This window comes from Pseudomonas sp. Tun-23181, assembly GCF_057415455.1.
In genome coordinates this window covers 665043-776379 of record NZ_CM171630.1, presented here as the reverse complement: position 1 = coordinate 776379, position 111337 = coordinate 665043, and the positions used below count along the sequence as shown (strand labels likewise).

The window sequence follows — 111337 nt, the reverse complement described above, 5'->3', positions numbered from 1 at the left end:
CCAAGCCGCAGCGCTCTCACCCGATCTGAAACTCAATCTGAATGAACCCCAGGATGTTGATCGCATTGAGCTTGAGCGCTTCGAGGCCGAGCTAGAGATCAAGGCGACGCTCAGTCGGATCACCCTAACGATGGTGGTTCAAGGACGGAAGAGAGAGTCCCGATCCTACAGCCTAGTGTGTAAGCCCAGGGTTTCTATCTATGACGAGCCACACCGCCTGACGTACGTCTATCGCTCGCAATTGACTGAACCCTCAGCAGATGATGAATCGAATCACATAGGGGCTGCAGAGCTCGAGGTTCTCCGCCAAGGCAATCAAATCATCCTGTCCGGGTTCTACTGGACTGCTCGAAATTGGAGAAACGGACGGAACACCGCGGGCTTGATGCGTTTCGAACGGGCCTAGCAAGAACATGTGGAATGGAGCGACGGAACGCAAAAAATTTCAGCGGTACTACCGTATACTTTCACGCCGAAAGGAGCCTGTTTATGCCCCAATATTTACGTTTTCAGCCTCTCACGGCCGACGATAGAAGCCACAAGGCACGATACAAGGGGGGGGCGGAAAAGTTTACGATTTTACGCTCGGCGTTTTGTCAGTGAGCAGGAAAAACAGGCGGCATGAACATCAACCCCAAGTCAGAGGGTCCAATCGCAGATAGAAGGCAAGGCGTTCGCGGTCGGGGGCTTCGATCCCCAATACATTGAATAGGACAGCGAAGGCGCGCTCTGCTTCATCTGGCGCTGCCCAGTTCTCTTCGGCGTTAGCAATCATGAGTGCCAAATCGGCATAGCGATCTGCTGTTCCGAGCCGCCCAAGGTCGATCAGACCCGTGCATTGAAGAGTTTTAGGGTCCACCATGAAGTTCGGCATGCAGGGATCACCATGGCAAACAACCATATCGGTGCGCTCTTGGTCGAGCCGCACCGGTAGCTCTCGTTCGACACGAGCCAAAAGATCGAGCTGCGGCGTACTCTTGTCCTCGTCCGGTAAGAAGTCGGGATTGACGGCATTGCGGGACACCACATCAACGGCGCGTCCGAACATTCGCGACAGCCTGCGCTCAAACGGACATTGATCAACCGATAGGCTGTGAACAGCGCCAAGTTGCTGCCCCATTGACGGCCACGCTTTGAGCAAATCCGCTCCAGACAGATCAGCCGCCGGTACTCCCGGAATTGCCGTTATCACCAAGCATGCACCCTCCTGTTCCTCCTGCCAGTTGATGACCTCGGGGCAAGCCACACCTCGACCTTTGAGCCAAATGAGGCGGTCACGCTCTCCAGCGAGCTCACCGCGGCGGGAAGCAGGTGCGATTTTCGCGAAGGCATGCCCGTCACCACGTCGAAAAACAAAATCACCAGATTCTCCGCCTCTGACAGGCAACCAGTCAGAATGCGATTCACCAAAAAAAATATTAGTTCGATTCAATGGAGGTTCCTTCAGTTTTCTGATGAAGCGCGGAGGTGGCTCATTTGTCTTTTCTCAACAACAACAAAATAATTTTATGGGGTAAAGGGGTATCCCCTTTCGGACTTCCAAACTTAATGAAATTAGTTTGGTAAAGTGCGCCATTCTGATCGTTTTTTCGATCTTGTTCTGCATCTACGGTCCAAAGAATCGACGTAAAATGACAATTAAGTATTTTTAGAAAATGCTTGGAATCAATTCAATTCATCAAGTTTTAAAAAATAATTCCTTTTGTCAGGTCTATCATTTTTTAAATGCTTTAAAAATATTTTAGCAGTTTCCTCCGATGCATCCTCTCTTAGGCAACGTTCAACAAAGGATATATCTACAAACTCATCTGCTAACCCAGCACGGCCAAGATCTAAAAAATAAATTTCATTGAATTTATCTATAAAAATATTACTATCCGTGATATCGCCATGAGAAAAAACCAATCTTTCTTCAACACGAGTCTCATTTAACTCATTCCATAGACTTAGGTAAGTTTTATGGTCTCCCCATAATTCAGCGTCAAAATCATCTTGATCTATATCATCAAGGAGTTGGTTATCAATAAAAAATTTTGACTCTTTTAACCGATGATCAATGTTTGAAATAAATGGACAATCAATAATAGCAATTGAATTTAACAGATTGAGTACCTCCTTATAGATAGCAAGCAATTCTTGGTCTGTTAAAAAAAGCGCTGAAATTGGTTTTGCATTGATCGCTTTAGTGATCATGAATTCAAACTGCTCATCCTGAAAAGTCATGATGAGTTCAGGCACCTTTAACTTCTCAGAGAGCCAACTCAACATTTTCGCTTCACGAGAAACACTGTATGTGGTCGCTGTATATAAAGTGCTAGATCGCTTAAGAAAAAAAGTTTCATTATTTCGATTAAAAGAATAAACATCCGATGGCGACTGACCAATTTTATTTGGCTCTAAAACGCTGTTTCCAATAAATTGTTGAATAATATTGGGCAATTCCATCAAGCTTTCCTTTTATTCAGTATTAAAAACCCCGCAAATGCGAGGCCTAGTAAATAGATGATCTTAATTTGGTTCACTGTAGCAAAAATATGGCTTATTCCCTAGAAGAACTTGCAAAATTATTGTCCCAGCCGACACAGCTGTAGCTCCTCTTAAAAAAGAGGCTTTTTTTTAATCAACCCCAAGTCAGAGGGTCCAATCGCAGATAGAAGGCAAGGCGTTCGCGGTCGGGGGCTTCGATCCCCAATACATTGAATAGGACAGCGAAGGCGCGCTCTGCTTCATCTGGCGCTGCCCAGTTCTCTTCGGCGTTAGCAATCATGAGTGCCAAATCGGCATAGCGATCTGCTGTTCCGAGCCGCCCAAGGTCGATCAGACCCGTGCATTGAAGAGTTTTAGGGTCCACCATGAAGTTCGGCATGCAGGGATCACCATGGCAAACAACCATATCGGTGCGCTCTTGGTCGAGCCGCACCGGTAGCTCTCGTTCGACACGAGCCAAAAGATCGAGCTGCGGCGTACTCTTGTCCTCGTCCGGTAAGAAGTCGGGATTGACGGCATTGCGGGACACCACATCAACGGCGCGTCCGAACATTCGCGACAGCCTGCGCTCAAACGGACATTGATCAACCGATAGGCTGTGAACAGCGCCAAGTTGCTGCCCCATTGACGGCCACGCTTTGAGCAAATCCGCTCCAGACAGATCAGCCGCCGGTACTCCCGGAATTGCCGTTATCACCAAGCATGCACCCTCCTGTTCCTCCTGCCAGTTGATCACCTCGGGGCAAGCCACACCTCGACCTTTGAGCCAAATGAGGCGGTCACGCTCTCCAGCGAGCTCACCGCGGCGGGAAGCAGGTGCGATTTTCGCGAAGGCATGCCCGTCACCACGTCGAAAAACAAAATCACCAGATTCTCCGCCTCTGACAGGCAACCAGTCAGAATGCGATTCACCAAAAAAAATATTAGTTCGATTCAATGGAGGTTCCTTCAGTTTTCTGATGAAGCGCGGAGGTGGCTCAACTTGCGAAAAGAAACGAGTTGCGACGTAAGTCCGAGAACATGCTTTCCATGGTCTCTGAGCTCGCCTTTGGGACCGACATATCGGTAGAGAGTGACGCGCTCGATGCCGAGTTCCTTGCAGAGATCGGAAACTGAAGTATCGCGCTGGGCCATGGCGGCTTGCGCGAGACGCACCTGAGCTTTGGTGAGCGCGAATTTTCGTCCGCCCTTGCGACCGCGCGCTCTCGCGGAGGCGAGACCCGCCATGGTGCGCTCTCGGATCAGATCCCGCTCGAACTCGGCCAAGGTGGCGAAGATTCCGAACACCATGCGACCGGACGCAGTCGTGGTGTCGATCTGAGCGCCCTTTCCAGTCAGAACCCGCAGGCCGATCTTGCGGTCTGACAGCTCCTTCACCGTGTTGACCAGATGGGCAAGCGATCGTCCGAGGCGATCGAGCTTCCAGACCACCAGCACATCGCCGTCACGCAATGACTTGAGGCAGGCAGTCAAGCCAGGGCGATCATCACGACCGCCGGAAGCAAGATCATCATAGATATTGTCCCGTTCGACACCTGCGGCGCGCAAGGTGTCGTGCTGCAGGTCGAGAGACTGCGAGCCATCGGCTTTGGAGACGCGGGCATATCCGATCAGCATGTATCACAAACGTTGGTTTGAGGCGGCGCTTCGGCCACGATTGCATTGACCTCTGGAAATGTATCTCAACCAGCTTCATAAACAAAGCGTCTTGAACGCTATCAGATTTTGAAAAAGGAACATGTATGCCGCGTCGCGTCACTCTAACCGATCGGCAGAAAGACGCGCTGTTGCGCTTGCCGACTTCACAGACGGATTTGCTCAAGCACTATACGCTGAGTGATGAAGACCTTGGGCATATCAGGCTGCGTCGGCGCGCTCACAACAGGTTCGGCTTCGCCCTGCAATTGTGTGTCCTGCGCTATCCCGGCCGGGTGCTGGCTCCAGGCGAACTGATCCCTGCAGAGGTCATCGAATTTATCGGAGCGCAGCTTGGCCTGGGTGCCGACGATCTCGTAGACTATGCTGCCCGCGAGGAAACACGGCACGAGCATCTTGCCGAGTTACGGGGGCTCTACGGCTTCCGCACCTTCTCCGGACGTGGTGCGAGCGAGCTGAAGGAATGGTTGTTCCGAGAAGCCGAGATGGCGGTGTCGAACGAGGATATCGCCCGTCGCTTCGTAGCCGAGTGCCGACGCACCCGCACTGTCCTTCCCGCGACATCCACGATCGAGCGGCTTTGTGCCGCGGCTCTCGTCGATGCCGAGCGACGCATCGAGACGAGGATCGCCATTCGTCTGCCTATGTCGATCCGAGAACAGTTGCTGGCATTGCTCGAGGAGACGGCTGATGATCGGGTGACCCGTTTTGTGTGGCTGCGCCAGTTCGAGCCTGGCTCGAACTCTTCGTCGGCCAACCGGCTGCTCGACCGGCTCGAATATCTGCAACGCGTCGATCTCCCCGAGGATCTGCTTGCCGGCGTTCCTGCCCATCGGGTGACTCGTCTGCGCAGGCAGGGTGAACGGTATTATGCCGACGGCATGCGCGATCTCCCGGAGGACAGGCGGCTTGCGATCTTGGCTGTTTGCGTCTCGGAATGGCAGGCGATGTTGGCCGACGCAGTGGTCGAAACCCACGACCGGATCGTCGGCCGTCTCTACCGTGCTTCGGAGCGTATTTGCCATGCAAAGGTCGCAGACGAAGCGGGGGTGGTGCGTGACACCCTGAAATCCTTCGCCGAGATCGGGGGCGCCCTGGTCGATGCACAGGATGATGGCCAGCCGCTGGGCGACGTCATCGCGAGCGGATCAGGGTGGGACGGCTTCAAAACCCTTGTTGCAATGGCAACCAGGCTCACCGCCACCATGGCCGACGATCCGCTCAACCATGTGCTCGACGGTTATCACCGCTTCCGCCGATACGCTCCACGCATGTTGCGCCTGCTCGATCTGCGAGCTGCGCCCGTTGCACTGCCGCTTCTGGAAGCGGTGACGGCCCTTCGTACCGGTTTGAACGATGCCGCGATGACCAGCTTCTTGCGGCCCAGCTCGAAATGGCATCGCCACCTTCGGGCCCAGAGGGCTGGCGACGCTCGCCTATGGGAGATCGCGGTGCTGTTCCATCTGCGCGATGCGTTCCGCTCCGGAGATGTCTGGCTTACTAGGTCCCGGCGCTATGGCGATCTGAAACACGCACTCGTTCCGGCACAAGCCATCGCGGAAGGCGGTCGTCTCGCTGTGCCATTGCGGCCGGAGGAATGGCTGGCAGACCGGCAAGCTCGCCTCGACATGCGGTTGCGCGAGCTTGGCCGTGCCGCTCGCGCAGGCACGATCCCGGGCGGGTCGATTGAAAACGGCGTTCTGCATATCGAGAAACTCGAAGCCGCCGCGCCGACAGGCGCCGAAGATCTGGTGCTCGATCTCTACAAGCAGATCCCGCCCACGCGCATCACCGATCTCCTGCTGGAGGTGGATGCGGCGACCGGCTTCACCGAAGCGTTCACCCATCTGCGCACAGGAGCACCCTGCGCTGACCGGATCGGGCTAATGAACGTTATCTTGGCGGAAGGGATCAACCTCGGCTTGCGCAAAATGGCGGATGCGACAAACACCCACACCTTCTGGGAATTGATCCGCATTGGACGGTGGCATGTCGAGGGCGAAGCCTATGACCGGGCGCTGGCCATGGTGGTCGAGGCACAGGCAGCGTTACCCATGGCCCGGTTCTGGGGCATGGGCACGTCGGCTTCGAGCGACGGACAGTTCTTCGTCGCTACAGAGCAAGGTGAGGCCATGAACCTGGTCAACGCGAAATATGGCAATACCCCGGGCCTGAAAGCCTATAGCCACGTCTCCGACCAATATGCGCCGTTCGCAACCCAGGTGATTCCTGCAACGGCAAGCGAAGCGCTTTACATCCTCGATGGCCTGCTGATGAACGATGCTGGACGCCATATCCGCGAGCAGTTCACCGACACGGGCGGCTTCACCGATCACGTCTTTGCCGCATGTGCCATTCTCGGCTACCGGTTCGCTCCGCGCATCCGCGACCTGCCATCCAAACGGCTCTACGCGTTCAATCCGTCGGCCGCCCCGGCGCACCTGCGAGCGTTGATCGGCGGAAAGGTCAACCAAGCCATGATCGAGCGCAATTGGCCCGACACCCTGCGCATCGCCGCCACCATTGCTGCCGGGACCGTCGCGCCAAGCCAGATTCTGCGGAAACTCGCCTCCTATCCGCGGCAGAACGAGCTCGCGACAGCCCTGCGGGAAGTCGGTCGCGTCGAGCGCACCCTGTTCATGATCGACTGGATTCTGGATGCCGAACTCCAACGGCGTGCCCAGATCGGGCTCAACAAAGGCGAAGCTCATCATGCGCTGAAGCGGGCAATCAGCTTCCACCGCCGCGGTGAAATCCGCGACCGTTCCGCCGAAGGCCAGCATTACCGCATCGCCGGCATGAATCTGCTCGCCGCCATCATCATCTTCTGGAACACCATGAAGCTCGGCGAGGTCGTTGCAAACCAGAAACGCGATGGAAAGCTGCTATCGCCCGATCTCTTGGCCCATGTTTCGCCGCTCGGATGGGAACACATCAATCTCACCGGAGAATATCGCTGGCCAAAGCCTTAGCGTAGGATTCCGCCCCCTCCCGCAAACGACCCCAAGCTGCCCGCGCTCGACCGCTTGGGCCAGTTCCGGCGTCGTCCATCCATCCGGCCGGAAAGCGCTCATTCTCTTTCCCTGAATGCCCGCAACGCCCGCGACAGGGACAGAAGGAACAGGCCGGTCAAACCGAGCGCCGCGATGACCCAATGCTCGCCGAGGAAAGCACCGGCGGTTGTGCCGGCCAGCACGACAGCGAGGATGGGCAGGTGGCAGGGGCAAGTCAGCACAGCCAGTCCGCCCCACAGGTAGCCGGTGATCGGTTTGTGCGTCTCGGACGGCAAGCGCTCGGGGTTGTTCATGGCAGACTCTCCGCGTGCTGTGCCGGCTCGGTCGGCAGGGTGGCCAACTGCACTTCCAGATCGGCCAACGCTTCGCGCCGACGCTCGACGAACTGACGCAGCAGGGCAAGCTGCGCGGCCGCTTCGTCGCCGTCCGCCGCATCCAGCGCCCGGCACAGCCGCGCCAGCGCGTCGAGGCCGATGCCCGCCTCGAAGGCCGCCCGCACGAAGCACAGCCGTTGCAAGGCGGCGTCATCGAACAAGCCGTAGCCGCCTGGTGTGCACGCCACCGGGCGCAGCAATCCGCGCAGCAGGTAGTCGCGCACGATATGCACGCTCACCCCGGCATCAAGAGCCAGCCGGGACACCGTGTAGGCGTTCATTGAACACCTCCTTTTTCTCACCCGGCGCAGCAGGAAAGCTGCTTCACATCCTTGTTGAAGGTCTGCGCCGCGAGCTTCAACCCCTCGACCATCGTCAGGTAGGGGAACAACTGGTCGGCCAGTTCCTGCACCGTCATGCGGTTGCGAATGGCCAGAGCCGCCGTCTGGATCAGTTCACCCGCTTCCGGCGCGACCGCCTGTACGCCGATCAGCCGATGGCTGCCTTCCTCGATAACCAACTTGATGAAGCCGCGTGTGTCGAAGTTGGCGAGCGCACGCGGCACGTTGTCCAAGGTCAAGGTGCGGCTGTCGGTCTCGATCCCGTCGTGGTGGGCTTCCGCCTCGCTGTAGCCCACGGTCGCCACTTGCGGATCGGTGAACACCACGGCCGGCATTGCGGTCAGGTCGAGCGCCGCATCGCCGCCGGTCATGTTGATCGCGGCACGGGTGCCGGCCGCTGCCGCCACATAGACGAACTGCGGCTGGTCGGTGCAGTCGCCGGCCGCGTAGATGTTCGGGTTGCTCGTGCGCATGCCTTGGTCGATGACGATGGCACCTTGCGCATTGACAGTGACCCCCGCTGCGTCCAGCGCGAGGCTGCGCGTGTTCGGTGTCCGACCGGTGGCAACCAGCAGTTTGTCGGCGCGCAATTCACCGTGCGTGGTGGTCAGCACGAATTCACCGTCCATATGGGCGACCTGGCTGGCTTGCGTGTGCTCCAGCACCTCGATGCCCTCGGCACGGAAAGCGGCTGTCACCGCCTCGCCGATGGCCGGGTCTTCACGGAAGAACAAGGTATTGCGCGCCAGGACCGTGACCTTGCTGCCCAGCCGGGCAAAGGCTTGCGCCAGCTCCAGCGCCACCACCGACGAGCCGATTACGGCAAGGCGTTCGGGAATGGTGTCGCTCGCCAGGGCCTCGGTGGAAGTCCAGTAGGGTGACTCTTTCAAGCCCGGAATCGGCGGGACCGCCGGGCTGGCACCCGTGGCGACCAGGCAGCGGTCGAACATCACGACGCGCTCGCCACCCTCGTTCAAACGGACGGTAAGGCTCTGGTCGTCCTTGAAGCGCGCCTCACCGTGCACAACGGTGATGGCCGGATTACCGCCCAGGATGCCTTCGTACTTGGCGTGCCGCAGTTCGTCGACGCGGGCCTGCTGCTGGGCCAGCAGCTTACTGCGGTCAATCGTAGGCACAGTTGCCGCAATACCGCCATCGAACGGGCTTTCCCGGCGCAGATGGGCGATGTGGGCGGCGCGGATCATGATCTTGGACGGCACACAGCCGACATTGACGCAGGTGCCGCCGATGGTGCCGCGCTCGATCAGCGTGACCTGCGCGCCTTGCTCGACGGCCTTCAGCGCCGCCGCCATCGCGGCTCCACCGCTGCCAATGACCGCTACCTGCACCGGGGGCTCGTTGCCACTGTGCTTTTCGGCGGCGGCCATCCATCCCCGCACCTTGTCGAGCAGTCCGACGCGGTTGTCCGCCAGTGGCGCATCGGCTAGCGTTGCCTTGTAGCCCAGTCCGGCCACGGCGGCAGTCAGCGCGTCCGGCGATGTGCCCGGCACGATGGCGAGTTGCGCTGTGCCCTTCGGATAGGACACCAGCGCCGACTGCACGCCTGGCACTTTTTCCAGCGCTTCCTTGACGTGCGCCGCGCACGAGTCGCAAGTCATGCCGGTGATTTTTAGATGGGTCATGCAACAGATCCTTTATCGTTTGTGGCGCCAGACAATGACGTCCGTTGTGCTGCGGTGCCGTTTTCAGTGACTCACTGCTTGACGCTGGACGGATAGCCCGCGTCTGCGGTTGCCTTGGTCAGCTTCTGCACGCTGGTCTTGGCATCGTCGAAGGTGACGACCGCTTGGCGTGTCTCGAAAGTCACGTCAACTTTGCTGACGCCTTCGACCTTGGAAATCGCCTTCTTGACAGTGATCGGGCAGGCGGAGCAGGTCATGCCCGGTACGGACAGCGTGACGGTCTGGGTGGCGGCCCAGACGGGGGCAACAACGGCGGCGAGGGCGAGGGAGGCAAACAGTTTCTTCATGGTGAACTCCGATCAGTAGAAAAATGGCATGACGTAGGGAAATCCGAGCGCGACCAGAACCAGCGCGGCCACGATCCAGAAAATGAGCTTGTAAGTAGCTCGCACTTGGGGAATCGCGCAGACCTCACCCGGTTTGCAGGCCGCTGCCTGCCGGTAGATGCGCCGCCAGGCGAAGAACAACGCCACCAGCGCCACGCCGATAAAGATGGGGCGATAGGGTTCCAACACCGCCAAGTTGCCGATCCAAGCGCCGCTGAACCCCAAGGCGATCAGAACCAACGGCCCGAGGCAGCAAGCCGAGGCGAGGATGGCGGCAAGCCCTCCAGTGAAGAGCGCGCCGCGCCCGGTTTTTGGTTCAGACATGCGCTTGTCCTTTCGAATTGAAATTGGATAGCGTAACCTTACTTCCGTACTCATGTACGGAGTCAAGCGATATGGAAAACAATTTGGAGAACCTGACCATTGGCGTTTTCGCCAAGGCGGCCGGGGTCAATGTGGAGACCATCCGTTTCTATCAGCGCAAGGGCTTGTTGCTGGAGCCTGACAAGCCCTATGGCAGCATCCGCCGCTATGGCGAGGCGGATGTAACGCGGGTGCGCTTCGTGAAATCAGCCCAGCGGCTGGGCTTCAGCCTGGATGAGATCGCCGAGCTGCTGCGGCTGGAGGATGGCACCCATTGCGAGGAAGCCAGCAGTCTGGCCGAGCACAAGCTCAAGGACGTGCGCGAGAAAATGGCTGACCTGGCGCGCATGGAGGCCGTGCTGTCTGAGTTGGTGTGCGCCTGCCATGCGCGAAGGGGGAACGTTTCCTGCCCGCTGATCGCGTCACTACAGGGTGGAGCAAGCTTGGCAGGTTCGGCTATGCCTTAGCGTGCTTTATTTAATGAGATGGTCACTCCCTCCTTCCCAGTACTATGCTGAGGACAGGCTTTCATTCGGAGAACCATCATGGAAAACATTGCGCTTATTGGTATCGATCTGGGTAAGAACTCTTTCCATATTCATTGTCAGGATCATCGTGGGAAGGCCGTTTACCGTAAAAAATTCACCCGACCAAAGCTAATCGAATTTCTGGCGACATGCCCGGCAACAACCATCGCGATGGAAGCCTGTGGCGGTTCTCACTTTATGGCACGCAAGCTGGAAGAGTTAGGGCATTTTCCAAAGCTGATATCACCGCAATTTGTCCGCCCATTCGTTAAAAGCAACAAAAATGACTTCGTTGATGCTGAAGCTATCTGTGAAGCAGCATCACGTCCATCTATGCGTTTCGTGCAGCCCAGAACCGAATCTCAGCAGGCAATGCGAGCTCTGCATCGTGTCCGTGAATCCCTGGTTCAGGATAAGGTGAAAACAACTAATCAGATGCATGCTTTTCTGCTGGAATTTGGTATCAGCGTTCCGCGAGGTGCTGCCGTTATTAGTCGACTGAGTACCCTTCTTGAGGACAGTAGTTTGCCTCTTTATCTCAGCCAGTTACTGCTGAAATTACAACAGCATTATCACTATCTTGTTGAGCAGATTAAAGATCTGGAATCTCAGTTGAAACGAAAGTTGGACGAAGATGAGGTTGGACAGCGCTTGCTGAGTATTCCCTGCGTTGGAACGCTGACTGCCAGTACTATTTCAACTGAGATTGGCGACGGGAAGCAGTACGCCAGCAGCCGTGACTTTGCGGCGGCAACAGGGCTGGTACCCCGACAGTACAGCACGGGAGGTCGGACGACATTGTTAGGGATTAGCAAGCGGGGCAACAAAAAGATCCGAACTTTGTTGGTTCAGTGTGCCAGGGTATTCATACAAAAACTGGAACACCAGTCTGGCAAGTTGGCCGACTGGGTCAGGGAGTTGTTGTGTCGGAAAAGCAACTTTGTCGTCACCTGTGCTCTGGCAAACAAGCTGGCCAGAATAGCCTGGGCACTGACGGCGCGACAGCAAACTTACGAAGCATAAAGGCAGAAATACACCAGTTTAAACAATCATTCATCTGGTTTTGCGAATACTGATATTGATGATACTAACGGCCCACCGGCCTGTTGAGGAACCTGTAAAACGGAAAGGCTCATTGAAGCCGTATATTTTCTGGAGGTTCATCAGGCGCGGAACTCATCGAGGCGCGGGAATAAAATCCCATTCAGACGCCGGATAGATTCAAGCAAGCCAACTTGTCGTCAAAATCGGTGTTGCAAAAACGGGAGTGACCATAGATTCCGTTTTCTGAGACGACCCCCACTACCGCTTGCATGTGGCGGTACTGACGGGTCTGCCTGCTTCGTTGGTCTCTGATCTGGCCCAGGCGCTTGGGCGATCGCCCGTCCAGATAGCGGAATGGGTCGGAGTATCCTCCCTCAGTGCGGCAATGTCTTTGCAGGCAAGTGAGGTTTTCTGTCGCCTTGTTGAGACTCTCGATGCGCTACTGGAGCTGTACGAAGGGGACCTAGAAGGTGCACTCCGCTGGCTAACGGCACCGAATGTGGTGTTGGCCAATGAGAGGCCGGTCGAACTGTTGGCAACAGAAGCTGGTACGCGCGCCGTGCAGCAGGCTATTCATGCGATTGAATATGGCCTGCCAGTGTGACCCTTATCGGAGTTCTGGAGCAGTGAAGCGATTCTAAGGTTTGGATGGCCACCGCCCGCCCGCAGCTGGAGGTACTGACCATGGAGCATACCAATACTCCACCGCCTGAAACGGTCATAGACATCACTTGTGATGTCTGCTGCCAGAGCATTCGCGCAGAAGGCTATGGCCAACAGTTTGGAACCCTTCAGGCAAACTGGGGGCATGGTTCCAAGCACGACGGTGAGCGTTATGAGGTTCGGCTGTGCGAAGTCTGCTTCTTCAGAACCCTGAGCCATCTTCGCCGCAAGCGCATGGTCAACACCATGTTTGATGAGGAGCCCGATACCGCTCAGGATGAGTTCGGCCTGCTGCGAATTAAGTAGGCCGATCTGGAGTTGGCAAAGGCACTGGGGTGTCGGTATCAAGGCTCTGGGCCCAGGTCTCGACCAATGCGTGATCGATCACCAAACCCTCGCTCACATCAGCTAATGCCTCGTGTGTTAGATCAGCGAATCTTCGGTCGTCATTCGAGTTGGCCATTCCGCGTCCATTTTGCCGTGCCCGGCTGCTAGCCGATGGGCGCTGGCTCTGAATAGCCCGTCTTCACGCCCTGAGTGGCGGCGTAATGGCGGGTTTGGAAAGCCAGAACATCCTGCATCTGCTTGCTGACGTCTTCTTCCAGCCCCCACTCATAGGCCAGCTTGTCGAGCTTGTAGCGAGAGACCAACTGGGTCGCCCGCGGCGAGCGTTCTGCCGGTTTCAGGTTCGACCAGCTGCTGACAAAGCCTTTTAGGCGCGCGGCTTTGTCCGTTGATACACAGGGAAAGCGACGCAGCAGGTCGACCAGATAGAGGGCACGCAGCTTCTGTTCAGGCTGGCGCAGCTTGCCCGCCACTTCACGCTGCAATACCGGCACGAGGTCGCGCTCTTCGTACCACAACTGCTTGGCGAGCTCCACGAGAGCATCGGACGCAACTTGGCTAAGGCGCTGCTGAGTGACAGTCTCCAGGAGCGCGCCAAAGCTTTGTTTACGATCCAGACGTGGCATCTCGCCGATCCTCCAGGTACTTCGCTGTGACCAGTTTCAGGCAGCCTAGCATTGCGCTTCGGTTGCCCACAGCATAATCGATTGCCTCTGTTGCCAGTGTAACAAACTGGCCGACATCGACACGGCCGCATTCGATGAGCTGTTCGATATCAGATTGATCGTTTTCCGTAAAGCGGCCGAGCTTGGATATTGCCAGATCCACGCCGGCAGCAACGAAAACATGCAGCGGCTGCTCACCCTCGAAACCCTGCATGGGGATGGCACGCTCACGGTAGTCCTCGTGCAATGGCCCGAGGGCATTGGTGTAGTTCTGATCCAAGTACACCTGCAAGTCGCGGCCGTCGCTGTCCTCATAACCCTCTGGCGGTGTATAGACGGCCATGATCTCTTCCTTACGCAGCACACGGGCCGCCTCGATCTCCGCATCGATGTCCGCACTACCACGCGCATGGGTGAGCAGGTGCACCGCGCAGCCGCCGAAGATGAAGACCTTGAGCGAGCCTGGCGGATTGCCATTCAGTAGCGGCAAGGCCCGGGCGAACAGATTACCAATGGCCTGGCCCAGCGGCGTAGTCAAGCGGACAGGTTCCGCAGCCCCCTCACTGGCAGTCTCAAGTAGTGTCATCTTCACCTCCACTCAGCGCATAGGCTCAGTGTGCCGGTTCATGGGCTACGTGCGCCATCGCTGTTCGCAAGCGGCGCCCCGAGTAGCTTCAGCTGTGCAGTGGCTTCGATCAGGCGCTCCTGCAGGCCTTGCGCCTGTTGCGTCTGGATCGCGGAGGCTTCACCCAGCCGGGACACCTCCTCATGCAATGTGCGACAACGCTGTTCCAGGGTTTCATTCAAGCGCTCGGCGCCGGTCAGCGTGTTTTGCAAGGCCTCCAGGGCCTGAGCTTTCTGTGCCAGTAGCTGTTGCTGCGCATGCTGCTCTTTTTGCAACTGCCGCGCTTCTGCGAGCAGGCGCGCATTGTCGCGGTTCAGTTGGGTCAACTCGTCCTGTTTGACGATCAGGGTCTGCTGCAATTGCCGTAGCTCTAGTTGCAGTTGCTGCATCTGCGACTCGTGTCGACGTTGTTCCTGCTCACGCTGCTCCTTGCTGGCTTGGCGGTAGTGCTCCAAGGCGTCACGTGCGTGCTGATGCTTTTCCTCTAGCGAGCGAATCTGCCCATCGCGGTCTTGCAGGCGCTCCTCCAGGTCGCGGTTGGCCTGCAACAGGCGGGCATTCTCGACCTCGCCCTGTTGGCGTCGCTGCTGCTCCTGCTGTAGCGCGTGCTGGACAACCTGGAGCTGTTCTGTGAGCCCGCTGCACTGACTTTCCAATTGCTGGATTCGGCTTTCGGCCAGCCGCGCTTGGTTCTGGAAATCAAGCCGGTCATGTGCCAGTTGTTCGCGCTCCTGGGCCACGGCCGCCTGCGCATCTTCCTTTAACTGATCTGCCAGTTGGCCGACCAGATTGGCCAGCTGTTCGCTGAGCGGGATCGAGGCCGTATCTCGGCCGCGCTCGGCGTCTTCGAGCTCTTTCAGGTAGCGGTGAATGGTGGTTTTCGAGCCGGTATTGCCAAGTTCGACCCTTACCGCGTCGATGCTGGGGTTCTCGCCCCGCGCCAGAATTGCCTGCCGCGCCTTCTGAACCAGTGCCTTGTTGATGCCGCCGCGGGCCATGATCTGCTCCTACGATTTCGTATTAGATTACATACTATGTATTTACATACTATATTTAATTGATGTAAAGCGCGTTTAAAGCAAATAAATCAGATAAAATAATGGAGCATTATTTAATCAGATGGCAAAAACGGTCGCTTGACAACCGTTTTCCAGTACACAAAGGGCAATCTCGGGCGATGAAGGATGTCGGTCGCTATCTGCAAGCCGGTACGCGGGAAAACACTCGCCGCAGCTACCAATCGGCCATCGAGCACTTCGAAGTGACTTGGTGCGGCTTCCTGCCCGCCACCAGCGACAGCATCGTGCGCTACCTGGTGGACTACGCCGACACCCTAAGCCTTAGCACGCTCAAACAGCGCCTGGCCGCCCTGGCCCAGTGGCATATCGCCCAGGGCTTTCCTGATCCGACCAAGACGCCCACGGTGCGACAGGTGCTCAAAGGCATCCGCACATTGCATCCGGCGCAAACGAAGCAGGCTGCACCGTTGCAGTTGCAACACCTGGAGCAGGCGGTTCACTGGCTGAATCAGGAAGCCGAACGGGCTCGGCAGTCCGGAAACTTGACAAGCCTGCTGCGCAGTCGGCGCGATGCGGCGCTGCTGCTGATCGGCTTCTGGCGCGGCTTTCGCAGCGACGAACTCTGTCGACTGCAGGTCGAGCATATCCAGGCCGAGGCCGGTGCTGGCATGAGCCTGTTCCTGCCGCAGAGCAAGGGTGACCGGGAAAACCTCGGCACGACCCATTACGCACCGGCCCTGAAACGCCTCTGCCCGGTACAGGCCTATCTCGACTGGATCAGTGTTGCCGGCATCACCCGCGGCGCAGTGTTCCGCCGGCTGGATCGCTGGGGGCGGCTGAGCGACGAGGCCTTGCATCCTGGCAGCCTGATCAGCTTGTTACGGCACATCCTACAGCGCGCCGGGATACCGGCTGAGCTGTACACCAGCCATTCGCTGCGCCGTGGCTTCGCCACCTGGGCCACGGCCAACGGCTGGGATCTCAAGGCGCTGATGACCTACGTGGGTTGGAAGGACATCAAGTCGGCCATGCGCTACATCGACCCCGCCATCTCCTTTGGCGGCCTGGCGGCGTAACCCGCCCTTGAACTGATTACTGGCACTTTGACGCAACTGCCAGCTTCTCACTAACATCGACGCACGACAGGAGTGAAGGTGCAATGAGTACGCAGACCAGCATCGAATGGACGGAAATGACCTGGAACCCGGTGGTGGGCTGCACCAAGGTATCGCCGGGTTGCAAACACTGCTATGCCGAGAACATGGCCCACCGCCTGCAAGCCATGGGCACGCCGGGTTACGAGAACGGTTTCCGCCTGAGCCTGCGGCCGGAAAAGCTTCAGGAACCGCTGCAGCGCAAGAAACCGACCATCTACTTTGTCAACTCGATGTCCGACCTGTTCCACGAGCAGGTGCCGGACGAGTACATCGACCAGGTGTTCGAGGTGATTCGCCAGGCGTCTCAACACACCTTCCAGATTCTCACCAAGCGTGCCGAGCGCTTGGCCGACTACTTCAGCCAGCGGACTCCGCCCGTGAACGCCTGGCTGGGAGTATCGGTCGAGGACAAAGCCTATGGCGTGCCGCGCATAGACTGCCTGCGCCGCATAGACGCAACAATCCGCTTCCTCTCGGCCGAACCCTTGCTGGAGGATCTGGGCGAGTTGGATTTGACCGACATCCACTGGGTCATCGTTGGCGGTGAGTCAGGTGGCAAGGCGCGTCCCATGAAGGAGGAATGGGTCGACAACATTCATCGCCAGTGCGATGAATTCGGTTCGGCCTTCTTCTTCAAACAATGGGGCGGTTGGGGAGCCGATGGCGTTAAACGCTCGAAGAAAGCCAACGGCCGGCTCCTGAATGGCCAAACCTGGGATGAGATCCCGCTGCTCAACCTCGCCTGATCACCACGACAAGGACTACTCGATGGCCAAGGATGACGAAAAATACCGGTGGGATTGGGCGAGCCAGACTTTTCCAACCATCGACCCGCACAGCAAGATCAAACACCAGATCATCGATGAGTACATTCAGACTTACATTGATGTCCTGATGCGCAATCAGCAGATGCCTGCGCTGGGCCTGTCGGTCGTCGATGGCTTTAGTGGCGGTGGTATCTACAACGATGACGCGGGTGGCAAGCACTTCGGATCGCCGGTGATCGCCCTGGAGGCAATTCAAGAATCCGAAGTTCGCAATAACCTTGGCCGTATTAAACCCCGTCCCATCCGCTCCCAGCATTATTTTGTCGATGTGAAGAAAGACAACATCGACTGTCTGCACGCCGTCCTGGCCAGCCGAGGCCACAGCCAGCGCTTCGGCCGCGATGTACACCTGCATACCGCCGAGTTCACCCAGGCGTTACCGGCGATCGCCCACAACCTCAAATCGTTCGGCATGAGCGAGCGGGTTCTGTTTCTGCTGGATCAGTACGGCTACAGCGACGTGCCGTTCTCCAAGATCAAATGGATCTTTCAGAACATAGCCAATGCCGAGGTGCTGCTGACCTTCAATGTCGACTTCCTGGTGGCCTATCTCTCCGACCGCCAGGCCAATCGAAAGGCCATCTCCAATATCGACTTGGAACGGCATATCCCATGGGACATGCTTAAGCACCTGAAGGCGCATAACCCGCGCGATTGGCAGTACCTGATTCAACGCTGCCTATCCGACGGGATCAAGGAGGAAACCGGCGCACCGTTCATGACCATCTTTTTCATCCGCCCCGTGGGCGCCAACCCCATGGCGTACTGGTTCATCCACTTGGCGAAGAGCTACCGCGCCAATGACGTGATGAAGAAGATCCACTGGAAGTACGGCAACAACTTCTCCCACATGCTGTCTCCCTCATGCTTCTTTGGCTATGACGCCAATCGCGACATCAAGGTGACGGATCAGCAAGAGCTGATATTCGAGGAGGAGCATCAGTTCGATATCGTCACGGATACCCGCATCCGAGGTGAACTGTCGGAGTTGCTGCCCAAGCAGGTTTACGAGGTTGAACAGCAATCGTTTGGAAGCCTAATGAGTGGGCTTGCCAATTACACGATGGCGGACGAGTCACGGGTGAAGCAGGCTCTGGATATTGCAGTCTCCAATGGTGATCTCCTCGCCGTGGACAAGGACGGTAAGAAAAAACGCCGCAAGGGCAGCAGTATCAAGATAACCGATACCCTAGTGGCCCCACCCCAGCGGCCCTTTTTCTTTCTGCCACCGCCTCCGAAAGCGAAGGTGGATGAGTCTTGAGACCGAGCAACGGCATGAAACTTGGGGCTTACCCGGTACTGGAAGAGGATGTGGCCCGGCTGTCGCCGCTGATCTACGAACACATCAACATACTCGGTCGGTATGTCCTTTGCGGTACCGGAAGAGGTCGCCCGCGGCGAGCTGCGTCCGCTGCGCAACCCTGACTACGACCTGTAATCCACCCGAGCTCTACGGGCAACACCCACGCAGCTGCTGCTGGATCGGCGGCCACTTCACCGAGCCGAACGAACAGAACACGCAGCATTCCCCCGGATTGGGGCGCAGCAGCGCCTTGCAGTTGCTGCACTCGTAATAGAACTGGCAGGCGTCCGCGGGCATGGTTTCCGGCTTGGCGAAGCCGCAGAGCGGGCAGGTCGCCGTGAGCTCGTTGTCGCCGGTGAGCAGCACCGTGCGCAGACCATCTTGCGCTGCGCACTGACCGCCTCGACAGCATCCGCCCGCAGTGTGTCGCCGAGAGCAAGCACGCCCGTCGAGGGCTACTGCGATGACCGTTCGGCCTACCTCCTCCAGCGTGCGAATGCGATATATACGCTTCATAAAAATGGGCATATAGGTTCCAAAAGGCCTGATGCTCGAAACCTCGCAGAGGTGCCGGCAACCTTCAGCGTCATATAACGTGCCTCTGAGCCGGGTCCACCTCATCCACCATCTCCCGGAATGTCTGATCAGCGCTTGACCTTGCCACCATGGTAAGGATTACGCTACTACTGAAGTCTAGTGATCGGCACACAAGCCTCGCATTTGAATGTGGCCCATCAGCTCCTTCGCATCATTCGTCACAGGACGGATTTTGAACTAACGTAAGAACCAGTAACTAAGCTGCTCCTCTGAATTGAGGAAATGATAATTGTGATGACTCGAAGACGGGATAGAACGCTAATCAAGCTGCTCATGGCGCTGCTTCTGTTTATGGGGGCAGCCCATGGCAGCACCCAGGAATTCAACCCTGGGTCGGCGAGTTCATCCCTCAATTGCTTGGTCATGCAAGGAATGCAGACTGAGACCGACACGCAAGTAGGCGGTTTGTGTCCTTACATGGATGATCAAATGTCCTGCTCGATCAGTTGCGCTGCCTCTTATACTGGAGCAGTAACAAGCATTGTCGACTCATCGCCCGTCAACACTTCGCCGCAACACGATTATTACACCTCCCTCCTTGGCCGCATGGCCGTCGCTCCCGATCCTTTTCCTCCTAAGCAGACTGTTCTGATCAATCTCTGAAGCTGTATCTGAAGCTATTCGTTGACGTCCGCTGGGCGTCTGTTTAGACGAAAAAATTTGGATATGGTCGCCGACATTTTGATTGTTGTTCATGCCGACAAGCATGCGGAAGCAATTCCCTGAATCGCCAGGGACCGCTATCCGCTTGAGGAGAGTGCCCAATGAAAAAACTGAAACTTTTGCTTGTGCCTGTATCGATACGCACAAGACGAGCCACAGCTCTACTCGCTGCAGTGGCGCTGCTCGTGGCTGGAGGTATGGCTCATGCCGCTCAGGAACAAGCCATACAAGGGGTACAGGGCGATATTCAGCAGATCCCGGTCGAGACCTACCACTACGGGATGAAGCTGGATATTGCCCGGGTCTTGTCCATCAGCGATACGAGCCAGGAGTGCGGCGTTGTGCCTTCGATCATGCGGTACGAAGACAGCAGCGGAGCCCCACGGGCCTTGGAGTATCAGATTTATGGCGGCGGTTGTTCTGATAATTGAGCGGATGCGCCTGAACCAACCTTGAGGACTACACCATGATCAAGAACACGACGCTTTACCTAAAAGGCTTGTTGCAGCACCACCCACTGATTGCGGGACTTGCGGTTGCCGTAGCGTTCACTCTGCTGTTTAACCTGGGCGGCCTGTTTGCTGTAGCCACCCTGCCTGTTCTGCTTTCTGTTCTGCCGTGCCTGGTGATGGTCTGGCTCTGCATGAAGAGCATGGGTGGCGAGACCTGCAAACAAGAAGTTCCAGAGCAATCATCGCTAACCCGAATGAACGAAACCACTGTTGTCGATCAGGAGAACCGCCATGCGTAACGCCCTTATCTATACCGCCGCACTTGCCTCCGCAATAACGTTTGGTACGGCTTCCGTTGCTATTGCCGAGGCGTCCAAGGATACCGCCAAGAGCGGTTCCGAGATGATGATGGGAGAAGGCATGCACATGATGGACGGCAATAAAATGCCAATGATGGGAATGATGCAGGAGATGAATTCAATGATGAAGAACTGCAACGAAATGATGGAAAACATGAACAAGCAGATGAGTAAGGAGGCGGGTCAAGGCGACAGCAAGGCGCAGTAAAGAGCTCGTTGCTTGCCACCCCCTCTAAAAGCCTCCGGCGTAGAGGGGAATAAGTGAATGGCGCCGGGTACGGCACCGTCAGCGGTGTCGATACCCGGACGCTTCGAGATTTTCGCTACACAGTTCCACTGCCGATCGATAGGAAGGAGCCTGACCATGAATGACTTCGCCATGCACTACGGGCACTGGGGCTGGGTGCTGGTGATGGTATTGATTGCCTCCTGGCTTCTCTACCGCTTTGCCGCCCCACGCAGCTGGCGTGAGTGGACGGGCGCCGGCCTGGTGCAAGCGTTCATCATCGCGTTATACGCCGAGATGTATGGCTTCCCGTTGACCATCTATCTGCTGACGGGGTTTCTGGGCATCGATCTTCCTCTGACGGGCTATTCCGGGCATCTCTGGGCCACCTTGCTGGGCTACGGCAGCCTCGGCGCCACGCTGGAAATGCTGCTGGGCGGAGTATTCATCGTCATTGGTCTGATGCTGTTGATCCGCGGCTGGGTTCAGGTCTACTACGCCAGCCTGGAGGGCCAGTTGGCCACCCAAGGCGTCTACAGTCTGGTCCGTCACCCGCAGTACACAGGGATCATGCTGGCCGTTTTCGGTCAGATCATCCATTGGCCAACGATCATCACCTTGCTGTTGTTTCCGGTGATCGTCTTTGCCTATGTTCACCTGGCCAGGCGGGAAGAATCAGTGTTGACGGCGCGGTTCGGCGAGGCCTATCAAGCCTATCGCCGGCACCTACCGATGTTCTTTCCACGCCAGCAGGAGTGGGGGCGGTTTCTCCACGCACTGTTCTTTCCCCATCCCAAATAGCCGGATGCTGCGGAAAACTTCGTCCCACCTCTGCGCGGGACAACCATGCCGCGTCGCCCCGGCCTTCCTTGCTTGCCTTTGAGCCGCGGCTGCATCACTCCAGAGTCTGACCGGCTTTGGCGATCGCGCTCCAGGTCGTGCCGGCGTCCTTTGATAGATAGACGTCACGTTTGAAGGTCGCCGTCGCCCATTCCTTTGGCTGGACTGGGTTCTGTGCAAGATAGGCGATAGCGTCCTCATCCAGCTCAGGCACGCCGAGCGGGGTAATCTCGCGCGTCTTCAGATCCAGCCTGGATAGCTTGGCCGCGTCGCCGTAGCTACCGAACCATAGGCTGCTGCCATCAAGACTGAAGGTGACGCTCACTACCTGTTCGCCTTCGACGACCGCCCTGAAGCGTTGACCCGCATCGCGCGACAGGTACAGGCCCGCTCCGGTCGCCACCGCGACCAGCCGGTGGTCGCTCGGATGCACCGCCAGTGCGGTCGGCGCCTCGCCAATTCCCTGCGCGGATGCGCGCTGCCAATTGGCTCCATCGTTGCGGCTGTAATACAAGCCCGGGACGCTCATCCGCGAATTCGGACGGGTGTTGTAGACATATAGGGTTGCGCTATCGTAACCGCTGGCCAGCAGGTGGAAGTCCGACTCGCCTTGTAGGCCCAGTTGCTGCCACGTGCGCCCTCCATCGCTGCTCTTGATCACTCCGAACGGATTGACCAGACCGCTGCCGCGGGCTGGGTGGCCGCTGCTGTAGATCGCCTGGCGCGTCACCGAATAGCCCATATAGTCGTGTGCAGGTCCGGGTGCCTTGCTCCAGCGCCCTTGGCTATAGACGGCCAGGCCGTGGTGACTGGGAATGGACAGCTGTTGACCATCCGGGCTGAACGCCAGTCCGTGTACATGTTCTAGGGTGACCGCTGCATCGCCGCAGGCGGCGACAATGGTGACGGCGGCTAGCAGCCCGAGTCTAGCTGCGCCGCGTAGTAGGAATATCAGAGCCATCATCGCGTCTCCAAGTGAGGGCCATCTGTGCCAAGGCCTCTTTCGAAAAAAGAGGCGCCTGATCCAGGCGCCTAGGGCCAACCTCCAAACCAAAGGAGCAACGGGAGGATGGCAGCACAGTTACCCATGGTTGAGTCAAATCACTGATCCGAAAGACTGGCCCGGCGAAAGGATATAGCTCACCGGACCGGCCATTCTTGGCGCTATTACTGCATCGGCTTGATCGACAGAAGCGTCGCCGTCATACCTTCGCTCTTGAACTCGAACATCACCTGTTGGCCGACCTGCACTTGAGCCAGTTGCTCGGGCGTCGCCTTGAAACCCATGGTCATCGCCGGCCACTTCACGGCAGGCACGGGGCCATGGGCGATGGTGACACTGCCTTTCTGACTGTCGATGGCCTTGACGGTGCCGGAAGCCTGGGCGGTTGCCATAGCCCCCGATTGCTCCATCTGCATTTCTTTCATGGGCATCTTGTCCATGGGCATGGCAGGCATTTCGGCGGCAAAGACCGGTTGGCCGAGGACCAGAGTCAGAGCACCTAGGAGGGTGTAGTTCTTCATGCGAGTTTTCCTTCTGCTTGGTTGGGGATGAATTCAGAGGTCTGGCGGCGACGCATCAGTCGATAGGCCGCCGGCAGGACGAACAACGACAACAGCGGCGCGGTGACCATGCCGCCGACCATGGGCGCGGCGATGCGGCTCATCACCTCGCTGCCGGTGCCGCTGTCCAGCAGGATCGGCAGCAGGCCGGCGATGATCACCGCCACGGTCATCGCCTTGGGCCGCACACGCTGCACGGCGCCTTCGCGGATCGCCTCGATAAGCGCACTTTCGTCGGTGCGGCCGGCGTCTTGCCGTTCGTTCCAGGCGTTCTTCAGGTACAGCAGCATGATCACGCCGAACTCGGCGGCGACCCCGGCCAGGGCGATAAAGCCCACCCCGGTGGCCACCGACTGGTTGTAGCCGAGCAGGTAGAGGAACCAGATGCCGCCGACCAGTGCGAAGGGAAGTGTGGCCATGATCAGCAGGGCTTCACTGAAGCGAGCGAACGTCAGGTAGAGCAAGACGAAAATGATCACCAGGGTCGCCGGCACCACCAGTTTGAGCCGGGCATTGGCGCGTTCGAGAAACTCGAACTGCCCGGAGTAGCTCAGGCTCATGCCCGGCTCTAGTTTGACCTGATCATCGATGGCCTGGCGCAGGTCACCCACCACTGAAGCCAGATCACGGCCACGCACGTCGATGTAGACCCAGCCAGACAGACGCGCATTCTCGCTTTTCAACATGGGTGGACCGTCACTGATCCTGATCTGCGCCACAGTGCCAAGGGTGATCTGGCTGCCCTGGGGGGTATAAATCGGCAGCTCACGCAGCCCTGCCAGTGAATCGCGCCACTCGCGCGGATAGCGCAGGCTGATCGGGAAGCGCGCCAGGCCCTCGATGGTCTCGCCGATGTTCGCCCCGCCGATGGCGCCGGCGACGATCGCCTGCACATCGGCGATATTCAGGCCATAGCGCGCCGCCGCTTCGCGGTCGATATCCACATCGACGTAACGCCCGCCGGTCAGGCGCTCGGCCAGGGCGGAACTGACTCCGGGCACGAGTTTGGCGACCCGTTCGACCGCCTGGGTCATCTCGTCGATTTGCGCCAGGTTGCTGCCGGCGACCTTGACGCCGATCGGGCTCTTGATGCCGGTGGCGAGCATGTCGATGCGGTTACGGATCGGCGGAATCCATAGGTTGGCCAATCCTGGCACCTGTACGGTACGGTCCAGTTCCTCCACCAGCTTCTCCGGGGTCATCCCCGGTCGCCACTGCTCGCGCGGCTTGAACTGGATGGTGGTTTCGAACATCTCCAGCGGTGCGGGGTCGGTGGCGGTTTCGGCACGGCCGGCCTTGCCGAACACATGGGCGACTTCCGGCACCGTCTTGATCAGGCGGTCGGTCTGCTGCAGCAGTTGCGCCGCCTTCTGCGCGGACAGCCCCGGTAGCGCGGTGGGCATATAGAGCAGGTCGCCCTCGTCCAGCGGCGGGAGGAACTCGCCACCGAGACGGCTCATCGGCCAGAGCGCGCTGAGCAGAATCAGCACCGCAACCAGCAGGGTGATTTTCGGCCGCCGTAGTACCGCGTCCAAGGCCGGCTGGTAGATGCGAATCAGCCAGCGGTTCAGCGGGTTCTGTTCCTCGTTGGGAATCCGCCCGCGAATCCAATAGCCCATCAGCACCGGCACCAGGGTCACCGACAGGCCGGCGGCGGCCGCCATGGCGTAGGTCTTGGTGAAGGCCAGCGGACCGAACAGGCGGCCTTCCTGGGCCTCCAGGGTGAAAACCGGGATGAACGACAGGGTGATGATCAGCAGGCAGAAGAATAGTGCCGGGCCGACCTCCACCGCCGCCTCGGTGATCACGTGCCAGTGATGTTCGCCCTTGAGGTCCTCGCCCGGGTGTTCCTCGCGCCAGGCCTCGATCTTCTTGTGCGCGTTCTCGATCATCACCACCGCGGCGTCGACCATGGCGCCGATGGCGATGGCGATGCCGCCGAGGGACATGATGTTGGCGTTGATCCCCTGCTGCTGCATGACGATAAAGGCGATCAGCACCCCGACCGGCAGCGAGACGATAGCCACCAGGGATGAGCGCAGGTGCCAGAGAAACAGCGCACAAACCAGGGCGACTACGATGAACTCCTCGATCAGCTTGTGACTGAGGTTTTCTACGGCACGATCGATCAGCTTGCTGCGATCATAGGTGGTAACGATCTCCACCCCCGAGGGCAGGCTCTTGCCCAGTTCGTCAAGCTTGGTCTTGACCGCGGCGATGGCCTCGCGAGCATTCTTGCCGCTGCGCAGGATCACAACGCCGCCGACTACCTCGCCCTCGCCGTCGAGTTCGGCGATGCCGCGACGCATTTCCGGGCCGAGCTGGATATGCGCAACCTCGCCAAGCGTCACCGGCACGCCGCCACTGTCCAGGCGCAGGGGGATGGCGCGAAAGTCATTCAGCGTCTGCAGGTAACCCGAAGCGCGCACCATGAACTCGGTCTCGGCCAGTTCCAGCACCGCACCGCCGGTTTCCTGGTTGGCCCTGGAAATTGCCTCAGCGACCTGCTGCTGGGTGATGCCGCGGCTGGCCAGCTTGATCGGATCGAGCACCACCTGGTACTGCTTGACCATGCCACCGATGGTGGCCACCTCGGCGACATTGGCCAGGGTCTTCAGTTCGAACTTGAGGAACCAGTCCTGTAGCGCCCGCAACTGCGCCAGGTCATGCGTGCCGGTGCGGTCGACCAGGGCGTACTGATAGATCCAGCCCACCCCGGTGGCATCAGGGCCCAGGGCGGGCGCGGCGCCCGCAGGCAGACGGGCCTGCACCTGGCTGAGGTATTCCAGTACCCGCGAACGCGCCCAGTACAGGTCGGTGCCGTTCTCGAACAGCACGTAGACGAAGCTGTCGCCGAAGAAGGAATAACCGCGCACCGTTTTCGCGCCCGGCACCGAGAGCATGGTGGTGGCCAGTGGATAGGTCACCTGATTCTCGACGATCTGCGGCGCCTGCCCCGGGAAGGGCGTGCGGATGATCACCTGCACATCGGAGAGGTCCGGCAGCGCGTCGATGGCGGTGTTCTGCACCGACCAGACACCCCAGCCGACGGCGAACAGGGTGGCCAGCAGCACCAAGAAGCGGTTGGCCACCGACCAGCGGATCAGCTTGGCGATCATGGTTGCACCTCCAGCTTATCCAGCCGCTCGATCAACAGGCCGTCGTCCGTTTCACGCACGCCAACGTGTACCGAGTCCCCTGCCTGTACGCCCTCCAGCAGAGTCGGATCTGCCAACGGAAAGGTCATGGTCATTCCAGGCATGCCGAGGGTCTTGAACGGACCATGGGCCAGGGTGACCGAGTCGTTGTCGATCTCGACCACCTTGCCTTCCGCCTCATGCAGGGCCTGCATCGGCTGAGCGTCGGGTGATGCGAGGTCCTGGGCGAGTACCCCGCGCAGGCTGGCCTCGGAATCGAGCAGGAACTGTCCGGAGGCGACTACCTGCTGACCTTCCTCCAGGCCCTCGACAATTTCCGCCTTGTCAGTCCTTTCCCGTCCAAGACGGACCTCAACCGGTCGATAACGACCCTCGCCTTCGACCAGCATCACCAGGGCACGCCGGCCGGTACGGATTACCGCTTCATTCGGCACGTACAATGCTCTCTGTTCGCTCGGGCGACTCAGCCGAACCTTGGCGGTCATGCCTGGCCGCAGACGGCCCGTCGGGTTATCCAGTTCGACCCGCACGCGCAGCGTGCGGCTATCCAGGTTGGCCTGCGGCAGGAAGGCGCTCACCGTGCCCGCCAGCACTTCACCGGGGAAGGCGGGCAGGTATGCCTCCACCGGCTGGCCGAGCTGTACGCCGCCGGCTTCGGCCTCAGGCACAGCCACGTCGAGCCAGACACTGCTCAGGCCGTTGACTGTGGCCAAGGGTTGGCCAGCGGCCAGGGTCATGCCTTCGCGGACATTGAGTTCCTGCAGCACGCCGGCAATCGGGCTGGTCACCGTCCAGAGGGCCTGGACCTTGCCACTACGCTCGACCCGCTCGATCAATGACTGCGGCATCCCAGCCAGGCGCAGGCGCTGCCGGGCTGCGTCCAACAATGCTCTTTCACCGACCTCGCGCAAGGCCAGGAACTCTTCTTGAACAGCCGCCCATTCGGGTACCAGTAGGTCGGCCAGCGGCGCCCCGGCGGCCAGCAGGTCCTCGGGCGCGCGCCGATACACGCGCTCGACGAAGCCCCCGCTGCGTGCCTGCACCACGGCGACATCGCGGTTATTGAAGGCTAGGTTGCCGACCACTTCCAACTCAGTGACCGAGTGTTCACGGGTGACAGTCGCTAGGCGCATGCCCAGGTTCTGGACGACGCTTGGGTCGATGCTGACCGCGGCACTGTCACTCGCCTCGCCGGCGTAGCGCGGCACCAATTCCATGTCCATGAAGGGAGACTTGCCGGGTTGGTCAAATTTCTGCTGCGGGTACATGGGGTCGTACCAATAGAGCACTTCGCGCTCGTCCGGTGCGGAGGACTCCTGGGCATTGGCCATGCTGGCCCCGGCCTCCACCAGGGGCTGAGCGAACCAGTAGCCGCCCGCTGCACCAATGGCGAGCGCCAAGCCCGTCAGCAACGCGCCTTTCCAGATTCGAGTCTTCATTGGCTACTTTCTCCATAGGCGAAATACAGGCGGGCACTGGTCTGTGCACGTTGCTGTTCAAGGTCGATGTGTTTCAGGCGGGCCTCGATGAGTTCGCGCCGCGCGGCCACTAGCGCCATTAACTCGCCACGGCCGGCGCGGTAGTCCGCCATGGCCAGGCGTACCTTCTCCTCGGCCAGCGGTACCAGGGTTTGTCGGCTGCGCTCCACGGCGCGCTCCAGGCGGCGGTGTTCGGCCAGATCGTCGGCCAGCGCTTGCGCGTGCTCCCGTGTCATGGCTTCGCGCTCGGCTTCCAGGCGCAGCACTTCGGCGCGCTTGGCGGCGATCTTCGGGTCCTGCCGGCTGGCGGTGAACAGGGGTAGGTCGAAGGTGAACTGCACGGAGACCATGTCGCCAAAGGCCTCGCCACGTTTTTGGTAGGCCAGCTCCCAGCTCCAGTCGGGTTTCTTGTCCGCTTCGGCTAGACGCACCTGGGCCTCTGCCTCCTGTATCATCGGCGTGAAGGCCTGCAGCTCAGGGTGACGATCCAAACTGTGGCGGAAATGCAGGTCATCGACTCGCCAGCTCGGCCAAGAGCCGGACAGCGGCTCGACCGCCACCGGCCCGACCCAGCGGCGCAGGGCCGCGCGGGCCTGCGTGCGGTTGCGTTCTAGTTCATCTTCCTGCTCGGCGAGCAGTGCTGCTTCCTGCTTGGGCGCCAAACTGTCAGCCGCCTGGCCACGGCCGCCGGCCAAGCTGGCCTGTACGGCCTTGGCCAGCAGGCGATTCTCGTCGTACAGAGTCTGGAACAGTTGCAGTTTCTGCTCGACCGCGAAGCCGCCGATCCAGGCAAGCGCAGTTTCACGGCGCACCTTGAGGCGTTCGACCCGCTCCAGTGCATCGGCGCTGTCGATGCCCGCCTGGGCAGCCTCGACACGGGCACGGCGCTTGGCTCGGTTGGGAACTTCTTGCATGACCCCGACCATCTGCATGGTCATGAAGTCGCGCGTGAGGCTGCCACGGGCATCGCCCTCGATGGGAAAGTTCTGGATACCTAGGGCAAGCTTGGGGTCCGGTAATTCACCGGCGGGAATGGCGGCCTGCATGGCGGCATCTTGGTTGGCAGCCTGGGCAGCCAGTGACGGTGCCTCGCGCTCCGCCAGGCGCAGGGCTTCGTCCAGGGTAAGGGCGGCGGCCAGGCCGGGCACGGCCAGGGCGCACAGCGTGAGGGCGGCCAGCGAAAGGCGTCCTCCGCAGTAGCGTCGGAGATTCATATTCACGATTCCTGTGGATGATCCGGCGCGTACCCACACGGGCACACGCACACCGTCTCGCCGCCTAAGAGGGGGAAACGGGACTCAAGTCGGCACGGGAATCAGGCGCGGGGGGGACGCCACACCCCAGAGGGGGACGCGGTTGGAAGGAAATCGTGGGTAGGAGTGATTACTACGGAGCGAGAAAACAGAAGAGGCGTCTTGATGACCGAAACCTGCAGCATGCTGCTGCTCTTGCACTCTTGTCCGGTCTTGCAGACTTTGCCGCTGGAGATTTGCTGCTGATGGTCTTCGCAGCAAGAAGCCTGCATATCCTCCATCGAGATGCCGTGCTGTTCCATGGGGCAAGGTTCGGAAAACGCGAGCACACCTGCGACCCCATTCAGGGGAAGGGTCAGGCTGAGCAGCAGGAGCAACAGCAGGTGCAGGCGTCGTTTCATGCGGCGGAGTCTAGCCCAGGTCGATAGGGGGAGCAATTCGTCAGTGTTCCGTTTTGCGGAAAGATCACGGCGCGTCAGTCGGATCACGCTCGATCGGCTTTACCTTCTGCGTGTCATCGCTAGCGGGTGGTCCTTTGTGCATGCCGCGCATGCAGAACAGCATTGACAGCGGACAGAGCAGTAGCAGGAAGATCAGCGCGTTCGCCGCAATCCAGGTTTGAAAAGCCGGGAACAGGACATAGGCAGCCAGCAGAAAGATGCCGGCTCCTATGCCAACCCGAATCGTGGTGGATTTATCGCAGGTCATGATGTTCTCCTTTCATTCAGCTAGTGGGGGGGGCAGATCATCCAGAATCGGCCCCGGTGGTTGCTCAAGGTCGTCGCAATGCTCGGCCAGGTAGCTCAGACTGTCGCGCAGTGCCTGGAGCAAGACAATGCGTGCGTTCAGCGCGTCGATGTAGTGGTGGGCTATGACTTGAACTTCGCTGCTAGGGCGTTGGCGATCCCGCCATAACGCCAGCAAGGCGCGCACCTGCGTCAATGAGAAGCCCAGTTCTCGGGCGTGGTGGATAAAGCGCAAAACCTGTACATCCCTTTCCAGGTAGTCGCGATAGCCAGACCGGGTGCGCCGAGAAGCTGGGACCAGCTCGATGCGTTCGTAATAGCGGATCATTTTGGCGGTCAAGCCGCTGACGTTCGCCGCTGCGCCAATGTTCATGGATGCCTCCTTCTTGCTGAGCCAGCGCCTCCGTCCAGCTCTACCGGTGCCGGCCGCCATCGCTTGAGCAGCAGCGCGTAAGTGACCACCGAGACGCTGGACAATGCCATCGCCGCACCGGCCACCACCGGGCTCAACAGGCCGAAGGCGGCCAGTGGAATGCCGACCAGGTTGTAGACGAAGGCCCAAAACAGGCTCTTCAGAATCCGTCCGTAGGTATGGCGGGAGAGAGCCAAGGCATCCGCCACCAGCGCCGGATCACCGCGCATCAGGGTGATGCCGGCGGTGTGCATGGCTACATCGGTACCGGTCGACATGGCAATGCCAACATCCGCCGCCGCCAGCGCCGGAGCGTCGTTGATGCCGTCGCCGACCATGGCTACCACTGCGCCACCGGTCTTCAGCGCCTGCACCTCCGCGGCCTTGTCGCCGGGCAACACCTCGGCGCGCACCTCGTCGAGGCCGAGCATAGCCGCCACGCTCTCAGCCGCACCGCGGTTGTCGCCGCTGATCATCACGGTCCGTATGCCCAGTCCGCGCAGCCGCGCCACGGCCTGGCGGGCACTCGGCTTCAGCACATCACCGAAGGCGATCAGGCCCAACAGCAGTGGCTGTCCAGTCACGTCGGCGAGCCAGGACACGCTGTTGCCGGCCCGGGCCAGCGTTGCTGCGGACGCCGCCAGCGGTGACAGGTCAACGCCGAGCTCCTGCATCAGTCGTGTGCTGCCCAGGCGCAGCTCTCGCCCTGCGACCAAGGCCGCCAGACCGCGCCCCGGCAACGCCGTGACCTTGGATGCGGGCAATAAATCCGTGCCGTCCTGCTTGGCCTTGTCCAGCAGCGCCTGCGCCAGCGGGTGTTCGCTGCCGGCCTGCGCCGAGGCGGCCTGCAGCAGCAGGCGCGCGCTATCGCCATTCGCCACTTCCAGCGCGGTCACCCTTGGCTTGCCCTGGGTCAGCGTGCCGGTCTTGTCGAAAGCCACCACGCTGACCCGGTGGGCGATCTCCAAGGCTTCCGCGTCCTTGATTAGGATGCCGTGGCGCGCACCGACGCCGGTGCCGACCATGATCACCGTCGGCGTGGCCAGGCCCAGCGCGCAAGGGCAAGCGATGACCAGCACCGCCACCGCGTTGATCAGTGGGCCGGCCACCTCGCCGGTGAGCCACCAGCCGATCAGCAGGGTCATGGCAGCGATCACCAACACCACGGGGACGAAGACGGCGCTAATCCGATCCACCAGGCGCTGGATCGGCGCCTTGGCCGCTTGAGCGTTTTCGACCATGCGGATGATTCGGGCCAGCGTACTTTCCGCGCCGACCGCTGTGGTCTCGACCAGCAACAGTCCTTCGCCGTTGATTGCGCCGCCGGTCACCACATCGCCTTCAGTTTTCGCCACCGGCAGGCTCTCACCGGTCAGCAGCGACTCGTCGAGATGGCTGCGCCCGTCGCGTACCAGACCATCGGCGGGAACTCGCTCGCCCGGCCGTACCACCAGCAAATCACCGACGGCCAAGGTACTCACCGATACCTGATAGTCCACACCCTCACGGCGCACCCGGGCGGTGTCCGGCCGTAGTGCCTGCAGTGCTCGAATGGCGTCTCCAGTGTGGCGCTTGGCACGCGCTTCCAGCCACTTGCCGAGCAGGACCAGGGTGATCACCACCGCGGAAGCCTCGAAATAGAGGTGCGGGACGCCGGGGCCGGCATGCGTCGCCATCAGATAGACCGACAGCCCGTAGCCGGCACTGGTACCGAGCGCCACCAGCAGGTCCATATTGCCGCTGCCGGCGCGCAATGCTCGCCAACCGGCCCGATAGAAACGTGCCCCCAGCCAGAACTGCACCGGCGTGGCCAACAGCAGTTGTATCCAGCCCGGCAGGCTCCAGCGCGCGCCCAGCAACACGGCGAGCATCTGCACCACCAGCGGCAGGGACAGCACGGCGGCCAGTGCCACCGGCCACCAGTCGCGAGACGGCGGCGCGGCGGCGGCCTCTTTGGCTGCCGGCACACCGGCCTCGTACCCGGCGGCCGCAACCGCCTGGATCAGCGCCGCCGGCGCTACCGCACCGGACACCACCCGGACCCGGGCCGCCTCGCTGGCCAGATTCACCGTGGCCGCCAGCACGCCCGGCACCTTCAGCAGGGCCTTCTCGACCCGGCCGACGCAGGAAGCGCAGGTCATACCGCCGATGACCAGGTCCAGTTGCTCTTCCTTCACGCGGTAACCCGCGCCTTCGACCGCCTCTAGCAGGGGAGCCAAATCGGCATCGGCTTCTACCATAACCGCTTCGCTGGCCAGATTGACCCTGGCGGCGGAAACCCTGGGTACTTGAGTCAATGCCTTCTCGATCCGTGCCACGCAGGAGGCACAGGTCATGCCTTCTACGCCAAACGTCCATTGCCGAACAAGGCCGGCGTGCGCAGCAGCAGTGGTTTCGGGGAATGCGCGGGTCATTGCCAACCTCCACGATTATCTCGTTATTGAGAGGTTGGACCTTACCGTTGGGGCAAGGTCAAGCAGTAAGGTGGCGACCATCCGAGAGTTTGGGATGATCACAAATCTGGGAGCACTACGCGGAGCTCCACGAGCAGAAGCGCTAATTCTGTGAGATCAGCTGCGCTCAAGAAGGCAAAGGCCATTGAATAACGGAGGCTGTGATGGAATGAATACCCAACTAAGCCCTTAATCTATCGTGAGGGGCGTTCCGACCGACTGACCTTCAGCTTACGGGGGCCGTAGAGCTAAGGTGGATCGGCGGTCTACCGGGGCTGCCAGGCCACCTACAATACATGATCAGGTGCAAGACCGAGCAAGGGGACGATCCCTGCTTGGGCTGATTGCACCCACTCAGAGAGGGCCTCAAGATCCTGTTGTAGCGACTCGGCTTCCGACCAGATGCAGGCATTCTCAGTCGGCACTGTCAGTGCCGAGCCCTCTACGAGAGTAAGAGCCATTGCGTGAAGCTTCAGCAACTCATCACGGACGGCCACAATTTCACCCAGATTGGCCAGACAGGCATCCAGTCGGTCAACCAATCGCAGAAGTTGGGAGGTGTCGAAGTCCTCTCGCAGCTTTTCCAGGGCCACAGCATCCACTTCGCCGTAGGGGGTAATGTGAAAAGACGCCGGTGGAATCTCGATCATGTTGCCTCCTCGGCATCGGCCCTGCTGGCCGTGTTGACTCGCAGCGAGCCGGCGGCTTGTTGAAACACCGAATCCTTGATCCAGGGTTCTGGTGGCCGGTTGAGCTTGAGGTTGAATTCGCCGAAGCGTTTGACGTTGCTGGTCAGGTAGGGACTGAGGAAAGACACGTCTTCATCGGTGAACTGCCAGCCCTCGCGGGCCAGCTTCTGCAGGATGCGCATCATATCCACAGTGTTCTGCAAGATCACCGACGAGGCCACCATGTCGTTGTAGCGCAGCCGCTTCTGCTGCTCGTCCGGATCGTTCTCAGCAATCACATCGCCGCCGAAGGACAACCACTTGGAGAATCCGTTGTAAGACTCGATCTTGTTGGTGTTCGCGGTGACCTCCTGGCGCAACTCGCGACTGCCGATCCAGTTGAGCAGGAAGATTGTACGGATCACGCTGCCCAGTGCCTGTGCCGCATGGTAGAGCTTGTTGCGCCGGCTGTAGGAGCCGAGTTTGCGCAGCAGCATAGGTGAGGATATTTTGCCGGCCTGGATCGATAGCGCGACCTGCATCAGATCCTGCCAATGGGTTTCGATCAGGTTCCAGTCGGCAGTGTCAGTGAACAGGCGGTTGATATGCTTGTACGAAGCACCGCGATCCGGCCGGCACATCACTAGGTCGCGCCAGTTGCGAATACGTGGCATCAGGTTGATGCCCAACAGATGGGTGAAGGCAAACACCGTGGCCGACTGCCCTTGGGTATCGGAGTACACCGTGTCAGCCTCGACGCTAAGATCAGCCTTGAGCAGCCCCTCAATCACGTAGATCGCCTCCCAGATGCCCGGCGGGATGAAGTGCTGGAACACTGCGATGTAGTTGTTGGCCACGTGCCGATAGGCCACGGCTCCCATCTTGCGGTAGCGGAAGTGATAGCCGGCCAGCAGGTTGTCGTCATAGAAGTCAAACTGCGTACCGTCCGCGGCCACCGCTTTGCCGTCGCCCCAGAGCTTGGGCAGGTCGAGCTGCAGGTAGAGTTCCACCAGCTCGCGGTTAGCTTTGTCCAACTTCTCCAGCGAGAGGTGACGGCGATTGGTATAGGAGAGCATGTGCGGCGTGACATTACCGGCCAGATGCCGCGCGGCCTGGTTAGGGCCTAGGTTGCAGCCCATGGCGAAGATCGTCATCAGGTAGCGCTCGGCAGGCTCTTTGAGCTTCGGCTCGTTACCGGACATCGGCCCGAAATGCCGTGTGAACTGAATCCAATGCTCGATGTTAGCCATGATGTCGAGCACATGCCTGGCCGGCATGCGCTGCATGAGCGCTGTCTGCAGCGAGATAGCCGAAGGCGGGATGTCCCGCGCGATTACTCGGCGCAGCACCGGCTCGCCGGCTTCATTGATCGATACGTCACCTCGGCAGGAGGGGAATTTTTCATCCAGCTGCTGCGCGGTTTCCTCCAACTGGGTTTTGAGGGAGGCAACAAACTCCTTCGCCGTACCAGGAAGCCCCACCTTTTCGCAGTAAGCTGGTAGTTGCTGGAGACATTCTTCCCAGGGCAGCAACTGTTTGCGGTAGTCAGCGAAAGATTCCGACCCCAGCACGCACATGTCGCCGGAGCGCAGCTCGCTGGCCAGGTAGGAGAATACGCAGACTTCCAGATAGCGCCGGTTGGTCGGTGGTCCCTCACTGGTAGGACGACGAACGACCTTGATCCAGCGCTCCGAGGCAAACGACAAGTCGACGTGCTCGCCGATCCATTCGCGGTGTAGATTTTCGCAGTCCTGGATGAGCAGAAGCGCCTGGATCAGTGATCGATCCTGAGTCGTGGGTTCCAGTTGGAGAAGGTGGCTGAGACGGAACAGCAGCGAACGATGGGACTTGAAGTGCTTCCAGATCAGCGGCAGGTAGTTATTGCCGCCGGTAGCTTGGACTTCGGCGCAAGTCTCACGCAACCGATCCAGATTGCCATCGGGGGAGAGGTATTCCCGAATCAGGCTGCCAGCTTCCTGGTCATCCGGTTCTTGAACCAGAATCTGCACCACGCCGTCCAGGGTAGCCGCCAGTTGCTCCAGCTTCTGGCGTTGCCGCGCATGGATTTGCTCCAACTCTTCCTTGGCGCGTTTGTGGATCGTCGATATTCGTCGGATGAACATCTCGGCCAGGTGATCCCGAGTTCGCACTCGCATTCGATAGATCAGGGCCAGCATCAGTGTGTAGCGTTTCGGCAGCGAACAGTCCTTCAGCTCGGAGACGTCCGACGCAGCAGCTTGGGCAGCAAAGTGGCGGATCTTGGCATCGACGATCCCGTCAAAAATGGCTTCCAGGTCCCCAAAGCTCTCTAGCCAGGCCAAGTGATCGATCAGCACTTCCAGGTGCTTGCGAGATGGCTTCTTGGGCGCCTGTTTCAGTGCATTGAAGTCGCTTTGGCGTCGACCGAAGTCAGTGTCGAGCAGCTCCTTTAGCTTATGGATCACCTCGATTGGCGTTCTGGTTACCACAAGGTTGAATATTGCCTCTTGGGATTCGGTATGAATCCGCTCAGCGAGATCATTCAGGGTCGAATACGCAGGTAGCTCATAATCCTGGCGGATCAGTTCTTCAATCACCGAGTTAATGATGTCGGCACGCTGATCAAGCACGAACGACATTTCTTTGGCATGGCGCTCAGCAACCTCGATAGCATCTGAGCCATAAAATGCAGTCACGCCGAGACGAGCTCGGATGGCGTTCATATGGCGATATTGCTGAAACCACTTGTACTCAGCGAATTTCACCTTGCTACGCTGGCCCAACTCTCCACGAATGAACGCCACCAGTTGATCAGGCACGTCGGTGATATCAGGGAAATATCGAAGTACCTGAAAGGTCTTGAGGAGAACGGCGAGATTGAGGTGAAAGGGGGCCTTGGACTTGCTTCGTACCCACTTAATCTCATCATCGGAAAAGGAGAAATCACGCTGCAGCTCAGCTTTTGAATACGTCTTTGACAGAGTGGGGTACGCCGTGCGCTCTAATGAAGCCATAGAACCTCCTTTTCTGAGGAGTCAGAAAAGATAGTCCACGATCAGAGACTGTGCGCGCGATTTGAAAAACCATTCAGGATCAACCGCTTAAAAGCGAAGTGAGTGAATTTTCCCTTTATCTCGGCATGACCCGCTGTAGGGCTTTTGGTTTCGTAGGGAGGAGAATGTGGCTGCCAGGTTGGTATTGGTTCAAACGTCTAATCCAGTTGCCGTTGCAAGCTACCGGGGCAGGGCGCGTACACGTTTCTAGTGTTGCGTCACGGGCTCTGCATCATGAATGGGGGCTTCACGGGCCTTCAGCATTCCACCTTTACGACCGTTGAAGTGAGCGGTTATCTCTGCCAAAAGAGACAACGCTATAACCTCAGGGGTATCCCCACCTATATCCAACCCCATCGGATAGTGAAGTTGCTCGAATGCCGGTTGTGAGTGACTGTTGGGTATCTCAGCGAGCATTCGCTCTGTGCGGCTACGTGGCCCCAACTGACCTACATAAGAGGGGCCCTGATTTAGGCTCTGAGCCAGCCAGTGACGATCTTGTAAGTAACTGTGAGACATGATGACCACAGCAGCATTCGTTATCAGCTCGCTAGGAACCTGACCAAATTCCAGCGATAAATGCATATACGTAATTTAACAAGTGGGCGATGTCAGATGTTCATAAGACGCTCTCCAGCGCACTGCACTTGGCTCAATAGCATCAAAACGAATGCGATTGTTCATAGATCCATGTTTATTGACGAGATTTTCCGCTCGTCTGGTCGATGCGAACTTTGGCAGCTCCTCAGCGGTGAGGACGCTGCGGTACCGGGCAGGGAGTCGCATTGGGGGCTTGCCATCACAAAATTCCTTTCCGTAGATGGCTGGGAACCCTACCGAATTTCAATTTTCGAAGGGCGTCGATTGGTTTCTTGGGGTTTCGTAAAGTCCCATTCGTTTCGTATGACGGATTAGCCCCTAAAATACGCAGGTGACTCTACTTCACATAGGCATCTGCCACCCAGACTTCACCCATCGGAACTTTGGCTCTTGAACCTTCGGCCCGCCGAAGTCTTCACCTTCAATCTTGAAGCACCTGGCCATCAGATCCCGCCCCCCCCCCAAGCGCTCCATGGCAGTGAGTTCCTTGGTGATGTCCTTGACAACCGTTGTAAACGCCTTAGTCGATTCTGACTTCAAGAACTCGGGAGTGGAGAGAGCGAAATCCCGGTCGGGTAACGAAACCCCAAATAGACTAGTAACAGAGCTTGCCGCCTTGATTAGAAAGCTCCCCTGGATACCTTGGGCAGACCTGAGACCGTAGCTGCGTTTAAGGTCGCCGCAAATCTTGTCGACATCATCCATGAGCTTGGTGATGCGCTTGTTTCCACTCGCGAGCCCTTGCTCGTCGAAGGCAACTCGAATGGCCTTTAGGGTTTCACGCATCGTTACGAAATGGTCTTCGCTGCGGATCTGTCGAGCTGCCTCGATCGCACTGGAAACGCTTCCGGCGGATTGAGTCAGCCATGCCGAAAACAAGGGCAGGTCCAAAGCAACGGTCTGAGTTGCTCCGTGCGACCGGATTTCCGAAATGCTCGTACTGGTTTTGTCCGAGAGGTTTGCCAGGAGGCGGGCGGTGAAGTCATGGCCGAAGGCGCCGGATTTCTTCATCCAGTGCACTTGATAGGCATGCCTGATGGGATGAATGAATGAGTCTGCTTTCAGGTGTTTGGCTGCAGTCGTGTAATAAATTGATTTGTACGCGAGCCAGTTCAGCGAGGCGACGAACATCTCGAGTTGCTTGGTGGGACCTCCATAGGCACCAGGATACTCTCTAGTGAACTCTGACTTGCTGAATTCGTGGCCATCCGAACCCACTAGCTTGACATCTTTCGACCAACGTCCGCGCGTTTCACTGGCATCGCTTAACTCTGCGAAGATTGCTGCGCTTAGGGCACTGTATTTGCCATAGTCGTCGGACGCACGGTAGCCCAGCATCCTCATGGTTAGGTAATACACACTGGAGGCTTGATCCCAGGTGCAGACCATGTTCATTTTCAGTTGCTCCAAAAGGGCACTAAAGTCCTCATCCACGAACTCGCCGCCGCGAATTTCAGGACGAATCAGTGATGCTTCTTTTTGAGCGAGCGTATCAACCCCGTCCAGCCCGAACTCGGAAGGCGACAAGAACCTGAGGTAGGGGAATTGTTGCTTGCGGCTTTCTCTGTGATCTGCTTTGTAGTTGTCTATGCAGAGGAGGTCGTCGTAAAAGAGGTTGCCTTGCAGGAAATTCTCTAACGCGCACAGGTCTCCATTGATCGTATCGCTGGTCTTGACCGCAACCGCGCCGGTGGCGCGCTGGACGGCAGTGAGGGTGGCGTTGTCTATCAGTGCGTAGGTCATGTATTCATTGCCCATCCTAGTGTGGCTGAGACTATAACCACTGAGATTGGATGGTGGCTATATTCGACGGGCAGTCTTCGCGAACCATGGAGCATGGTCTTGGCGCAGGTGAAGCGCCTTATTCGACTGCACGCTCATTGGCGCAGTTCATACGCGCTTGAGCGTGTAATCAAGTGGATGGGCTCGACTATGCTGGGCCATTCACGATCGGATTGACATCAGGTGCTGGAATACAAAAGAAATACGTCGAGCAACCAGCGATGAATCGGGGAGGGCAGCGATCCATTGAGTGCATTTGGATAATTCTCGAGGCATCTTGGTAACTGCTAGCCATTGCAATGCAATGGCTGGGCGCCGATCTGTGGTAGTGCCAACTAGAATTTAAGTTCACCCTCAGGCCGGGCGGTGCGAAACCTCGACACATCGCATCTTCCAGCACCCGCTACAGCTACTCACTCACTAGCCAGTAAGCCTTTGCCGCGCCCTGACGTGCGTAGCCTATGCAGAACGCCATCAAATCGCTCATGCGCTCATCAACCATGGTGCGCCGAATGCCAGGTTGAACGCCTACCACCGTGAAGGTAAGAGCTGTTGCAGGTGTTGACCGCAGCAACTCGTAGGTTTCATCCCAGTCCCCGCTGACAAAGTACGAAGGAGATGTGTGTCTGCGATGCATGCGATCTTCCATATGATGCAGCAAGGTTGCGACGTTGCAGAAGTGAGCTGACTTTACCAGCTGCCCCGCAACCTCATACACATCACCAACTCGCCCTCCATTAGCTGGCCCTCCTGCACCCTTACAGTGATAGAGGGTTACGTTCACTTCATGGGCTGCATTGACAGTAACGCAGATGTAGTCGGCGGCCTCGCCTGAGCGATGGTCGTAATACAAACACCGGAGATCTGGAAGCGTCAGAAGGTATTGCTCCAAGTGCTCCTGCACAGTTGCTTGGCCATTGAGCTCTGCACGTCGCGCCAGTGTGCGAGGCTCCTGATTGTTCGGCAGGAACTCCACCTCGATCGCGCAACCTGTCCAATCGATTGACTCCGCATCACCTGGAGCAAGTGCGAGGGATCTGAGAAGAGGGGCAGCGATTTTGTTTAGCCCGGATTTCTCATGACCGCATAAACAAAAACGGCTGAAAGCCTTATGATTCTTGTCGCCAAACAAAGCCCCATAAGTCTTCAGCCGCGCACAAAATGCTACCAGAAAAACTCCACTTTTCACCCCTCTCTCGCCGCCTCGTCGAGGCCTCTTTCACCGGTGGTCACATCACCTCGGATGCGGGCTTGTTGCTGCTGCGCGAGGTCGACCGGCAACATGGCTTGACCCGCCGCCTGGCCAAAATCGTTCCCGATCGGCGTGATCCTGGGCGTGTCCAGCATGGACTGCAGACACTGCTCGCCCAGCGTATCTATGCACTGGCCGCCGGCTACGAGGATCTCAACGATCATGACGGCCTGCGCCATGACTACGCGCTGCAGACTGCGGTCAACCGCCTGCAACCGCTGGCCGGCAAATCCACTCTGGGGCGCCTGGAACAGCAAGCCGATCGCGAAACGGTGGTGCAAGCCCATCGCCTGCTGTGGGAGCACTTCATCGCCCAGCATGACCAGGCGCCGGCTGAGATCGTGCTCGACTTCGATGCGACCGATGTGCCGGTGCATGGAGATCAGGAAGGGCGCTTCTTCCATGGCTATTACGACCATTACTGCTTCCTGCCGCTCTATGTGTTCTGTGGTCGCCATCTGCTGGTGAGCTATTTGCGCCCGAGCAACATCGATGGCGCCCGACACAGTTGGGCCATCCTGGCACTGCTGGTCAAGTTCATTCGCCGCTTCTGGCCAGAGACCCGCATCGTGTTCCGCGGTGACGGCGGTTTTTGCCGACATCGCATGCTCGACTGGTGTGACCGCAAGCAGGTGGATTATGTGGTGGGTCTGGCCCGCAACACCCGCCTGCAGCGGATGGCGGCGCCGGCCATGCAAGCGGTCGCCGAGGCCTACCAAGAAACCGGGCAGAAGATGTCCGGCGTGTATCGCTTCCTCTATCAGGCCGGTAGTTGGCGTAGGCGCCGCCTGGTCGTGTCGCGCCTGGAACATGGCGAGCAGGGTGCCAATCCACGCTTCATCGTCGTGTCCCGCTTTGCCGAGGATGCTGCCCAGCAGTACTACGAAGACTACTGCGGCCGTGGCGACATGGAGAATCGGATCAAGGACCAACAGTTGGATCTGTTCGCCGACCGCACCTCCAGCCCACGCTGGTGGACCAACCAGTGGCGGCTGATGCTGTCGGCCTTTGCCTATGTGCTGTTCGAACGGCTACGCGATCATCTCCAGGGCACCGCATTGGCGCGCATGAGCATCCATAACCTGCGCTTGAAACTGCTCAAGATCGGTGCGGTGATCATTCGCAACAGCCGGCGCATCCGCGTGCTGATCAGCGAGGCCTATCCGCATCAGGAACTCTTTGCGGGGCTGGTTGCCCGCCTCAAGCCGACCTGAACAGGCGGGCGCCCCCGGCCCGGCTCAATGGGGGAAAGGGGGCAGTGCGCCCCATACGCGGGAATTGAATAAAAAACGATCAATTTTTAGCGGTGGAAGGCAGGTTGTTGATACGCCGAGGCTTCACCGGCCACGCCTGCCGGCCTCATGAGAAATCCGGGCTAGGCTGATGGCTTGTGAGGCGAATCGGAGTCCCATCGGATTCGGTTAATGAACGGCGCGAAAAAATGGACGTGTATTTTTCATCGTCGCCTAATGCGTGATTGATATCCACGATGGTGACCCGACGCGGGACCGCACGAAAGACATTCGCATCACGTCCACCGAAACGAAATTGCCCGTCGAAAGCGATGGCAAGCGTTTCGCTGGTTCTAAGTACAATACGAACCTGTCCCCCGACATTTTCTGTCAGCACCGCGTGCCCACGGAGCTTCGGGACGATCAATCGCTCAATCTCCCCAGCGACGTAGCGCCGCTTTAACGACCTTCCTCGCTTATCGTCCGGTTCATTGTCAAACGGATGGACACCGTTGCGTGTGAGGAAAAGGTATAGATTTCTGCTTGCGCTTCTTGATTCGCTAAAACCTAGCCAGTCCAAGACTTTTGCATCGGAGATCACTGACTGAGGGGGGTAACTCCAAATACGTCCTGGGTTGAGCTCTTGCCAGGCGGCAATTTTTCGTTGTTCCGTGGTTAGCGTTTTTAATCGCTCTACTGCGCGCCTGGCTAGAGGAATATCGCTTTCAGCCAGCCAGTGAACCCGTGATTGAAATTGCTTTTCTGCAAAGTATCTAACCCCGCATTCGACCAGAGGCTTGCCATGGGCATCGACAACTACTTCTCCTGTCGCCCCTTTGATCGGCCTTTCGACCCAACAATCATAGGGTATTACTGTTACTTCGTTACCTCGTTGCCCAGTCGCTATCAATAAGTCGATAACTCGCAGCAAAATTTCTTCGCCGTCACTAAGTGGATTGTTCGAACATATAGCATATGCCTCCATCGCCTCACGAGAAGGTAATTTAACATCAGATTTACGCTGTTTTATCGCTCGATCAGGATCGTGCAGTGAAATGTAATCGTGCCGGCGTTTTTCCGGTTTCGCATCATGCTCAAAGTGGATGGCGATCTCGGTTAATTGCAGATTATCAATCGTATCCGCTATTACTTGGAGGTGAGAGATCGCATCATAGAGATTCTTGTAGCCGCTCTCACGGAGAAATCCCACGACGCGATCAAAGTCGCCACGTGTCAATTGTGTGGGGTCGGATACTCCGCGCTCAAACAAGGGGTTATATAGCCGCCGGACGGCAATATTGTATGCAGCCACCATTGAAAACTTTAGGCTCCGGGTGCGTTGTAAATACACAATCAGGGCCTTGTTAAAATCTTGGAACACGAGAGGGAGTGGGCCCTTCGCCGGAGTAGGATAGCCCGTTTTTTCGAGTGCTTGCCGGTGCGTCTCGAAGGTGAGCGTATTTTGCTTTCCCCGTTGTGGTAACCAGCCTCCGACGCCCCATAACGATGACGCCCACGGTGTTGAAATCGGTAGCGAATGGAAAATCGCTTGTTCCTGTGTAACAAAACCTTCGAGGCGTTGACTTGCTTTAGACAGCGTCATCTGCAGCATCCTCATTTTGTTGCCGGCAACGCTCGATCGTAGCGCTTACCGCTAGGATGGTTGTCTGATGCTGGGCGAGGGGCCGGTTGTGTATGAGGTCACCGGCTAGTTCTGCCATATCAATGAACCGTTGGGCCTCCCGCTGGAGCGCATCCTTTACCTGCTCATGGCGGCCGTCAGCAAAGGGGTGGAACTTCTTGCAGGTGTAGCACGCGTATATAGGGTTGTAGGGACAGTGGGTATGAACGGGCAGGGCGCAGGCACCAATATCGCCTATGTATTGCGTATCAATGACACCGCGGACGGCTCTTTCAGGAGCCGCATCGCGGCGTTGGACGATTTCCCCAGTTAATAAGCTCCGCATGATGCGTTGATAGGCCGGGCTTTTACCTAGTGCTTTCTCTTTGACCCGGGCAATGTTGGGGGTGGCCGTTACGTAAGCACGCGCTGCAACCGTGCTGTTGTGTCCGAGCAGTTCGGCAATCATGTCCGCCGGAGTTCCCTGATCCGCCAAGCCTTGCCCGAGGTGATGACGCAACAACATGGTTACTTGATTCGGCCTATCTATCCCAGCTTCACGCAACTCGTGTTTGAGGCCTGAACCGATTTCAAGAACCGAGAGACGCCGTCCACAAGGATTGACGAATAATGGTTCACAGTCGCTACCAAAACGGCGTTGAATTTCTGAAACGTGCCGTGAGATTTTCTCGCCCAGGCGGGTGGTTATTTTGCGGGGGCGCCGCTCAGGCCTGCGCTGGCCGATCTTTTTGGCCATGGGGAGCCATAGAGTATAGTATGTCTCATGATCAGCACTTTCAATTAATTCAAAATCGGCAATGTCTAGCGAATGGAACTGGATGGATCTTGGTGCGAGTTCGAAACCCAAGTGAAGCGCCATATTAAGCTGGATTTCCTCCCAAGTGCAAAATGATAAATCTCGTCCGATGCGGTTTAGCAACCGAATTTCTTCATCGAGCTCTAAGCTAGACTGCGAGAGAAAAATCCTCGCATACGGATCAACCCGATCCGATCTTGCATCCTTGACTTTTAAGTAAGATCTTGTGTCGAACCCATTAATTCCTCTATCGTTTGCCCAACGATAAAACCCCCGAAATCCTACCAAAGCTCTTCTAGATTTTTTTAACTTTTCAAGAGCTGAGCTTAGCTCAGCGGATTCCCAAGGGAGCCCAGTCGCTAGGTTCGTATTAGATAAAGAGCGAAGGGAGTCTGCGAACATTGCCGCTGTTCGAGGCGCGTATTTCTCAAGTGCGTAAGCCATGAAGCCCTTGCCAATTTCGATGAGCTCTGAGTTCAATTGAAGCGCAGCCCAATCGATTGTCATTGCGAGCCCGCCGTCGTACCACGTCCACACCGGCAAACGGGTATCGACGTACTTTGGCTGATCATTGGTGCGAGTTCGAATCGCAACCAGAGCCGGGCCCTCGAATACGTAGGCCGAAAGAGAGGAGGAGGGTGATGCCTGTTTGGGATCGGCTGATTTAGGCACGACGAACCTCCTTAACTGTCAAGTCGGCCCCAAGCTGCCGAGGCACGCTGCGCGTTATGGCGGTTGGCCGACTCGGCTAGATAACGACTTGCATAACGACGTGGCATCGCCGAAGTCTCAGCCCAACCGCAGACTCGCCGCAGTTCGTCCGTGGCGCGCTCCAGGTCGTGCCCACGCTGCTCGACCAGGTAAGCCAAGAAACGGTCGGCGAAGGTGTGGCGAAAGTCATGCGCAGAAAGAGTAGGCAACAACCCCGGATGCGCCAGTTCAATGGTCAGAAAAAGCCGATCGAGGACGTTAGACAATGCGCGAATCGACAGCGGGCGGCCTCTGTCAGAGATGAACAGATAGCGGTGCAGCAATTTCATTGGTTTGCCGTCACGTAGAGGACGCCGTTCGCTCTGGATGTAGTGCTCGTAGACCTCATACAACTGTGCCGAAATACCTACGGTTCGTCCGTGGGTTTTCAGCGCAGGCTCTTCAGCACGTGGGTCGGCGGGGTCATGTTCGCGGTCATTGATGGTGACATAGGCGTGCTGAGAACCCTTATTAATATCCGTGGTGTAGAGCTTCAAAAGCTCTCCACGACGCATGCCGGTTTCCAGCAACAATTCAATCATTAGCCAATTGCGCAACTGCAATCGCTTGGGAAACGGATTTCCCACAGCACCCGGACGAATCAGTGTGCGAACGATCTGGAGTTGGGGATCGGTCAGGCTGCGATAACGGGCATGGTCGGGACGAACATTGGTGATATGGCTGTCAAAGCGTCGCTCAATGACGTCGGCAACATCTGCAAATGCCACCTCGAGGTTAGCTTGAGTGGCTGAATTCTGACGAGCGCGCGGGATGTATCGTGTAACAGACCAGGACAGATACTGCTTCAACTGCCGCAGGTACTGGTCACGGGTGTGCGGATCTATCGGTGGCAGAGATGCCGTTGCAGTTGTGCCGATTCGGGCGACCAGATTATCCGCCTGGCGACCGCTTTGGAGCCAGAGGGTGTAACCGTCCAGCAGTGCCAAAATCGTCTCGAAGTGACAGGCCATGATGGCCTCATCGATATCAAGCCCCCGGCTTTCGGCATAGGTGTAGAAAGCCTGGATCGCACGCAGGTGCGCTGCGACGGTGTTGTAGGCACGATGCTTGAATCTGAGCTGGACGTAGATAAATGGGACCAGCTTGGGCAAGGGCGCCGCTGAACCATCCTGCACAAGCACTGGCACGCGCTGGCCTGACGAGAAATGAGACTGAACCAGCTTCATTGGCAGACACCTCATTCAAGGTCTCGCCATGAACAAGAAATACATGGCCCGTTGCAAGACTAGTCATCCAAACCGGATTCGTCGAATCAGTACCTTACAAGGCTCATGAACATTTATCACATAGCCTGTCGTTTAACATAATATACATTATGCGAATGCTCATATAAGCCGCTGGCTCCGGTTAACAACAACCGAAGCCACACCACCAGTCCTTGCTACTGACCCAATGCCTGGCTCACCGCATTCACGAACACCGCCTGCTCGTCATACAGCGAGCTCGGTGTCTCAGCGTTCTTCCATGTCGACCACTGCACTACTACCAGATGCTCAACGGGATTGATCGCGATCGTCTGTCCGAAGATGCCCAGCGCCCAGAAGGTCTTGTCGCTGCTTGCTGTTTTCCTCGGTTCGGCCTCGGCGTCCGGCGCTGGTGCGTTGTACCACCATTGATAACCGTACTGGCCGTTGGGCGCCGCAGCGGTTACCGAGCCCTTGGCCTGGGTCCAGTGCGTGGAGCTTGCGATCCAGTCGTCCGGCAACAGTTTCTCGCCGTCAGGCCGTTGGCCACCGTCGAGCACGAATTGACCGAAACGACCCCAGTCGCGCAGCGTGGCATTGAAGCCGTGGCCGCCCATGTCCACCTTGCCCGGGACCAGCGCATGCCAGACGCCATCCTGTTGCATGCCGTAGCGGCTCCAGATGCGGCTCTCCAGGTATTTGGCGATGGTCATGCCTGTGGCGTTTTCCAGCACACGGCCCACCAACCAGGCACCTCCGGTGTTATAGGACCAGACGTCACCCGGTTTCACCCCGGGCTTGCGCTTGACCGAGCGGACCAGGTTCAGCACGCAGTCATAAGGATCAGGCCTGGCCTCGCACTGGGTCATGTGGGAGAAATCCGAGTCTTTCGAAGCGTAGTTCTCGTCCCATTCCACGCCTGAGGTATGTTGCAGGAGTTGCTGCAAGGTCACGTCCTGCCACTGGGCCCCCCTGAGTTCCGGGACATACAGGCTGATCTTGTCGTCCACCGAGTGGATCTTTCCTTCCTTGATAGCCACGCCGATCAGTACGCTGACCACCGATTTGGCCACCGAGCGTGAGGTCCACAGGGTCTGCGCCGTGTTGCCCTTGCCATAGTATTCGTAGGCGATCTTGCCGTCCTTGAGCACCAGCAACCCCGCCACGCTCTGGTTGGCCAGGTAGTCCGCCAGGTGATGCCGTTTGCCGTCGAGGCTGTACTGGACATCGCGCAATGTGGGGCTGGCCTCGGGCAACGGATATGGCGTGCCTCCACGAGCGGCGAAGACATCGCCCTCGTACAGCCGGTAGGTATTGCGAAAGCCCACCACCCGCGTGTCCTGTGCCTCCGCTCAATGCCGTCCGTGCCTTCGAGGCCGCGGCGCGACTGGGCAGCTACGTGGCGGCATCCCAGGCGCTGCATGTCACTCAACCGGCGATCGGACGACATGTGAAGAACCTCGAGAACTGGCTCGGCCTGCGCCTGCTCGAGCGCACCCCGCGCGGCGTGACCCTGACCCTGCAAGGCGCGCATTACTACAAGGCCGCGTCCGAGGCGCTGCAGATCCTCGCCGACGCCGGCATGCGCCTGGCACAGCGGAACAATGAACGCTGGCTGCGTATCCTCTGCGTACCGGCCTTCGCCTCGCGTTGGCTGACACCGCGCATCGAGACCTTGCGTAGCCTGCGGCCCGACCTGAAGATCGCCATCGAACCCAACGCCACCTTCACCGCCGTGGATGCCCGCCAGGCCGACCTGGGCATCGCCTACGGCTTGCCGGGCGAGCTATCGGGCGTGCGTGAGGTGCTCATCCGCCCTGAAGTGTTCCCGGTCTGCTCGCCAGGCTACCTGGCGCGCTTGCCTTCGGATCTGGCTGCGGAAAACCTGCCAGCCTGCAGATTGATCCACGTCGACGATGGCACCTGGTGGAACAGTTGGTTCGCGGCCAACGGGCTGCGCCTTCGGGTCAAGGCCGACACGTCGCACATGAGCAACGACATTGCCCTCAATCTGGCCCAGCGCGGCCACGGCATCGCCTTGGCCACCGAGGTGCTGGTCGCTCGCGAGCTGCAGGACGGCGCACTGATACGCTGCGTCGAACAGGCGGTGCCGTTGGAGAGTTACCAGTTGCTGATACCTGCACAGCAACAGCTCAGCGCCGACGCGCTGTGGTTCATGGAGTGGCTGGGGCGAAGCCTGCGGGAGGCATTTCCAGGAGCCAGGGTTGAACCGGCAGCCGCTCTCCCCTAAAGTGACCGCCCTGCTTCTTTATAAAGATTATTGATAACTCGACTAAATGAATATTTAGTCGAGTTATTTTTTATGAGTCAGGAAACCTCGGCGACCTTGATCAACTCGTTGATGTACACCGTGGCCGAATCGATACGTGCCGTGACCTGCCTGGCGTGCGGGTATCAGCGTCGAAGAGGTAGCCGCTCAGGCCGAACGGGGCGGCGTTGGCCAGCTCGATCCCCTCCTCTTCGCTGTCAACGACATGGGGTGGCGCTGACCGTAACCGCTGGCTCAGGCCAACCCACCAAACCGCCGATAGAAGCTCTCACTGGCATCGGGCAATGGCCCATCCGCCGTCTCCAGCGCCTCGCCCAACAGGGCCTCGGCCCCGGCATACACCAGCCGGTAAAGGTTGCGACACAACTGCCGCGCGGCCCTGCCCTCCCAATCACCGGGCAGCAGTTCCTCCGGCAGTTGCGGATCGCGCAGCAGCAACTTGCGATATTCATGGATCAACAAGGTCCGGGCCAGGAAACAGTCCTGGGCGCTCGGCGCCTCCTGTTCCTTCATGGCCTGCCACAGCGGACGGAACAGGCGGATGAACTCGCTGTAGTGCTGCCCCAGCTCCTCGATCCGCCAGCTTTCGCGAACCTGGGCGCGCATGGCCTTGGAAGCCAGCACTTCCTGGGCATGGGTCTCGAAGATGATGCTGTCGTCGCTGGCATCCAGCTCGCGCAGGGTGGCGGCAAGATCCGCGCGATCGGCGCGTGGACAGCCCAGCACGTTCGGGGCGATGACGCCAAAGCCCTGCCACTCCAGCTCTTCGCGTACCGCCTTGCGCCGGGCGGCATCCAGCTGCGACAGCAGGACCAGCGTCCAGGCCCCGTCCCAGGCCGGCAAGCTGGCGCTGTAGACCCGCTTGAAGGCCTTCTCGAAGCGCCGGCGGCCGGTACCGGTCAGGCTGTAGTAGCTGCGCCGCCCGACCTTCTCGGCGGTCAGCCAGCCTTCCTTGGTCAGGCGGAAGATCGAGGTACGGATCAGCCGCTCGTTGATACCGATCGGCTCGAGCAGGTTGATCAGGCTGCCCAGCCAGACGGTACCACCATGGGGCTCGATGGCATCGCCGTACAGGGTGATGATCAGCGAGCTGGCGCGGATCGGCGTCTGCTCCTGGAAACGGGTGATCAGGTTGTTCAGGGGTGCAAGGCTGCTCATGACGGCACTGGAAGCGGACAAAGCCCCGACTATACCTGTACGCCGGGCGGCCTGGCCATCGCGGCGCAGTGCGACATTCATGCGCCCGCCTCCCCCTTGGGCCTGAAGCCTGAGTCGCCCATGCGCGGGCGCGCCGGTTCGACCTCGGCCAGCGGCGGGCATTCCACCAGCGCCGTCATGCAGCGTTGGGCCAGGGCCTGGTACTCGGCCGTGCCGCGTTGCTTCCAGGCGACCTCCTGCTCCGTGAGTGGGCGTTTGACCACGGCGGGCGATCCGACCACCAGGCTTTGCTCGGCACACATGAAACCCGCCTTGACGAACGCCGTGGCCGCGACGATGCAGCGTGGCGCGATGTGCGCGCCATCCATGACCACGGCATTCATGCCGACCAGGGCATCCTCGCCCACCCGGCAACCATGCAGGACCGCCCCATGGCCGACATGGCCGTTGCGCTCGACCACCGTGTCACCACCCGGGAAGCCGTGCATCACGCACGTGTCCTGAAGGTTCGCACCCGCTTCCAGGACGATGCGCCCGAAATCTCCGCGCAGGGAGGCCAGCGGCCCTACATAGCAGCGAGGACCGACGATCACGTCGCCAATCAGTACCGCGCTCGGATGCACGTAGGCGCTTGGGTGGACCACGGGAGTCAGGCCGTCCAGGCGGTAGCAGGGCATGTCGCATCTCCAAAGTGATTCAGGAACTGAGCAAATCATGTATCACGATGATCGCGATCGTCAATTGCCAATCATTCTGTATCGCTTTCCTGGGGGCTAGAAAATATTCCAAAAAATGAATAATAAAGCAGAAAAACCCACGAAAATACAAAAAATAGGTAGTTTTTCAGCAGGAAAACCTCAGGCAAAGAAACAGAATAGACACATAAATGCAATTTTGATGTTGATGTTTTGTATCGCAATAGGCATATACTGGATCGCACCTGGGCATGACCGGCGCCAAGCCCCCTGCCCCTGCAGACAATTCCAAGATATGCCGGCCATGACAGTGCCGTGCGTGCAGCCTGAGGAACCCAGCATGCCTCGTTACCTCGTTGTACAGGCGCCCGAGGACGGCGTCCGCCTCATCACCTTGCAACGGCCGGAAGCCCTCAACGCCCTCTGCACCGAGCTGCTGGCCGAACTTGCGGCAACGCTGGACGAGGCCGAGCGCGACGCCGAGACTCGCGCCGTGGTGCTCACTGGCAGCCGCAAGGCCTTCGCCGCCGGCGCAGATATCCGCGAGATGGCCGAGCGTGACCTGGTCGGCATTCTCAACGACCCCCGCGTGGCCCACTGGCAGCGCATCGCCGCGTTTCCCAAACCCCTGGTCGCCGCCGTGAACGGCTTCGCCCTCGGCGGCGGCTGCGAGCTGGTCATGTGCGCCGACATCGTCATCGCCGGCGAGGATGCCCGCTTCGGCCAACCCGAGATCAACCTCGGCATCATCCCCGGTGCCGGCGGCACCCAACGCCTGCTGCGCGCGGTCGGCAAGCCGCTGGCCATGCAGATGGTGCTCGGCGGCGAGGCCATCACCGCCCGCCATGCCCTGCAGGCCGGCCTGGTCAGCGAGGTCACCCAGCCGGAACTGGCGGTCGAGCGCGCCCTGCAGGTGGCCCGCACCATCGCCCGCCAGGCGCCACTGGCGGTGCGCCTGGCCAAGGAGGCCCTGCTCAAGGCCCAGGACACCGACCTGGCCACGGGCCTGCGCTTCGAACGCCACGCCTTCACCCTGCTGGCCGGCACCGCCGACCGCGACGAAGGCATCCGCGCCTTCCAGGAAAAACGCCCGGCCCACTTCCAGGGGCATTGATCCACCTATTCCCACCGACTGACGGAGCGAGTCTGTCATGACTTTCGAGCACATCCTGTTTTCCATCGAGGACGGCGTCGCCCTCCTCTCGCTGAATCGGCCGGAGCAGCTGAACAGCTTCAATACCCAGATGCACCTGGAGGTGCGCGAGGCGCTCAAGCAGGTACGCCAGAGCGAACAGGCCCGGGTCCTGCTGCTGACCGGCGAAGGCCGTGGCTTCTGCGCCGGCCAGGACCTGTCCGACCGCAACGTGGCACCCGGTGCGCAGATGCCCGACCTGGGCGAGTCCATCGAACGGTTCTACAACCCCCTGGTGCGCACCCTGCGCGACCTGCCGCTGCCGGTGATCTGCGCGGTCAACGGCGTGGCCGCCGGCGCCGGGGCGAACCTCCCGCTGGCCTGCGACCTGGTGCTTGCCGCGCGTTCGGCCAGCTTCATCCAGGCATTCTGCAAGATCGGCCTGGTCCCGGACTCCGGCGGAACCTGGTTATTGCCACGGCTGGTCGGTATGGCACGGGCCAAGGCCCTGGCCATGCTCGGCGAGCGCTTGAGCGCCGAGCAGGCCGAGCAATGGGGGCTGATCCACCGCGTGGTGGACGATACCGACCTGCGCGACGAGGCACTCAAACTCGCACGCCACCTGGCGACCCAACCAACCTACGGCCTGGCACTCATCAAACGTGGCCTCAATGCCAGCTTCGATAATCGTTTCGACGAACAACTGGAGCTGGAGCGCGACCTGCAACGCCTGGCCGGGCGCAGCGCAGACTACCGCGAAGGCGTCAGCGCCTTCATGGACAAGCGCGCCCCCGCGTTCAAGGGGTGCTGACCATGGCCGCCCTCCCTAGCAATGCCCAGGTGGCCGTGATCGGCGCCGGCGCCATGGGTGCCGGCATCGCCCAGGTCGCTGCCCAGGCCGGTCACCCGGTCATGCTGTATGACAATCGCCCCGGCGCCGCGAGCCAAGCCGTGCAAGGCATCGATCGCCAGCTCGGCCGCCTGGTGGAAAAAGGCCGGCTCGATGCCAGCACGCGCGAGGCGATCACGGCCCGCCTGCAGCCGGTCGAAACCCTCGATGTACTGGGCGAGGCACACCTGGTGATCGAGGCGATCGTCGAGAACCTGCAGGTCAAGCAGGACCTGTTGCGCCAGCTCGAAGCGCTGTGCACCGTAGATTGCATCCTGGCCAGCAATACCTCGTCGTTGTCGATCACCAGCCTGGCCGCCGGCCTGCGCCGGCCACAGCGGGTGATCGGCATGCACTTCTTCAACCCCGCCCCCTTGATGGCCCTGGTGGAGATCGTCTCGGGCCTGGCCACCGACCCGACCCTGGCCGCCACCCTGTACGACACGGCCAAGGCCTGGGGTAAGCAGCCCGTGCATACCCGCTCCACGCCCGGGTTCATCGTCAACCGCGTGGCGCGGCCGTTCTACGCCGAAAGCCTGCGCCTGCTGCAGGAAGGTGCCGCCGACTGCGCCAGCCTCGACGCCCTGTTGCGCGAGGCCGGTGGTTTTCGCATGGGCGCCTTCGAGCTCACCGACCTGATCGGCCACGACGTCAACTATGCCGTCACCTGCTCGGTCTTCGATGCTTTCCACGGCGATTTCCGCTTCCAGCCTTCGCTGGTGCAAAAGGAGCTGGTTGACGCCGGACGCCTCGGCCGCAAGAGCGGCCAGGGCTTCTACGACTACGCCGCGGGTGCCGAACGCCCGCAGGCAGCCGAGCTGCACAGCCAGGCCCGTGTCGAACGCTGCGTGGTCGAGGGCCAGCCCGGCCCCTTGCACGCGCTGCTGCCACGCCTGCGGGCCAGCGGCATCGGTGTGACCGAGCGGGCCGGCAGCGGACTGCTGCGGGTCGGCGACGCCACCCTGGCGCTGTCCGATGGCCGCCTGGCCAGCCAGCGTGCCCGGGAGGACGGCCTGCGCAACCTGGTGCTGCTCGACCTGGCCCTGGACTACGCCAGCGCCTCGCGCATCGCCATCAGTTGGTCCGCCGACACCACCGCCCAGGCCCGCGACCAAGCAGTGGCCCTGCTACGCCAGGCGGGCCTGCAGGTGACCGCTGTCGCCGACCTGCCCGGCCTGGTGGTGCTGCGTACCGTGGCCTGCCTGGCCAACGAGGCCGCCGACGCCATGTTGCAGGGCGTCGGCACGCCGGGCGACATCGACCTGGCCATGTGCGCCGGGGTCAACTATCCCCAGGGGCCGCTGGCCTGGGCCGATCAGCTCGGCGTCGGCTACACCCTGAAGGTGCTCGAACACCTGCAGCACAGCTACGGCGAGACCCGCTACCGCCCTTCTCTGCTGCTGCGTCGCATCCACGCCGAAGGAGGCCGCCTGCATGGCTGACCCGCACCGTACCCCCGAGGAACTGGCCCAGGCCTGCGCCGATGCCATGTTCTCCCGCGACCAGGCGACCCAGGCCATGGGCATTCGCCTGCTGGAGATCGGCCCCGGCCGTGCCCGCCTGGGCATGCCGGTGCGCGCCGACATGATCCAGGGCCACGGCACCTGCCACGGCGGCTACCTGTTCGCCTTGGCCGACTCGGCCTTCGCTTTCGCCTGCAATTCATATGACGAGACCACCGTGGCCCTGGGGTGCAGCATCGACTACCTGGCGCCGGCATTGCGCGACGACCAGTTGACCGCCACTGCCAGCGAACTCAGCCGCAAGGGCCGTACCGGCCTGTACGACGTGCGGGTGGAGAACCAGCGCGGCGAGCTGGTGGCCCTGTTCCACGGTAAATCCTACAAAGTGCGCGGCACGGTGCTGGCGCAGGAGACGCAAGATGACTGAACCTACCCTCTGCGATGCCTTGATCATCGACGCCGTGCGCACGCCGATCGGCCGTTATGGCGGCGCCCTGAGCGCGGTGCGTGCCGACGACCTGGCGGCGGTGCCGATCAAGGCCCTGATCGAGCGCCACCCCGAGTTGGACTGGCGCGCCATCGACGACGTGATCCTCGGCTGCGCCAACCAGGCCGGCGAAGACAACCGCAACGTGGCCCGCATGGCCGCCCTGCTCGCCGGCCTGCCGACCGAGGTGCCGGGCACCACCCTCAACCGCCTGTGCGGTTCCGGGCTCGACGCCATCGGCAGCGCCGCCCGCGCCCTGCGCTGCGGCGAAGCCGGGCTGATGCTGGCCGGCGGCGTGGAATCCATGTCCCGCGCGCCGTTCGTCATGGGCAAGGCCGAGCAGGCGTTCGGGCGCACTGCCGAGCTGTACGACACCACCATCGGCTGGCGCTTCGTCAACACGCGGATGCAAGCGCAGTACGGCATCGACTCGATGCCCGAGACCGCCGAGAACGTTGCCGAGCAGTTTGGCATCTCGCGCCAGGACCAGGACGCCTTCGCCCTGCGCAGCCAGCAGAAGGCCGCCGCGGCCCAGGCCCGTGGGCGCCTGGCACGGGAGATCGTGGCGGTGCAGATCCCCCAGCGCAAAGGCCCGGCCAGGTGCGTGGAGCAGGACGAGCACCCGCGTGGCGACACCACCCTTGAACAATTGGCGCGCCTGGGCACGCCGTTTCGCGAAGGCGGCAGCGTCACCGCCGGCAATGCCTCGGGGATCAACGACGGCGCCTGCGCCCTGTTGCTGGCCAGCAGCGCGGCAGCCCGGCGCCATGGTCTGAAGGCCCGCGGGCGGATCGTCGGCATGGCGGTGGCGGGCGTCGAGCCACGGATCATGGGCATCGGCCCGGCACCGGCGACGCGCAAGGTATTGGCGCTGACCGGCCTGTCGCTGGCCGACATGGACGTCATCGAGCTCAACGAAGCGTTCGCCGCCCAAGGGCTGGCGGTCCTACGCGAGCTGGGCCTGGCGGACGACGATGCACGCGTCAACCCCAACGGCGGCGCCATCGCCCTGGGCCACCCGCTGGGCATGAGCGGTGCCCGCCTGGTCACCACCGCCTTGCACGAACTGGAGGAGCGTGGCGGGCGCTATGCCCTGTGCACCATGTGCATCGGCGTCGGCCAGGGTATCGCCCTGGTCCTGGAGCGCCTCTGACCAATGGCCTGAGACCGAACACGACAAGGGCAGTATGCTGCCTTCCATGACACTCACCGCCCCTGGGCGGCGTACAAGAACAACTCGAGTGAAGCCATGAACATGTACCACGATGCCGAACGCGCCCTGCTTGACCCGATGGAAACCGCCAGCCTCGACGCGCTGCGCCAGCACCAGCTGGAGCGCCTGCGCTGGAGCCTGAAGCACGCCTACGCGCATGTGCCACTGTACCGCGAGCGCTTCGACGCGTGCGGCGCCCACCCCGACGACCTGAAGACGCTCGACGACCTGGCGAAATTCCCCTTCACCGGCAAGAACGATCTGCGCGACAACTACCCCTACGGCATGTTCGCCGTGCCCCAGGAGCAGGTCGTGCGCCTGCACGCCTCCAGCGGCACCACCGGCAAGCCGACGGTGGTCGGCTACACCCAGAACGACATCGACACCTGGGCCAACGTGGTCGCCCGTTCGATCCGTGCCGCCGGCGGGCGCAAGGGCGACAAGGTGCATGTCTCCTATGGCTACGGCCTGTTCACCGGCGGCCTGGGCGCCCACTACGGCGCCGAACGCCTGGGGTGCACGGTGATCCCCATGTCCGGCGGCCAGACCGAGAAGCAGGTGCAACTGATCCGCGACTTCCAGCCCGACATCATCATGGTCACGCCGTCATACATGCTCAACCTGGCCGACGAGATCGAACGCCAGGGCATCGATCCGCACGACCTCAAGCTGCGCCTGGGCATCTTCGGTGCCGAGCCCTGGACCGACGAACTGCGCCGCTCCATCGAGCAGCGCCTGGGGATCGACGCCCTGGACATCTACGGCCTGTCGGAAATCATGGGGCCTGGCGTGGCCATGGAGTGCCTCGAGACCAAGGATGGCCCGACCATCTGGGAAGACCATTTCTACCCCGAGATCATCGACCCGGTGACCGGCGAGGTGTTGCCGGACGGCCAACTGGGCGAGCTGGTGTTCACCTCGCTGAGCAAGGAAGCCCTGCCGATGGTGCGCTACCGCACCCGCGACCTGACCCGCCTGCTGCCTGGCACGGCGCGGCCGATGCGGCGCATCGGCAAGATCACCGGGCGCAGCGACGACATGCTGATCATCCGCGGGGTCAATGTGTTCCCGACGCAGATCGAGGAGCAGGTGCTGAAAATCAAACAATTTTCCGAGCTGTACGAGATTCATCTGTATCGTAATGGCAACCTCGACAGCGTCGAGGTGCACGTGGAGCTACGCGGTGAATGCCAGGTACTGGACGAGGCGCAGCGCAAGCAGTTGACCAGTGAGCTGAGCCGCCAGATCAAGACCTACATCGGCATCAGCACCCAGGTGGTGCTGCAGCCCTGCGGCACCCTCAGGCGCTCGGAGGGCAAGGCCTGCCACGTGTACGACAAACGGTTGGCCAGCTGACTCATCGGCTGCCTCTTTACGCCCCGGCCTGGTCCGGGGCTTTTTTTTGCGCAGGCCTTGCGGCCGATTCGCGGGCAAGCCCGCTCCCACAAGGACCGAGTTGATCGTAGATGATGCAGCCTGCCGGGCCATGCGCGGTGGGCTTGCCGGGACGCCGGACCGCCGCGAATGGGCTGCAAAGCAGTCCTAGGAATGCGATACATAAATCTTATCCGATACATCAAAATGTGTTTGATGTTATGTTTTGTATCGCTTATAAATGACTCATGCCTTAACCAGCCCCAGGGCAGGAGTCGGAACATGTACGCACAGCTAGTGGAAACCGGTGTAAAGCGTGTCAAGTCGCTGGAAGAGATGTCGCCCGAGGAGCGCGCCTTCCAGGAGAAGATCGACGCGGAAATCAAGATCGAAGCCAAGAACTGGATGCCCGAGGCCTACCGCCAGACGCTGATCCGGCAGATCTCCCAACACGCTCATTCGGAAATCGTCGGCATGCTGCCCGAAGGCAACTGGGTCACCCGTGCCCCGACCCTCAAGCGCAAGCTGCAATTGATGGCCAAGATCCAGGACGAGGCCGGTCACGGCCTGTACCTGTACAGCGCCATGGAAACCCTCGGCGCCGACCGCGACGAGGAGATCGCCAAGCTGCACAGCGGCAAGGCCAAGTATTCGAGCATCTTCAACTACCCGACCCTGAGCTGGGCCGACATGGGCGCGGTGGGTTGGCTGGTCGATGGCGCCGCCATCGTCAACCAGGTGGTGCTGCAGCGCACCTCCTACGGCCCCTACTCCCGCGCCATGATCCGCATCTGCAAGGAAGAGAGCTTCCACCAGCGCCAGGGCTACGAACTGCTGCTGACCATGATGCGCCACGGCACCCAGGCGCAGAAGGACATGGTCCAGGACGCCATCAACCGCCTGTGGTGGCCGGCACTGATGATGTTCGGCCCCAGCGACGAGCATTCCCCCAACAGCGCCCAGTCCATGGCCTGGAAGATCAAGCGCCAGACCAACGACGAACTGCGCCAGCGCTTCATCGACCAGACCGTACCGCAACTGGAGCTGCTCGGCTGCACCGCGCCCGACCCGCACCTGAAGTGGAACGAGGCTCGCGGCCACTACGACTTCGGCGAGATCCAGTGGGACGAGTTCTACGAAGTCATCAAGGGCAACGGCCCCTGCAACCAGGAGCGCGTGGCCACCCGCCGCAAGGCCATCGAAGACGGCGCCTGGGTACGCGAGGCCGCGGTGGCCTACGCACGCAAGCAACAGAACAAGAACGCCGCCTGAAGCGGCGATTGATGCGGAGAATCGAACATGTCTGTCTGGACCCTCTATGAAGTCTTCGTGCGCAGCAAGCACGGCCTGAACCACAAGCACGTGGGCAGCGTGCATGCCGCCGATGCCGTCATGGCCATCGAGAACGCCCGCGAGCTCTACACCCGCCGCAGCGAGGGCGTCAGCCTGTGGGTGGTGCCCTCGGCGCTGATCACCGCCTCCTCGCCCGACGAGAAAGACCCACTGTTCGCCCCCTCGGACGACAAGGTCTATCGCCACGCCAGCTTCTACGAGCTGCCCGAAGAAGTCGGACACATGTGAGGCCAGCCATGCATAGAGAAGACCTCATCCAATACCTGCTGCTGCTCGGCGACAGCGCCCTGGTCCAGGGCCAGCGCCTGTGCGAGTGGTGTGGCCGGGCACCGGCCCTGGAAGAAGAACTGGCGCTGATGAACGTCGGCCTCGACCTGGTGGGCCAGGCGCGCAACTGGCTGGAATACGCCGCCGAGCTGCTCGACGACGGCCGTGATGCCGACGCCCTGGCTTTTCGCCGGGACGAGCGGGCGTACCGCAACCTGTTGCTGGTCGAGCAGCCCAACGGCGACTTCGCCGTGACCATGGCCAAGCAGTTCTTCTACGACGCCTGGCACCTGGCGATGCTCGAAGGCCTGGCCCGCTCCAGCGACGAGCGCATCGCCGGCATCGCCGCCAAGGCGGTCAAGGAAGTCACCTACCACCTGCGCCGTTCCGGCGAATGGGTGCAACGCCTGGGAGGCGGTACCGAGGAAAGCCGCCAGCGCATGCTCGAGGCGATCCCGGCCTTGTGGCGCTTCACCGTGGAACTGGTCGCCGGCAGCGATACCGAAGCGCGCCTGGCCGAAGCCGGTATCGCCGCCGACCCGGCCCAGGTCGGGAGCGCCTGGCTAAAGCAGGTGAACGCGACCTTCGCCAGCGTCGAGCTGCCGCTGCCCAAGGCCGCCAGCCACTTCTACCTGGACGGGCGCAAGGGCCTGCACACCGAGCACCTGGGCCTGCTGCTGGCCGAGATGCAGTTCCTGCCGCGGGCCTATCCCGATGCGACCTGGTGAGCTGATCGCCAGCGACCGCGGCGCCCGGGCGCCCCGGCACGACGACCTGGCCCGGGCCTGGGAGGTGCTGGAGCAGGTGATGGACCCGGAAGTGCCGGTGGTCAGCGTGGTCGACCTGGGCATCGTCCGCGACCTGGGCTGGCACGCCGGACACCTGCACCTGGTGGTGACACCGACCTACTCCGGTTGCCCGGCGACCGAGGTGATCGAAGGTGACATACGCCAGGCCCTGGAACAGGCCGGTTTCGCCGAGCCAGCCTTGGAACGCCGCCTGACCCCGGCCTGGAGCACCGATTGGATCAGCCCCCAAGGCCGGGAACGGCTGCGCGCCTATGGCATCGCCCCGCCCGAGGGCAGCCACAGCAAGCGCAGCCTGCTCGGCCAACCGCCCCAGGTGTGCTGCCCGCAGTGCGGCAGCGCCCACACCGAGCTGCTCAGCCAGTTCGGCTCCACGGCCTGCAAGGCGCTGTACCGCTGCCGCGAGTGCCTGGAGCCTTTCGACTATTTCAAATGCATTTGAGCCGTGGAGAACGCCATGAGCCAGTTTCACAGCCTGACCATCAAGCAAGTGCGCAGCGAGACCCGCGACGCGGTGTCCATCCTCTTCGACGTGCCGGCGCACCTGCAGGCGCAGTTCCGTTTCACCCAGGGCCAGTACCTGGTCATGCGCACCCGGTTGGACGACGAGGAAGTGCGCCGCTCCTACTCCATCTGCAGCGCGGTGCAGGACGGCGAATTGCGTGTGGCCGTCAAGCGCGTGCCGGGCGGGCGCTTCTCGGCCTTCGCCAACGATGCGCTCAAGGCGGGCCAGCAACTGGAAGTGATGCCGCCGAGCGGCAGCTTCTTCGTGCCGCTGGACCCGGAGCGCCACGGCCACTACCTGGGCGTGGCGGCCGGCAGCGGCATCACGCCGATCCTGTCGATCATCGCCACCACCCTGGCCAGCGAGCCCAATAGCCGCTTCACCCTGCTCTACGGCAACCGCTCCAGCTCCGGGGCGCTGTTTCGCGACAAGCTCGAGGACCTGAAGAACCGCTACCTCGACCGCCTGAACCTGATCTTCGTGTTCAGCCGCGAGCAACAGGACGTCGACCTCTACAACGGCCGTATCGACGCCGACAAGTGCGGCCAGCTGTTTTCCCGCTGGCTCGACGTGCGCGCCCTGGACGCCGCCTTCATCTGCGGCCCCCAGGCCATGACCGAGACCGTGCGCGAGAGCCTGCAGGCCAACGGCATGGCCAAGGAGCGCATCCATTTCGAGCTGTTCGCCGCCACCGGCAACCAGGCCCGCCGCGAGGCACGCGAGGCCGCCCGGCAGGTGGACTCGGCGCTGAGCCACATCACCGTGATCAGCGATGGCCGTGCCCTGACGTTCGACCTGCCGCGCAACACCCAGAACATCCTCGATGCCGGCAATGCCATCGGTGCCGAGCTGCCCTACTCGTGCAAGGCCGGGGTCTGCTCGACCTGCAAGTGCAAGGTGGTCGAGGGCGAGGTGGAGATGGACAGCAACCATGCGCTGGAGGACTACGAGGTAGCGGCCGGGTACGTGCTGTCGTGCCAGACCTACCCAGTGAGCGACAAGGTGGTGCTCGATTTCGACCAGCTCTGATACCGGGGCGCCTGCTTCGCGGGCTTGCTCGCGAATGGGCCCCAGCGACACCGCAACACCCGCGTGACCTGAAAGAACAATTACAACACCAAAGAGATCGCTTCCCATGACCCCCGAACGCATCGAAAGCATCAGCAACCACCCCGACTTCCAGCACCTGGTACACCACAAGCGCCGCCTCAACGGCAGCCTGACCCTGACCATGCTGGTGGCCTACTACGGCTTCGTCCTGCTGGTGGCCTTCGCCCCCGGCGTGCTCGGCCAGTCCCTCGCCGGCGGCGTGACCAGCGTCGGCATGCTGGTCGGCGTGCTCATGGTGCTGCTGTCCTTCCTTCTCACCGGCCTCTACGTGCACCGCGCCAACAACGTCCTCGACCCGCTCAACGAAAAGGTCAAGCAGGAGTGCGCGCAATGAACTGGACCGCCATCTCGATGTTCATGGTGTTCGTCTGCTTCACCCTGCTGGTGACCCGCTGGGCCGCGGCGCGCACCCGTTCGGCCAGCGACTTCTACACCGCCGGCGGCGGCCTGAGCGGCATGCAGAACGGCCTGGCGATCGCCGGCGACATGATCAGCGCCGCCTCCTTCCTGGGCATCTCGGCCATGATGTTCATGAACGGCTACGACGGCCTGCTGTATGCCCTGGGCGTACTCGCCGGCTGGCCGATCATCCTGTTCCTGATCGCCGAGCGCCTGCGCAACCTGGGCAAGTACACCTTCGCCGACGTGGTCTCCTACCGCCTGGCCCAGGCCCCGGTACGCCTGACCTCGGCCTTCGGCACCCTGGCCGTGGCGCTGATGTACCTGGTGGCGCAGATGGTCGGCGCTGGCAAGCTGATCGAACTGCTGTTCGGTATCAGCTACCTCTACGCGGTGGTCCTGGTCGGCGTGCTGATGGTGCTGTACGTCACCTTCGGCGGCATGCTCGCCACCACCTGGGTGCAGATCATCAAGGCCGTCATGCTGCTCTCGGGCACCACCTTCATGGCCTTCATGGTGCTGCGCCACTTCGGCTACAGCACCGAGCAAATGTTCGCCAGCGCCGTGGCCGTGCATGCCAAGGGCCAGGCGATCATGGCCCCCGGCGCCCTGCTGTCGAACCCGATCGACGCCATTTCCCTGGGCCTGGGCATGATGTTCGGTACCGCCGGCCTGCCGCACATCCTGATGCGTTTCTTCACCGTCAGCGATGCCAAGGAAGCGCGCAAGAGCGTGTTCTACGCCACCGGCTTCATCGGCTACTTCTACCTGCTGCTGATCGTCATCGGCTTCGGCGCCATCGTCATGGTCGGCACCGAGCCGGCCTACCGCGACGCCAGTGGCGCGATCATCGGCGGCGGCAACATGGTCGCGGTGCACCTGGCCCAGGCCGTGGGCGGCAACCTGTTCCTCGGTTTCATCTCGGCGGTGGCCTTCGCCACCATCCTGGCGGTGGTAGCAGGCCTGGCGCTGTCCGGCGCCTCGGCGATCTCCCACGACCTGTACGCCTGCGTGGTGCGCAAGGGCCAGGCCAGCGAGCAGGAAGAGATGCGCGTATCGCGGATCGCCACCCTGGTGATCGGCGTGCTGGCCATCGTCCTGGGCCTGGTGTTCGAGTCGCAGAACATCGCCTTCCTCTCCGGCCTGGTACTGGCCGTCGCCGCCTCGGTCAACTTCCCGGTGCTGCTGCTCTCGATGTTCTGGAAGGGCCTGACCACCCGTGGCGCGGTCTGCGGCAGCATGGCCGGGCTGGTCTCGGCGATCGTCCTGGTGGTGCTGGGCCCGGCGGTGTGGGTCAACGTACTGCACAACGAACAGGCGCTGTTCCCCTACAGCAACCCGGCGCTGTTCTCCATGACCCTGGCCTTCCTCGGTGCCTGGGCGTTCTCGGTCACCGACGGCTCCGAGCGGGCCAACCAGGAGCGCGGACGCTACCTGGCCCAGTTCATTCGCTCCATGACCGGTATCGGCGCCGCCGGCGCCAGCAAGCACTGATCCTTGAACATCGAATGTCGGGTACAACAACAATGAACCACACTCGCTTCAAGTCGGCCGCCTGGTTGGCCAGCCTCGTCCTGCCCCTGCCGGCCATGGCGGATTTCATCGGCGACAGCCAGGCACGGCTGGAGATACGCAACCACTACATCAACCGCGACTTGCGCCAGGACAATGCGCCCCAGGCCAAGGCCGAGGAATGGGGCCAGGGTTTCACCGCACGCCTCGAGTCGGGCTTCACCGATGGCCCGGTTGGCGTCGGCGTGGACGCCATCGGCCAGCTGGGCATCAAGCTCGACGCCAGCCGCGATCGGCGCAACACCGGCCTGCTGCCCTTCGGCCCGAACAGCCATGAACCGGTCGACGACTACAGCGAACTGGGCCTGACCGGCAAGCTGCGGGTGTCGAAGAGCACCCTGCGCCTGGGCACCCTGCAGCCGATCCTGCCGGTGGTGGTGTACAACGACACCCGCCTGCTGGCCTCGACCTTCCAGGGCGGCTTGCTGACCAGCCAGGAACTCGACGGCCTGACCGTCAACGCCGGGCGCCTGACCAAGGCCAACCTGCGCGATTCCTCCGGGCGCGACGACATCGGCTACGGCGCGGCCAGCAGCGACCACTTCGACTTCGCCGGCGGCAGCTACGCGATCACCCCGCAGACCAGCCTGAGCTACTACTACGCCAAGCTCGACGAGATCTATCGCCAGCAGTACCTGGGCCTGGTCCACACCCAGCCGCTGGCCGAAGGCGTGAGCCTGCGCACCGACCTGCGCTACTTCGACAGCCGTGGCGACGGCGCCGAGCGTGCCGGCAACATCGACAACCGTAACTTCAACGCCCTGTTCACCCTTGGCGTGCGGGCCCACAAGTTCTCCGCCACCTGGCAGCAGATGTCCGGCGACAGTGCCTTCCCATTCCTCAACGGCGGCGACCCGTACACCGTCAACCTGGTCACCTACAACACCTTCACCCGCGCCGGGATCGACTCCTGGCAGTTGCGCTACGACTACGACTTCGTCGCCCTCGGCATCCCCGGCCTGAGCTTCATGACCCGCTACACCGACGGCCGCCATGCCCAGACCCCGACCTCGGGCAACGGCCGCGAGCGCGAACGCGACACCGACATCACCTACGTCATCCAGAGCGGGCCGTTCAAGGACGTCAGCCTGCGCTGGCGCAACGTCACCTTCCGTTCCGGCAATGGCCTGAACAATGCCGTGGACGAGAACCGCCTGATCATCGGCTACACCCTGGCGCTGTGGTAACAGCGCCCCTCAACAGGAGAACAGCATGTCTGACGCCCCAACCCTGCAAAGCTTCATCGCCGGCCGCTGGATCGGCCAGCACGGCGCCCAGGCCCTGCGCAGCGCCCTGGACGGCCATGTCCTGGCCTACAGCCACGAGGAGCGCCCGGACTTCGCCGAAGCCCTCGAACATGCCCGCCGCCAGGGCCTGACCGCGCTGATGGCCCTGGACTTCCAGCAGCGTGCCGCCCGTCTGAAGGCCCTGGCCCTGTACCTGGCCGAGCGCAAGGAGCAGCTCTACGCCCTCTCCCACCACAGCGGCGCGACCCGTACCGACAGCTGGATCGACATCGAAGGCGGCAATGCCACGTTGTTCGCCTATGCCGGCATCGGCAGCCGCGAGCTGCCCTCGGGCAACCTGGTGCACGAAGGCCCGGCCATCCCTCTGGGCAAGCAAGGGCATTTCGCTGGCAGCCATATCCTGGTGCCGCGCACCGGGGTGGCGGTGCACATCAATGCCTTCAACTTCCCGATCTGGGGGATGCTGGAGAAGTTCGCCCCGACCTTCCTCGCCGGCATGCCGTGCATCGTCAAGCCAGCGACCTCGACCAGCTACCTGACCGAGGCGGTGGTGCGCCTGATGAACCAGTCGGGCTTGTTGCCGGCGGGCAGCCTGCAGCTGGTGATCGGCAGCACCGGCGACTTGCTCGAGCGCCTGCAGGGCCAGGACGTGGTGACCTTCACCGGCTCCGCCGACACCGCCGCCAAGTTGCGGGTAACGCCGAACCTGGTGCGCCACTCGGTGCCATTCACCGCCGAGGCCGACTCGCTCAACTGCGCCATCCTCGGCCCGGACGTCAGCCCCGACAGCGAGGAGTTCGACCTGTACATCAAGGAGGTGGTGCGCGAGATGACCACCAAGGCCGGGCAGAAGTGCACCGCCATCCGCCGCGCCATAGTCCCGGCCAGGCACCTGGACGCCGTGGCCACCCGCCTGCGCGAGCGCCTGGCCAAGGTGGTGGTGGGCGACCCTTCGGTCGAAGGCGTGCGCATGGGTGCGCTGGCCTCCCACGACCAGCAGCGTGATGTTGGCGAGCGCGTGCGTAGCCTGCTCCAGAGCTGCGATCAATTATTCGGCGCGAGCGACGGCTTCGCCCCGGTCGGCGAGGGCGTGGCCGAAGGCGCGTTCTTCGCCCCAACCCTGCTGCAAGCCCGCGATCCCCATGCCGAAGGCGGCGCCCACGACATCGAGGCCTTCGGCCCGGTGAGCACGCTGATGGCCTACGACGACCTGGACGAAGCCCTGGCCCTGGCGGCCCGTGGCAAGGGCAGCCTGGTGGCGACCCTGGTCACCGCCGATCGCGCGGTGGCGGCCAAGGCCATCCCGGCGGCGGCCGCCTGGCATGGGCGCCTGCTGGTGCTCGACCGCGAGGCGGCCAAGGAGTCCACCGGCCACGGCTCCCCCTTGCCACAGCTCAAGCACGGCGGGCCCGGCCGGGCCGGTGGTGGCGAGGAGCTCGGTGGCCTGCGGGCGGTCAAGCACTACCTGCAGCGCGCGGCGGTGCAAGGCTCGCCGAGCATGCTGACGGCAGTGACCGGCGAGTACGTGCGTGGCGCCGAGGTGATCGAGAGCGAAGTGCATCCGTTCCGCCGTCATTTCGACGACCTGCGCATCGGCGAGTCGCTGCTCACCCACCGGCGTACCGTGACCGAGGCGGACCTGGTCAACTTCGGTTGCCTGTCGGGCGACCATTTCTACATGCACTTCGACGAGATCGCCGCCAAGGCCTCGCAGTTTGGCAAGCGCATCGCCCATGGCTACTTCGTGCTGTCCGCGGCGGCAGGGCTGTTCGTGTCGCCGGGCGAAGGGCCGGTGCTAGCCAACTACGGCCTGGATACCCTGCGCTTCATCAACCCGGTGGGCATCGGCGACACCATCCAGGCCCGCCTGACCTGCAAGCGCAAGATCGACCAGGGCAAGTCCAGTCCGCTGGGCCAGCCCCAGGGCGTGGTGGCCTGGGACGTGGAGGTGACCAACCAGCTGGGTGAGCTGGTGGCCAGCTACGACATCCTGACCTTGGTGCTCAAGCGGACTTGAATGCCGTGAGGGCTTGGGGCCGCAAAGCGGTCCCCAATGGCGATGCAAGCCTGGCCCCCACCTGCCACCGCGGTTGACTCCCCCTGCCATAAATGCTCAGATGCGCCCCTGTTTCAGGTGTCCCCCGCCGCCGTGCGGGGGGTTAAACGGGAAGCCGGTGCCTCGCCCTCGCGCGACCAGTCCGGCGCTGCCCCCGCAACGGTAAGCGAGCGATGCATTCGACACACCACTGTGCCGCCGGCATGGGAAGGTGAATGCCTCACGCCCCTCGCAAGCCCGGAGACCGGCCTGACACTGCAATTGGCAACTCCCGCGGTGGGCGGGCGCGGGCCGGTCCTGGGGCAGCCTCGTGCCCACGATTGCTCCGTGCGTGCGCTCCGTCGGGTCTTCTCAACCCCGCAACGGTCGCTCACCCATGTCTTTGCCTACCCTGCGCATCGAAGGCCTGCACTGGTCACCGTCACCCGGCGAACGCCGGCTGCTCGACGGCATCGACCTTGAGGTCGGCCCTGGCGAGTTCGTCGGCCTGATAGGCCCCAACGGCAGCGGCAAGACCAGCCTGTTGCGCTGCGCCTACCGTTTCACCCGGCCAGACAGCGGCCGCGTATCGCTAGAAGGCGAGGACATCTGGCAGCGCCCGCCGCGCTGGGTGGCACAACGCATCGCGGTGATGCTGCAGGAGTTTCCCGAGGACTTCGGCCTGAGCGTGCGCGATGTCGTCGCCATGGGCCGTACCCCGCACCTGGGCTGGTTCCAGGGCGACAGCGAAGCGGCGCTGGTCGATGCCTGCCTGCGCGAGCTGGGCCTGCTGGCCTGCGCCGAGCAGGGCTTCGCCAGCCTGTCCGGCGGGGAAAAGCAGCGGGTGCTGCTGGCCAGGGCACGGGTGCAGCAACCGCGCCTGATGATCCTCGACGAGCCGACCAACCACCTCGATCCGCGCTACCAACTGGCCCTGCTCGAGCACATGCGCGGTACCGGGCTGAGCCTGCTGGCGAGCTTCCATGACCTGAACCTGGCCGCCGCCTTCTGTGACCGGCTGTATGTCATCGAGGCCGGCCGCATCGTTGCCCATGGCACGCCGCAGCAGGTCCTGACCGAACAGTGCCTGGCCCAGGTGTTCGGCGTGCACGCCCTGGTCGATCGTCATCCCCTCGCCTGCCACCCGCGCATCACCTGGATCAGCCCCGCATGAAACGCTTCGTCACCTGCCTGGCCCTGCTGGCCGCCCTGCCCCTCGCCGCTCTGGCCAGCGACTTTCCCCTGACCGTGCACAGTTGCGACCGCGACGTGACCTTCACCCAGCCGCCACAGAGGGCGGTCAGCCACGACGTCAACCTCACCGGCATGCTCCTGGCCCTGGGGCTGCGCGAGCGCATGGTCGGCTACAGCGGCATCAGCGGCTGGAAGAACCTCGACCCGTCGATGCGCCAGGCCCTGGCCGGCCTGCCGGAACTGGCGGCACGTTACCCATCGCTGGAAAACCTGCTGGACGTGGACGCCGACTTCCTGTTCGCCGGCTGGAGTTACGGCATGCACGTGGGCGGGCCGGTCACGCCACAGACGCTGGCGCCCTTCGGCATCCCGGTCTACGAGCTGAGCGAATCCTGTGCGCGGATCATGCCCCAGCGCCAGGCCAGCCTGGAGGACCTGTACCGGGACCTGGACAACCTCGGCAGGATCTTCGCCGTGCCCGCCCAGGCCCAGGCTTTGATCGGCCAACTGCGCCAGCGCATCGCCCGGGTGACGGCCCAACTTGGCGAGGTGCAGCGCAAGCCCCGGGTGTTCCTCTACGACAGCGGCGAGGACCGCCCGACCACCTCCGGCCGCCTGGGCATGCCCCAGGCGCTGATCGAGGCGGCCGGTGGCGAGAATGTGATGGCCGATGTCAACGCCAGCTGGACCGAGGTCAGTTGGGAAAGCCTGGTCGAACGCGACCCGGAGGTGATCGTCATCGTCGACTACGGCCCCACCCTCTGGCAGCACAAGCGCGACGTCCTCCTCAAGCACCCGGCCCTCGGCGAGGTGAAGGCGATTCGCGAACGGCGCTTCGTGGTGCTGTCGTACCTGCAGGTCACGCCCTCGGTGGACAACGCCGTTGCCATCGAGCACCTGGCCGCCGCGCTGCATCCGCAACGGTTCGCCGGGGCGCCGCGCTGATGCCGGTGCGTAGCCCTGCCGGCTATCGCCTGTTGCTGGTCGCACTGCTGGCGGCGCTGGTGTTTTCCTGCCTGCTGTCGCTGGGCTTCGGCGCTGCCCAGGTGCCGCTGGCCAAGGTGCTGGGTATCGTTCTGCAGCAACTGGGCCTGGCCGACGGCGGCGACTGGAGCCGCGGACAGGCGCAGATCGTCTGGCAGATCCGCGCCCCACGGGTCGTGCTCGGCGCGCTGGTGGGCGCCGGCCTGGCCCTGGTTGGCGGCGCCCTGCAGGCGGTGACGCGTAACCCACTGGCCGACCCGCACCTGCTAGGGGTCAGCTCCGGTGCAGTGTTGGGCGCGGTGCTGGTGGTGCTGTTCCTTGGCCCCTTCGCCGGTGCCTTGAGCCTGCCCCTGGCGGCCTTCATCGGCGCCCTGGGCAGCATGCTGCTGGTGCTGGGGGTGGCCAGCCGACGTGGCCGGCTGGAGAGCGAACGGCTGTTGCTGGCCGGGGTAGCGGTGTCCTTCGTGGTCATGGCCCTGGCCAACCTGCTGCTCTACACCGGCGATCCCCATGCCGCCAGCTCGGTCATGTTCTGGATGCTCGGCGGGCTGGGCCTGGCGCACTGGTCGCTGCTGTGGCTGCCGGCCGTTTGTGTGCTGGCCGGCTTCCTCTTGCTGCTCAGCCTGGCCCGCGCCCTCAATGCGCTGATGAGCGGGGAGCAGACCGCCGTCAGCCTCGGCTTCGACACCCGCCGGGTGCGCGCCCAGGTGTTCGTCGGCTGCGCCCTGCTCACGGGCGTGCTGGTGTCGCTGTCCGGGGCGATCGGCTTCGTCGGCCTGATGCTGCCCCACGTGGCCCGCTGGCTGGTGGGCGCCGAGCATCGCCGCCTGCTGCCGGCCTGCGCCGTGCTCGGTGCGCTGTTCGTGGTCTGGGTCGACATGGGCGCACGCACCCTGATCGCCCCCCAGGACCTGCCCATCGGCATCGCCACCGCGGCCATCGGCGGGCTTTTCTTCATCATCCTGTTACGTCGCAGGCCCTGACATGCCCTGTCGATCGCACGGGCGTGAGCGCCGTTGGTCGGTGCCGCAGGCCCGGGCAGGGATCGACAGCCGCCTTGCGCCGCTCTGATGCCATGAGGGGTGGTCAGTGGCTTCGCCCCTCGCGCCTGTTTCCGGCCCGCCCGCCGGCAGGTCTTTTCCCATCGAAGCCAAGCCGAGGAAGCCGTCATGAACGAGACACTGCGAATGGGTGGTGGCAGCGCCCAGGACGACTGGCCAGAACTCGATCCCGAAAAACGCAATGACCGGGCCGACGATCCCGATGTCGACCCCAACCTGACCGAAGAAGAGGACCGGCCTGGCGTGCCGGCCAGTGATCCGGAATCCGGGGCCTGATGGCGTCGGGCCCGTCACCGGTGAATGCGTTGCCCTGACCGGCCCCTTCGTAGGTTTGCCCGCGAAGGGGCCGCCTCGACACCCCACGCACAGGGCTGCGTCGTTTCGCCGCAGGCCCAGGCCCCTTGGGCAAATCCCGCGCAAGGCATAGAATCGCGCCGCCTTTTCACCCGTCGCCTCGTACGGTGGCAACCCGCAGCAACGACAGCGTCCACGCCTGAACACATGATCGCGCATGTGCAACAGGCTCAACCGCCCCGCCCGGCCACCTTCCCCAGGTGCCAGCGGTTGAGTCTTGCCCTGGTCGCATCCTCCCCGGCCAGGCATGCAGGCACGAAAAGGCGCCTATACCGCTTTTCGAATACTTTGAGGTACCTATGTCTGCGCGTCTGCTGGCCATGGCGCTGGCACCCCTGCTCGGGTTGTTTATCGTTGCCCTGGGCAATGGCTTCCTGTCCTCCCTGACCACCCTGCGCCTGGGCGCAGCCGGCGAATCGGCGACGATGATCGGCATCGTCTCGTCGGCCTACTTCATCGGCCTGACCCTCGGGGCGATCTTCAACGACCGGCTGATCCTGCGCATCGGCCACATCCGCGCCTACACCAGCTTCGCCTCGCTGATCGCCGCGACCATCCTCCTGCAGGGCCTGTTCTACGACACCACCTGGTGGTTCGCCTTGCGCCTGGTCAACGGCTGGGCCTCGGTCGGTGTGTTCCTGGTCATCGAGAGCTGGCTGCTGCTGGCCGGCGATGCGAAGATCCGCGGGCGCCTGCTGGCGCTGTACATGATCGCCTTCTACGGCGCCGGCGTGCTCGGCCAGGCGGCCTTGGGCGAGATCACCGGCTGGGGCGACACCGCGCCGTTCATGGTCGCCGGCATGCTGGCCTCGCTGTCGGTGTTGCCGATCGTGATCCTGCCACGGGTGTCGCCGCTGCTGGAGCAGGTCGAGCCGCTCAAGCCCCGCCAGTTGCTGGGGGTGGCACCTACCGGGCTGGTCGGCTGTTTCGGCTCGGGGATCGCCATCGCCGCCGTGTATGCCCTGCTGCCGCTGTACCTGCAGCGCATCGGCCTGGACGTTGGCGAGGTCGGCAACATGATGGCCTGGGTGATCCTCGGCGCGATGCTGCTGCAATACCCGGTGGGGCGTTGGTCCGACCGCAAGGACCGCCAGGACGTGCTGATCGCCCTGGGCGCGCTGTGCACGGTGCTGTCGGTGGTGATCGTGCTGCTGCCGCCTGCTTCGGCGCTGCTGCCGGCCATGCTGTTCCTGCTGGGCGGCGGCGTGTTCGCCCTCTACCCGGTGGCGGTCAGCCATGCCGCCGACCGGGCACCGGCCGATGCGCTGGTGCCGATGATCCAGGGCTTGCTGCTGATCAACTCGCTGGGCTCGGCCCTGAGCCCGCTGGCCATCTCGCCGGTGATGACTTCCTACGGCGAGGCTGGGCTGTTCTGGGCCTTCGCGGTGGTCAACCTGTGCATGGTGACCTTCTTCCTCTGGCGTCGCGGCAAGCGCCCGGCGCCCGAGCACCCCGCCCCGTTCGCCCCGTCGACGACCTTCTCGCCGACCGGTGCCGAACTGCGGGTGACGGAGGACCTGATGCACGCGGCGCAGGAGCATCCGCCGATGGCGCAGGCCCTGGGTGGGGAAAGCCCTGTGCCGGTCAAGTAAGCGGGGCTTGGTGCTCCTGGGGCCGCTTTGCGGCCCATCGCCGGCAAGCCGGCTCCCACAGGGCGTCGAGCACACATGGGGCTCGCCGGCGATGGGCTGCAACGCAACCCCAACTGGCATGACCACCCGTCGCCCTGCGGGCACCCCACGCCCACCCTGGCAGCCGAACGAATGACGATCATCCCCACAGGAGATTCATCATGGTCCGTATTCGTCCGCTCCCCTTCCTCCTCGCTCTCGGCCTGGGTATCGCCTCCTCCGCCAGCCTCGCCGCCACCGACATGAACGGCACCGGCGCCCAGCCTCAGACCGAACACGCCTCCGGCGACCACTCCAAAGGCAGCACCGCTGGCGAAGGCAGCAGCACCAATACCCCCGGCGGCACCCAGGGCAACGACAGCAGCGACAGCGCTAGCCAGCCCGACGCGGTCGATGGCCGCACGGGTGGCTCGGGCAGTACGGGCGAAGCCACCGGCTCGGGCGCCGGCAGCTCCGGCGGCACCGCCGAGGACCAGGACAGCCGCTAATGGCTAGCGGGCGGGGCGGCGCTCAGCGCCAGTAGCGTGGCTCGTCCACCACCCGCTCGTGCTCCGCGAACAGCAGCGGCAACTGCTCCTTGAGAAAGTCCAGCCAGGTGCGCACCTTGGCATCCAGGTAATGCCGCGACGGATAGATCGCGTAGATCTCCCGCTGACGCAGCCGGTGTGGCGCCAGCAAACGGCACAGGCGCCCCTCCTCGATGGCCAGGCTGGCCGAGTAGTACGGCAGCAGGCCCACCCCCATCCCCAACTCGGTGGCCTTGAGCATGGCATCGGCCACATTGGTGAGGAAGGTGTCCTGGGGCACGATCACGCAGCTCTCCGGCGCCTGGCCGAACGCCCAGTCCTCTTCGAACAACGGGTCCACGGTGCGCAGGCAGATGTGCTGGTGCAGGTCTTCCGGCCGCTTGGGGACCCCGTGGCGGGCCAGGTAGTCCGGCGAGGCGCAGAGGATGCTGTAGATGCTGCCCAGGGGGATGGCGATCAGTTGGGAGTCCGGCAGGCCCTGGCCCATGGTGATCACCACGTCGTGCCCCTCCGCCAGCGGGTCCGGATTGCGCTGGGAGAGGGTCAGCTCCATCACCACCTCGGGGCAGGATGCGTTGTAGCGGGCGACCAGCGGCATCATCAGCAGGCCCAGGCCGTGGGTGCAGTGGAAACGCAGGTGGCCACGGGGCGTGAGGTGGGCGCCACGCGCTTCGTCGACGGCCTCCTCGGTCAGCAGCATGATCTGCCGCGAGCGCTCGAGGAAGCGCTCGCCCGCCTCGCTCATGCGCAGCCGGCGGGTGGTGCGGTGCAACAGGCGCGTCTGCAGTTGGCTTTCCAGCTCCGCGACGATCCGCGACACCTGCGCCGCCGAGATGTCCAGGGCGTTGGCGGCCGCGGCGAAACTGCCGCACTCCACCACCCGGGCAAAGGTTCGCATGGCATGCAGCATATCCATGATTGCGTCGCTCCCTCAGGCCTATTCGTACATTCCGGGCAGGAATCTATCACGAAATAGCCCATTTATTGTGAATGACCAATGAATACATCATTAGTCATACATTCAAGATAAGGAGCCCATCATGAAACGCTCGATCGCTTTCCTTGCCCTGTTCGCCTCCCTTGCCTCGTTCGGGGCCTTTGCCGAGCAGGCCGTCAACCCGCCGGTCACCGCCAGCAGCGAGACCTACGAATACGGCATGCCGCTGGACATCGCCAAGGTCGTTTCCATCACCCCCGCCAGCAATGCCGCCGATTGCCAGGTGGGCACCGCGCACATGGTGTATGTCGACCATCAAGGCCAGACCCGCGAGATCGACTACCGGGAAATGGGCAACTGCTCGCAGCTCTGACACCCTGCCGCCCGCCGCTTCACGCCAGTAACTGCTCGATCCACCGCACCTGCATCGCCACTTCCTGCGCCTTCTCCTGCGGCACCGCCTGTCGCGCACGGGCGAAATGCGCCATGACCCGCCGCTTGCGCTTGAGGTTCAGGCCCCATTTGGCGAGGAACGCCGGGCTGCGCTGCTGCATCAGCAAGGGGCCGAAATACAACTCCTGGGGGGAGTACGCCACCGCTGTGCAACGCTCGGCCACGATGATCTCGTAGGTGAATTCGTTTTCCTCCAGCAACTCCTCGCAAAGGATGCGGTAGCCGTTTTCCATCAGCCATTCGCGCAGGGTCCCTTCGCGCACGTTGGGCTGCAGGACCAGGCGCTCCCGACCGCTCAGGCGATGTTTGCCGCGCTCGAGGATCTCGCGGATCTTCTCGCCGCCCATGCCGCAGAGGCTGATGGTGCTGATGCGATCCTGCGGCTCGATGGCCTCCAGGCCGTCGGCCAGGCGCACACTGATCCTGTCGTCCAGGCCGTTCTTGCGCACCTTGCGCTCGGCGGAGCGAAACGGCGTGAGCGCCGCCTCGCCGGCCACGGCGGCCTCGATATGCCCACGCAACATCAAGGCCACGGGCAGGTAGCCATGGTCCGAGCCGATATCGGCCAGGCGCGCTCCGGCCGGCACGTGCGCGGCCACGCGCTCCAGGCGCATCGACAATGTCTGTTCGTTCAACCCTCGCCCCTTCTTCACGACAAGCACCCGGCACGCTCGGCCGGATCGGGCCGCGATTCTGACGGCCAATGCCGTGCATTTCAAATCCTGGCGACCGGGGCCAGCGCTCGACCCGCCCTGGCCGCTCGCGTAGGCTTGCGGGTTTCCTTCCGTTGCAAGGTTCAACCCCCATGGCAAACGCAGATATCACCTTCATCCCCGACACCGACCCGGCTTCCATCTCTTCCGATGTCGCCGACTTCAACGGCCTGCTGGTGACCACCCAGGTCCCCACCCGAGCCGACGGCAGCCTCGAGCTGGGCGGTATCGTCGAGCAGAGCGAATGCACCCTGCAATCGCTCAAGGACGCCCTGGAGCGCGCCGGCAGTTCGATGGACCGGGTGCTGCACCTGACCATCTACCTGACCGACATGGCCGACCGCGCGGCGTTCAACGAGGTCTACCAACGCTTCTTCGCCAAGCCCTGGCCGGTACGCGCTGCCGTCGGCGTGGCGTCGCTGGCCTATGAGGGCATGCGCGTGGAAGTGACCGCGATGGCGGCCAAGGCCTGAATTGCGCGCCTTGTTCGCGGGCAAGCCCGCTCCCTGGTCCGAGTCGATCACCTGTGATGGGGTCGGCAGGATCGTGTGGGAGCCGGCTTGCCGGCGATCGGCTGCGCAGCCGCCGCGGGCCCACCGGGCAGGCCAAGGATGCCGCCGGGCCATTTCGCCGCTACAATGCGCGCCTTGACCGTGACAGCCCGAACATAACGACATGTCCCTTCCAAAGAACCACCTGGAACTGCTCAGCCCTGCCCGTGACGTGGCCATCGCCCGCGAGGCGATCCTGCACGGCGCGGATGCCATCTATATCGGCGGCCCGAGCTTCGGCGCACGCCACAATGCCTGCAACGAAGTCAGCGATATCGCCCAACTGGTGGAGTTCGCCCATCGCTACCACGCGCGGGTATTCACCACCCTCAACACCATCCTCCACGACAACGAGCTCGAACCGGCCCGCCAGCTGATCCAGCAGCTGTACGACGCCGGCGTCGACGCGCTGATCGTCCAGGACCTGGGGGTGATGGAGCTGGACATTCCGCCGATCGAGCTGCACGCCAGCACCCAGACCGACATCCGCACCCTGGAGCGGGCCAGGTTCCTCGACCAGGCCGGTTTCTCGCAGCTGGTCCTGGCCCGCGAGCTGAACCTGCAGCAGATCCGCGCCATCGCCGACGAGACCGAGGCGGCCATCGAGTTCTTCATCCATGGCGCCCTGTGCGTGGCCTTCTCCGGCCAGTGCAACATCTCCCATGCGCAGACCGGCCGCAGCGCCAACCGCGGCGACTGCTCCCAGGCCTGCCGCCTGCCCTACACCCTCAAGGACGACCAAGGCCGCGTGGTCGCCTTCGAAAAGCACCTGCTGTCGATGAAGGACAACAACCAGAGCGCCAACCTGCGCGCCCTGGTGGACGCCGGCGTGCGCTCGTTCAAGATCGAGGGCCGCTACAAGGACATGGGCTACGTGAAGAACATCACCGCCCATTACCGCCAGCTGCTCGATGCCATCCTCGACGACCGCCCGGACCTGGCCCGCGCCTCCAGCGGGCGTACCGAGCATTTCTTCGTGCCAGACCCGGACAAGACCTTCCACCGTGGCAGCACCGACTATTTCGTCAGTGCGCGCAAGATCGACATCGGCGCCTTCGACTCGCCGACCTTCACCGGCCTGCCGGTGGGCGTGGTGGAAAAGGTCGGCAAGCGCGACCTGCAGGTGCTCACCGAGGTGCCGCTGACCAACGGCGACGGCCTCAACGTACTGATCAAGCGCGAGGTGGTGGGTTTTCGTGCCAACATCGCCGAGCCCAGGGGCGAATTCGAGGAAGACGGCCAGAAGCGCTACCGCTACCGCGTCGAGCCCAACGAGATGCCCGAGGGCCTGCACCGTCTGCGCCCGAACCACCCGCTGTCGCGCAACCTGGACCACAACTGGCAGCAGGCGCTGCTGCGCACCTCTGCCGAGCGCCGTGTCGGCGTGGCCTGGAACGCCGTGCTGCGCGAGGCGCGCCTGGAACTGACCGCCACCAGCGAGGAAGGTGTCAGCGTGCAGGTCGCCCTGGACGGCCCGTTCGGGGTGGCTAACAAGCCGCAGCAGGCCCTCGAGCAGTTGCACGACCTGCTCGGCCAACTGGGCACCACCCAGTACCACGCCACCGCCATCGCGCTGGACGCGCCCCAGGCGTACTTCATCCCCAACTCGCAGCTCAAGGCCCTGCGCCGCTCGGCCATCGAGGCGCTGACCGAGGCACGGGTCAAGGCCCACCCTCGCGGCCGGCGCAAGGCCGAGACCGACCCACCGCCGGTCTACCCCGAGTCGCACCTGTCGTTCCTGGCCAACGTCTACAACCAGAAGGCCCGCGACTTCTACCAGCGCCATGGGGTGGAGTTGATCGACGCGGCGTTCGAGGCCCACGAGGAACACGGCGAAGTGCCGGTGATGATCACCAAGCACTGCCTGCGTTTCTCCTTCAACCTCTGCCCCAAGCAAGCCAAGGGCGTCACCGGCGTGCGCACCAAGGTCGCGCCGATGCAACTGGTGCATGGCGATGAGGTCCTGACCCTGAAGTTCGACTGCAAGCCCTGCGAGATGCATGTGATCGGCAAGATCAAGGACCACATCCTCGACCTGCCGACCCCGGGCAGCGCCGTGGGCCAGGTGGTCGGGCACATCAGCCCGGAAGACCTGCTCAAGACCATCGTGCGCGCACCGCATTGAGCCGCAGGGTTCTGCGCTGACTGAAAGTGCCTTGTGCATGGGGCTGGGTAATCCCCAGCCCCATGCCTGCGTTTTTGGCCAGGCACGGAACCAGAATGTCTCAAATGACACCTTTCTTGCCCGAATGAGTTGAAGCTACCCGCAATTTCTGCACAATGCGATGAATGCGAGCAACGCGAGGCCTCCCGATGCACCCCACGCCCCACGACGAACGCCTGCTCAAGGCATTGGCCCATGCCCTCGTCGTCCACCCCCGGGCCACCCTGAAGGCGCTGGCCGAAGCGGCCGGCGTCAGCAAGGCCACCCTGCACCGTTTCTGCGGCACCCGCGACAACCTGGTGAACATGCTCGAGCACCACGGCGAGCAGGTACTCAACGAGGTCATCGGCAAGGCCGACCTGGAGCACGCCGATCCGCTGGCGGGGCTGCGCCACCTGATCGCCGAACACCTCAAGCACCGCGAGATGCAGGTGTTCCTGATGTTCCAGTACCGCCCGGACACGCTGCTTGGCGGCGACAACCAGCGCTGGCGTGCCTACACCCAGGCGATGGACGCTTTCTTCCTGCGTGCCCAGCAGTTGGGGGCACTGCGCATCGACATCAGCGCGGCGGTGTTCACCGAGATGTTCCTCAGCATGATCTACGGCATGGTCGATGCCGAGCGGCGCGGGCGGGCGGCCAGTGCCAACTCGGCGCAGGCGCTGGAGCAATTGTTCCTGCAAGGGGCGCAAGCCAGGGCTTGATGGTGGGCATGGGGCTGCTTTGCAGCCGCAAAGACTGCCAGGCACAAAAAAGGCCCCTGAACACCAGGTCCAGGGGCCGAAGCGGTTGGATTTCCCAACCAAAGGAGCCGTTACGGGTGCTCGATCTCGGTCGCACGCTCGCTTTGCACACCCCTGCGCCTTAGCAGCGACAATACCCAGACAAAGCAGATAGGCACGAACACCACCCCCAGCAAGGTGGCGCTGAGCATGCCGCCGATCACCCCGGTGCCGATCGCCCGCTGGCTGGCTGCGCCGGCCCCGGTGGCGATGGCCAGGGGCACCACGCCGAGGATGAACGCCATGGAGGTCATGACGATTGGCCGCAAACGCAGGCGTGCAGCCTCGATGGCCGCCTCGCGCAGGCCACGGCCCTGCTCCCGCAGCGCCTTGGCGAACTCGACGATGAGGATGGCGTTCTTCGCCGCCAGGCCGATGATGGTGATCAGGCCGACCTTGAAGTACACATCGTTGGGCAGGCCGGTGGCCATCACCGCCAACACCGAGCCCAGGGCGCCGATCGGCACGATCAGCATCACCGTCAGCGGGATCGACCAACTCTCGTACAGCGCCACCAACAACAGGAACACCACCAGGATGGCCAGGGCGAACAACTGGCTGGCCTGGCCGCTGGAGACCTTCTCCTGGTACGACAGGCCCGTCCAAGCGTAGCCGATGCCCTCCGGCAACTCGCCGACCAGACGCTCCAGCTCGGCCATCGCCTGGCCGGTGCTGTAGCCCGGCGCCGCGTCGCCGGTGATGCGGATCGCCGGGTAGCCGTTGTAGCGCACGATCTGCACCGGCCCCTCCTCCCAACGGGTACTGACGAAGGCACTGAACGGCACCTGCTGGCCATCGGCATTGGGGGCATAGAGGCGCAGCACGCTTTCCGGGGTCATGCGCTCGCCCTGCTCGGCCTGCACCACCACCCGCTGCTGGCGGCCGGCGTTGCTGAAGTCGTTGATCACTTGGGAGCCGAAGGCGGCGGACAGCGTGCTGTTGATGGTTTCGAAGGTCACGCCCAGGGTGCGGGCCTTCTCCCGGTCGATCTCCAGCCGCAGTTGCGGTGCCTCGGCCAGGCCTTCCATCATCGCGTAGAGGATCACCGGGTTGCCGTTGGCCTGCGCCAGCAAGCGGTCACGCGCCGCCAGCAGGGCCTCGCGGCCAAGCCCGCCACGGTCCAACAGGCGCAGGGAGAAGCCGCCGGCATTGCCCAGGCCATCGATCGGCGGTGGGTTGACCGCGGTGATGGTGCCGTCGCCGTGCCCGGCGAAGTGCGCATTGACCGCCGCCGCCTCGGCGTCCGCCGATTGCTCGGCACTGCGTTCGGACCAGTCCTTGAAGGTCGGGAAGGCCAATGCGGCGTTCTCGCCCATGCCGGAGAAACTGAAACCGCTGACCAGGAAAGCCGACGCCAACGCCTCGCGCGACATCAGGAACTGCTCCAGGGCCTGGCCGGTGGCGTCGGTTCGCACGCGGCTGGCGCCCGGCGGCAACTGCACGTCGACGATGGCATAGCCCTGGTCCTCCACCGGCACGAACGACTCCGGCAGGCGCAGGTAGAAGTAGCCGAGCATGGCGACGATCCCGGCATAGACCAACATGTAGCGCCCGGCGCGCTTGACCAGCGCGCTGTTCATGCCCGAATAGCGTTCGGTCAGCCGGGCAAACCCACGGTTGAAGGCGCCGAAGAAGCCGCGCTTCTCATGGTGGCCCTGGGGGATCGGCTTGAGCAGCGTGGCGCACAACGCCGGGGTGAAGGTCAGGGCCAGGAACCCGGAAAACAGGATCGACACCGCCAGGGACAGGGAGAACTGCTGGTAGATCACGCCCACCGAGCCAGACATGAACGCCAGCGGCAGGAACACCGCCGCCAACACCAGGGTGATGCCGATGATCGCCCCGGACACCTGCCCCATCGCCTTGATGGTCGCGGCCCCGGGTGCCAGGCCCTCCTCGGCCATGATCCGCTCGACGTTCTCCACCACCACGATGGCGTCGTCCACCAGGATGCCGATAGCCAGGACCATGCCGAACATGGTCATCATGTTCACCGAGAACCCCAGCAGCTTCATGACCATCAAGGTACCGAGCAGGCACACCGGCACCACGATCGACGGGATCAAGGTGTAGCGGATGTTCTGCAGGAACAGGAACATCACCAGGAACACCAGGACCATGGCTTCGATCAAGGTATGGATGACCTTCTCGATGGCCACGTCGACGAAGCGCGAGGTGTCGTAGGGCACGGAATACTCGACGCCCTCGGGGAAGAACGCCGACAGCTCGGCCAGGCGCTCCTTGACCAGCGCGGCGGTCTGCAGGGCGTTGGCGCCCGGCGCCAGTTGCACCGCACCGGCCACCGCCGGCTTGCCATCGAGGCGCGAGGAGAAGTTGTAGCTCTCCAGGCCGACCTCCAGGCGCGCCACATCGGCCAGGCGCACCTGGGAGCCGTCCGGGTTGGCGCGCAGGACGATGCGGCCGAAGGCCTCGGGGTCGTCCAGGGTGCCGTGCACCGCCAGGGTCGCGGTCAGTTCCTGCTCGCTGCTGCCGGGTGCGCTGCCGAAGCTGCCGGCGGGCACTTGCACGTTCTGCCCACGGATGGCGTTGCCCACGTCGTCGATGGACAGGCCATAGCCCACCAGCTTCTGCGGATCGACCCACACGCGCATGGCCGCTTCCGAGGAGAAGAACTGCAGCTTGCCGACACCCGGCACCCGGCGCAGCTCGTTGTTGATGTTGCGCGCGGCGTAGTCGCCCAAGGCTGTGGTGTCGCTGCGACCGGCGCCCTCCTTGTAGCTCAGCGCATAGACCAGCAAGAAGCCCGCGCTGGTCTGTTCCACCTCGATACCCTGGGTGGTCACGGCCTGCGGCATGCGTGCCTCGGCCTTCTTCAGGCGGTTCTGCACGTCGACCTGGGCCAGCTCCGGATCGGTGCCGGGCTCGAAGGTCACCACCACCTCGGCGATGCCATTGGCGTTGTTGGTGGATTCGAAGTACAGCAGGTGCTTGGCGCCGTTGAGCGACTCCTCGATGATGCTGGTCACCGACTCCACGAGCACTTTCGCCGAAGCGCCAGGGTAGGTGGCGGTGATGGTGATCTGTGGCGGCGCCACGTTGGGGTACTGGGCCACCGGCAACGACGGGATCACCAGCAAGCCCGCCAGGGAAATGAACAACGCCACGACCCAGGCGAAGTTCGGCCGTTCGATGAAGAACCTGGACATTTGTGCTTACCCCCGCCTCACCGCGCCGCGGCCTGTTGTACCTGGGCCGGCGACACCGGCATGCCCGGCGCAAGACCGGCCGGGCTGCCGACGATGACCTGGTCGCCCGGGCGCAGGCCCTCGGTGATCTGCCAGCGGGCGCCGTGCATGGCGCCGGTGCGCACCTCGCGCGCCTCGGCCAGGCCGTCGGTCCCCACCAGCATGACCCGTGCCTCGCCATCGCTGCCGCGCCGCACGGCGCGTTGTGGCACGAGGATGGCCTGGTGGTCGGTGCCCTGCGGGGTGCGCACGCGCACATACATGCCGGGCAGGAGAATACCGTCGGCATTGTCGAAGCGCCCCCGCAGGATCACCTGGCCGGTACCACGGTCCACCGCCACGTCGGTGAACAGCAGTGAGCCCTGGCGCTCATAGTCGGTGCCCTCGACCCGCACGCTGAGCGCCTGGTCGTCGCCCGCGGCGAGCACACCGTCCTTGAGCGCCTGGCGCAAGCGCAGGGCCTCGGCGGCCGGCTGGGTGAAATCGACGTAGATCGGATCGAGCTGCTGGATGCGCGCCATCAGCGTGGCATCGCCCTGCCCGACCAGCGCCCCTTCGGTGACCAGGGCACGGCCGATACGTCCGGAGATCGGTGCCTTGACCGTGGCGTAGCCCAGGTTCAGGCGCGCGCTTTCGACATCCGCCTGGGCCGAGCGCACCGTGGCCTGGGCGCTGTGCAGGTCGGCGCTGGCCGTGTCGAAGTCCTGCTGGCTGACCGCCTGGATCTTCACCAGTGGCGCGTAGCGGCGCACCCTGGCCTGGGCCTCGAGCATGACCGAGCGTGCCCGCGCCAGCTCGCCTTCGGCGCGCGACAGGGCCGCCTTGAACGGTGCCGGGTCGATCTGGAACAGCACGTCCCCGGCCTTGACGTCGGCCCCTTCCTCGAAGCGCTTGTGCAGGACGATGCCGGCCACCCGGGCGCGGACTTCCGCCACCCGCATCGGTTCGACCCGGCCTGGCAAGGTCGAGGCCAGGGCCAGCGGCTCGCTGGCCACCGTGACGGTTTCCACCGGATAGGCCACTTCCGCCGCCGGTGGCGTTTCGGCCTGGTCGCAGCCGGCCAGGACGACCGTCATGGCCAGGCAGCCGGCCATCCCTATTGCACGCAAATTGCTCATGATTCACCCGAGCCTTCGATAAAAACGGCCCGAATGATATGGGTGAAACCTCAATGAGTCAATTTTGTCTCATTTGATATATTTGTGAAGAATTGTGAAGGCTGGGCTGCTTTGCAGCCCATCGCCGGCAAGCCGGCTTCCAACAGAGATAGCGCCCGACTTCAGGGTGGCCCTATATCTGGGAGCCGGCTTGCCGGCGATGGCCCGCGAAGCGGCCCCTTCTTACAGCAGCCCCAGCCCCCGCGCGGTACGGTCCACGGCGATCCGGGTCTTCTCCACCAGCTCATCGATGTCGCCGCGGCTGGCCACCAGCGCCGGCGCCATGATCATCCGTCCCAGGGTCGAGCGAATGATCACCCCTTCCTCGAAGCCATAGGTCCGGCACTGCCAGGCCAGGTCGTTCTCGTTGGCGTAGCGCTTGCGGGTGGCCTTGTCCTCGGCGAACTGCAGCGCCGCCACCAGCCCGGTGCCCTGGATCTCGCCGATCAGCGGATGCTCGCCGAACACCTCGCGCAGGCAACGCTGCAGGTAGGGGCCGGTATCGTCCTTGACCCGGCGCACGATGCCTTCGTCGCGCAAGGCCTTGAGGTTGGCGATGGCCACCGCCGCCGCCACCGGGTGGCCGGAATAGGTCAGGCCGTGGGCGAACACCCCGCCCCGCTCCACCAGCGCCTCGGCGATGCGCTTGCTCAGCACCAGCCCGCCCATGGGCACGTAGCCGGAGGTCAGGCCCTTGGCGATGGACAGGGTGTCCGGCTCGAAGCCGAAGTGCTGGTGGGCGAACCATTCGCCGGTACGGCCGAAGCCGCCGATCACCTCGTCGGCGCACAGCAGCACGTCATACTGGCGGCAGATGCGCTGGATCTCGGGCCAGTAGCTTTCCGGCGGGAAGATCATGCCACCGGCGCCCTGGAACGGCTCGGCGATGAAGCCGGCGACATTCTCGGCGCCCAGCTCGAGGATCTTCTCCTCCAGTTGCAAAGCACAGCGGCGACCGAACTCGGCCGGGCTCAGGTCGCCCCCTTCGGCGTACCAGTACGGCTCGTCGATGTGCGCAACGTCAGGGATCAAGCCACCCATCTCGTGCATGAACTTCATTCCGCCCAGCGCAGTGGCCGCCAGGGTCGAGCCGTGGTAGCCGTTCCAGCGGCCGATCATGATCTTCTTGCTCGGCTGGCCAACCACCTGCCAGTAGCGGCGCACGGTACGGATCAGCACCTCGTTGGATTCGGAGCCCGAGTTGGTGTAGATCGCGTGGCTGTAGTGCCCCGGCAGCAGGCTGAACAGCAGTTCGGACAGTTCGATCACCGCCGGGTGAGTGGTGTGGAAGAACATGTTGTAGTACGGCAACTGGTCCATTTGCGCGGCAGCGGCGGCGGTCAGGTCCTTGCGGCCGTAGCCGAGCTGGGTGCACCACAGGCCGGACATGCCGTCCAGGTAGCGCTTGCCGTCGTTGTCCCACAGGTGCAGGCCCTCGCCACGGACGATGACCCGTGGGCCTTCGGCGTTGAGCGCCTTCTGGTCGAGGAAGGCATGGATGTGGTGGGCGGCGTCGGCGGACTGGTAGTCACGGGTTTCGCGTTGAGGCTGGAAAGAAGCGTTCATTGTTGTTCTCCGTGGAGGGGTATCAGCGCAGTTGGAACCAGGTGGTCTTCAGTTGGGTGTATTTGTCGAAGGCGTGCAGCGAGAGGTCGCGACCGAAGCCGGACTGGCGGCCGCCGCCGAAGGGCACCGCCACGTCCAGGGCATCGACGGTGTTGACCGACACGGTGCCGGCCTTCAGGCGCCGAGCCACGCGGTGGGCACGGTTGAGGTCGTCGCTCCACACCGAGGCGGCCAGGCCGTAGACGCTGTCGTTGGCCTGGCGCACGGCTTCGTCCTCGTCGTCGAAGGCGCTGATCGCCAGCACCGGGCCGAAGATCTCCTCGCGGGCCAGGGCCATGCCCGGCTGCACGTCGCTGAACACGGTCGGGGCGATGAAGTTGTCCGAGCCGTTGATACGCAGGCGCTCACCGCCGCACAGCAGGCGTGCACCGTCGGCCCTGGCCTGTTCGATGGCGGCGCAGATACGGGCGCTCTGCCCGGCATCGACGATGGCCCCGGCGCGGCTGGCCGGGTCCAGCGGGTCGCCCGGCAGCCAGTCGCGGGCCTTGGCCAGCAGGCGCTCGACGAATGCGTCGTGGATCGAGCGCTGCACGTACAGCCGGGAGTTGGCCGAGCACACCTCGCCCTGGTTGAAGAAGATGCCGAAGGCCGCCTTTTCGGCCGCCAGGTCCAGGTCGCGGCAGTCGTCGAACACCAGGTTCGGGCTCTTGCCGCCGCATTCCAGCCACACCTGCTTGAGGTTGGATTGCGCCGAATACTGCATGAAGTACTTGCCCACCTGGGTGGAGCCGGTGAACACCAGGCAATCCACGTCCGGGTGCAGGCCCAGCGCACGCCCGGCCTGCTCGCCCAGGCCGGGTACCACGTTCAGCACGCCCTCGGGCAGCCCGGCCTCCAGGGCCAGCTCGGCCAGGCGCAGGGCCGAGAACGGCGATTGCTCGGCCGGCTTGAGCACCACGCTGTTGCCGGCGGCCAGCGCCGGGGCGACCTTCCAGGCGGCCATGTCCAGCGGAAAGTTCCACGGCACCACCGCGCCGACCACACCCAGGGCCTCACGGGTGATGGTGGCCAGGGCATCGGCAGCGGTGGGCGCCACCTGGTCGTAGAGCTTGTCCAGCGCCTCGCCGTACCAGGCGAAGACATTGGCCGCGCCGGGCACGTCGATGTTGTAGGCATCCATCACCGGCTTGCCCATGTTCAGCGAATCGAGCAGCGCCAGTTCCTCGCGGTGGGCCAGCATCAGCTCGGCCAGGCGCAGCAGTACGCGCTTGCGCGCCGTCGGTGCCATGCGTGCCCAAGGCCCCTGTTCGAAGGCGCGACGGGCCACGCGCACCGCCTGGTCGATCTCCGCCTCGCCGCAGGCGGCGACCTGGGCCAGTAGCTGGTTGGTCGCCGGGTTGATCGCCTCGAAGGTGACGCCCGAGCGGGCGGCCACGGGGCGGCCGTCGATCAGGGCCGTGTCGATGAAGCTTTGCCGTGCAGCACGCTGCTGCCAATCGCTCAATGTATGCACGCAGGACTCCCTACCGGCCGCCGTGGCGGCCGGTCGTTGTGGTGGTTCGGGTAAGGTGATGCGGTGGCTCAGCGCCTTCGCAGGTAACTTTCCAGCGGGTCCTTGCTCAAGCCTTCCTGGGCCTGGGCCAGGGCGTCGATGAACAAGGAGAACAGCTCGGACTGCTTGGCGATGTCCAGCTTGGTGTAGAGGTTCTTGCGGTGGGTCTTGACCGTGTCTTCGCTGATGCCCAGGCGCTCGGCCAGGGAGCGGGTCGAGTGGCCGCGCAGCAGGTACTGGGCGACGCGACACTCGCGCTCGGTCAGCAAGGACGAACCGAAGTTGTTCAGCGCCGCGTTGATCTGCCGGCCCAGGGCGCTTTCGAAGCGCCAACCCAACGCGTCGGCATCCAGGTGCCCCCAGTGCCGCTGCACCACCGCCTGCACCCAGGGGGCCACGCACTTGAGATCGCCGACCTGCTGGCTGGCCAGGCGCCGGGTGCTGCCCAGGGCCACAGCGATGGACAGGTGCGCACCGAGGGGGACGATGTAGTTGAGTTCGTCCTCCAGGTGTGCGTGCTGGTAGAACGACAGGTAGTACTCGCTGCGCTTGAAATGGTCGGGGGCGACATCGCTCAGGCGATAGCAACCGGGTGCGATGCCGTCCATGCAGGCGCGGTAGAACGGGCACAGCAGGTAGTAGCCGTCGAGGTACTTCTGCACATTGCCCTCGGGCAGCCAGGGCCCTTCTTCGTCCTTCTCGAACAGCGCCGAAGGCAGCCCCTTGCGTGGGTAGAGGAAGACGGTGATGGCCTGGGAGGGGGCCAGGCAGTTGAGCGCGGCGAACAGGGCCTCGACGAAGCCGGGCGTACCGATGGCATCGATGACACGGGCCATCTGCGCGTACCAGTCGGGCGATTTCAGCCGGTCTTTGCTCATGTTCTTGTTCCCCGCCAGGGTTATCGTGGCCAGGATTGTTTCACGCAGCGCACGGCTCGACCATCACCCTTCAGGGTGAGCCGGCGCAGGCCGCTCCGATCGAACGGAGCAGCCTGCCATCCCGATGGCCTATCCACGAAAGTAGTACCTTGTTCGCCCGTGTCACAGGGCTAAAGTGGCAATACCCGGTCCGGAGGCGGCACCCATAAGGCAAAAATGCAGGAACACCCTGCAGATTTGCCGATTGTGCCGCGCAAATTCGCATGCCAGGATCCTGCGATCCTCCAGCGAACTCCAGACTTCACTTGGAAAATCAATAACAAAGCAGGGAGAACGCGATGACCGCGCACGCTCAAACCTCGGCAACGGAGCATGTCCTGGCCGAAGTTCGCAACCACATTGGCCACCTCACCCTCAACCGCCCCGCCGGCCTCAATGCCCTGACCCTCGACATGGTGCGCAGCCTGCGGCAGCACTTCGACCACTGGGCGCAGGATCCGCAGGTGCATGCCGTGGTGCTGCGCGGCGAAGGCCCCAAGGGCTTCTGCGCCGGTGGCGACATCCGCTCGCTGCACGACAGCTTCAAGGCCGGCAATGCCTTGCACAGCACCTTCTTCGTCGAGGAATACGCCCTGGACCTGTGCATCCACCGCTACCGCAAGCCGGTGCTGGTGCTGATGGACGGCTTCACCCTGGGCGGCGGCATGGGCCTGGCCCAGGGCGCCGACCTGCGCGTGGTCACCGAACGCAGCCGCCTGGGCATGCCGGAGGTGGCCATCGGCTACTTCCCCGACGTAGGCGGCAGCTACTTCCTCTCGCGCCTGCCAGGGGAGCTGGGTACCTACCTCGGGGTCAGCGGTACCCAGGTCCAGGCTGCCGATGCGTTGTACTGCGGCCTGGCCGACTGGTACCTGCCCAGCGAGAAGATCACCGCCCTGGATGCCGCCCTCGACCGCCTGAGCTTCAGCGACCATCCGCTCAAGGACTTGCAGGGGCTGCTCGCCAAGCTCGGCACCCAGGTGCTGGACGATGCGCCCCTGGCCAAGCTGCGCCCGGTGATCGACCACTTCTTCGCCCTGCCCGACCTGCCCAGCATCATCGAGCAACTGCGCGCCGTGAGCATCGGCGACAGCCATCCCTGGGCCCTGGCCACTGCCGACCAGCTGGAAAGCCGCTCGCCCCTGGCCATGGCGGTTACCCTGGAGATGCTGCGCCGTGGCCGGCACCTGGGCCTGGAGGAGTGCTTCGCCATGGAACTGCACCTGGATCGCCAGTGGTTCGCGCATGGCGACATCATCGAGGGCGTGCGCGCCCTGATCATCGACAAGGACAAGCAGCCACGCTGGAACCCGCCGACCCTCGCCGGGCTGACGCGCCAGCGGGTCGAACAATTCTTCGAAGGCCTGTGAGCCGGGGAGTACACAGATGCAAGACGTGGAACTGAGCGAAGAACAGATCATGATCCGCGACATGGCCCGGGACTTCGCCCGTGGCGAGATCGCGCCCCATGCCCAGGCCTGGGAGAAGGCCGGCTGGATCGACGATGGCGTGGTGCGCAAGATGGGTGAGCTGGGCCTGCTCGGCATGATCGTGCCGGAGGACTTCGGCGGTAGCTACACCGACTATGTCGCCTACGCCCTGGCGGTGGAGGAAATCGCGGCAGGCGATGGTGCCACCGGTGCCCTGATGAGCATCCACAACTCGGTGGGGTGCGGCCCGCTGCTGGCCTACGGCACACCCGAGCAGCAGCAGGCCTGGCTGCCACGCCTGGCCAGTGGCGAGGTGATCGGCTGTTTCTGCCTGACCGAGCCCCAGGCCGGCTCCGAGGCCCACAACCTGCGGACCCGCGCCGAGCTGGTGGATGGCCACTGGGTGATCAACGGGACCAAGCAGTTCGTCAGCAATGCCCGCCGCGCGGGGCTGGCGATCGTCTTCGCGGTCACTGACCCGGAGCTGGGCAAGAAGGGCCTGTCGGCCTTCCTGGTACCCACCGACAACCCGGGCTTCAAGGTCGACCGCAGCGAGCACAAGATGGGCATCCGCGCCTCCGACACCTGCGCGGTGACCCTGGACGACTGCCGCATTCCCGCCGCCAACCTGCTCGGCGAGCGCGGCAAGGGCCTGGCCATCGCCCTGTCCAACCTCGAGGGTGGGCGCATCGGCATCGCCGCCCAGGCGCTGGGGATCGCCCGTGCCGCGTTCGAGGCGGCCTTGGCCTACGCCCGCGATCGCGTGCAGTTCGGCAAGCCGATCGCCGAGCACCAGAGCATCGCCAACCTGTTGGCCGACATGCAGGTCCAGGTCAATGCCGCACGCTTGCTGATCCTGCATGCCGCGCGCCTGCGCAGTGCCGGCAAGCCATGCCTGTCCGAGGCGTCCCAGGCCAAGCTGTTCGCCTCTGAGATGGCCGAGCGGGTGTGTTCCATGGCGATCCAGGTGCATGGCGGGTATGGCTACCTGGAGGACTATCCGGTGGAGCGCTACTACCGGGACGCGCGGATCACCCAGATCTACGAAGGCTCGAGCGAGATCCAGCGGATGCTGATCGCGCGGGAGCTGAAGCACTACCCGCTTTAACCGAGCTGCAAGCTACAAGCTGATCGGCGCAGAATGTCAGGGCTGTGCTCGGCTCGTACAGGCGCCGTCTGCTTTTTCTTGCAGCTTGCAGCTGCCAATCAACGCCATAGCATTTATCCATTGAACGCAACGCTAAAGGTGCAGTAAGCTCGGGACCATTCACTGGAGAGCATCATGACCCACAGCCTTCGCAACCACGCCAACCACACCGGTCGCACCCCGCGCCCAGTGCTGGCCGTTGCCGGTCGCCAGGTCGTTGCCAGCTTTTATTTTGGGTATTGGTTTAGCCACTAGGCGCCGCTGATACCCACACGGCGCCCACCTTCGAGGGGCCGCCGAACACGAGAATACTCAAACCCCCGGTCGGCCCCCCGACTGGGGGTTTTGCGTTTCCAGGGCCTGAAAAAACACCGATTCATACCGAGGACAGATCCATGAACTACGCCACCTACTCCTACGCCGACACCTACGCCTGGCGATTTAGCCAATCCCGTTCGGGCCAGCCTGCCGCCTCCGTTCGGTCGACCACTGGTGGCAACGCTGTGCACAGCACTCCGAATATTTGTCGAACACCTCGATAGGGCCGACCGCGCGGGCCCGAACCCGCCGTCCGCCCAGGGAAAAACGCCATGCAATCCTCTTCGCTCGCCCTGCCCCTGAACCAGCCCCAGGCTGCCAACACCGCCGTCAGCCAGCGTCTGCCCAGCCCCCACCTGCTCAAGCAGCAGATGCCACTCGCCAACGAACTCGCCCAGCAGGTCCACGCCCAGCGCCAGGCCATCCGCGCCATCCTCGAAGGCCGCGACCCACGTCTGCTGGTGATCGTCGGCCCGTGTTCGATCCACGACCCACGCTCGGCCCTGGAATACGCCGACCGCCTTGCCCAGCTCAGCCGTGAGGTCGACGACAAGCTGCTGCTGGTGATGCGCGCCTATGTCGAGAAACCCCGCACCACGGTCGGCTGGAAAGGCCTGGCATACGATCCGCACCTGGACGGCAGCGACGACATGCACGCCGGCATCGCCCTGTCCCGCGGGCTGATGCTGGGCATGCTCGAGCGCGGCCTGCCGGTCGCCACCGAACTGCTGCAGCCGATGGCCGCTGGCTACTTCGACGACCTGCTCGGCTGGGCCGCCATTGGCGCGCGCACCACCGAGTCGCAGATCCACCGCGAGATGGTCAGCGGCCTGGCGCTGCCGGTCGGCTTCAAGAACGGCACCGACGGCAGCGTGGGTATCGCCTGCGACGCCATGCGCAGCGCCGCCCACCCGCATCGCCATTTCGGCATGGATGCCCAGGGCTACCCGGCGATCATCGAGACCCTGGGCAACCCCGATACCCACCTGGTGCTGCGCGGCGGCCACCAGGGCCCGAACCACGATGCGGCGAGCATCGCCCAGGCGCGCCAGGGCCTGGTCAAGGCCGGGCTGGCGGCGCGGATCATGGTCGATTGCAGCCACGCCAACAGCGGCAAGGACCCGGCGCGCCAGCCAGCGGTGTTCGAGGATGTGCTGGGCCAGCGCCTGGCGGGCGATCGCTCGATCGTCGGGGTGATGCTCGAGAGCCATCTGTTCGACGGCTGCCAAGCCCTGGGCAAGGGCCCGTTGAAGTATGGCGTGTCGATCACCGACGGCTGCCTGGGCTGGCGTTCGACCGAGGCGCTGCTGCGCCAGGCTGCGGAACGCTTGTAGGTATCTTGTGGCAAGCCTTGCGAGACATTTCGCGGACAAGTGCGCTAGGCTTGCCTTTTTCACCCAAGGAGTAGTTTCCCATGGCCCGAGCCACTGCCCGCCACATCCTGGTCAGCACCGAAGAGAAGTGCAACGAACTGAAAGCGCAGATCGAAGCGGGTGCCGACTTCGCCGAAGTCGCCAAAGCCAACTCCACCTGCCCGTCCAGCCGCCAGGGCGGCGACCTGGGCTCGTTCGGCCCGGGCCAGATGGTCCGCGAGTTCGACACCGTCGTGTTCAGCGCCCCGCTCAACACCGTGCAAGGCCCGGTCAAGACCCAGTTCGGCTACCACCTGTTGGAAGTGACCAGCCGCCAGGACTGATTCACCGTTGCCGGTGCTGTCTCCCGTGGGGGCAGGCTCGCTCCCATGCCGGCCAGCCAAGCGGCCATCTGGGGCTGCTTCGCGCCCCATCGCCGGCAAGCCGGCTCCCACAGCATGCGCTGCATGGCAGATGATTCGTGAACGCCACAGGCCCCTGTGGGAGCCGGCTTGCCGGCGATGGGCTGCAGGGCAGGCGCAATGCTGCTTGCGGCTCCTGACCTGCCTTGCACTGCTGTGCATGGCCATCACCGCCCAGGCCACGCCCAGCCACGCCCTCACCGTCTATGGCCAAGCCCCGCGCTACCCCGAAGCCTTCCGCCACTTCGACTACGTCAACCCCGACGCCCCCAAGGGCGGCAGCCTGCGTCGTTCGGCGGTGGAGATCGGCCAGTTCGACCACATCCTGCCGTACATCGACCAAGGCATCGGCGTCAGCGAGGTCGATGGCTGGCTCTATGCGCCGTTGGCGGTGCGTGCCTATGACGAGCCCTACACCGTCTACGGCCTGATCGCCCGACGCATGGAGCGCGGCCCCGGCGATGCCTGGCTGCGCCTGGAGATCGACCCGCGCGCCACCTTCGCCGATGGCAAGCCGGTGCGCGCCGAGGACGTGCGCTTCACCTTCGAGCTGCTGATGAGCAAGGGCAGCCTCAAGTTCCGCACCCAGTTCGCCGACGTCGCCAAGGTGACCGTCGAAAACCCACGGCAGGTGCGCTTCGACTTCAGGCAGCCCCATGGCCGCACCCTGCCCCTGGACCTGGCCAGCCTGCCGGTGCTGCCCGAACACGACTGGCAGACGCGCGACTTCGCCAGCGGTGCCGGCTTCGACAAGCCGGTGGGCAGTGGCCCCTACCGCATCGGGCGGATCGACAACGGCCGCAGCATCACCTTCGAACGCGATCCCCACTGGTGGGCCAAGGACCTGCCGGTCAATCGTGGGCGCTACAACTTCGAGCGCATCCGCATCGAATACTTCGGCGACACCGAGGTGGCGCGCCAGGTCCTGCGCGGCGGTGGCTACGACTACAACCGCGAATTCTCCGCCACCGCCTATACCATCGGCTACAACGGCGCAGCCCTCGACGACGGCCGCCTGCAACGCGCCCACCTCGGCCCGGCCAAGCCGCAGAACGCCCAGGGCTTCGTGTTCAATCTCGGCAAGCCGCTGTTCCAGGACCGCCGCGTACGCCAGGCCTTGGCCATGCTCTGGGACTTCGAGTGGAGCAACCGGCAGATGATGCGCAACCTGTACATCCGCCAGCAGAGCGTGTTCTCCAATACCCCGCTGGCCGCCCGCGCGCTGCCCGACGCCGAGGAACTCAAGCTGCTCGAACCGCTGCGTGGCCAGGTGCCCGAAGAGCTCTTCGAGCAGGTGTTCACGGCGCCGGTCACCGACGGTTCGGGCATTATCCGCCCTCAGCAGCTGCAGGCCCTGGCGCTGCTGCAGTCCGCCGGTTGGCGGCCCGAGGGCGATCGCTTGGTCAACGCCCAAGGCGAGCCCCTGAGCTTCACCTTCCTCAACGGCCAGGCCGGGCTGGAACGCCTGGTGCTGCCCTGGAAGCGCAACCTGGCGCAGATCGGCATCACCCTGAACATTCGCAACGTCGACTCGGCCCAGTACATCAACCGCCTGATGGCCCGCGACTACGACATGATCGTCACCGGCTACCCGGTCACCCTGTCGCCGGGCGCCGAGCTGTACAATTACTTCGGCTCGGCGGCAGCCACCGACCCTGGCTCGAACAACCTGATGGTGCTGCGCGACCCGGCCGTGGACAGGCTCCTCGATGGCCTGGTCCGCGCCGACAGCCAGGCCGCCATGCTGCGTCACGCCCGCGCTCTGGATCGGGTGCTGCAGTGGAACTACTACTGGATCCCCAACTACTATCCGCCGGGCAGCTCGACGGTCTGGTGGAACCGCTTCGGCCTGCCCAAGGTGCAGGCCGCCTATGACGAGGGCCTGGATACCTGGTGGGAAGTCAGCCCGACGGCGCTGACCAACCAGCAGATGGCCGAACGCCGGAAGACTGCGCCATGACCGCCTACATCCTGCGCCGCCTGCTGCTGATCGTGCCGACCCTGCTGGCGATCCTGCTGGTCAACTTCGCCATCGTCCAGGCCGCACCGGGTGGCCCGGTGGAGCAGGCGGTGGCGCGCCTGCAAGGCATCGGCGGCGGCGCACCCGGCGCGCGCAGCGAAGCCGTGCACGGCGAGTCCCGGGCCAGCCGCGGCCTGGACCCGAAACTGATCGCGCAGATCGAACGCCAGTACGGCTTCGACAAGTCCGCCCCCGAGCGCCTGTGGCTGATGCTCGGCCAATACGCACGGCTGGACTTCGGCAAGAGCTTCTTCCGTGGTGCCAAGGTCACCGACCTGATCCTGGAGAAACTGCCGGTGACCCTGTCGCTGGGCTTCTGGGCCACGCTCATCACCTACCTGGTGTCCATCCCCCTGGGCATCCGCAAAGCGGTGCACCATGGCAGCCGCTTCGACGCCTGGAGCAGCGCGCTGATCGTGATCGGCTATGCCCTGCCCTCGTTTCTGTTCGCCCTGTTGCTGATCGTGCTGTTCGCCGGTGGCACCTCGCTGAACTGGTTCCCGGTGCGCGGTCTGGTCTCGGACAACTTCGACCAGCTGAGCCTGCTGGGCAAGCTCGCCGACTACTTCTGGCACCTGGTGCTGCCGGTCGGCGCCCTGGTGATCGGCGGCTTCGCCACCCTCACCCTGCTGACCAAGAACGCCTTCCTCGACGAGATATCCCGCCAGTACGTGGTCACCGCCCGGGCCAAGGGCCTGAGCGAGCGCCGGGTGCTGTATGGCCATGTGCTGCGCAATGCCATGCTGCTGGTGGTGGCCGGCCTGCCCCAGGCGCTGATCACGGTGTTCTTCGCCGGCTCCCTGCTGATCGAAGTGATCTTCTCCCTCGACGGCCTGGGGCGCATGAGTTACGAAGCAGCGGTATCGCGGGATTATCCGGTGGTGTTCGGCACCTTGTTCATCTTCACCCTGGCGGGGCTGTTGATCCGCCTGCTCGGCGATCTGGCCTACACCCTGCTCGATCCGCGCATCGACTTCGACACGAGGGCGCACTGATGCTGTCGCCCATCGCCCGCCGTCGCCTGCAGCGCTTTCGGCGCAACCGCCGGGGCTGGATCTCGCTGTGGCTGTTCGCCGGCCTGCTGCTGTTGAGCCTCGGCGCGGAGCTGGTGGCCAACGACAAGCCGCTGTTGCTGTCGTACCAGGGCGAGCTCTACACCCCGGCGCTCAAGCGCTACACCGAGCAGCAGTTCGGCGGGCAGTTGCCGTTCCAGCCAGACTACCGCAGTGTCTACGTGCGTCAGTTGATCGAGGGCCAGGGGGGCTGGATGCTGTTCGCGCCGATCCCGTTCAGCGCCGACACGCCCAACTACGACCTGCAGGTGCCCACGCCCAGCCCGCCGAGCGCGAGCAACTGGCTGGGCACCGACGACCAGGGCCGCGACGTGCTAGCGCGGGTGCTGTACGGCACACGGGTGTCGCTGCTGTTCGCCTTCGCCCTGACCGTGGTGAGCGTGTTGATCGGCGTCACCGCCGGCGCCCTGCAGGGCTACCATGGCGGCTGGGTCGACCTGCTCGGCCAGCGCTTGCTGGAGGTGTGGTCGGGGCTGCCGGTGCTGTACCTGCTGATCATCCTCAGCGGCTTCGTCGAGCCGGATTTCTGGTGGTTGCTGGGGATCATGGCGCTGTTCTCCTGGCTGGCGCTGGTGGATGTGGTGCGCGCCGAGTTCCTCCGGGGGCGCAACCTGGAGTACGTCAAGGCCGCCCGCGCCCTGGGGCTGGCGGATGGCCAGGTGATGCTGCGGCACATCCTGCCCAATGCCATGAACGCCACGCTGACCTATGTGCCATTCATGCTCACCGGCGCCATCACCACCCTCACCGCCCTGGACTTCCTGGGCTTCGGCATGCCGGCCGGCAGCGCTTCGCTGGGCGAGTTGGTGACCCAGGGCAAGCAGCACCTGGAAGCGCCGTGGCTGGGGTTCACCGCTTTCTTTGCCCTGGCGCTGATCTTGTCGTTGCTGGTGTTCATCGGCGATGCGATGCGCGAGGCGTTCGATCCACGGGGGTAGGTTGTCAGTGCCCCACAGACCACACTCATCATCCAGCCTCTGCCATCCACAGGCCCACCCCATGCACGAAAGCGACAGCCTCAAGGACTACCCCCAGGTACGGCAACTGGCGATCCGCTCGCTGTTCGAGATCATCGAACAGTCCAGCGAGGGCACGGTGATCGTCGACCGCCAGGCACGCATCGTCTGGATGAACGAGCGCTACGCCCGGCGTTTCGGACTGGCCGACGCCGCCAGTGCCATCGGCCAGCCCTGCGAGGCGGTGATCCCCGGCAGCCTGATGCGCGAGGTGGTCAGCAACGGCCGGCCGATCCTGCTCGACATGCTCGACACGGCCAACGAGCCGCTGGTGGTCATGCGCCTGCCGATCCACGACGACCAGGGCACGCTGATCGGCGCCATCGGCTTCGCCCTGTTCGACGAGCTGCGCAGCCTCTCGCCCCTGCTCAAGCGCTATTCGAGCATGCAGCAGGAACTGGCCTCGACGCGCTCGCAGTTGCGCGCCCGACAGGCCAAGTACAGCTTCGCCCAGTTCGTCGGCAGCAGTGCCGCCAGCCTCGAGGCCAAGCGCCGGGCCCGGCGTGGCGCGGGTAGCGACTCGCCAGTGTTGCTGCTGGGCGAGACCGGTACCGGCAAGGAACTGCTGGCCCATGCCATCCACGCCGCCTCGCCACGGGCGCACAAGGCGTTCGTCAGCGTCAACAGCGCGGCGATCCCGGAGACCTTGCTGGAGGCCGAGTTCTTCGGCACCGCACCCGGCGCCTTCACCGGCGCCGACCGCAAGGGCCGCAGCGGCAAGCTGCAACTGGCCGAAGGCGGCACGCTGTTTCTCGACGAGATCGGTGACATGCCCCTGGCCCTGCAGAGCAAGCTGTTGCGCGTGCTGCAGGAGAATGAGTACGAGCCGGTAGGCTCCAACCAGATGCTGCGCAGCGATGTACGGATCATCGCCGCCACCTCTGTCGACCTGCAGGCCGCCATGGCCCGTGGCAGCTTCCGCGCCGACCTGTACTACCGCCTCAACGTGCTGCCGATCCAGGTACCGCCGCTGCGCGAGCGCCTCGAGGACCTGCCGGCCCTGTGCGAGGCGATCCTCGCCGAACTGGGCAGCCAGTACGAACTGGAGCCCGAGGCCCTGGCGTTACTGGGCCGGCATGCGTGGCCTGGGAACATCCGCGAGCTGCGCAACGTGCTGGAGCGGGCGACCTTGCTGGCCGACCAGCCACGGCTGACAGCCGCCGACCTGCGCTCGGCGCTCGGGCCGTTGAGCCCGCTGGAGCCGGTTGAGCCTGTTCGGCTGGGCTACCGGGAAGCCTGTGAAGCGTTCGAGCGCACGTTGATTGCCGAGGCATTGGCAGGGTGTGCCGGGAATGTGCCGCAGGCTGCGAAGTTGCTGGGGTTGGGGCGTTCTACGCTGTACAAGAAGATGGTGGCGCTGGGGGTTTCGTCTCAATAGAGAGACGTTCGTCTCCAAATAGAGACCGGGCCGGATCTTGGGGGCGCTTAACGCCCCATCGCCGGCAAGCCGGCTTCCACAGGGGTCGAGCCGGACACAAAGGATGCGGTTTGCAGGGCCCTATGGAGGCGGGCTTGCCCGCGAAGCAGGCGACTCCGGTCTCCAATCAGAGACACACCTTTCGGCGAATCAGTAAAAATCCTTTTAAATCATATAGTTAATTAATTGGCACGATTCCCGCTATCTCCCGGCCACCGATAAAAACAAGACCCACTCCAGGAGATCTTCCCCGATGACCGTGCTCATCGCCCTCGCCGCCTTGGCCCTGCTGATGCTGGCCGCCTACCGTGGCTACAGCGTGATCCTCTTCGCCCCCATCGCCGCCCTCGGCGCTGTCCTGCTCACCGACCCGTCCGCCGTGGCGCCCGCCTTCACCGGGGTGTTCATGGAAAAGATGGTCGGTTTCATCAAGCTGTACTTCCCGGTGTTCCTGCTCGGCGCGGTATTCGGCAAGCTCATCGAACTGTCGGGCTTCTCGCGCTCGATCGTCGCCGCCGCCATCCGTCTGCTCGGCACTCGCCAGGCCATGCTGGTGATCGTGCTGGTCTGCGCGCTGCTCACCTATGGCGGCGTCTCGCTGTTCGTGGTGGTGTTCGCGGTGTACCCGTTCGCCGCCGAGATGTTCCGCCAGAGCGACATCCCCAAGCGCCTGATCCCGGCGACCATCGCCCTGGGTGCGTTCTCCTTCACCATGGACGCCCTGCCCGGCACCCCGCAGATCCAGAACATCATCCCCAGCACCTTCTTCAACACCACCGCCTGGGCCGCGCCCTGGCTGGGGCTGATCGGCACGCTGTTCGTGTTCTGCACCGGCATGCTCTACCTGCAACGCCAGCGCAACAAGGCCCAGCGGGCCGGCGAAGGCTACGGCAAGAACCTGCGCAACGAACCCGAGACCGCCGAAGACCTAGCCCTGCCCAACCCCTGGCTGGCCCTCTCGCCGCTGATCCTGGTGGGCGTGATGAACCTGCTGTTCACCCACTGGATCCCCCAGTGGTACGGCGCCAGCCACACCCTGCAGTTACCGGGCATGAGCGCGCCGGTGCAGAGCGACGTGGCCAAGCTGACCGCCACCTGGGCAGTACAGGCGGCGCTGCTGGTGGGCATCCTGATGGTGCTGGTGTGCGCCTTCGGCAGCATCCGCCAGCGCCTGGCCGACGGCACCCGCAGCGCGGTCGGCGGCGCCTTGCTGGCGGCGATGAACACCGCCTCGGAATACGGCTTCGGTGCGGTGATCGCCTCGCTGCCGGGCTTTTTGGTGCTGGCCGATGCCTTGCGCGGCATCCCCAACCCGCTGGTCAACGAGGCGATCACCGTGACCCTGCTGGCGGGCATCACCGGCTCCGCCTCCGGTGGCATGAGCATCGCCCTGGCAGCCATGAGCGACAGTTTCATCGCCGCCGCCAATGCCGCGGGCATTCCCCTCGAAGTGCTGCACCGGGTGGCGGCCATGGCCAGCGGCGGCATGGACACCCTGCCGCACAACGGCGCGGTGATCACCCTGCTGGCCGTGACCGGGCTGACCCACCGCGAGGCCTACAAGGACATTTTCGGCATTACCCTGATCAAGACCCTGGCGGTATTCGTGGTCATCGCCACCTTCTACGCCACCGGCATCGTCTAAGGAGCTTCCTGCATGACACTCAAAGGCAAGACCGCACTCGTCACCGGTTCCACCAGCGGCATCGGCTTGGGCATCGCCCAGGTGCTGGCCGCGGCGGGCGCGAACATCCTGCTCAACGGCTTCGGTGACCCGGCCCCGGCGCTCGCCGACATCGCCCGCCACGGCGTCAAGGTCGCCCACCACCCGGCGGACCTGTCCGAGCTGGCCCAGATCGAGGCGCTGTTCGCCCTCGCCGAGCGCGAGTTCGGCGGCATCGACATCCTGGTCAACAACGCGGGCATCCAGCACGTGGCGCCGGTGGAGCAGTTCCCGGTCGAGACCTGGGACAAGATCATCGCCCTCAACCTCTCGGCGGTGTTCCATGGCACCCGCCTGGCGCTGCCCGGCATGCGGGCGCGCAACTGGGGGCGGATCGTCAACATCGCTTCGGTGCATGGCCTGGTCGGCTCCACCGGCAAGGCCGCCTACGTGGCGGCCAAGCATGGGGTGGTGGGCCTGACCAAGGTGGTCGGCCTGGAAACCGCCACCAGCAACGTCACCTGCAACGCCATCTGCCCAGGCTGGGTACTCACGCCGCTGGTGCAGAAACAGATCGACGACCGCGCCGCGGCCAGCGGCGATGCGCAGCAGGCACAGCGTGAGCTGTTGGCCGAAAAACAACCCTCGCTGGACTTCGTGACACCCCAGCACCTCGGCGAACTGGTATTGTTCCTCTGCAGCGAGGCCGGAAGCCAGGTCCGCGGCGCCGCCTGGAACGTCGATGGCGGCTGGCTGGCCCAGTGAGGGCCGGCCAAGGCCTGGCACGGTCTTGCATCCGTTTATCTGCAAGGAGGCCCCATGCGCCCAATCCCATTCACCGCGATCCTTTCCCTGACCCTGGCCAGCGCCGTACCGGCGATGGCCGCCGGGCTCAAGGACGTCGCGCCCTATCCCGAGGCGGGAAAAGGCTTCACCCGCCAGGTCATCCACCTGCCGGCACAAACCGACGAGTCAGCGCACCAGTTGGAGATCCTGGCCGGCAAGACCCTGATGGTCGACTGCAACCGCCAGCGCCTGGCCGGCAGCCTCGAGGAGCACACCCTGGAAGGCTGGGGCTACAGCTACTACCGCCTGGAAAAGGTCGGCGGCCCGGCCACCACCCTGATGGCCTGCCCCGACGGCAAGCAGACCGAGGCCTTCGTGCCGGTGGTCGGCGAGGGTTTCATGCTGCGCTACAACAGCAAGCTGCCCGTGGTGGTGTACGTGCCGGAGGGCGTCGAGGTGCGCTATCGGGTGTGGTCGGCGTCGGAGGATGTACAAAAGGCTAAAGTTGAATAAGCGCGAGCATCCGGCCATTGAGGGGCGCTGCGCGCCCCATCGCCGGCAAGCCGGCTCCCCACAGGCCATTGGTGCCCACTCACTCTCTGCCCTGTGGAAGGTCACCCAGCCTTTCCGGAAATCGAAAGGGCAACGGGGGCCCTGTGGGAGCTGGCTTGCCAGCGATAGGCTGCGCAGCAGCCCCAGTGCCGCTTGACCGACTAGCATTAGGGCAAGCCCTGCGATTGCATTGGAGGTTTCGGCATGAACGATGTGCTCTGGCGCCCCTCCACGGCGCGGATCGAGGCCAGCCGGATGGATGCCTTCCGCCGCCGGGTCAACCTGCGGTTCAACCTCCAGCTCAACGACTATGCCGCGCTGCACCGCTGGAGCGTCGAGCAGCGCCCGGCCTTCTGGCAGGCCCTCGCCGAGTATTTCCACGTCAACTGGCACACGCCTGCGACCCAGGTCCTGGATGAAGGCCCAGGCATGCCCGAGGCTCAGTGGTTCGTCGGGGCCACCCTGAACTACGCCGAACACCTGCTGCACCGGCGCGATGACCGCCCGGCGCTGGTCGCCGTGCGCGAGGACGGCACCCGCCAGGTACTCACCCACGCCCAGTTGGCCGCCCAGGTCGCCGGGCTGCAGAAGGCGCTCCAGGCAGCGGGCATCCAGGCCGGCGACCGGGTCGCGGCGGTGATGCCCAACACCTGGGAAACCCTGGTAGCCATGCTCGCCTGCAGCAGCCTCGGGGCGATCTGGTCCAGCTCGTCGCCGGAGTTCGGCCTGCACGGGATCATCGACCGCTTCGGCCAGATCGCGCCGAAACTGCTGATCGCCTGTGCCGGTTACCAGTACGCCGGCAAGACCATCGACCAGGTGGAGAAGATCAACCAGGTCACCGCCCAGTTGCCCGGCCTGGAACACCTGCTGGTCGTGCCCCATACCCGTACGCAGACACGCCCCGAGGAGTTCCACGCGCCGCGTGTCAGCCTGTGGCAGGACTTTTTCCAACCCGGCGGCGAACCGCGCTTCGTGGCGCTGCCCTTCGACCATCCGCTGTACATCCTCTATTCGAGCGGTACCACCGGCGTGCCCAAGTGCATCGTCCACCGTGCGGGCGGGGTGCTGCTGCAGCACTTGAAGGAACACGGCCTGCACAACGACCTCAAGGCCAACGACGTGCTGTTCTACTACACCACCTGCGGTTGGATGATGTGGAACTGGCTGGCCAGCGGCCTGGCGGTCGGCGCCACCCTGGTGCTGTACGACGGCTCGCCCTTCCATCCCGGCCCCGAGCGCCTGCTCGATTTGATCGACGCCGAAGGCATCCAGGCCTTCGGCACCAGCGCCAAATACCTGGCCGCCCTTGAGCAGGAAGGCCTGGAACCGGCCCGCAGCCACCGCCTCGGCAGCCTGCGCCTGCTCATGTCCACCGGCTCGCCGCTGTCGCCCCACAGCTACGACTATGTCTACGGCAGGATCAAGGCCGACCTGTGCCTGGCCTCGATGTCCGGCGGTACCGACATCGTTTCCTGCTTCGTGCTCGGCAACCCGCTGCTGCCGGTGCGCCGTGGCGAGATCCAGTGCAAGGGGCTGGGCATGGCGGTCGAGGTGTGGAACGAGCACGGCCAGCCGGTGACCGGCGAGAAAGGCGAGCTGGTCTGTACCCGCAACTTCCCTTGCATGCCGCTGGGCTTCTGGGGCGACCAGGACGGCAGCCGCTACCGCGATGCCTATTTCAGCCAGTACCCCGGCATCTGGGCCCAGGGCGACTATGCCGAGGAGCGTCCGAGCGGCGGCTGGGTGATCCATGGCCGCTCCGACGCCGTGCTCAACCCCGGCGGCGTGCGCATCGGCACGGCGGAGATCTACCGGCAGGTGGAAAAGGTCGAGCAGGTGCTGGAAAGCGTGGCCATCGGCCAGGACTGGAAGGGCGACGTGCGCGTGGTCCTGTTCGTCCGCCTGCGCGAGGGCCTGCAGCTCGACGATGCGTTGCGCCAGCGCATCCGCCAGGTCATCCGCCAGTACACCACACCGCGCCACGTGCCGGCGGTGATCGTCCAGGTCAGCGACATCCCGCGCACCATCAGCGGCAAGCTGGTGGAGCTGGCGATCCGCAACGTGGTCCATGGCTTGCCGGTGAACAATACCGATGCCCTGGCCAACCCCGAGGCCCTGGAACAGTTCCGCGACCGCGCGGAGCTGCGCGATCAGGCATAATGGCGCCCTTTTTCGCCCGAAGCACAGGTACCCCATGAAAGCTCAAGCCCGCCACATCCTGGTCAAGACCGCTGCCGAAGCCGAACAGCTCAAGCAACGCCTCGCCAAGGGCGAGGCCTTCGACGTGCTGGCGAAGAAGTTCTCCACCTGCCCGTCGGCCAAGCGTGGCGGCGACCTGGGCGAGGTGCGCCCCGGCCAGTTGGTGGGCGCCATCGACCAAGTGATCTTCAAGAAGGCCTTGCGCGTGGTGCACGGCCCGATCAAGACCAAGTTCGGCTACCACCTGGTGCAGACCTTCTACCGCGACTGACCCTCAGCGCCGCGCCGCCAACAGCCCCAGCCCGGCACAACCGAGCAGCGACGCGCTGACCCGGTTGAACAACCGGCGTGGCCTCGGGCGGCTGAACCAGCGCTGCAGATAAGCGCCCAGGCCGGAATAGAGGGCGATGGCGGCCCACTCCAGCAGCAGGAACAGCACGCCCAGCCAGAGGAACTGCTCGCTTACCGGCGTAGCGCTGCCGACGGACACGAACTGCGGCAGGAAGGCGGTGAAGATCAGGATGGCTTTCGGATTGCCCGCCGCCACCCAGAACTCCTGGCGCGCCAGGCGCCAGGTGCCCCGTGGATGGTCACCAGCCACCACGGCTTCGCCCACTGGCGCGCGCCACAATTGCCAGGCGATGTAGAACAGGTAGGCGGCGCCCACCACCTTGATCGCCAGGAACAGGTATTCGCTGGTGTGCAGCACCACCGCCAGGCCCATGGCGGCCAGGGCGATCATGCCGCTGAAGGCGAGGATCCGCCCGCCGCCGGCGACACAGGCAGTGCGCAAGCCATAGCGGCTGGCGTTGTGCAGGGACAGCAGGTTGTTGGGCCCCGGCGCCATGTTCAGGGCGAAGCAGGCGGGGATGAATAGCAGCAGGCTCGACAGGTCCATCATCGTTCTCCATGGAAACGACAGCAGCCTCGCGTTGGGCACCCTCCACGTCAAGCACAGTCGTGCAGCGAATGGCCGTAACAGTGGCTTCGGGGCTAGACTGCACGTCCCGGCAACTGGCAAGCAGGCCCCTCATGCCCTCGACCCACAGCGAACTCTGGCGCGACCCGGCCCTGCCCTTCGTGGAAAGCCGCCGCGCCTGCCACAGCCGGGCCTGCTACAAGGCCCACAGCCACCCGACCTTCTCCATCGGCGCGGTCGACGCCGGCGCCAGCCATTTCAGTGGCGCCGGTGCCGGCCGGCAGCGCCTCACACCCGGCACCCTGGTGCTGGTGCCGGCGCAGCGGGTGCATGCCTGCAACCCCGAACCAGGCCGGGCCTGGAGCTACCAGATGCTGCACCTGGATGCCGACTGGCTGCGCCGCCTGCGGCTGGAGTCGGGGGTGGCGGCGGGCGAACCGGGGGCGCCAGCACGTATCACCCGCTCGGCGGCGTTGTATCGTCAGTTCTGCCGGCTCAACGCGCTGCTTTTTTCCGCTGCCAGCCCGGCGGAAAAGGAAGCGGCGCTGGTGGCGTTCATCGGTGACCATGACTTCGCCGCCTGCCCCACCCTCGACGCCGCACCGGTGCCGGCGCAGGACCTGCAGGCCCTGCGCGGCCTGATCGAGCGTATCCAGGTGGACAGCCAGGCGGACCTGAGCCTCGCCCGGCTGGCGGAGCTGGCCGGCCTGGGTCGTTACCAGCTGATCCGCACCTTCCGGGCCGCCACGGGGATGACGCCTCATGCGTACTTGCTCAATGCCCGGATCAACCAGGCCCGCGAGCTGCTGCGCCAGGGCCTGGCGCTGTCGGATGTCGCCTATCGCTTGGGGTTCGCTGACCAGAGCCATTTCCAGCGGGTGTTCAAGGCCCATGCGGGGGTGACGCCAGGACATTATCGGCAGGGCGTCAGTTAACAGCGTAGGGGGTTGGCAATTGCTGGGGCGCGAGGCAGCCCCAAAGAAGGAACTGCACCGGCAATGTCCCCTACCCCGCAATAATCTTCAATACGCCACTGGGCCCCCAGCGACAGACTGCGGCTTTCGTCCCTTGCCACAGAAGCCCGCCCCCATGGAGCAGTTCCTGATCGTCGCCACCGTCCACTTCCTCGCCCTGCTGTCCCCCGGCCCCGACTTCTTCCTGGTCGCCCGCACCTCGGCCACTGCCGGCTGGCGCGTGGCCAGCGGTGCCTGCCTGGGCATCGCCCTGGCCAATGGCCTGTTCATCGGCGCCGCCTTCACAGGCATGTCGGCCCTGCATGACGGCACCGCCCTGTTCATTGCCCTGCAACTGGCCGGCTGCGCCTACCTGCTGTACATCGGTGCGCTGTTCCTACGGCACGCGGGCCACAGCAACCTAGTACCCGCCGCCGAGCGCCGCGCCCAGGCAGCCCACGGCTGGCTGCAGAGCCTGGGCATGGGCTTCGCCTCCGGCATCCTCAACCCGAAGAACGCCCTGTTCTACGCCAGCCTGGCGAGCATGGTCGCCAGCAGCAGCGCGGCCTGGAAACTGGCCTACGGCAGCTGGATGTTCGCCATCGTCCTGCTCTGGGACTTGCTGGTGGCCGTTGCCATCGGCAACCAGCGGGTGCTGCGTCGCTTCGCCCGGGCCCTGCCCTGGCTGGAACGGGCATCGGGCGCCATGTTGATGTTGCTCGCAGCCGCCGTGCTCATGCACCTGCTACTGGGCTGACCAGCTCCAGGGAGTCCAGTGCCATCAGGCTGAAGAATCCGCTGCTCCAACCGCCAGTGTCCAGGTGCCAGACATTGCCCAGGCGCTTGGCCCGCACCACCGGCGTGTGCCCCACCAACAGGGCCCGCAGCCCCTCGACCGGCTGGGTATCGCCTTCGCGCAGGCGACGTCGCGACCACTGGCAGACCTCACGCACCGCGGGGTCGTCCGCCGCCTGCAAGCGCGCGCGCAGCGTCGGCCAGTCGGCGAACGGGCTGTCGGCATGCAGCAGGCCGACCAGCCCGTCGGCGGTCTGCACCTCCATGCCGATAGGCATGGAGGCAAATCCCTCGACATAACGCTGCTGGTCGGCCCTGGGCAGGTCGAGGAACCAACCGCCACCGGCGGCGCGGTACATGTCCAGGTCGAGCCGGCCGCCGCGCAGGTGATTGATCGCCAGCGCCTCGTGGTTGCCCTGTACCGCGTAGAACCAGGGGCGGGCCAGCCAGTCCAGGGCCTGCAGGCTGTCCGGGCCGCGGTCCACCAGGTCGCCGACGCTGAACAGCCGGTCGACCTCGGGGTCGAAGCCCAGCGTGTCCAGGCACTGCCGCAGGCGGGCGAAATGGCCATGGATATCGCCCACCGCCAGGTCGCGTCCCCTTGTATTGGCGGCTACCCGCCTGAAACGGTTCATGGCATCGATCCTCTGCTAGCTGGCCAGCGTCAGGCGTAGAATAGAGGGGCAAAGCAGTCCGCCACCGGAGGTGCATCATGCGTACCGCCCTCGCTTGTACCGTGCTGATGGTGCTGGCATTCGACAGCATGGCACAAGGCACCCCGACCGCGCAGGTCGAGGTCCGTTTCGACCATCCCGAGAAATTCCGCGATGCCAGCCTCGATAGCCAGGGCTACGAGCGTGGCGCCGATGCCTACGTCATGAAAAGCCTGACCCAGCACCTGCAGAAGCTCGGCCAGCGCTACCTGCAGCCTGGCCAGCAGCTGCGCATCGCCATCAGCGACATCGACCTGGCCGGCCGCTACGAGCCCTGGCACGGCCGCGCCTACGACGTGCGCTTCATGCGCGAGATCACCTGGCCGAGCATCGACCTGAGCTACACCCTGAGCCAGCCTGGGCAGCCGGATCGCCAGGCCCAGGAGCGGGTCAGCGACAAGATGTACCTCAGCCGCCCGGGCCGCCAGGCCAGCAGCAGCGACCGCCTGTATGCGGAAAAGGCCATGCTCGACGACTGGTTCCGCCAACGCTTCGCGCCGCTTCCGGCCTCCTGAGCCCGACGCGATGGCCGCTGGTGCAGGCGACCCGGCCGGGGGTATCCTCTGCCGTTCGCCTTCACCAGGGATGGAAGCACCATGAAGCTATGCGCCGTACAACTGGCCAGCCGCAAGGGCGATCTGCCAGGCAACCTGCGCCGTCACCTGCACTGCATCGAGCGCGCCGTCGAGTTGGGCGCGCAGTTGGTGGCCTTTCCCGAACTGTCCCTGACGGGCTACGAACCCTCCCTCGCCCGCCAACTGGCGCACCCCGCCGATTCGGCGTTGCTCGATCCCCTGCAAGCCTTGTGCGATCGCCATGGCGTCAACGTGGCGGTCGGGCTGCCGCTACCGGCGGCAGATGGGGTGCACATCGGCCTGCCGATCCTGCGCCCGCACGCGCCGCGCCTGGCCTATGCCAAGCAGCGCCTGCACAGCGATGAACTGCCCTTTTTCGTCGCAGGCGACCGTCCCCTGGTCTTTCCTCTCGGCGACCGGCATGTCGCGCCGGCGATCTGCTACGAGTCGATGTTCTTCGAGCATGCCGAACAGGCCAGGTCGATGGGCGCAGACATCTACCTGGCCAGCGTGGCCAAGACCGCCAAGGGGATCGAAGAAGGGTTCACGCACTATCCCGAGGTGGCCCGGCGCCTTGGCATGCCGGTGTTGCTGGCCAACTGCGTCGGCCCGGCAGACACTTTCGTCGGCGCTGGCCATTGCGCCGCCTGGGACGATCGGGGGCGATTGCTGGCAGCGCTGGATGGGCACGCGCAGGGGTTGCTCCTGCTGGACACCTCGCTGGCCAGCGCCCAAGCCCTGCCACTGGATGACCTGCCAGCATGAAATACCTGCTGACGACCTTGGCCAGCTATGCCTGCACCTATTACCTGACCGGCCTGCTGATCCGCGGGCGCCTGGCCGACATCGCCGAGGGGCTGCGCCACCGCCCGGACGCCCCGCCGCCTGGCCAGTACCTGCGTGAGGTGGAGCAGCACGCCCGGCGTGCCCATCGGCGCTACAGCCTGGCGGCCGGTACCCTGGTGGCGGCGCTGGCCTGCCTGCTGCTGGCCTGGCTGGAGTGAAGCCGTCGGCGACTAGAAGTCCAGCGCCAGGCTCTGCCGCCCCTCCAGGGCGAGCAAGTACTGCTTGGCCGGCAGGCCACCGGCAAAACCGGTGAGGCTGCCCGAGGCGCCGATCACCCGGTGACACGGGGCGATGATCGAGATCGGGTTGCGCCCATTGGCCGCGCCGACCGCCCGCACGGCGCTGGGGCTGCCGATCTGCCGGGCGATCTCGCTGTAGCTGCGTGTTTCGCCGAAGGGGATGGTCAACAGCGCCGCCCACACCTGACGCTGGAAGTCGGTGCCGGCGAAGTCCAGGTCCAGTTCGAAGCGCTGACGCTGGCCGGCGAAGTACTCGCCCAACTGGCGGGCGGTTTCCACCAGCACGGGGTGGCTATCGTCCCGGTGCAGCTCGCCCAGGCGCACCCGGTTCTCCCGCTCCGCCTCCCACAGCACGGCAGCCAGCCGCTCGCCCCGCGCCACCAGCGTCAAGGTGCCGACGGGCGATTGCATCAGGGTGAAGGCGCAGGACATGACGGACTCCTCGGCAAGAAACGATTCCGAGGGACTGTACGCGTAACACCGTCAGATTGCATAGTCACTGCCCCAGCGCTTCCAGTGACAGCGGTGACAGTGGTTCGGGCGGCAGTTGCGACTGAAAGCATCGCACCCCGCCGCCCGGCAGAAGGTTCCTACCTACCAGTGCAGGCAACGGCCACCTCGATATTGGCCGGGGACCTCGGCGTCTGCAGCGCAGCATCGTTGACGATCCGCCTGGCGCGCCCGACGCCCCAGGCCAGGGCCCGGGTCATCGACTCGCCCGGACGGGAGTCGAACGCCTCCTCGTGCATCGCCATGCCGGATGGCGCATAGACGCCGATGAACATCTGCGTGGCGCCTGTACGCGACAGTCTCACCCGCACATCGATGCAGGTACCGTCGTCGAGTGTCTCGTCGTGTGTCCGATGATGAAGGGTCGGGTCTGCCCAAGACCAGTAAACGTCACCGCGAATTCTCATGCCGCCTCCTACGACTTTAGTCTTATACGTGTCGGTAGTGGCACCATAGCGCAAGGCCAGCAGGACGCAACCGCCGTTGGCCGGCCCGAGCGCGGAATCGGACGGTCGGGCGAGGGCCAGGTGTTGGCCAGTCGCTAGTCGGGTTTGGGCCTGGCCTTGTCGCGCGCGCAGGTGCCAGGGTACGACTCGACCCACTTGCGTTCCTGGCTCACCGCGCGAGGGTCATCGTCTTCCCTGCCACCGCCCTCCTCCTCGTTCATCAGCGGATCGTCGTCAGGGTCGGGTATATCGGGCCGCTCTGGATCGATCGGGCCGTCAGGTGGTGTCGGGGCGTCCGGGTGCATGCCGCCTTGTTGCCTCGAGTCAGGGGTCATCGTCGTCTCCCTCGGGAAAGTCGCTGTCATCACACCTGGTTGGATGAAAGGCGCCGGGGGCCCGTTCGTTTTATCTGACGCCATTGGTCGGTCGAGCAGTTGGGGCCGCTTTGCAGCCCCAAGCGCACCAGCCCCCAGGTACATCACGGCGATATCGGGTCGCTCGCCGGAAAGGTCTCGTCCAGCGCATTGTCCACGTTGGCTTCCCTTGGCTGCACCGCTTCGCCACACTTGCAGTCGGCCATGCGGCACGGCTCGCCGTTGCGGTGGCCGGTGGCGCAGGCCTCGCAGCAGTACGCCTTGCCATCCTGCAACAGGGCATTGGCGTCCACCGTGCAGGAACAATGGTTACAGGCACAACGTTGCTCGCTCATGCTCAGCTCCTTTCTCGATCATCGTCATCCCCTTCCACCGGCGATACCCGGTCGGTCCAGGGTTCGCCGTCGAGGGGCGCGGAGCGGGCCAGCTCGGCCTCGTCCAGGCCGATGCCGCCGCCGATCTCGTGCTCCTCGACCCGGCGCAGGGTCTTGTCCGCCGGCCCTCCGCTGCCGCCCGGCTCACGGGGGTCGCGGGCGCCGCTCTGGTCATGGAGGGTGTCGGGGCTCAGGTCGTCGAGGGTGACGTTGTCCTCGTGCAAGCTGTCGCTCAGGACCTCGCCACCGCTCATGCCGCTTTCGGCCACCCGCCGCGGCGGGTAGTCCTGGGCCACCTCCTGGGCCGGGCGCTCATCGCCGGCCCGTCCCTCGCGCTCGTCGTGACGGTCGCTGAAGTCCAGTTCGCGGACGCTGCCCATGCGGTCCTCGGTATCGTCGATCTCGGCCTGTGGCCGGTGTTTCGGGTCGTCTGGCTGGGGCATCACGGCTCTCCGTCAGGTGGGTTCATCTGGTCGACTGCCGACGCGGGGCAATGATTCAGAGTTTCTGCTGGATGGCGGCACCAGCCGCCTCGAAAATTTGAACTCTCCCCGCCAGCGCTCCCTCCCACCTCTAGAGACCCGCGAACCGTCCCGGAGCCCGCCATGGCCAAGCCCCTGCAGGAGTACCAGCGCAAACGCGACTTCGACGCCACGCCCGAGCCGTCCGGCAAGCGTCGCCACGGGCAGCAGGCCCACGCACTGCAGTACTGCATCCAGAAGCACGACGCCAGCCACCTGCACTACGACTTCCGCCTGGAACTGGACGGCACCCTCAAGAGCTGGGCCATCCCCAAGGGCCCCTCCCTCGACCCCACGGTGCGCCGCCTGGCGGTGCACGTGGAGGACCACCCGCTGGACTACGCCGATTTCGAAGGGCACATCCCCGAAGGCCACTACGGCGCCGGCGACGTGATCGTCTGGGACCGCGGTGTCTGGCAGCCGGAGGGCGACCCCCACGCCGCCTACGCCAAGGGCAAGCTGCGCTTTCGCCTGCAGGGCGAGAAGCTGGCCGGTGTATGGAACCTGTTCCGTACCCACCTGGCGGGCAAGAAGGAGCAATGGCTGCTGGTCAAGTCCCACGATGGCGCGGCACGCAGCGAGGCCGACTACAGCATCGTCGAGGCCGAGCCCGACAGCGTCCTCAGCGAACGCACCCTGGTGCCTCGTCGAGCCAAGGCCAGCGCCGCCAGCGAACGCCCCGCCAGCCCCCGCAAGCGCCCCGGCAAGGCCGAGCTGCCAGCACTGCTGCAACCGCAACTGGCCACGCTGGTCGACGCCCCGCCCGCCGGCGACTGGCGCTACGAGGTCAAGTTCGACGGCTACCGCATCCTCGCCCGCGTCGACGGCGACGACGTGCGCCTGTTCACCCGCAACGGCCATGACTGGAGTGCCCGAATGCCACGCCAGGTGGCCGCCCTGGGCAAACTCAAGCTGGCCTGCGCCTGGCTCGACGGCGAGGTGGTGGTGCCCGGCGAACACGGCATGGCCGACTTCCAAGCCTTGCAGAACGCCTTCGACACCGAGCACGACGAACGCATCATCTACTACCTGTTCGACCTGCCATTCCTCGGCGGCCAGGACCTGCGCCAGGTGCCCCTAGAGAAACGCCGGGAGACGCTGCGCCAGTTGCTGGACGGGCACGAGTCGGACCTGCTCAGGTACTCCGCCGACTTCGAGCAGCCGGTCCAGGCCCTGCTCGACAGCGCCTGCCGCCTGCAGCTCGAGGGCCTGATCGGCAAGCGCGCCGGCAGCCCCTACCGAGGCCGGCGCAGCAGCGACTGGATCAAGCTCAAGTGCAAGCAACGCCAGGAGTTCGTGATCGTCGGCTATACCGACCCGAAGGGCAGCCGCGCCGGCCTTGGCGCCCTGCTGCTGGCCCTGCACGACAACGACAGCGGCGCGCTGCGCTATGCCGGCAAGGTCGGCACCGGTTTCAGCACCACCACCCTGCACAGCCTGCAGGCGCGCCTCGCCCCCCTGGAGATCGCCAAGCCGGCCCTGGCCAGGCCGCCGACCGGCGCCGAGGCCCGCGGCGTACACTGGCTGCAGCCACGGCTGCTGGCCGAAGTGGCCTACGCCCAGATGACCCGCGACGGCGTGGTGCGCCACGCGGTGTTCCATGGCCTGCGCGACGACAAGACGGCCACCGCCATCGACCTGGAGCGCGCCATGCCCAAGAGCCAAGTGTCGACAACCACCACCAGGGCCTGCGGGCCGACGATACCCGGCAACCTGCGCCTGACCCACCCCGACCGGGTGATCGACGCCACCTGCGGCGTGACCAAACGCCAGGTCGCCGAGTACTACGCCGAGGTCGCCGACTGGATCCTGCCGCAGCTCGAGCACCGCCCCGTCGCCCTGGTACGCGCCCCCGACGGCCTCGGCGGCGAACTGTTCTTCCAGAAGAACGCCGGCCAGTTGCACATCCCTGGCGTGGTCAGCTACAGCAAGGCGCAGGCCGGCCAGGCGGCGATGATCCTCAACAGCGCCGAGAGCCTGCTGGGCGCGGTGCAGATGAACATGCTCGAACTGCACACCTGGAACGGCACCGACAAGGACTTCGACCGGCCCGACCGCTTCGTCCTCGACCTCGACCCCGACCCGGCGTTGCCCTGGAAGGCCATGCTCGAAGCCACCCAGCTGACCCTCACCCTGCTCGATGAGCTGGGCCTGAAGGTGTTCCTCAAGACCAGCGGCGGCAAGGGCATCCACCTGGTGGTACCACTGACCCGCCGCGCCGATTGGGACGAGGTGAAGGACTTCAGCCACGCCGTCGTCGACCACCTGGCCGGGCTGTTCCCCGACCGCCTGAGCGCGGTGTCCGGGCCGAAGAACCGAATCGGGCGGATCTTCATCGACTACCTGCGCAACGGCAAGGGCGCCACCACCGTCAGCGCCTATTCTCTGCGGGCCCGCGAGGGCCTGCCGGTGTCGGTGCCGATCTGGCGGGAAGAGCTGGCCCAACTCAAGGGCGCCAACCAGTGGCACATCGGCAATGTGCGCGAGCGCTTGGCCGAGGTCGACGACCCTTGGGCCGACTTCGGCAAGACCCGCCAATCGATCACCGCGCGCATGCGCAAGCGACTGGGGCTGGGCTGATGGAGCGGCTGATCGACCTGCTACAGTGGCCGGCGATGGTGCTGACCGTACTGGCCGCCTGGTGCATTGGCTCGCGTCAGCCCCGGCGGCGGCGGATCGGGTTCTGCTGCTTCATCAGCAGCAATGTGCTGTGGGTGATCTGGGGCTGGCACGTGCAGGCGTGGGCCTTGATCGTCCTGCAGTTCTGCCTGTGCGCCATGAACCTGCGTGGCTGGAAGAAGAACACCCCGGTGGAGCATACCCCATGAGCATCGTCCAGGACTTCGACCTGACCCATCTCGACCGCCTGTTGCGCACGTTCACCGAACGGCCCCAGGCGCTGAACCTCGACACTCAGCTGCTGGCGCTGATGCAGGCGTTGCAGGCCGACCACCTCGACCTGCTGCCACTGCCCGGCCAGGGCCATACCCTGCAGCGCTGGCAGACCCTGGCGCGCATCGCTGGCTGCGACCTGGCCTTGGCCAAGCTCTACGAGGGCCATACCGATGCCCTGGCGATCCTCGCCGAATGCGCCGCGCCGCACCTGGTGGGCAACGGCATCTGGGGAGTGTGGGCCGCCGAGCCGCCGGATGCCCGCGCACGCATCGTCGCACGTGACGGCGAGCGGGTGCGCCTCGGCGGGCGCAAGGCCTGGTGTTCCGGCGCCTTGCAGATCGACCGGGCGTTGATCACTGCCTGGGCCGACGACACGCAGCCACAGCTGGTGGCCATCGAGCTGTCGCACCCCAGCCAGCGCATCCAGGCAGACCGTT

108 protein-coding genes, 1 pseudogene and 1 riboswitch (2 of these 110 only partly in view) are annotated in these 111337 nt (G+C 63.5%); of the genes and pseudogenes, 62 read left to right on the top strand and 47 right to left on the bottom strand.

From position 1 onward, the window contains the following. Positions 1 to 406, top strand: partial view of a Cap15 family cyclic dinucleotide receptor domain-containing protein gene (locus ACDI39_RS04040; RefSeq protein WP_015648365.1) — the 3' portion only. Its footprint begins 293 nt before the window's first position; the window shows 406 of its 699 coding nt (coding positions 294–699); its start codon lies beyond the left edge, outside the window; it ends in the stop codon at positions 404 to 406. Between the two features lie 222 nt (positions 407 to 628). On the opposite strand, the gene aph(3'')-Ib (ACDI39_RS04035) is transcribed toward ACDI39_RS04040, so the two are convergent. From aph(3'')-Ib (ACDI39_RS04035) to ACDI39_RS04020, 4 genes are all read right to left on the bottom strand, one after another. Then, on the bottom strand, positions 629 to 1432 hold the full coding sequence (gene aph(3'')-Ib / locus ACDI39_RS04035; RefSeq protein ID WP_001082319.1) for an aminoglycoside O-phosphotransferase APH(3'')-Ib: 804 nt from the start codon (positions 1430 to 1432) through the stop codon (positions 629 to 631). Between the two features lie 233 nt (positions 1433 to 1665). Beyond that, the gene (locus ACDI39_RS04030) at positions 1666 to 2445 is read right to left on the bottom strand and encodes an APH(3')-VI family aminoglycoside O-phosphotransferase (protein ID WP_058199817.1); all 780 of its coding nucleotides are present in this window, start codon (positions 2443 to 2445) and stop codon (positions 1666 to 1668) included. 175 nt (positions 2446 to 2620) lie between these two features. Then, a complete protein-coding gene (gene aph(3'')-Ib, locus ACDI39_RS04025) occupies positions 2621 to 3424 on the bottom strand; it encodes an aminoglycoside O-phosphotransferase APH(3'')-Ib (RefSeq protein WP_001082319.1) in 804 nt (267 codons plus the stop codon). 11 nt (positions 3425 to 3435) lie between these two features. Continuing rightward, complete coding sequence (locus tag ACDI39_RS04020; protein WP_023434504.1) at positions 3436 to 4104, bottom strand: recombinase family protein; 669 nt, start codon at positions 4102 to 4104, stop codon at positions 3436 to 3438. Positions 4105 to 4229: 125 nt separating this feature from the next. On the opposite strand from ACDI39_RS04020, the gene ACDI39_RS04015 reads away from it, so the two are divergent. Continuing rightward, positions 4230 to 7115, top strand: coding sequence for a Tn3 family transposase (locus ACDI39_RS04015; RefSeq protein ID WP_431675616.1), 2886 nt, complete (start codon positions 4230 to 4232; stop codon positions 7113 to 7115). Positions 7116 to 7213: 98 nt separating this feature from the next. Here the strand turns inward: ACDI39_RS04015 and merE are convergent, their stop codons facing one another. The 5 genes from merE to merT form a co-directional block, all read right to left on the bottom strand. Then, a complete protein-coding gene (gene merE / locus ACDI39_RS04010) occupies positions 7214 to 7450 on the bottom strand; it encodes a broad-spectrum mercury transporter MerE (RefSeq protein ID WP_003132004.1) in 237 nt (78 codons plus the stop codon). After that, the gene (merD, locus tag ACDI39_RS04005) at positions 7447 to 7812 is read right to left on the bottom strand and encodes a mercury resistance co-regulator MerD (protein ID WP_000995360.1); all 366 of its coding nucleotides are present in this window, start codon (positions 7810 to 7812) and stop codon (positions 7447 to 7449) included. The genes merE and merD overlap by 4 nt, the downstream gene beginning before the upstream one ends. A gap of 17 nt (positions 7813 to 7829) precedes the next feature. Beyond that, positions 7830 to 9515: a mercury(II) reductase gene (gene merA / locus ACDI39_RS04000; RefSeq protein ID WP_003156770.1), complete on the bottom strand. Its 1686-nt coding sequence runs from the start codon at positions 9513 to 9515 to the stop codon at positions 7830 to 7832. Between the two features lie 71 nt (positions 9516 to 9586). Then, positions 9587 to 9862 carry a mercury resistance system periplasmic binding protein MerP gene (merP, locus tag ACDI39_RS03995; RefSeq protein ID WP_003131987.1) on the bottom strand — a complete coding sequence of 92 codons (276 nt, stop codon included), beginning with the start codon at positions 9860 to 9862 and terminating at the stop codon, positions 9587 to 9589. Positions 9863 to 9874: 12 nt separating this feature from the next. Then, a complete protein-coding gene (gene merT, locus ACDI39_RS03990; protein ID WP_003131974.1) occupies positions 9875 to 10225 on the bottom strand; it encodes a mercuric ion transporter MerT in 351 nt (116 codons plus the stop codon). Positions 10226 to 10296: 71 nt separating this feature from the next. Between merT and merR the strand changes: the two genes are divergently transcribed. The 4 genes from merR to ACDI39_RS03970 all read left to right on the top strand — a co-directional run bounded on the left by merR (position 10297) and on the right by ACDI39_RS03970 (position 12804). Continuing rightward, entirely contained in the window at positions 10297 to 10731 is a 435-nt protein-coding gene (gene merR, locus ACDI39_RS03985; RefSeq protein WP_003131969.1) for a mercury resistance transcriptional regulator MerR, read from the top strand. 78 nt (positions 10732 to 10809) lie between these two features. Beyond that, positions 10810 to 11814 (top strand): IS110-like element IS5075 family transposase, encoded by a 1005-nt coding sequence (locus ACDI39_RS03980; protein ID WP_000427619.1) that lies wholly within the window; start codon positions 10810 to 10812, stop codon positions 11812 to 11814. 406 nt (positions 11815 to 12220) lie between these two features. Then, complete coding sequence (locus ACDI39_RS03975) at positions 12221 to 12439, top strand: MbcA/ParS/Xre antitoxin family protein (RefSeq protein WP_169311285.1); 219 nt, start codon at positions 12221 to 12223, stop codon at positions 12437 to 12439. A gap of 44 nt (positions 12440 to 12483) precedes the next feature. Beyond that, on the top strand, positions 12484 to 12804 hold the full coding sequence (locus tag ACDI39_RS03970; protein WP_003124104.1) for a hypothetical protein: 321 nt from the start codon (positions 12484 to 12486) through the stop codon (positions 12802 to 12804). 185 nt (positions 12805 to 12989) lie between these two features. Here the strand turns inward: ACDI39_RS03970 and ACDI39_RS03965 are convergent, their stop codons facing one another. From ACDI39_RS03965 to ACDI39_RS03955, 3 genes are read right to left on the bottom strand one after another with little or no spacing between them, the layout of a single operon-like run. Further along, positions 12990 to 13469: a hypothetical protein gene (locus tag ACDI39_RS03965; RefSeq protein ID WP_003124105.1), complete on the bottom strand. Its 480-nt coding sequence runs from the start codon at positions 13467 to 13469 to the stop codon at positions 12990 to 12992. Continuing rightward, positions 13450 to 14094 (bottom strand): DUF6036 family nucleotidyltransferase, encoded by a 645-nt coding sequence (locus ACDI39_RS03960; RefSeq protein ID WP_003131939.1) that lies wholly within the window; start codon positions 14092 to 14094, stop codon positions 13450 to 13452. Before ACDI39_RS03960 ends, ACDI39_RS03965 begins: the two co-directional genes overlap by 20 nt. Positions 14095 to 14132: 38 nt before the next feature. Further along, positions 14133 to 15131 carry a DNA-binding protein gene (locus ACDI39_RS03955; protein ID WP_023911060.1) on the bottom strand — a complete coding sequence of 333 codons (999 nt, stop codon included), beginning with the start codon at positions 15129 to 15131 and terminating at the stop codon, positions 14133 to 14135. Between the two features lie 179 nt (positions 15132 to 15310). Here ACDI39_RS03955 and ACDI39_RS03950 point away from each other — a divergent pair, with 179 nt between their 5' ends. The 3 genes from ACDI39_RS03950 to ACDI39_RS03940 all read left to right on the top strand — a co-directional run bounded on the left by ACDI39_RS03950 (position 15311) and on the right by ACDI39_RS03940 (position 18397). Continuing rightward, on the top strand, positions 15311 to 16228 hold the full coding sequence (locus ACDI39_RS03950; protein WP_096031233.1) for a site-specific integrase: 918 nt from the start codon (positions 15311 to 15313) through the stop codon (positions 16226 to 16228). An 83-nt stretch (positions 16229 to 16311) separates the two neighbouring features. Then, positions 16312 to 17055: a phage Gp37/Gp68 family protein gene (locus ACDI39_RS03945; protein ID WP_003131934.1), complete on the top strand. Its 744-nt coding sequence runs from the start codon at positions 16312 to 16314 to the stop codon at positions 17053 to 17055. 22 nt (positions 17056 to 17077) lie between these two features. Further along, the gene (locus tag ACDI39_RS03940) at positions 17078 to 18397 is read left to right on the top strand and encodes a three-Cys-motif partner protein TcmP (protein WP_003131931.1); all 1320 of its coding nucleotides are present in this window, start codon (positions 17078 to 17080) and stop codon (positions 18395 to 18397) included. A gap of 189 nt (positions 18398 to 18586) precedes the next feature. Here the strand turns inward: ACDI39_RS03940 and ACDI39_RS03935 are convergent, their stop codons facing one another. Then, positions 18587 to 18805 carry a GDCCVxC domain-containing (seleno)protein gene (locus ACDI39_RS03935; protein ID WP_021702875.1) on the bottom strand — a complete coding sequence of 73 codons (219 nt, stop codon included), beginning with the start codon at positions 18803 to 18805 and terminating at the stop codon, positions 18587 to 18589. Positions 18806 to 19309: 504 nt separating this feature from the next. On the opposite strand from ACDI39_RS03935, the gene ACDI39_RS03930 reads away from it, so the two are divergent. The 5 genes from ACDI39_RS03930 to ACDI39_RS03910 all read left to right on the top strand — a co-directional run bounded on the left by ACDI39_RS03930 (position 19310) and on the right by ACDI39_RS03910 (position 21537). Then, a complete protein-coding gene (locus tag ACDI39_RS03930) occupies positions 19310 to 19639 on the top strand; it encodes a hypothetical protein (protein WP_125896094.1) in 330 nt (109 codons plus the stop codon). A gap of 161 nt (positions 19640 to 19800) precedes the next feature. Continuing rightward, positions 19801 to 20130, top strand: a complete 330-nt coding sequence (locus tag ACDI39_RS03925) for a DUF2790 domain-containing protein (RefSeq protein ID WP_071543060.1) — start codon at positions 19801 to 19803, stop codon at positions 20128 to 20130. A 35-nt stretch (positions 20131 to 20165) separates the two neighbouring features. After that, positions 20166 to 20450: a hypothetical protein gene (locus tag ACDI39_RS03920; protein WP_003131929.1), complete on the top strand. Its 285-nt coding sequence runs from the start codon at positions 20166 to 20168 to the stop codon at positions 20448 to 20450. Further along, complete coding sequence (locus tag ACDI39_RS03915) at positions 20443 to 20718, top strand: hypothetical protein (protein ID WP_021702871.1); 276 nt, start codon at positions 20443 to 20445, stop codon at positions 20716 to 20718. Before ACDI39_RS03920 ends, ACDI39_RS03915 begins: the two co-directional genes overlap by 8 nt. 156 nt (positions 20719 to 20874) lie before the next feature. Continuing rightward, positions 20875 to 21537, top strand: a complete 663-nt coding sequence (locus ACDI39_RS03910; protein WP_058198918.1) for a methyltransferase family protein — start codon at positions 20875 to 20877, stop codon at positions 21535 to 21537. 94 nt (positions 21538 to 21631) lie between these two features. Here ACDI39_RS03910 and ACDI39_RS03905 read toward each other — a convergent pair whose 3' ends face one another. From ACDI39_RS03905 to ACDI39_RS03840, 14 genes are all read right to left on the bottom strand, one after another. After that, positions 21632 to 22537, bottom strand: a complete 906-nt coding sequence (locus tag ACDI39_RS03905; RefSeq protein ID WP_031275450.1) for a F510_1955 family glycosylhydrolase — start codon at positions 22535 to 22537, stop codon at positions 21632 to 21634. A gap of 206 nt (positions 22538 to 22743) precedes the next feature. Then, entirely contained in the window at positions 22744 to 23100 is a 357-nt protein-coding gene (locus ACDI39_RS03900) for a copper-binding protein (protein ID WP_003131925.1), read from the bottom strand. Beyond that, positions 23097 to 26258 carry an efflux RND transporter permease subunit gene (locus tag ACDI39_RS03895; protein ID WP_058148348.1) on the bottom strand — a complete coding sequence of 1054 codons (3162 nt, stop codon included), beginning with the start codon at positions 26256 to 26258 and terminating at the stop codon, positions 23097 to 23099. The genes ACDI39_RS03900 and ACDI39_RS03895 overlap by 4 nt, the downstream gene beginning before the upstream one ends. Further along, positions 26255 to 27736: an efflux RND transporter periplasmic adaptor subunit gene (locus ACDI39_RS03890; protein WP_058198919.1), complete on the bottom strand. Its 1482-nt coding sequence runs from the start codon at positions 27734 to 27736 to the stop codon at positions 26255 to 26257. Before ACDI39_RS03890 ends, ACDI39_RS03895 begins: the two co-directional genes overlap by 4 nt. Further along, positions 27733 to 28989, bottom strand: coding sequence for a TolC family protein (locus ACDI39_RS03885; RefSeq protein ID WP_148077475.1), 1257 nt, complete (start codon positions 28987 to 28989; stop codon positions 27733 to 27735). The genes ACDI39_RS03890 and ACDI39_RS03885 overlap by 4 nt, the downstream gene beginning before the upstream one ends. A gap of 101 nt (positions 28990 to 29090) precedes the next feature. Next, positions 29091 to 29429, bottom strand: a complete 339-nt coding sequence (locus ACDI39_RS03880; RefSeq protein ID WP_088352262.1) for a hypothetical protein — start codon at positions 29427 to 29429, stop codon at positions 29091 to 29093. Positions 29430 to 29493: 64 nt separating this feature from the next. Beyond that, a complete protein-coding gene (locus ACDI39_RS03875) occupies positions 29494 to 29736 on the bottom strand; it encodes a DUF2933 domain-containing protein (RefSeq protein WP_088352263.1) in 243 nt (80 codons plus the stop codon). A gap of 12 nt (positions 29737 to 29748) precedes the next feature. Continuing rightward, a complete protein-coding gene (locus ACDI39_RS03870) occupies positions 29749 to 30147 on the bottom strand; it encodes a MerR family DNA-binding protein (protein WP_003131920.1) in 399 nt (132 codons plus the stop codon). Further along, positions 30144 to 32600, bottom strand: a complete 2457-nt coding sequence (locus ACDI39_RS03865) for a heavy metal translocating P-type ATPase (protein WP_003131918.1) — start codon at positions 32598 to 32600, stop codon at positions 30144 to 30146. Before ACDI39_RS03865 ends, ACDI39_RS03870 begins: the two co-directional genes overlap by 4 nt. Positions 32601 to 32926: 326 nt before the next feature. Next, complete coding sequence (tnpC, locus tag ACDI39_RS03860) at positions 32927 to 33289, bottom strand: Tn3 family transposase post-transcriptional regulator TnpC (protein ID WP_023911045.1); 363 nt, start codon at positions 33287 to 33289, stop codon at positions 32927 to 32929. Then, positions 33286 to 36300: a Tn3 family transposase gene (locus tag ACDI39_RS03855; RefSeq protein WP_042933573.1), complete on the bottom strand. Its 3015-nt coding sequence runs from the start codon at positions 36298 to 36300 to the stop codon at positions 33286 to 33288. The genes tnpC and ACDI39_RS03855 overlap by 4 nt, the downstream gene beginning before the upstream one ends. 246 nt (positions 36301 to 36546) lie before the next feature. Further along, on the bottom strand, positions 36547 to 36858 hold the full coding sequence (locus ACDI39_RS03850; protein ID WP_486538947.1) for an XdhC family protein: 312 nt from the start codon (positions 36856 to 36858) through the stop codon (positions 36547 to 36549). 423 nt (positions 36859 to 37281) lie between these two features. Beyond that, a complete protein-coding gene (locus tag ACDI39_RS03845; RefSeq protein WP_486537697.1) occupies positions 37282 to 38682 on the bottom strand; it encodes a hypothetical protein in 1401 nt (466 codons plus the stop codon). Positions 38683 to 39130: 448 nt separating this feature from the next. After that, the gene (locus ACDI39_RS03840; RefSeq protein WP_486537695.1) at positions 39131 to 39910 is read right to left on the bottom strand and encodes a hypothetical protein; all 780 of its coding nucleotides are present in this window, start codon (positions 39908 to 39910) and stop codon (positions 39131 to 39133) included. Here ACDI39_RS03840 and ACDI39_RS03835 point away from each other — a divergent pair. Further along, complete coding sequence (locus ACDI39_RS03835) at positions 39883 to 41187, top strand: IS1380-like element ISPa33 family transposase (protein ID WP_010793081.1); 1305 nt, start codon at positions 39883 to 39885, stop codon at positions 41185 to 41187. The genes ACDI39_RS03840 and ACDI39_RS03835 overlap by 28 nt on opposite strands. 145 nt (positions 41188 to 41332) lie before the next feature. Here ACDI39_RS03835 and ACDI39_RS03830 read toward each other — a convergent pair whose 3' ends face one another. The 4 genes from ACDI39_RS03830 to ACDI39_RS03815 all read right to left on the bottom strand — a co-directional run bounded on the left by ACDI39_RS03830 (position 41333) and on the right by ACDI39_RS03815 (position 46926). After that, entirely contained in the window at positions 41333 to 42808 is a 1476-nt protein-coding gene (locus ACDI39_RS03830; RefSeq protein WP_486537693.1) for a hypothetical protein, read from the bottom strand. Beyond that, positions 42795 to 44315, bottom strand: coding sequence for a tyrosine-type recombinase/integrase (locus ACDI39_RS03825; protein ID WP_486537691.1), 1521 nt, complete (start codon positions 44313 to 44315; stop codon positions 42795 to 42797). The genes ACDI39_RS03830 and ACDI39_RS03825 overlap by 14 nt, the downstream gene beginning before the upstream one ends. 11 nt (positions 44316 to 44326) lie before the next feature. Then, positions 44327 to 45580 (bottom strand): tyrosine-type recombinase/integrase, encoded by a 1254-nt coding sequence (locus ACDI39_RS03820; RefSeq protein WP_099593283.1) that lies wholly within the window; start codon positions 45578 to 45580, stop codon positions 44327 to 44329. Positions 45581 to 45795: 215 nt separating this feature from the next. Next, complete coding sequence (locus tag ACDI39_RS03815) at positions 45796 to 46926, bottom strand: serine hydrolase domain-containing protein (protein ID WP_486537689.1); 1131 nt, start codon at positions 46924 to 46926, stop codon at positions 45796 to 45798. 14 nt (positions 46927 to 46940) lie between these two features. On the opposite strand from ACDI39_RS03815, the gene ACDI39_RS03810 reads away from it, so the two are divergent. Beyond that, positions 46941 to 47849, top strand: coding sequence for a LysR substrate-binding domain-containing protein (locus tag ACDI39_RS03810; protein WP_486537687.1), 909 nt, complete (start codon positions 46941 to 46943; stop codon positions 47847 to 47849). 273 nt (positions 47850 to 48122) lie between these two features. Here ACDI39_RS03810 and paaX read toward each other — a convergent pair whose 3' ends face one another. Together paaX and paaY are read right to left on the bottom strand one after the other, a co-directional pair. After that, a complete protein-coding gene (gene paaX / locus ACDI39_RS03805) occupies positions 48123 to 49046 on the bottom strand; it encodes a phenylacetic acid degradation operon negative regulatory protein PaaX (protein ID WP_225787971.1) in 924 nt (307 codons plus the stop codon). Between the two features lie 77 nt (positions 49047 to 49123). Next, the gene (gene paaY, locus ACDI39_RS03800) at positions 49124 to 49723 is read right to left on the bottom strand and encodes a phenylacetic acid degradation protein PaaY (protein WP_225787800.1); all 600 of its coding nucleotides are present in this window, start codon (positions 49721 to 49723) and stop codon (positions 49124 to 49126) included. Between the two features lie 358 nt (positions 49724 to 50081). Between paaY and paaF the strand changes: the two genes are divergently transcribed. From paaF to ACDI39_RS03695, 21 genes and pseudogenes are all read left to right on the top strand, one after another. Continuing rightward, entirely contained in the window at positions 50082 to 50855 is a 774-nt protein-coding gene (gene paaF, locus ACDI39_RS03795; protein WP_253080117.1) for a 2,3-dehydroadipyl-CoA hydratase PaaF, read from the top strand. Positions 50856 to 50892: 37 nt separating this feature from the next. Further along, positions 50893 to 51684: a 2-(1,2-epoxy-1,2-dihydrophenyl)acetyl-CoA isomerase PaaG gene (gene paaG, locus ACDI39_RS03790; RefSeq protein WP_225787802.1), complete on the top strand. Its 792-nt coding sequence runs from the start codon at positions 50893 to 50895 to the stop codon at positions 51682 to 51684. Between the two features lie 2 nt (positions 51685 to 51686). Beyond that, positions 51687 to 53204, top strand: coding sequence for a 3-hydroxyacyl-CoA dehydrogenase PaaH (gene paaH, locus ACDI39_RS03785; RefSeq protein ID WP_253101483.1), 1518 nt, complete (start codon positions 51687 to 51689; stop codon positions 53202 to 53204). Further along, complete coding sequence (gene paaI, locus ACDI39_RS03780) at positions 53197 to 53652, top strand: hydroxyphenylacetyl-CoA thioesterase PaaI (protein WP_253101460.1); 456 nt, start codon at positions 53197 to 53199, stop codon at positions 53650 to 53652. Before paaH ends, paaI begins: the two co-directional genes overlap by 8 nt. After that, positions 53645 to 54865, top strand: coding sequence for a 3-oxoadipyl-CoA thiolase (gene pcaF, locus ACDI39_RS03775; protein ID WP_368815691.1), 1221 nt, complete (start codon positions 53645 to 53647; stop codon positions 54863 to 54865). Before paaI ends, pcaF begins: the two co-directional genes overlap by 8 nt. A 96-nt stretch (positions 54866 to 54961) precedes the next feature. Further along, positions 54962 to 56281, top strand: coding sequence for a phenylacetate--CoA ligase PaaK (gene paaK / locus ACDI39_RS03770; RefSeq protein ID WP_225787806.1), 1320 nt, complete (start codon positions 54962 to 54964; stop codon positions 56279 to 56281). 300 nt (positions 56282 to 56581) lie between these two features. After that, on the top strand, positions 56582 to 57571 hold the full coding sequence (gene paaA, locus ACDI39_RS03765; RefSeq protein WP_225787807.1) for a 1,2-phenylacetyl-CoA epoxidase subunit PaaA: 990 nt from the start codon (positions 56582 to 56584) through the stop codon (positions 57569 to 57571). A 27-nt stretch (positions 57572 to 57598) separates the two neighbouring features. Next, entirely contained in the window at positions 57599 to 57880 is a 282-nt protein-coding gene (paaB, locus tag ACDI39_RS03760; RefSeq protein ID WP_225787808.1) for a 1,2-phenylacetyl-CoA epoxidase subunit PaaB, read from the top strand. Between the two features lie 8 nt (positions 57881 to 57888). Next, positions 57889 to 58647 carry a 1,2-phenylacetyl-CoA epoxidase subunit PaaC gene (gene paaC / locus ACDI39_RS03755; protein ID WP_225787809.1) on the top strand — a complete coding sequence of 253 codons (759 nt, stop codon included), beginning with the start codon at positions 57889 to 57891 and terminating at the stop codon, positions 58645 to 58647. Further along, positions 58634 to 59167: a 1,2-phenylacetyl-CoA epoxidase subunit PaaD gene (gene paaD, locus ACDI39_RS03750; protein WP_225787810.1), complete on the top strand. Its 534-nt coding sequence runs from the start codon at positions 58634 to 58636 to the stop codon at positions 59165 to 59167. The genes paaC and paaD overlap by 14 nt, the downstream gene beginning before the upstream one ends. A gap of 15 nt (positions 59168 to 59182) precedes the next feature. After that, a complete protein-coding gene (gene paaE, locus ACDI39_RS03745) occupies positions 59183 to 60259 on the top strand; it encodes a 1,2-phenylacetyl-CoA epoxidase subunit PaaE (protein WP_225787811.1) in 1077 nt (358 codons plus the stop codon). 106 nt (positions 60260 to 60365) lie between these two features. Continuing rightward, a complete protein-coding gene (locus ACDI39_RS03740) occupies positions 60366 to 60674 on the top strand; it encodes a DUF485 domain-containing protein (protein ID WP_225787812.1) in 309 nt (102 codons plus the stop codon). After that, positions 60665 to 62233, top strand: a pseudogene (locus ACDI39_RS03735) (cation acetate symporter); the annotation flags it as partial. The gene ACDI39_RS03740 and the pseudogene ACDI39_RS03735, both read left to right, overlap by 10 nt. A gap of 32 nt (positions 62234 to 62265) precedes the next feature. Then, the gene (locus tag ACDI39_RS03730) at positions 62266 to 63498 is read left to right on the top strand and encodes an OprD family porin (RefSeq protein WP_225787814.1); all 1233 of its coding nucleotides are present in this window, start codon (positions 62266 to 62268) and stop codon (positions 63496 to 63498) included. 25 nt (positions 63499 to 63523) lie between these two features. Then, positions 63524 to 65575: a phenylacetic acid degradation bifunctional protein PaaZ gene (gene paaZ / locus ACDI39_RS03725; RefSeq protein ID WP_225787815.1), complete on the top strand. Its 2052-nt coding sequence runs from the start codon at positions 63524 to 63526 to the stop codon at positions 65573 to 65575. Positions 65576 to 65673: 98 nt separating this feature from the next. Then, a riboswitch (cobalamin riboswitch) is annotated at positions 65674 to 65881 on the top strand. Between the two features lie 109 nt (positions 65882 to 65990). Beyond that, positions 65991 to 66767 carry an ABC transporter ATP-binding protein gene (locus ACDI39_RS03720; protein ID WP_410045952.1) on the top strand — a complete coding sequence of 259 codons (777 nt, stop codon included), beginning with the start codon at positions 65991 to 65993 and terminating at the stop codon, positions 66765 to 66767. Next, the gene (locus ACDI39_RS03715; RefSeq protein WP_253080121.1) at positions 66764 to 67732 is read left to right on the top strand and encodes an ABC transporter substrate-binding protein; all 969 of its coding nucleotides are present in this window, start codon (positions 66764 to 66766) and stop codon (positions 67730 to 67732) included. Before ACDI39_RS03720 ends, ACDI39_RS03715 begins: the two co-directional genes overlap by 4 nt. After that, complete coding sequence (locus ACDI39_RS03710) at positions 67732 to 68754, top strand: FecCD family ABC transporter permease (protein WP_253080122.1); 1023 nt, start codon at positions 67732 to 67734, stop codon at positions 68752 to 68754. Before ACDI39_RS03715 ends, ACDI39_RS03710 begins: the two co-directional genes overlap by 1 nt. Before the next feature lie 186 nt (positions 68755 to 68940). Next, positions 68941 to 69108 carry a hypothetical protein gene (locus tag ACDI39_RS03705; RefSeq protein WP_225787818.1) on the top strand — a complete coding sequence of 56 codons (168 nt, stop codon included), beginning with the start codon at positions 68941 to 68943 and terminating at the stop codon, positions 69106 to 69108. A gap of 377 nt (positions 69109 to 69485) precedes the next feature. Further along, positions 69486 to 70778 carry an MFS transporter gene (locus ACDI39_RS03700; protein ID WP_225787819.1) on the top strand — a complete coding sequence of 431 codons (1293 nt, stop codon included), beginning with the start codon at positions 69486 to 69488 and terminating at the stop codon, positions 70776 to 70778. 200 nt (positions 70779 to 70978) lie between these two features. Then, positions 70979 to 71305, top strand: a complete 327-nt coding sequence (locus tag ACDI39_RS03695; RefSeq protein WP_225787820.1) for a hypothetical protein — start codon at positions 70979 to 70981, stop codon at positions 71303 to 71305. A gap of 22 nt (positions 71306 to 71327) precedes the next feature. On the opposite strand, the gene ACDI39_RS03690 is transcribed toward ACDI39_RS03695, so the two are convergent. Further along, the gene (locus ACDI39_RS03690) at positions 71328 to 72260 is read right to left on the bottom strand and encodes a LysR family transcriptional regulator (RefSeq protein ID WP_253101441.1); all 933 of its coding nucleotides are present in this window, start codon (positions 72258 to 72260) and stop codon (positions 71328 to 71330) included. 124 nt (positions 72261 to 72384) lie between these two features. On the opposite strand from ACDI39_RS03690, the gene ACDI39_RS03685 reads away from it, so the two are divergent. Then, positions 72385 to 72654, top strand: a complete 270-nt coding sequence (locus ACDI39_RS03685; RefSeq protein ID WP_253101438.1) for a DUF2790 domain-containing protein — start codon at positions 72385 to 72387, stop codon at positions 72652 to 72654. Positions 72655 to 72673: 19 nt separating this feature from the next. Here the strand turns inward: ACDI39_RS03685 and ACDI39_RS03680 are convergent, their stop codons facing one another. Next, positions 72674 to 73369 (bottom strand): tRNA (adenine(22)-N(1))-methyltransferase, encoded by a 696-nt coding sequence (locus tag ACDI39_RS03680; protein WP_317235046.1) that lies wholly within the window; start codon positions 73367 to 73369, stop codon positions 72674 to 72676. Positions 73370 to 73539: 170 nt separating this feature from the next. Here ACDI39_RS03680 and ACDI39_RS03675 point away from each other — a divergent pair, with 170 nt between their 5' ends. The 3 genes from ACDI39_RS03675 to ACDI39_RS03665 all read left to right on the top strand — a co-directional run bounded on the left by ACDI39_RS03675 (position 73540) and on the right by ACDI39_RS03665 (position 76866). Then, the gene (locus ACDI39_RS03675) at positions 73540 to 73920 is read left to right on the top strand and encodes a RidA family protein (protein ID WP_225787823.1); all 381 of its coding nucleotides are present in this window, start codon (positions 73540 to 73542) and stop codon (positions 73918 to 73920) included. A gap of 202 nt (positions 73921 to 74122) precedes the next feature. Next, positions 74123 to 76123 carry a peptidase U32 family protein gene (locus ACDI39_RS03670; RefSeq protein WP_253101435.1) on the top strand — a complete coding sequence of 667 codons (2001 nt, stop codon included), beginning with the start codon at positions 74123 to 74125 and terminating at the stop codon, positions 76121 to 76123. Between the two features lie 188 nt (positions 76124 to 76311). Further along, positions 76312 to 76866, top strand: a complete 555-nt coding sequence (locus tag ACDI39_RS03665; RefSeq protein ID WP_486537676.1) for a TetR/AcrR family transcriptional regulator — start codon at positions 76312 to 76314, stop codon at positions 76864 to 76866. Positions 76867 to 76976: 110 nt separating this feature from the next. Here the strand turns inward: ACDI39_RS03665 and ACDI39_RS03660 are convergent, their stop codons facing one another. The 5 genes from ACDI39_RS03660 to ACDI39_RS03640 form a co-directional block, all read right to left on the bottom strand. Continuing rightward, positions 76977 to 80111: a multidrug efflux RND transporter permease subunit gene (locus ACDI39_RS03660; RefSeq protein ID WP_368815704.1), complete on the bottom strand. Its 3135-nt coding sequence runs from the start codon at positions 80109 to 80111 to the stop codon at positions 76977 to 76979. A gap of 17 nt (positions 80112 to 80128) precedes the next feature. Continuing rightward, the gene (locus ACDI39_RS03655; RefSeq protein WP_225787827.1) at positions 80129 to 81268 is read right to left on the bottom strand and encodes a MexC family multidrug efflux RND transporter periplasmic adaptor subunit; all 1140 of its coding nucleotides are present in this window, start codon (positions 81266 to 81268) and stop codon (positions 80129 to 80131) included. A 222-nt stretch (positions 81269 to 81490) separates the two neighbouring features. Continuing rightward, positions 81491 to 82873 (bottom strand): aspartate aminotransferase family protein, encoded by a 1383-nt coding sequence (locus ACDI39_RS03650; RefSeq protein ID WP_225787828.1) that lies wholly within the window; start codon positions 82871 to 82873, stop codon positions 81491 to 81493. Positions 82874 to 82895: 22 nt separating this feature from the next. Continuing rightward, on the bottom strand, positions 82896 to 84386 hold the full coding sequence (locus tag ACDI39_RS03645; protein WP_225787829.1) for an aldehyde dehydrogenase: 1491 nt from the start codon (positions 84384 to 84386) through the stop codon (positions 82896 to 82898). A gap of 68 nt (positions 84387 to 84454) precedes the next feature. Beyond that, positions 84455 to 85303 (bottom strand): helix-turn-helix transcriptional regulator, encoded by an 849-nt coding sequence (locus ACDI39_RS03640; protein WP_368815706.1) that lies wholly within the window; start codon positions 85301 to 85303, stop codon positions 84455 to 84457. Between the two features lie 338 nt (positions 85304 to 85641). Between ACDI39_RS03640 and ACDI39_RS03635 the strand changes: the two genes are divergently transcribed. From ACDI39_RS03635 to ACDI39_RS03575, 13 genes are all read left to right on the top strand, one after another. After that, positions 85642 to 86712, top strand: a complete 1071-nt coding sequence (locus tag ACDI39_RS03635; RefSeq protein ID WP_253090797.1) for an enoyl-CoA hydratase/isomerase family protein — start codon at positions 85642 to 85644, stop codon at positions 86710 to 86712. A gap of 16 nt (positions 86713 to 86728) precedes the next feature. Then, positions 86729 to 87880, top strand: a complete 1152-nt coding sequence (locus tag ACDI39_RS03630) for an acyl-CoA dehydrogenase family protein (protein WP_486537672.1) — start codon at positions 86729 to 86731, stop codon at positions 87878 to 87880. Between the two features lie 629 nt (positions 87881 to 88509). Further along, the gene (locus ACDI39_RS03625) at positions 88510 to 89571 is read left to right on the top strand and encodes a 3-deoxy-7-phosphoheptulonate synthase (RefSeq protein ID WP_410045956.1); all 1062 of its coding nucleotides are present in this window, start codon (positions 88510 to 88512) and stop codon (positions 89569 to 89571) included. Between the two features lie 80 nt (positions 89572 to 89651). Next, positions 89652 to 89933: a peptidylprolyl isomerase gene (locus ACDI39_RS03620; RefSeq protein WP_225787834.1), complete on the top strand. Its 282-nt coding sequence runs from the start codon at positions 89652 to 89654 to the stop codon at positions 89931 to 89933. 238 nt (positions 89934 to 90171) lie between these two features. Further along, a complete protein-coding gene (locus ACDI39_RS03615) occupies positions 90172 to 91971 on the top strand; it encodes an extracellular solute-binding protein (protein WP_253101423.1) in 1800 nt (599 codons plus the stop codon). Then, positions 91968 to 93026 carry a microcin C ABC transporter permease YejB gene (locus ACDI39_RS03610; RefSeq protein ID WP_225787836.1) on the top strand — a complete coding sequence of 353 codons (1059 nt, stop codon included), beginning with the start codon at positions 91968 to 91970 and terminating at the stop codon, positions 93024 to 93026. Before ACDI39_RS03615 ends, ACDI39_RS03610 begins: the two co-directional genes overlap by 4 nt. Continuing rightward, positions 93026 to 94042, top strand: coding sequence for an ABC transporter permease (locus ACDI39_RS03605; RefSeq protein ID WP_225787837.1), 1017 nt, complete (start codon positions 93026 to 93028; stop codon positions 94040 to 94042). The genes ACDI39_RS03610 and ACDI39_RS03605 overlap by 1 nt, the downstream gene beginning before the upstream one ends. A gap of 61 nt (positions 94043 to 94103) precedes the next feature. Next, a complete protein-coding gene (locus ACDI39_RS03600; protein ID WP_486537669.1) occupies positions 94104 to 95498 on the top strand; it encodes a sigma-54 interaction domain-containing protein in 1395 nt (464 codons plus the stop codon). A gap of 292 nt (positions 95499 to 95790) precedes the next feature. After that, complete coding sequence (locus ACDI39_RS03595; protein WP_486537667.1) at positions 95791 to 97182, top strand: GntP family permease; 1392 nt, start codon at positions 95791 to 95793, stop codon at positions 97180 to 97182. A 12-nt stretch (positions 97183 to 97194) separates the two neighbouring features. After that, positions 97195 to 97965, top strand: coding sequence for a 3-hydroxybutyrate dehydrogenase (gene hbdH / locus ACDI39_RS03590; RefSeq protein ID WP_225787840.1), 771 nt, complete (start codon positions 97195 to 97197; stop codon positions 97963 to 97965). Positions 97966 to 98019: 54 nt separating this feature from the next. After that, on the top strand, positions 98020 to 98499 hold the full coding sequence (gene eco / locus ACDI39_RS03585; protein WP_253080133.1) for a serine protease inhibitor ecotin: 480 nt from the start codon (positions 98020 to 98022) through the stop codon (positions 98497 to 98499). Positions 98500 to 98742: 243 nt separating this feature from the next. After that, positions 98743 to 100701, top strand: a complete 1959-nt coding sequence (locus ACDI39_RS03580; RefSeq protein ID WP_253080134.1) for an acetoacetate--CoA ligase — start codon at positions 98743 to 98745, stop codon at positions 100699 to 100701. Between the two features lie 34 nt (positions 100702 to 100735). Then, positions 100736 to 101011 (top strand): peptidylprolyl isomerase, encoded by a 276-nt coding sequence (locus ACDI39_RS03575; protein WP_225787843.1) that lies wholly within the window; start codon positions 100736 to 100738, stop codon positions 101009 to 101011. A 3-nt stretch (positions 101012 to 101014) separates the two neighbouring features. On the opposite strand, the gene ACDI39_RS03570 is transcribed toward ACDI39_RS03575, so the two are convergent. Then, the gene (locus tag ACDI39_RS03570; protein ID WP_225787844.1) at positions 101015 to 101638 is read right to left on the bottom strand and encodes a LysE family translocator; all 624 of its coding nucleotides are present in this window, start codon (positions 101636 to 101638) and stop codon (positions 101015 to 101017) included. Positions 101639 to 101772: 134 nt separating this feature from the next. Here ACDI39_RS03570 and ACDI39_RS03565 point away from each other — a divergent pair, with 134 nt between their 5' ends. Together ACDI39_RS03565 and ACDI39_RS03560 are read left to right on the top strand one after the other, a co-directional pair. Continuing rightward, positions 101773 to 102594 carry an AraC family transcriptional regulator gene (locus ACDI39_RS03565; protein ID WP_253080135.1) on the top strand — a complete coding sequence of 274 codons (822 nt, stop codon included), beginning with the start codon at positions 101773 to 101775 and terminating at the stop codon, positions 102592 to 102594. Between the two features lie 154 nt (positions 102595 to 102748). Further along, the gene (locus tag ACDI39_RS03560) at positions 102749 to 103369 is read left to right on the top strand and encodes a LysE family translocator (protein WP_253080136.1); all 621 of its coding nucleotides are present in this window, start codon (positions 102749 to 102751) and stop codon (positions 103367 to 103369) included. Here ACDI39_RS03560 and ACDI39_RS03555 read toward each other — a convergent pair. Next, entirely contained in the window at positions 103347 to 104042 is a 696-nt protein-coding gene (locus ACDI39_RS03555) for a metallophosphoesterase (RefSeq protein ID WP_253080137.1), read from the bottom strand. The genes ACDI39_RS03560 and ACDI39_RS03555 overlap by 23 nt on opposite strands. A 77-nt stretch (positions 104043 to 104119) precedes the next feature. Here ACDI39_RS03555 and ACDI39_RS03550 point away from each other — a divergent pair, with 77 nt between their 5' ends. The 3 genes from ACDI39_RS03550 to ACDI39_RS03540 all read left to right on the top strand — a co-directional run bounded on the left by ACDI39_RS03550 (position 104120) and on the right by ACDI39_RS03540 (position 105699). Then, positions 104120 to 104635: a DUF3016 domain-containing protein gene (locus tag ACDI39_RS03550; RefSeq protein WP_225787848.1), complete on the top strand. Its 516-nt coding sequence runs from the start codon at positions 104120 to 104122 to the stop codon at positions 104633 to 104635. 81 nt (positions 104636 to 104716) lie between these two features. Continuing rightward, positions 104717 to 105460: a carbon-nitrogen hydrolase family protein gene (locus ACDI39_RS03545; RefSeq protein ID WP_225787849.1), complete on the top strand. Its 744-nt coding sequence runs from the start codon at positions 104717 to 104719 to the stop codon at positions 105458 to 105460. Further along, positions 105457 to 105699, top strand: coding sequence for a hypothetical protein (locus ACDI39_RS03540; protein WP_225787850.1), 243 nt, complete (start codon positions 105457 to 105459; stop codon positions 105697 to 105699). The genes ACDI39_RS03545 and ACDI39_RS03540 overlap by 4 nt, the downstream gene beginning before the upstream one ends. A 12-nt stretch (positions 105700 to 105711) precedes the next feature. Here the strand turns inward: ACDI39_RS03540 and ACDI39_RS03535 are convergent, their stop codons facing one another. The 5 genes from ACDI39_RS03535 to ACDI39_RS03515 all read right to left on the bottom strand — a co-directional run bounded on the left by ACDI39_RS03535 (position 105712) and on the right by ACDI39_RS03515 (position 107927). Further along, on the bottom strand, positions 105712 to 106212 hold the full coding sequence (locus ACDI39_RS03535) for a methylated-DNA--[protein]-cysteine S-methyltransferase (RefSeq protein ID WP_253080139.1): 501 nt from the start codon (positions 106210 to 106212) through the stop codon (positions 105712 to 105714). Between the two features lie 158 nt (positions 106213 to 106370). After that, on the bottom strand, positions 106371 to 106697 hold the full coding sequence (locus ACDI39_RS03530; RefSeq protein ID WP_410045959.1) for a hypothetical protein: 327 nt from the start codon (positions 106695 to 106697) through the stop codon (positions 106371 to 106373). Positions 106698 to 106831: 134 nt separating this feature from the next. Beyond that, positions 106832 to 107071: a hypothetical protein gene (locus tag ACDI39_RS03525; RefSeq protein WP_486537660.1), complete on the bottom strand. Its 240-nt coding sequence runs from the start codon at positions 107069 to 107071 to the stop codon at positions 106832 to 106834. Positions 107072 to 107214: 143 nt separating this feature from the next. Continuing rightward, positions 107215 to 107445 (bottom strand): metallothionein, encoded by a 231-nt coding sequence (locus ACDI39_RS03520; protein ID WP_225787854.1) that lies wholly within the window; start codon positions 107443 to 107445, stop codon positions 107215 to 107217. A gap of 2 nt (positions 107446 to 107447) precedes the next feature. Next, positions 107448 to 107927 carry a phosphotransferase system, HPr-related protein gene (locus tag ACDI39_RS03515; protein ID WP_225787855.1) on the bottom strand — a complete coding sequence of 160 codons (480 nt, stop codon included), beginning with the start codon at positions 107925 to 107927 and terminating at the stop codon, positions 107448 to 107450. 162 nt (positions 107928 to 108089) lie between these two features. On the opposite strand from ACDI39_RS03515, the gene ligD reads away from it, so the two are divergent. The 3 genes in view from ligD to ACDI39_RS03500 are tightly spaced (each overlapping or abutting the next) and all read left to right on the top strand, a layout consistent with a single transcriptional unit that may run on beyond the window. Further along, a complete protein-coding gene (ligD, locus tag ACDI39_RS03510) occupies positions 108090 to 110585 on the top strand; it encodes a DNA ligase D (protein ID WP_486537657.1) in 2496 nt (831 codons plus the stop codon). Continuing rightward, entirely contained in the window at positions 110585 to 110833 is a 249-nt protein-coding gene (locus ACDI39_RS03505) for a hypothetical protein (protein ID WP_225787857.1), read from the top strand. Before ligD ends, ACDI39_RS03505 begins: the two co-directional genes overlap by 1 nt. Further along, a protein-coding gene (locus ACDI39_RS03500; protein ID WP_486537655.1) for an acyl-CoA dehydrogenase family protein crosses the window boundary here: on the top strand, positions 110830 to 111337 show its 5' end (the start). 536 nt of this gene lie beyond the right edge of the window; the window shows 508 of its 1044 coding nt (coding positions 1–508); the start codon lies at positions 110830 to 110832; its stop codon lies off the right edge, out of view. The genes ACDI39_RS03505 and ACDI39_RS03500 overlap by 4 nt, the downstream gene beginning before the upstream one ends.

Excerpts from the sequence above, each read along its gene's own strand:
- ACDI39_RS03630 (WP_486537672.1), top strand. The coding sequence starts at position 86,729 with ATGCAAGACGTGGAACTGAGCGAAGAACAGATCATGATCCGCGACATG.
- ACDI39_RS03895 (WP_058148348.1), bottom strand. The coding sequence starts at position 26,258 with ATGATCGCCAAGCTGATCCGCTGGTCGGTGGCCAACCGCTTCTTGGTG.
- ACDI39_RS03820 (WP_099593283.1), bottom strand. The coding sequence starts at position 45,580 with ATGAAGCTGGTTCAGTCTCATTTCTCGTCAGGCCAGCGCGTGCCAGTG.
- ACDI39_RS03950 (WP_096031233.1), top strand. The coding sequence starts at position 15,311 with ATGAAGGATGTCGGTCGCTATCTGCAAGCCGGTACGCGGGAAAACACT.
- paaH (WP_253101483.1), top strand. The coding sequence starts at position 51,687 with ATGGCCGCCCTCCCTAGCAATGCCCAGGTGGCCGTGATCGGCGCCGGC.
- paaX (WP_225787971.1), bottom strand. The coding sequence starts at position 49,046 with ATGAGCAGCCTTGCACCCCTGAACAACCTGATCACCCGTTTCCAGGAG.
- ACDI39_RS03710 (WP_253080122.1), top strand. The coding sequence starts at position 67,732 with ATGCCGGTGCGTAGCCCTGCCGGCTATCGCCTGTTGCTGGTCGCACTG.
- merP (WP_003131987.1), bottom strand. The coding sequence starts at position 9,862 with ATGAAGAAACTGTTTGCCTCCCTCGCCCTCGCCGCCGTTGTTGCCCCC.
- ACDI39_RS03575 (WP_225787843.1), top strand. The coding sequence starts at position 100,736 with ATGAAAGCTCAAGCCCGCCACATCCTGGTCAAGACCGCTGCCGAAGCC.
- ACDI39_RS03530 (WP_410045959.1), bottom strand. The coding sequence starts at position 106,697 with ATGAGAATTCGCGGTGACGTTTACTGGTCTTGGGCAGACCCGACCCTT.
- ACDI39_RS03605 (WP_225787837.1), top strand. The coding sequence starts at position 93,026 with ATGCTGTCGCCCATCGCCCGCCGTCGCCTGCAGCGCTTTCGGCGCAAC.
- merD (WP_000995360.1), bottom strand. The coding sequence starts at position 7,812 with ATGAACGCCTACACGGTGTCCCGGCTGGCTCTTGATGCCGGGGTGAGC.
- ACDI39_RS03640 (WP_368815706.1), bottom strand. The coding sequence starts at position 85,303 with ATGAGCAAAGACCGGCTGAAATCGCCCGACTGGTACGCGCAGATGGCC.
- ACDI39_RS03545 (WP_225787849.1), top strand. The coding sequence starts at position 104,717 with ATGAAGCTATGCGCCGTACAACTGGCCAGCCGCAAGGGCGATCTGCCA.
- ACDI39_RS03515 (WP_225787855.1), bottom strand. The coding sequence starts at position 107,927 with ATGCCCCAGCCAGACGACCCGAAACACCGGCCACAGGCCGAGATCGAC.
- ACDI39_RS03695 (WP_225787820.1), top strand. The coding sequence starts at position 70,979 with ATGGTCCGTATTCGTCCGCTCCCCTTCCTCCTCGCTCTCGGCCTGGGT.
- ACDI39_RS03720 (WP_410045952.1), top strand. The coding sequence starts at position 65,991 with ATGTCTTTGCCTACCCTGCGCATCGAAGGCCTGCACTGGTCACCGTCA.
- ACDI39_RS03980 (WP_000427619.1), top strand. The coding sequence starts at position 10,810 with ATGGAAAACATTGCGCTTATTGGTATCGATCTGGGTAAGAACTCTTTC.
- ACDI39_RS03925 (WP_071543060.1), top strand. The coding sequence starts at position 19,801 with ATGAAAAAACTGAAACTTTTGCTTGTGCCTGTATCGATACGCACAAGA.
- ACDI39_RS03940 (WP_003131931.1), top strand. The coding sequence starts at position 17,078 with ATGGCCAAGGATGACGAAAAATACCGGTGGGATTGGGCGAGCCAGACT.
- merE (WP_003132004.1), bottom strand. The coding sequence starts at position 7,450 with ATGAACAACCCCGAGCGCTTGCCGTCCGAGACGCACAAACCGATCACC.
- ACDI39_RS03635 (WP_253090797.1), top strand. The coding sequence starts at position 85,642 with ATGACCGCGCACGCTCAAACCTCGGCAACGGAGCATGTCCTGGCCGAA.
- ACDI39_RS03685 (WP_253101438.1), top strand. The coding sequence starts at position 72,385 with ATGAAACGCTCGATCGCTTTCCTTGCCCTGTTCGCCTCCCTTGCCTCG.
- ACDI39_RS03890 (WP_058198919.1), bottom strand. The coding sequence starts at position 27,736 with ATGAAGACTCGAATCTGGAAAGGCGCGTTGCTGACGGGCTTGGCGCTC.
- ACDI39_RS03875 (WP_088352263.1), bottom strand. The coding sequence starts at position 29,736 with ATGACCTGCGATAAATCCACCACGATTCGGGTTGGCATAGGAGCCGGC.
- paaD (WP_225787810.1), top strand. The coding sequence starts at position 58,634 with ATGCGACCTGGTGAGCTGATCGCCAGCGACCGCGGCGCCCGGGCGCCC.
- ACDI39_RS03835 (WP_010793081.1), top strand. The coding sequence starts at position 39,883 with ATGCTACCAGAAAAACTCCACTTTTCACCCCTCTCTCGCCGCCTCGTC.
- paaF (WP_253080117.1), top strand. The coding sequence starts at position 50,082 with ATGCCTCGTTACCTCGTTGTACAGGCGCCCGAGGACGGCGTCCGCCTC.
- ACDI39_RS04015 (WP_431675616.1), top strand. The coding sequence starts at position 4,230 with ATGCCGCGTCGCGTCACTCTAACCGATCGGCAGAAAGACGCGCTGTTG.
- eco (WP_253080133.1), top strand. The coding sequence starts at position 98,020 with ATGCGCCCAATCCCATTCACCGCGATCCTTTCCCTGACCCTGGCCAGC.
- paaZ (WP_225787815.1), top strand. The coding sequence starts at position 63,524 with ATGTCTGACGCCCCAACCCTGCAAAGCTTCATCGCCGGCCGCTGGATC.
- ACDI39_RS03505 (WP_225787857.1), top strand. The coding sequence starts at position 110,585 with ATGGAGCGGCTGATCGACCTGCTACAGTGGCCGGCGATGGTGCTGACC.
- ACDI39_RS03650 (WP_225787828.1), bottom strand. The coding sequence starts at position 82,873 with ATGAACGCTTCTTTCCAGCCTCAACGCGAAACCCGTGACTACCAGTCC.
- ACDI39_RS03705 (WP_225787818.1), top strand. The coding sequence starts at position 68,941 with ATGAACGAGACACTGCGAATGGGTGGTGGCAGCGCCCAGGACGACTGG.
- ACDI39_RS03965 (WP_003124105.1), bottom strand. The coding sequence starts at position 13,469 with ATGCCACGTCTGGATCGTAAACAAAGCTTTGGCGCGCTCCTGGAGACT.
- ligD (WP_486537657.1), top strand. The coding sequence starts at position 108,090 with ATGGCCAAGCCCCTGCAGGAGTACCAGCGCAAACGCGACTTCGACGCC.
- ACDI39_RS03920 (WP_003131929.1), top strand. The coding sequence starts at position 20,166 with ATGATCAAGAACACGACGCTTTACCTAAAAGGCTTGTTGCAGCACCAC.
- paaB (WP_225787808.1), top strand. The coding sequence starts at position 57,599 with ATGTCTGTCTGGACCCTCTATGAAGTCTTCGTGCGCAGCAAGCACGGC.
- ACDI39_RS04020 (WP_023434504.1), bottom strand. The coding sequence starts at position 4,104 with ATGCTGATCGGATATGCCCGCGTCTCCAAAGCCGATGGCTCGCAGTCT.
- paaY (WP_225787800.1), bottom strand. The coding sequence starts at position 49,723 with ATGCCCTGCTACCGCCTGGACGGCCTGACTCCCGTGGTCCACCCAAGC.
- merR (WP_003131969.1), top strand. The coding sequence starts at position 10,297 with ATGGAAAACAATTTGGAGAACCTGACCATTGGCGTTTTCGCCAAGGCG.
- ACDI39_RS03870 (WP_003131920.1), bottom strand. The coding sequence starts at position 30,147 with ATGAACATTGGCGCAGCGGCGAACGTCAGCGGCTTGACCGCCAAAATG.
- ACDI39_RS03885 (WP_148077475.1), bottom strand. The coding sequence starts at position 28,989 with ATGAATCTCCGACGCTACTGCGGAGGACGCCTTTCGCTGGCCGCCCTC.
- ACDI39_RS03620 (WP_225787834.1), top strand. The coding sequence starts at position 89,652 with ATGGCCCGAGCCACTGCCCGCCACATCCTGGTCAGCACCGAAGAGAAG.
- ACDI39_RS03915 (WP_021702871.1), top strand. The coding sequence starts at position 20,443 with ATGCGTAACGCCCTTATCTATACCGCCGCACTTGCCTCCGCAATAACG.
- tnpC (WP_023911045.1), bottom strand. The coding sequence starts at position 33,289 with ATGATCGAGATTCCACCGGCGTCTTTTCACATTACCCCCTACGGCGAA.
- paaI (WP_253101460.1), top strand. The coding sequence starts at position 53,197 with ATGGCTGACCCGCACCGTACCCCCGAGGAACTGGCCCAGGCCTGCGCC.
- ACDI39_RS03540 (WP_225787850.1), top strand. The coding sequence starts at position 105,457 with ATGAAATACCTGCTGACGACCTTGGCCAGCTATGCCTGCACCTATTAC.
- ACDI39_RS03600 (WP_486537669.1), top strand. The coding sequence starts at position 94,104 with ATGCACGAAAGCGACAGCCTCAAGGACTACCCCCAGGTACGGCAACTG.
- ACDI39_RS03855 (WP_042933573.1), bottom strand. The coding sequence starts at position 36,300 with ATGGCTTCATTAGAGCGCACGGCGTACCCCACTCTGTCAAAGACGTAT.
- ACDI39_RS03580 (WP_253080134.1), top strand. The coding sequence starts at position 98,743 with ATGAACGATGTGCTCTGGCGCCCCTCCACGGCGCGGATCGAGGCCAGC.
- ACDI39_RS03700 (WP_225787819.1), top strand. The coding sequence starts at position 69,486 with ATGTCTGCGCGTCTGCTGGCCATGGCGCTGGCACCCCTGCTCGGGTTG.
- ACDI39_RS03520 (WP_225787854.1), bottom strand. The coding sequence starts at position 107,445 with ATGAGCGAGCAACGTTGTGCCTGTAACCATTGTTCCTGCACGGTGGAC.
- ACDI39_RS03740 (WP_225787812.1), top strand. The coding sequence starts at position 60,366 with ATGACCCCCGAACGCATCGAAAGCATCAGCAACCACCCCGACTTCCAG.
- ACDI39_RS03555 (WP_253080137.1), bottom strand. The coding sequence starts at position 104,042 with ATGAACCGTTTCAGGCGGGTAGCCGCCAATACAAGGGGACGCGACCTG.
- ACDI39_RS03675 (WP_225787823.1), top strand. The coding sequence starts at position 73,540 with ATGGCAAACGCAGATATCACCTTCATCCCCGACACCGACCCGGCTTCC.
- ACDI39_RS03975 (WP_169311285.1), top strand. The coding sequence starts at position 12,221 with ATGTCTTTGCAGGCAAGTGAGGTTTTCTGTCGCCTTGTTGAGACTCTC.
- ACDI39_RS03880 (WP_088352262.1), bottom strand. The coding sequence starts at position 29,429 with ATGAAACGACGCCTGCACCTGCTGTTGCTCCTGCTGCTCAGCCTGACC.
- ACDI39_RS04030 (WP_058199817.1), bottom strand. The coding sequence starts at position 2,445 with ATGGAATTGCCCAATATTATTCAACAATTTATTGGAAACAGCGTTTTA.
- pcaF (WP_368815691.1), top strand. The coding sequence starts at position 53,645 with ATGACTGAACCTACCCTCTGCGATGCCTTGATCATCGACGCCGTGCGC.
- ACDI39_RS03730 (WP_225787814.1), top strand. The coding sequence starts at position 62,266 with ATGAACCACACTCGCTTCAAGTCGGCCGCCTGGTTGGCCAGCCTCGTC.
- merT (WP_003131974.1), bottom strand. The coding sequence starts at position 10,225 with ATGTCTGAACCAAAAACCGGGCGCGGCGCGCTCTTCACTGGAGGGCTT.
- ACDI39_RS03845 (WP_486537697.1), bottom strand. The coding sequence starts at position 38,682 with ATGACCTACGCACTGATAGACAACGCCACCCTCACTGCCGTCCAGCGC.
- ACDI39_RS03970 (WP_003124104.1), top strand. The coding sequence starts at position 12,484 with ATGGCCACCGCCCGCCCGCAGCTGGAGGTACTGACCATGGAGCATACC.
- ACDI39_RS03565 (WP_253080135.1), top strand. The coding sequence starts at position 101,773 with ATGCCCTCGACCCACAGCGAACTCTGGCGCGACCCGGCCCTGCCCTTC.
- ACDI39_RS03570 (WP_225787844.1), bottom strand. The coding sequence starts at position 101,638 with ATGGACCTGTCGAGCCTGCTGCTATTCATCCCCGCCTGCTTCGCCCTG.
- ACDI39_RS03610 (WP_225787836.1), top strand. The coding sequence starts at position 91,968 with ATGACCGCCTACATCCTGCGCCGCCTGCTGCTGATCGTGCCGACCCTG.
- ACDI39_RS03550 (WP_225787848.1), top strand. The coding sequence starts at position 104,120 with ATGCGTACCGCCCTCGCTTGTACCGTGCTGATGGTGCTGGCATTCGAC.
- ACDI39_RS03660 (WP_368815704.1), bottom strand. The coding sequence starts at position 80,111 with ATGTCCAGGTTCTTCATCGAACGGCCGAACTTCGCCTGGGTCGTGGCG.
- ACDI39_RS03900 (WP_003131925.1), bottom strand. The coding sequence starts at position 23,100 with ATGAAGAACTACACCCTCCTAGGTGCTCTGACTCTGGTCCTCGGCCAA.
- ACDI39_RS03905 (WP_031275450.1), bottom strand. The coding sequence starts at position 22,537 with ATGGCTCTGATATTCCTACTACGCGGCGCAGCTAGACTCGGGCTGCTA.
- ACDI39_RS03525 (WP_486537660.1), bottom strand. The coding sequence starts at position 107,071 with ATGACCCCTGACTCGAGGCAACAAGGCGGCATGCACCCGGACGCCCCG.
- ACDI39_RS03535 (WP_253080139.1), bottom strand. The coding sequence starts at position 106,212 with ATGTCCTGCGCCTTCACCCTGATGCAATCGCCCGTCGGCACCTTGACG.
- paaC (WP_225787809.1), top strand. The coding sequence starts at position 57,889 with ATGCATAGAGAAGACCTCATCCAATACCTGCTGCTGCTCGGCGACAGC.
- ACDI39_RS03595 (WP_486537667.1), top strand. The coding sequence starts at position 95,791 with ATGACCGTGCTCATCGCCCTCGCCGCCTTGGCCCTGCTGATGCTGGCC.
- ACDI39_RS03655 (WP_225787827.1), bottom strand. The coding sequence starts at position 81,268 with ATGAGCAATTTGCGTGCAATAGGGATGGCCGGCTGCCTGGCCATGACG.
- hbdH (WP_225787840.1), top strand. The coding sequence starts at position 97,195 with ATGACACTCAAAGGCAAGACCGCACTCGTCACCGGTTCCACCAGCGGC.
- ACDI39_RS03670 (WP_253101435.1), top strand. The coding sequence starts at position 74,123 with ATGTCCCTTCCAAAGAACCACCTGGAACTGCTCAGCCCTGCCCGTGAC.
- ACDI39_RS03560 (WP_253080136.1), top strand. The coding sequence starts at position 102,749 with ATGGAGCAGTTCCTGATCGTCGCCACCGTCCACTTCCTCGCCCTGCTG.
- paaA (WP_225787807.1), top strand. The coding sequence starts at position 56,582 with ATGTACGCACAGCTAGTGGAAACCGGTGTAAAGCGTGTCAAGTCGCTG.
- paaK (WP_225787806.1), top strand. The coding sequence starts at position 54,962 with ATGAACATGTACCACGATGCCGAACGCGCCCTGCTTGACCCGATGGAA.
- ACDI39_RS03910 (WP_058198918.1), top strand. The coding sequence starts at position 20,875 with ATGAATGACTTCGCCATGCACTACGGGCACTGGGGCTGGGTGCTGGTG.
- ACDI39_RS03690 (WP_253101441.1), bottom strand. The coding sequence starts at position 72,260 with ATGGATATGCTGCATGCCATGCGAACCTTTGCCCGGGTGGTGGAGTGC.
- ACDI39_RS03625 (WP_410045956.1), top strand. The coding sequence starts at position 88,510 with ATGCAATCCTCTTCGCTCGCCCTGCCCCTGAACCAGCCCCAGGCTGCC.
- ACDI39_RS03615 (WP_253101423.1), top strand. The coding sequence starts at position 90,172 with ATGGCCATCACCGCCCAGGCCACGCCCAGCCACGCCCTCACCGTCTAT.
- paaG (WP_225787802.1), top strand. The coding sequence starts at position 50,893 with ATGACTTTCGAGCACATCCTGTTTTCCATCGAGGACGGCGTCGCCCTC.
- ACDI39_RS03715 (WP_253080121.1), top strand. The coding sequence starts at position 66,764 with ATGAAACGCTTCGTCACCTGCCTGGCCCTGCTGGCCGCCCTGCCCCTC.
- ACDI39_RS03865 (WP_003131918.1), bottom strand. The coding sequence starts at position 32,600 with ATGACCCGCGCATTCCCCGAAACCACTGCTGCTGCGCACGCCGGCCTT.
- ACDI39_RS03830 (WP_486537693.1), bottom strand. The coding sequence starts at position 42,808 with ATGACGCTGTCTAAAGCAAGTCAACGCCTCGAAGGTTTTGTTACACAG.
- ACDI39_RS03850 (WP_486538947.1), bottom strand. The coding sequence starts at position 36,858 with ATGTCTCACAGTTACTTACAAGATCGTCACTGGCTGGCTCAGAGCCTA.
- ACDI39_RS03665 (WP_486537676.1), top strand. The coding sequence starts at position 76,312 with ATGCACCCCACGCCCCACGACGAACGCCTGCTCAAGGCATTGGCCCAT.
- ACDI39_RS03960 (WP_003131939.1), bottom strand. The coding sequence starts at position 14,094 with ATGACACTACTTGAGACTGCCAGTGAGGGGGCTGCGGAACCTGTCCGC.
- paaE (WP_225787811.1), top strand. The coding sequence starts at position 59,183 with ATGAGCCAGTTTCACAGCCTGACCATCAAGCAAGTGCGCAGCGAGACC.
- ACDI39_RS03955 (WP_023911060.1), bottom strand. The coding sequence starts at position 15,131 with ATGGCCCGCGGCGGCATCAACAAGGCACTGGTTCAGAAGGCGCGGCAG.
- ACDI39_RS03930 (WP_125896094.1), top strand. The coding sequence starts at position 19,310 with ATGGCGCTGCTTCTGTTTATGGGGGCAGCCCATGGCAGCACCCAGGAA.
- ACDI39_RS03945 (WP_003131934.1), top strand. The coding sequence starts at position 16,312 with ATGAGTACGCAGACCAGCATCGAATGGACGGAAATGACCTGGAACCCG.
- merA (WP_003156770.1), bottom strand. The coding sequence starts at position 9,515 with ATGACCCATCTAAAAATCACCGGCATGACTTGCGACTCGTGCGCGGCG.